General features: G+C 64.7%; 110 protein-coding genes, 1 tRNA gene, 1 other RNA gene and 1 riboswitch (1 of these 113 running past the window's edge). Of the genes, 21 read left to right on the plus strand and 91 right to left on the minus strand.

The window, feature by feature from the left end; genetic code table 11:
• The 7 genes from ACW4LP_RS02380 to arcA all read right to left on the minus strand — a co-directional run.
• A protein-coding gene (locus tag ACW4LP_RS02380; protein WP_161128446.1) for a glutamate-5-semialdehyde dehydrogenase crosses the window boundary here: on the minus strand, positions 1–967 show its 5' portion. The gene continues 323 nt to the left of window position 1, outside the view; only the first 967 of its 1290 coding nucleotides appear in the window; its start codon is at positions 965–967; the stop codon falls past the left edge of the window.
• A 9-nt stretch (positions 968–976) separates the two neighbouring features.
• Entirely contained in the window at positions 977–2110 is a 1134-nt protein-coding gene (gene proB / locus ACW4LP_RS02385; protein WP_114548744.1) for a glutamate 5-kinase, read from the minus strand.
• Entirely contained in the window at positions 2110–3507 is a 1398-nt protein-coding gene (obgE, locus tag ACW4LP_RS02390; protein WP_117284948.1) for a GTPase ObgE, read from the minus strand. The genes proB and obgE overlap by 1 nt, the downstream gene beginning before the upstream one ends.
• Positions 3508–3863: 356 nt before the next feature.
• Entirely contained in the window at positions 3864–4124 is a 261-nt protein-coding gene (gene rpmA, locus ACW4LP_RS02395; RefSeq protein ID WP_022740161.1) for a 50S ribosomal protein L27, read from the minus strand.
• 21 nt (positions 4125–4145) lie between these two features.
• Positions 4146–4466: a 50S ribosomal protein L21 gene (gene rplU, locus ACW4LP_RS02400; protein WP_022740162.1), complete on the minus strand. Its 321-nt coding sequence runs from the start codon at positions 4464–4466 to the stop codon at positions 4146–4148.
• A 474-nt stretch (positions 4467–4940) separates the two neighbouring features.
• Positions 4941–6545, minus strand: coding sequence for a YfcC family protein (locus ACW4LP_RS02405; RefSeq protein ID WP_455803430.1), 1605 nt, complete (start codon positions 6543–6545; stop codon positions 4941–4943).
• Positions 6546–6613: 68 nt separating this feature from the next.
• Positions 6614–7837, minus strand: a complete 1224-nt coding sequence (arcA, locus tag ACW4LP_RS02410; RefSeq protein ID WP_455803431.1) for an arginine deiminase — start codon at positions 7835–7837, stop codon at positions 6614–6616.
• A gap of 482 nt (positions 7838–8319) precedes the next feature.
• Between arcA and ACW4LP_RS02415 the strand changes: the two genes are divergently transcribed.
• On the plus strand, positions 8320–9285 hold the full coding sequence (locus ACW4LP_RS02415) for a helix-turn-helix transcriptional regulator (RefSeq protein ID WP_306506514.1): 966 nt from the start codon (positions 8320–8322) through the stop codon (positions 9283–9285).
• A gap of 74 nt (positions 9286–9359) precedes the next feature.
• Here ACW4LP_RS02415 and polA read toward each other — a convergent pair whose 3' ends face one another.
• The 19 genes from polA to ACW4LP_RS02510 all read right to left on the minus strand — a co-directional run bounded on the left by polA (position 9360) and on the right by ACW4LP_RS02510 (position 31522).
• Complete coding sequence (gene polA, locus ACW4LP_RS02420) at positions 9360–11987, minus strand: DNA polymerase I (protein WP_455803432.1); 2628 nt, start codon at positions 11985–11987, stop codon at positions 9360–9362.
• A 17-nt stretch (positions 11988–12004) separates the two neighbouring features.
• Positions 12005–12679 (minus strand): winged helix family transcriptional regulator, encoded by a 675-nt coding sequence (locus tag ACW4LP_RS02425; protein WP_161127779.1) that lies wholly within the window; start codon positions 12677–12679, stop codon positions 12005–12007.
• 1 nt (position 12680) lies between these two features.
• Positions 12681–14024 (minus strand): glutamine synthetase family protein, encoded by a 1344-nt coding sequence (locus ACW4LP_RS02430; protein ID WP_022740169.1) that lies wholly within the window; start codon positions 14022–14024, stop codon positions 12681–12683.
• Positions 14025–14174: 150 nt separating this feature from the next.
• Entirely contained in the window at positions 14175–14657 is a 483-nt protein-coding gene (rpmE, locus tag ACW4LP_RS02435) for a 50S ribosomal protein L31 (protein WP_022740170.1), read from the minus strand.
• A gap of 165 nt (positions 14658–14822) precedes the next feature.
• Complete coding sequence (locus tag ACW4LP_RS02440) at positions 14823–15203, minus strand: desulfoferrodoxin family protein (RefSeq protein WP_022740171.1); 381 nt, start codon at positions 15201–15203, stop codon at positions 14823–14825.
• Positions 15204–15353: 150 nt separating this feature from the next.
• Positions 15354–16205 carry a prolipoprotein diacylglyceryl transferase gene (gene lgt / locus ACW4LP_RS02445; protein WP_161127780.1) on the minus strand — a complete coding sequence of 284 codons (852 nt, stop codon included), beginning with the start codon at positions 16203–16205 and terminating at the stop codon, positions 15354–15356.
• A complete protein-coding gene (locus ACW4LP_RS02450; protein WP_022740173.1) occupies positions 16205–16435 on the minus strand; it encodes a CpXC domain-containing protein in 231 nt (76 codons plus the stop codon). The genes lgt and ACW4LP_RS02450 overlap by 1 nt, the downstream gene beginning before the upstream one ends.
• A gap of 308 nt (positions 16436–16743) precedes the next feature.
• The gene (locus tag ACW4LP_RS02455; protein ID WP_041714575.1) at positions 16744–17034 is read right to left on the minus strand and encodes a hypothetical protein; all 291 of its coding nucleotides are present in this window, start codon (positions 17032–17034) and stop codon (positions 16744–16746) included.
• Between the two features lie 197 nt (positions 17035–17231).
• Positions 17232–17462, minus strand: coding sequence for a NifU family protein (locus ACW4LP_RS02460; RefSeq protein ID WP_022740175.1), 231 nt, complete (start codon positions 17460–17462; stop codon positions 17232–17234).
• A gap of 59 nt (positions 17463–17521) precedes the next feature.
• Positions 17522–19033, minus strand: coding sequence for an LCP family protein (locus ACW4LP_RS02465; protein WP_161127781.1), 1512 nt, complete (start codon positions 19031–19033; stop codon positions 17522–17524).
• Between the two features lie 8 nt (positions 19034–19041).
• Entirely contained in the window at positions 19042–20322 is a 1281-nt protein-coding gene (murA, locus tag ACW4LP_RS02470; RefSeq protein WP_161127782.1) for a UDP-N-acetylglucosamine 1-carboxyvinyltransferase, read from the minus strand.
• A gap of 132 nt (positions 20323–20454) precedes the next feature.
• Positions 20455–21315, minus strand: a complete 861-nt coding sequence (gene tsf / locus ACW4LP_RS02475; RefSeq protein ID WP_114540488.1) for a translation elongation factor Ts — start codon at positions 21313–21315, stop codon at positions 20455–20457.
• Between the two features lie 43 nt (positions 21316–21358).
• The gene (gene rpsB / locus ACW4LP_RS02480; RefSeq protein WP_161127783.1) at positions 21359–22183 is read right to left on the minus strand and encodes a 30S ribosomal protein S2; all 825 of its coding nucleotides are present in this window, start codon (positions 22181–22183) and stop codon (positions 21359–21361) included.
• Between the two features lie 249 nt (positions 22184–22432).
• Complete coding sequence (locus ACW4LP_RS02485; protein WP_161127784.1) at positions 22433–23581, minus strand: PDDEXK family nuclease; 1149 nt, start codon at positions 23579–23581, stop codon at positions 22433–22435.
• An 805-nt stretch (positions 23582–24386) separates the two neighbouring features.
• The gene (locus ACW4LP_RS02490) at positions 24387–26408 is read right to left on the minus strand and encodes a class I tRNA ligase family protein (RefSeq protein WP_302148466.1); all 2022 of its coding nucleotides are present in this window, start codon (positions 26406–26408) and stop codon (positions 24387–24389) included.
• Positions 26392–27642 carry a signal peptide peptidase SppA gene (sppA, locus tag ACW4LP_RS02495; protein ID WP_455803433.1) on the minus strand — a complete coding sequence of 417 codons (1251 nt, stop codon included), beginning with the start codon at positions 27640–27642 and terminating at the stop codon, positions 26392–26394. Before sppA ends, ACW4LP_RS02490 begins: the two co-directional genes overlap by 17 nt.
• 33 nt (positions 27643–27675) lie before the next feature.
• The gene (gene rho, locus ACW4LP_RS02500) at positions 27676–29670 is read right to left on the minus strand and encodes a transcription termination factor Rho (protein ID WP_455803434.1); all 1995 of its coding nucleotides are present in this window, start codon (positions 29668–29670) and stop codon (positions 27676–27678) included.
• Positions 29667–30353 (minus strand): transaldolase family protein, encoded by a 687-nt coding sequence (locus tag ACW4LP_RS02505; RefSeq protein WP_022740185.1) that lies wholly within the window; start codon positions 30351–30353, stop codon positions 29667–29669. The genes rho and ACW4LP_RS02505 overlap by 4 nt, the downstream gene beginning before the upstream one ends.
• Before the next feature lie 284 nt (positions 30354–30637).
• Positions 30638–31522 carry a LysR family transcriptional regulator gene (locus tag ACW4LP_RS02510; protein WP_455803435.1) on the minus strand — a complete coding sequence of 295 codons (885 nt, stop codon included), beginning with the start codon at positions 31520–31522 and terminating at the stop codon, positions 30638–30640.
• 187 nt (positions 31523–31709) lie between these two features.
• Between ACW4LP_RS02510 and ACW4LP_RS02515 the strand changes: the two genes are divergently transcribed.
• Positions 31710–32669: a DMT family transporter gene (locus ACW4LP_RS02515; protein ID WP_455803436.1), complete on the plus strand. Its 960-nt coding sequence runs from the start codon at positions 31710–31712 to the stop codon at positions 32667–32669.
• Between the two features lie 11 nt (positions 32670–32680).
• Here ACW4LP_RS02515 and hisI read toward each other — a convergent pair whose 3' ends face one another.
• Positions 32681–33004, minus strand: coding sequence for a phosphoribosyl-AMP cyclohydrolase (hisI, locus tag ACW4LP_RS02520; RefSeq protein WP_223900272.1), 324 nt, complete (start codon positions 33002–33004; stop codon positions 32681–32683).
• Between the two features lie 9 nt (positions 33005–33013).
• Positions 33014–33307, minus strand: a complete 294-nt coding sequence (locus tag ACW4LP_RS02525; protein WP_022740189.1) for a helix-turn-helix domain-containing protein — start codon at positions 33305–33307, stop codon at positions 33014–33016.
• Positions 33308–33411: 104 nt separating this feature from the next.
• Here ACW4LP_RS02525 and ACW4LP_RS02530 point away from each other — a divergent pair, with 104 nt between their 5' ends.
• Together ACW4LP_RS02530 and ACW4LP_RS02535 are read left to right on the plus strand one after the other, a co-directional pair.
• On the plus strand, positions 33412–33759 hold the full coding sequence (locus ACW4LP_RS02530) for a type II toxin-antitoxin system RelE/ParE family toxin (RefSeq protein WP_022740190.1): 348 nt from the start codon (positions 33412–33414) through the stop codon (positions 33757–33759).
• Entirely contained in the window at positions 33749–34030 is a 282-nt protein-coding gene (locus tag ACW4LP_RS02535; protein WP_022740191.1) for a helix-turn-helix domain-containing protein, read from the plus strand. The genes ACW4LP_RS02530 and ACW4LP_RS02535 overlap by 11 nt, the downstream gene beginning before the upstream one ends.
• 12 nt (positions 34031–34042) lie before the next feature.
• On the opposite strand, the gene ACW4LP_RS02540 is transcribed toward ACW4LP_RS02535, so the two are convergent.
• Positions 34043–35398, minus strand: a complete 1356-nt coding sequence (locus ACW4LP_RS02540; RefSeq protein ID WP_455803437.1) for a M48 family metallopeptidase — start codon at positions 35396–35398, stop codon at positions 34043–34045.
• Between the two features lie 172 nt (positions 35399–35570).
• On the opposite strand from ACW4LP_RS02540, the gene ACW4LP_RS02545 reads away from it, so the two are divergent.
• Entirely contained in the window at positions 35571–36008 is a 438-nt protein-coding gene (locus ACW4LP_RS02545) for a helix-turn-helix domain-containing protein (RefSeq protein ID WP_288220467.1), read from the plus strand.
• Positions 36009–36051: 43 nt separating this feature from the next.
• Here the strand turns inward: ACW4LP_RS02545 and hisF are convergent, their stop codons facing one another.
• The 21 genes from hisF to pyrE form a co-directional block, all read right to left on the minus strand.
• Positions 36052–36816 (minus strand): imidazole glycerol phosphate synthase subunit HisF, encoded by a 765-nt coding sequence (hisF, locus tag ACW4LP_RS02550; RefSeq protein ID WP_114540498.1) that lies wholly within the window; start codon positions 36814–36816, stop codon positions 36052–36054.
• A gap of 234 nt (positions 36817–37050) precedes the next feature.
• A complete protein-coding gene (gene hisA, locus ACW4LP_RS02555) occupies positions 37051–37842 on the minus strand; it encodes a 1-(5-phosphoribosyl)-5-[(5-phosphoribosylamino)methylideneamino]imidazole-4-carboxamide isomerase (protein WP_455803438.1) in 792 nt (263 codons plus the stop codon).
• Positions 37843–37844: 2 nt separating this feature from the next.
• Positions 37845–38549: an imidazole glycerol phosphate synthase subunit HisH gene (hisH, locus tag ACW4LP_RS02560; protein ID WP_455803439.1), complete on the minus strand. Its 705-nt coding sequence runs from the start codon at positions 38547–38549 to the stop codon at positions 37845–37847.
• Positions 38546–39136, minus strand: a complete 591-nt coding sequence (gene hisB, locus ACW4LP_RS02565) for an imidazoleglycerol-phosphate dehydratase HisB (RefSeq protein ID WP_455803440.1) — start codon at positions 39134–39136, stop codon at positions 38546–38548. Before hisB ends, hisH begins: the two co-directional genes overlap by 4 nt.
• A gap of 12 nt (positions 39137–39148) precedes the next feature.
• Positions 39149–40243, minus strand: a complete 1095-nt coding sequence (gene hisC / locus ACW4LP_RS02570) for a histidinol-phosphate transaminase (protein ID WP_455803441.1) — start codon at positions 40241–40243, stop codon at positions 39149–39151.
• Positions 40236–41597 carry a histidinol dehydrogenase gene (gene hisD, locus ACW4LP_RS02575; RefSeq protein ID WP_237418849.1) on the minus strand — a complete coding sequence of 454 codons (1362 nt, stop codon included), beginning with the start codon at positions 41595–41597 and terminating at the stop codon, positions 40236–40238. The genes hisC and hisD overlap by 8 nt, the downstream gene beginning before the upstream one ends.
• 14 nt (positions 41598–41611) lie before the next feature.
• Positions 41612–43324, minus strand: coding sequence for an ATP phosphoribosyltransferase (gene hisG, locus ACW4LP_RS02580; RefSeq protein WP_241521348.1), 1713 nt, complete (start codon positions 43322–43324; stop codon positions 41612–41614).
• Between the two features lie 319 nt (positions 43325–43643).
• Positions 43644–44495, minus strand: coding sequence for a nickel pincer cofactor biosynthesis protein LarC (gene larC, locus ACW4LP_RS02585; protein WP_455803442.1), 852 nt, complete (start codon positions 44493–44495; stop codon positions 43644–43646).
• Positions 44496–44559: 64 nt separating this feature from the next.
• Complete coding sequence (gene larB, locus ACW4LP_RS02590) at positions 44560–45357, minus strand: nickel pincer cofactor biosynthesis protein LarB (protein WP_455803443.1); 798 nt, start codon at positions 45355–45357, stop codon at positions 44560–44562.
• 133 nt (positions 45358–45490) lie between these two features.
• Positions 45491–45874, minus strand: a complete 384-nt coding sequence (locus ACW4LP_RS02595; protein WP_288220473.1) for a MerR family transcriptional regulator — start codon at positions 45872–45874, stop codon at positions 45491–45493.
• A gap of 135 nt (positions 45875–46009) precedes the next feature.
• Complete coding sequence (rdgB, locus tag ACW4LP_RS02600; RefSeq protein WP_455803444.1) at positions 46010–46636, minus strand: RdgB/HAM1 family non-canonical purine NTP pyrophosphatase; 627 nt, start codon at positions 46634–46636, stop codon at positions 46010–46012.
• Positions 46637–46681: 45 nt separating this feature from the next.
• Positions 46682–47557: a glutamate racemase gene (murI, locus tag ACW4LP_RS02605; RefSeq protein WP_173112579.1), complete on the minus strand. Its 876-nt coding sequence runs from the start codon at positions 47555–47557 to the stop codon at positions 46682–46684.
• A gap of 6 nt (positions 47558–47563) precedes the next feature.
• The gene (locus tag ACW4LP_RS02610; RefSeq protein ID WP_455803445.1) at positions 47564–49258 is read right to left on the minus strand and encodes a L,D-transpeptidase family protein; all 1695 of its coding nucleotides are present in this window, start codon (positions 49256–49258) and stop codon (positions 47564–47566) included.
• A 292-nt stretch (positions 49259–49550) separates the two neighbouring features.
• Positions 49551–49929, minus strand: a transfer-messenger RNA (tmRNA) gene (gene ssrA / locus ACW4LP_RS02615).
• Positions 49930–50025: 96 nt separating this feature from the next.
• Positions 50026–50979: a choloylglycine hydrolase gene (bsh, locus tag ACW4LP_RS02620; protein WP_455803446.1), complete on the minus strand. Its 954-nt coding sequence runs from the start codon at positions 50977–50979 to the stop codon at positions 50026–50028.
• 125 nt (positions 50980–51104) lie between these two features.
• On the minus strand, positions 51105–51737 hold the full coding sequence (locus ACW4LP_RS02625; protein ID WP_114540611.1) for a hypothetical protein: 633 nt from the start codon (positions 51735–51737) through the stop codon (positions 51105–51107).
• 216 nt (positions 51738–51953) lie between these two features.
• Positions 51954–52421 carry an SsrA-binding protein SmpB gene (gene smpB, locus ACW4LP_RS02630; protein WP_022740208.1) on the minus strand — a complete coding sequence of 156 codons (468 nt, stop codon included), beginning with the start codon at positions 52419–52421 and terminating at the stop codon, positions 51954–51956.
• 5 nt (positions 52422–52426) lie between these two features.
• A complete protein-coding gene (locus tag ACW4LP_RS02635; protein WP_161127795.1) occupies positions 52427–53596 on the minus strand; it encodes a M42 family metallopeptidase in 1170 nt (389 codons plus the stop codon).
• A gap of 1 nt (position 53597) precedes the next feature.
• Positions 53598–53894, minus strand: coding sequence for a hypothetical protein (locus tag ACW4LP_RS02640; protein WP_022740210.1), 297 nt, complete (start codon positions 53892–53894; stop codon positions 53598–53600).
• Positions 53895–54265: 371 nt separating this feature from the next.
• Positions 54266–54340: transfer RNA gene (locus ACW4LP_RS02645), tRNA-Thr, on the minus strand.
• A 100-nt stretch (positions 54341–54440) separates the two neighbouring features.
• Positions 54441–55124: an orotate phosphoribosyltransferase gene (gene pyrE / locus ACW4LP_RS02650; RefSeq protein ID WP_161127796.1), complete on the minus strand. Its 684-nt coding sequence runs from the start codon at positions 55122–55124 to the stop codon at positions 54441–54443.
• 206 nt (positions 55125–55330) lie between these two features.
• Between pyrE and ACW4LP_RS02655 the strand changes: the two genes are divergently transcribed.
• From ACW4LP_RS02655 to ACW4LP_RS02665, 3 genes are all read left to right on the plus strand, one after another.
• On the plus strand, positions 55331–56179 hold the full coding sequence (locus tag ACW4LP_RS02655) for an Rpn family recombination-promoting nuclease/putative transposase (protein ID WP_114548716.1): 849 nt from the start codon (positions 55331–55333) through the stop codon (positions 56177–56179).
• A 236-nt stretch (positions 56180–56415) separates the two neighbouring features.
• Entirely contained in the window at positions 56416–57933 is a 1518-nt protein-coding gene (locus ACW4LP_RS02660; protein WP_455803447.1) for a putative DNA modification/repair radical SAM protein, read from the plus strand.
• A gap of 9 nt (positions 57934–57942) precedes the next feature.
• Entirely contained in the window at positions 57943–58890 is a 948-nt protein-coding gene (locus tag ACW4LP_RS02665; protein ID WP_418379806.1) for a TIGR03915 family putative DNA repair protein, read from the plus strand.
• Positions 58891–58941: 51 nt separating this feature from the next.
• Here the strand turns inward: ACW4LP_RS02665 and ACW4LP_RS02670 are convergent, their stop codons facing one another.
• The 9 genes from ACW4LP_RS02670 to ACW4LP_RS02710 form a co-directional block, all read right to left on the minus strand.
• Positions 58942–59844: a DegV family protein gene (locus tag ACW4LP_RS02670; protein ID WP_418379807.1), complete on the minus strand. Its 903-nt coding sequence runs from the start codon at positions 59842–59844 to the stop codon at positions 58942–58944.
• 195 nt (positions 59845–60039) lie between these two features.
• A complete protein-coding gene (locus ACW4LP_RS02675; RefSeq protein WP_455803457.1) occupies positions 60040–60978 on the minus strand; it encodes a radical SAM protein in 939 nt (312 codons plus the stop codon).
• A 136-nt stretch (positions 60979–61114) separates the two neighbouring features.
• Complete coding sequence (locus ACW4LP_RS02680) at positions 61115–62119, minus strand: NAD(P)-binding domain-containing protein (protein WP_455803448.1); 1005 nt, start codon at positions 62117–62119, stop codon at positions 61115–61117.
• Positions 62119–63045: a DegV family protein gene (locus tag ACW4LP_RS02685; protein WP_161127801.1), complete on the minus strand. Its 927-nt coding sequence runs from the start codon at positions 63043–63045 to the stop codon at positions 62119–62121. Before ACW4LP_RS02685 ends, ACW4LP_RS02680 begins: the two co-directional genes overlap by 1 nt.
• 12 nt (positions 63046–63057) lie before the next feature.
• Complete coding sequence (locus tag ACW4LP_RS02690; RefSeq protein WP_022740218.1) at positions 63058–64512, minus strand: nicotinate phosphoribosyltransferase; 1455 nt, start codon at positions 64510–64512, stop codon at positions 63058–63060.
• Positions 64513–64527: 15 nt separating this feature from the next.
• Positions 64528–66108, minus strand: coding sequence for a regulatory iron-sulfur-containing complex subunit RicT (gene ricT, locus ACW4LP_RS02695; protein WP_161127803.1), 1581 nt, complete (start codon positions 66106–66108; stop codon positions 64528–64530).
• The gene (locus ACW4LP_RS02700; RefSeq protein ID WP_455803449.1) at positions 66086–67243 is read right to left on the minus strand and encodes a DNA polymerase III subunit; all 1158 of its coding nucleotides are present in this window, start codon (positions 67241–67243) and stop codon (positions 66086–66088) included. The genes ricT and ACW4LP_RS02700 overlap by 23 nt, the downstream gene beginning before the upstream one ends.
• Positions 67236–67982: a dTMP kinase gene (gene tmk, locus ACW4LP_RS02705; RefSeq protein ID WP_161127805.1), complete on the minus strand. Its 747-nt coding sequence runs from the start codon at positions 67980–67982 to the stop codon at positions 67236–67238. Before tmk ends, ACW4LP_RS02700 begins: the two co-directional genes overlap by 8 nt.
• A 5-nt stretch (positions 67983–67987) precedes the next feature.
• A complete protein-coding gene (locus ACW4LP_RS02710) occupies positions 67988–69157 on the minus strand; it encodes an NAD(P)-dependent malic enzyme (protein ID WP_237974356.1) in 1170 nt (389 codons plus the stop codon).
• A 532-nt stretch (positions 69158–69689) separates the two neighbouring features.
• Here ACW4LP_RS02710 and ACW4LP_RS02715 point away from each other — a divergent pair.
• Complete coding sequence (locus ACW4LP_RS02715; RefSeq protein WP_237418851.1) at positions 69690–70544, plus strand: fumarate hydratase; 855 nt, start codon at positions 69690–69692, stop codon at positions 70542–70544.
• A gap of 24 nt (positions 70545–70568) precedes the next feature.
• The gene (locus ACW4LP_RS02720) at positions 70569–71120 is read left to right on the plus strand and encodes a FumA C-terminus/TtdB family hydratase beta subunit (RefSeq protein ID WP_455803450.1); all 552 of its coding nucleotides are present in this window, start codon (positions 70569–70571) and stop codon (positions 71118–71120) included.
• A 64-nt stretch (positions 71121–71184) separates the two neighbouring features.
• Here ACW4LP_RS02720 and ACW4LP_RS02725 read toward each other — a convergent pair whose 3' ends face one another.
• Complete coding sequence (locus ACW4LP_RS02725; protein WP_412668416.1) at positions 71185–73704, minus strand: DNA topoisomerase I; 2520 nt, start codon at positions 73702–73704, stop codon at positions 71185–71187.
• 457 nt (positions 73705–74161) lie between these two features.
• On the opposite strand from ACW4LP_RS02725, the gene ACW4LP_RS02730 reads away from it, so the two are divergent.
• Positions 74162–74656, plus strand: coding sequence for a hypothetical protein (locus ACW4LP_RS02730; protein ID WP_412668417.1), 495 nt, complete (start codon positions 74162–74164; stop codon positions 74654–74656).
• Between the two features lie 457 nt (positions 74657–75113).
• Here the strand turns inward: ACW4LP_RS02730 and ACW4LP_RS02735 are convergent, their stop codons facing one another.
• From ACW4LP_RS02735 to ACW4LP_RS02760, 6 genes are all read right to left on the minus strand, one after another.
• On the minus strand, positions 75114–75695 hold the full coding sequence (locus tag ACW4LP_RS02735) for a DUF4230 domain-containing protein (protein ID WP_114540366.1): 582 nt from the start codon (positions 75693–75695) through the stop codon (positions 75114–75116).
• On the minus strand, positions 75682–76452 hold the full coding sequence (locus ACW4LP_RS02740; protein ID WP_412668418.1) for a DUF4230 domain-containing protein: 771 nt from the start codon (positions 76450–76452) through the stop codon (positions 75682–75684). The genes ACW4LP_RS02735 and ACW4LP_RS02740 overlap by 14 nt, the downstream gene beginning before the upstream one ends.
• A 266-nt stretch (positions 76453–76718) precedes the next feature.
• A complete protein-coding gene (locus ACW4LP_RS02745) occupies positions 76719–77558 on the minus strand; it encodes a DUF6591 domain-containing protein (RefSeq protein WP_412668419.1) in 840 nt (279 codons plus the stop codon).
• A 22-nt stretch (positions 77559–77580) separates the two neighbouring features.
• Positions 77581–78144, minus strand: a complete 564-nt coding sequence (locus ACW4LP_RS02750) for a zinc ribbon domain-containing protein (protein ID WP_114540369.1) — start codon at positions 78142–78144, stop codon at positions 77581–77583.
• A 29-nt stretch (positions 78145–78173) separates the two neighbouring features.
• Positions 78174–78581 carry a hypothetical protein gene (locus ACW4LP_RS02755; RefSeq protein WP_114540370.1) on the minus strand — a complete coding sequence of 136 codons (408 nt, stop codon included), beginning with the start codon at positions 78579–78581 and terminating at the stop codon, positions 78174–78176.
• Complete coding sequence (locus ACW4LP_RS02760; protein WP_415979600.1) at positions 78571–79704, minus strand: SPFH domain-containing protein; 1134 nt, start codon at positions 79702–79704, stop codon at positions 78571–78573. Before ACW4LP_RS02760 ends, ACW4LP_RS02755 begins: the two co-directional genes overlap by 11 nt.
• 91 nt (positions 79705–79795) lie before the next feature.
• Here ACW4LP_RS02760 and ACW4LP_RS02765 point away from each other — a divergent pair, with 91 nt between their 5' ends.
• On the plus strand, positions 79796–80011 hold the full coding sequence (locus tag ACW4LP_RS02765; protein ID WP_022740231.1) for a helix-turn-helix domain-containing protein: 216 nt from the start codon (positions 79796–79798) through the stop codon (positions 80009–80011).
• A gap of 5 nt (positions 80012–80016) precedes the next feature.
• Here the strand turns inward: ACW4LP_RS02765 and ACW4LP_RS02770 are convergent, their stop codons facing one another.
• From ACW4LP_RS02770 to thyX, 7 genes are all read right to left on the minus strand, one after another.
• Entirely contained in the window at positions 80017–81117 is a 1101-nt protein-coding gene (locus ACW4LP_RS02770; protein WP_415979601.1) for a MerR family transcriptional regulator, read from the minus strand.
• Between the two features lie 87 nt (positions 81118–81204).
• Complete coding sequence (locus tag ACW4LP_RS02775; protein ID WP_412668422.1) at positions 81205–81861, minus strand: amino acid ABC transporter permease; 657 nt, start codon at positions 81859–81861, stop codon at positions 81205–81207.
• Positions 81858–82868 carry an amino acid ABC transporter permease gene (locus ACW4LP_RS02780; RefSeq protein WP_415979602.1) on the minus strand — a complete coding sequence of 337 codons (1011 nt, stop codon included), beginning with the start codon at positions 82866–82868 and terminating at the stop codon, positions 81858–81860. The genes ACW4LP_RS02775 and ACW4LP_RS02780 overlap by 4 nt, the downstream gene beginning before the upstream one ends.
• On the minus strand, positions 82865–83806 hold the full coding sequence (locus tag ACW4LP_RS02785) for a transporter substrate-binding domain-containing protein (RefSeq protein WP_455803451.1): 942 nt from the start codon (positions 83804–83806) through the stop codon (positions 82865–82867). Before ACW4LP_RS02785 ends, ACW4LP_RS02780 begins: the two co-directional genes overlap by 4 nt.
• Positions 83807–83817: 11 nt before the next feature.
• Positions 83818–84549, minus strand: coding sequence for an amino acid ABC transporter ATP-binding protein (locus tag ACW4LP_RS02790; protein ID WP_157012960.1), 732 nt, complete (start codon positions 84547–84549; stop codon positions 83818–83820).
• Positions 84550–84723: 174 nt separating this feature from the next.
• Positions 84724–85818 (minus strand): DUF1385 domain-containing protein, encoded by a 1095-nt coding sequence (locus ACW4LP_RS02795; protein WP_415979604.1) that lies wholly within the window; start codon positions 85816–85818, stop codon positions 84724–84726.
• 15 nt (positions 85819–85833) lie between these two features.
• Positions 85834–86520 carry an FAD-dependent thymidylate synthase gene (gene thyX, locus ACW4LP_RS02800; RefSeq protein WP_412323064.1) on the minus strand — a complete coding sequence of 229 codons (687 nt, stop codon included), beginning with the start codon at positions 86518–86520 and terminating at the stop codon, positions 85834–85836.
• A 76-nt stretch (positions 86521–86596) separates the two neighbouring features.
• Here thyX and ACW4LP_RS02805 point away from each other — a divergent pair, with 76 nt between their 5' ends.
• Positions 86597–87493, plus strand: a complete 897-nt coding sequence (locus tag ACW4LP_RS02805) for a class I SAM-dependent methyltransferase (protein WP_455803452.1) — start codon at positions 86597–86599, stop codon at positions 87491–87493.
• 58 nt (positions 87494–87551) lie between these two features.
• Here the strand turns inward: ACW4LP_RS02805 and ACW4LP_RS02810 are convergent, their stop codons facing one another.
• The 7 genes from ACW4LP_RS02810 to ACW4LP_RS02840 all read right to left on the minus strand — a co-directional run bounded on the left by ACW4LP_RS02810 (position 87552) and on the right by ACW4LP_RS02840 (position 93140).
• Complete coding sequence (locus ACW4LP_RS02810) at positions 87552–87755, minus strand: cold-shock protein (RefSeq protein ID WP_022740240.1); 204 nt, start codon at positions 87753–87755, stop codon at positions 87552–87554.
• Between the two features lie 124 nt (positions 87756–87879).
• Positions 87880–88293, minus strand: a complete 414-nt coding sequence (locus tag ACW4LP_RS02815) for a hypothetical protein (RefSeq protein WP_022740241.1) — start codon at positions 88291–88293, stop codon at positions 87880–87882.
• 130 nt (positions 88294–88423) lie between these two features.
• The gene (ruvB, locus tag ACW4LP_RS02820; protein ID WP_278981777.1) at positions 88424–89512 is read right to left on the minus strand and encodes a Holliday junction branch migration DNA helicase RuvB; all 1089 of its coding nucleotides are present in this window, start codon (positions 89510–89512) and stop codon (positions 88424–88426) included.
• A 6-nt stretch (positions 89513–89518) separates the two neighbouring features.
• Positions 89519–90112: a Holliday junction branch migration protein RuvA gene (ruvA, locus tag ACW4LP_RS02825; RefSeq protein WP_278981775.1), complete on the minus strand. Its 594-nt coding sequence runs from the start codon at positions 90110–90112 to the stop codon at positions 89519–89521.
• Positions 90109–90582, minus strand: coding sequence for a crossover junction endodeoxyribonuclease RuvC (ruvC, locus tag ACW4LP_RS02830; protein ID WP_278981787.1), 474 nt, complete (start codon positions 90580–90582; stop codon positions 90109–90111). The genes ruvA and ruvC overlap by 4 nt, the downstream gene beginning before the upstream one ends.
• A 411-nt stretch (positions 90583–90993) precedes the next feature.
• A complete protein-coding gene (locus tag ACW4LP_RS02835; RefSeq protein WP_278981773.1) occupies positions 90994–91995 on the minus strand; it encodes a DUF6273 domain-containing protein in 1002 nt (333 codons plus the stop codon).
• 29 nt (positions 91996–92024) lie between these two features.
• A complete protein-coding gene (locus ACW4LP_RS02840) occupies positions 92025–93140 on the minus strand; it encodes a hypothetical protein (protein ID WP_278981771.1) in 1116 nt (371 codons plus the stop codon).
• Between the two features lie 342 nt (positions 93141–93482).
• Between ACW4LP_RS02840 and ACW4LP_RS02845 the strand changes: the two genes are divergently transcribed.
• Together ACW4LP_RS02845 and ACW4LP_RS02850 are read left to right on the plus strand one after the other, a co-directional pair.
• Positions 93483–93782, plus strand: coding sequence for a BrnT family toxin (locus ACW4LP_RS02845; RefSeq protein WP_331883799.1), 300 nt, complete (start codon positions 93483–93485; stop codon positions 93780–93782).
• Positions 93772–93975, plus strand: a complete 204-nt coding sequence (locus ACW4LP_RS02850) for an antitoxin (RefSeq protein ID WP_278981767.1) — start codon at positions 93772–93774, stop codon at positions 93973–93975. The genes ACW4LP_RS02845 and ACW4LP_RS02850 overlap by 11 nt, the downstream gene beginning before the upstream one ends.
• Before the next feature lie 112 nt (positions 93976–94087).
• Here ACW4LP_RS02850 and ACW4LP_RS02855 read toward each other — a convergent pair whose 3' ends face one another.
• Positions 94088–94888 (minus strand): SDR family NAD(P)-dependent oxidoreductase, encoded by an 801-nt coding sequence (locus tag ACW4LP_RS02855; RefSeq protein WP_022740245.1) that lies wholly within the window; start codon positions 94886–94888, stop codon positions 94088–94090.
• Positions 94889–95097: 209 nt separating this feature from the next.
• Entirely contained in the window at positions 95098–95898 is an 801-nt protein-coding gene (locus ACW4LP_RS02860) for a YebC/PmpR family DNA-binding transcriptional regulator (protein WP_022740246.1), read from the minus strand.
• Positions 95899–96171: 273 nt separating this feature from the next.
• Positions 96172–96299, plus strand: a riboswitch (FMN riboswitch).
• 134 nt (positions 96300–96433) lie between these two features.
• On the opposite strand from ACW4LP_RS02860, the gene ribD reads away from it, so the two are divergent.
• The 5 genes from ribD to ACW4LP_RS02885 are packed head-to-tail and all read left to right on the plus strand — an operon-like array spanning position 96434 to position 100694.
• Positions 96434–97603, plus strand: coding sequence for a bifunctional diaminohydroxyphosphoribosylaminopyrimidine deaminase/5-amino-6-(5-phosphoribosylamino)uracil reductase RibD (gene ribD, locus ACW4LP_RS02865; RefSeq protein WP_227081078.1), 1170 nt, complete (start codon positions 96434–96436; stop codon positions 97601–97603).
• Positions 97585–98244: a riboflavin synthase gene (gene ribE / locus ACW4LP_RS02870; protein WP_114540386.1), complete on the plus strand. Its 660-nt coding sequence runs from the start codon at positions 97585–97587 to the stop codon at positions 98242–98244. The genes ribD and ribE overlap by 19 nt, the downstream gene beginning before the upstream one ends.
• 14 nt (positions 98245–98258) lie before the next feature.
• Positions 98259–99494: a bifunctional 3,4-dihydroxy-2-butanone-4-phosphate synthase/GTP cyclohydrolase II gene (locus ACW4LP_RS02875; protein WP_114540387.1), complete on the plus strand. Its 1236-nt coding sequence runs from the start codon at positions 98259–98261 to the stop codon at positions 99492–99494.
• Between the two features lie 48 nt (positions 99495–99542).
• Complete coding sequence (gene ribH / locus ACW4LP_RS02880) at positions 99543–100010, plus strand: 6,7-dimethyl-8-ribityllumazine synthase (RefSeq protein ID WP_114540388.1); 468 nt, start codon at positions 99543–99545, stop codon at positions 100008–100010.
• 6 nt (positions 100011–100016) lie between these two features.
• Positions 100017–100694 (plus strand): HAD family hydrolase, encoded by a 678-nt coding sequence (locus tag ACW4LP_RS02885; RefSeq protein ID WP_412323056.1) that lies wholly within the window; start codon positions 100017–100019, stop codon positions 100692–100694.
• Between the two features lie 8 nt (positions 100695–100702).
• Here the strand turns inward: ACW4LP_RS02885 and ACW4LP_RS02890 are convergent, their stop codons facing one another.
• On the minus strand, positions 100703–102199 hold the full coding sequence (locus tag ACW4LP_RS02890; protein ID WP_302808787.1) for a response regulator transcription factor: 1497 nt from the start codon (positions 102197–102199) through the stop codon (positions 100703–100705).
• Positions 102200–102536: 337 nt separating this feature from the next.
• Here ACW4LP_RS02890 and ACW4LP_RS02895 point away from each other — a divergent pair, with 337 nt between their 5' ends.
• Positions 102537–104330 carry an FAD-binding protein gene (locus tag ACW4LP_RS02895; protein ID WP_227070689.1) on the plus strand — a complete coding sequence of 598 codons (1794 nt, stop codon included), beginning with the start codon at positions 102537–102539 and terminating at the stop codon, positions 104328–104330.
• A 165-nt stretch (positions 104331–104495) separates the two neighbouring features.
• Here the strand turns inward: ACW4LP_RS02895 and moaC are convergent, their stop codons facing one another.
• From moaC to ACW4LP_RS02935, 8 genes are all read right to left on the minus strand, one after another.
• Positions 104496–104996 carry a cyclic pyranopterin monophosphate synthase MoaC gene (gene moaC, locus ACW4LP_RS02900; protein WP_114540391.1) on the minus strand — a complete coding sequence of 167 codons (501 nt, stop codon included), beginning with the start codon at positions 104994–104996 and terminating at the stop codon, positions 104496–104498.
• A gap of 182 nt (positions 104997–105178) precedes the next feature.
• Positions 105179–106180, minus strand: coding sequence for a GTP 3',8-cyclase MoaA (moaA, locus tag ACW4LP_RS02905; protein WP_114540392.1), 1002 nt, complete (start codon positions 106178–106180; stop codon positions 105179–105181).
• Positions 106181–106267: 87 nt separating this feature from the next.
• Positions 106268–107833, minus strand: coding sequence for a helix-turn-helix domain-containing protein (locus tag ACW4LP_RS02910; RefSeq protein ID WP_241520748.1), 1566 nt, complete (start codon positions 107831–107833; stop codon positions 106268–106270).
• A gap of 67 nt (positions 107834–107900) precedes the next feature.
• Positions 107901–108638 (minus strand): ferric reductase-like transmembrane domain-containing protein, encoded by a 738-nt coding sequence (locus tag ACW4LP_RS02915; protein ID WP_173112493.1) that lies wholly within the window; start codon positions 108636–108638, stop codon positions 107901–107903.
• A gap of 1 nt (position 108639) precedes the next feature.
• Positions 108640–109377, minus strand: a complete 738-nt coding sequence (locus ACW4LP_RS02920) for a TorD/DmsD family molecular chaperone (RefSeq protein WP_114540394.1) — start codon at positions 109375–109377, stop codon at positions 108640–108642.
• Positions 109378–109636: 259 nt separating this feature from the next.
• The gene (locus tag ACW4LP_RS02925) at positions 109637–110248 is read right to left on the minus strand and encodes a 4Fe-4S dicluster domain-containing protein (RefSeq protein ID WP_455803453.1); all 612 of its coding nucleotides are present in this window, start codon (positions 110246–110248) and stop codon (positions 109637–109639) included.
• Positions 110248–113136, minus strand: coding sequence for a molybdopterin-containing oxidoreductase family protein (locus ACW4LP_RS02930; protein ID WP_455803454.1), 2889 nt, complete (start codon positions 113134–113136; stop codon positions 110248–110250). Before ACW4LP_RS02930 ends, ACW4LP_RS02925 begins: the two co-directional genes overlap by 1 nt.
• A gap of 31 nt (positions 113137–113167) precedes the next feature.
• Positions 113168–113395: a hypothetical protein gene (locus tag ACW4LP_RS02935; protein ID WP_455803455.1), complete on the minus strand. Its 228-nt coding sequence runs from the start codon at positions 113393–113395 to the stop codon at positions 113168–113170.
• Positions 113396–113502: the final 107 nt, after the last annotated feature.

Raw genomic sequence — 113502 nt, forward strand, 5'->3', positions numbered from 1 at the left:
TCTCCCAGTCGGCCTCGTCGGCGAGCACGACATCGGGCGCGTCGCCGGCCGCGGAAAGCCCGGCCGCCTCGGCGATGGCGAGCACGCGCGCATCGCCGTGGACGAGCACGCCGGCCTCCTTCATGTCCGCGAGAATGGGCGGCAGCACCGCATCGGCCACCGCCGCATCCACCAGAAGGGTCTCGGCGGCGTTGCACACCCCGTAGCGGCGGCACTTCGCGTTCTTGATGATGTCGCGGGCCATCGCGGGGTCGGCGGAAGCATGCACGTACACGTGGCAGTTGCCCGTGCCCGTCTCGATGACCGGTACTTTGGCGTGCTCCACGCAATGGCGGATAAGGCCCGCGCCTCCTCGGGGAATGAGCACGTCCACCAGGCCGTGCAGCCCCATGAGCACATCGGTGGCCGCCCGATCGGTGGTGGTCACCGCGCAGATGGAGCCCTCCGGCAGCCCCGCTTCCACGGCAGCCGCGGCCAGCACGTCGGCGATGACCTCGTTGGAGCGGGCCGCAAGGCTGCCGCCCCGCAGGATGCACGCGTTGCCGGACTTCACGCAGACCCCGGCAGCGTCGGCGGTCACGTTGGGCCGGGCCTCGTAGACCATGGCCACCACGCCGAGGGGCACCGACACGCGCCGAAGCTCGATGCCGTTGTAGAGGGTCGATTCCAGCGACACGACGCCGAGCGGATCGGGCAGCGCCGCCACCTCCTCCAAAGCGTCGGCCATAGCAAAGACGCGAGGCTCGTCCAGCATGAGCCGGTCCAGCAGCGCCTCGGTGGTGCCGGCCGCCCGGGCCGCCTCCATGTCCTCGCCGTTGGCCTCCACGATGGCCGGCGCCTGCGCCCGCAGGGCCGCCGCCATGGCGAGCAGCGCCCCGTTGCGCTCCTCGGTCGTCGCCTGAGCCAACTTCACGCTCGCCGCTTTTGCGAATTTCGCCAGCTCGCGCACTTCCTCTTCCAAAGTCATGGGCCTCTCCTATTCGAATAGAACCAGTTCGTCGCGATGGATGACGGGGCGGTCGGCCAGCACGGCCAGGATGGCGTTGCTCGCCACCTCCTCGCGGCTGCGCCCGCAGGCCAGCTTCAGAAGGTCGCTCGCCGCCGCGGCACGGCCCCGCGCGAACACGTGCCCCGTCTCGTCGGCCACGTCCACGATGTCATCCAACCCGAAGTCGCCCTCCACGGCGCGAATGCCCACGGAAAGGAGCGACTTGCCGCGCATCACCAGAGCATCGCGGGCCCCCTCGTCCACGACGACGGTGCCGTGCACGGAGTCCCCGAGCGCGATCCACAGCTTCTTGGCCGTGATCTCGTGGGGGCGATCCGGCGCCGTGAACAGCGTGCCGACTGCCTCTCCGGCAGCGGCCTGAGCGATGCAATCCGCGCGCCTCCCCTGGCAGATGACCATGGGGATGCCTGCGGCCATGAGCACCCGGGCCGCCTTGATCTTCGTGATCATGCCGCCGCTTCCCACGCCGGACACCGCGCCGCCGGCCGCAGCCAAGATGTCGCGGCCGACGCGATCCACGACGGGAATGAGCGTGGCCGCCGGATCGATCTGCGGGTTCGCCGTGTACAGCCCGTCGATATCCGAGAGGATCACCATGAGGTCGGCGTCGATGAGGCAGGCCACGAGCGCCGCCAAGGTATCGTTGTCGCCGAAGCGGATCTGCTCGACGGACACCGTGTCGTTCTCGTTCACGATGGGCACCACGGACAGCTCCAGAAGCCGGTCAAGCGTATCCCGCGCGTGCAGGTAGGCCGAGCGGTCCGCCGTGTCGCGCCGGGTGAGCAGCACCACGCTCGTCAGCATGTCCTGCGCCCCGAAGGCCTCGGCATAGGCCGTGGAAAGGGCGCTCTGCCCCACGGAGGCCGCCGCCTGCAGGCTCGGCATGTCCGTCGGGCGCTTGGCGATGCCCAGTGCCTCCAGGCCGCAGGCAATGGCCGCCGACGTGACGATGACCACGTCCCATCCGGCCGCGCGAACCCGCGCCACCTGATCGGCCAGATCGTTCAGAAACCCGTAGTCGATAGAACTCTCGGAGGTGGTGAGGGTGGCCGAGCCGATCTTCACCACCAGGCGCTTGCGCCTGTGCGTCGCGTCGCTCATCAGATATCCAGCTCCTGGTAGACGTCCACGGCACCGGCCGTGGGAGATTCGAAAGCGAACGAGAAGCCGAGGATGCGCACCTCGTCCCCGTCGCGGGCGCCGGCCTTCTCGAGGGCCGTATCGACCCCCATGCGCTTGAAGCGGTGCTGGAAGAAGGCCACGGCCTCCTCGTTCTCCCAGTCGGTCTGCACCACCATGCGCTCCACCTGCACGCCGGAAACGCGCCAGGCGCCGGGGCCCTCGGAGATGATGTCGAAGCGCTTCTCGCGGGCCTCGCGGCGCAGCTCCCACACGTGGTCGTACTGCATGTCGGATGCCGCCTGCTCGCGGGCCGCCTCGCGCAGGGCGTGCACCTTGGTGGCGATGGCGGCCTTCAGCGAGTCCACGCCGGCGCCCGTCAGCGCGCTTATGCGGTAGAGCTTCGGATCGATGGGGCTTTCCACGAACTCGTTGCCCCCGGCCGCGGCAATGGAGTCCTCGCGCACCCGGGCGGCCAGCGCCTCGCAGGCCTCCTCGGTGCCGGGCACGTCGATCTTGTTGGCCACGACGATGCGGGGCCGCGCCGCCAGCTCGTCGGCGTACAGGGCCAACTCGTTCTTGATGATCTCGTAGTCCTCCAAAGGATCGCGGCCTTCCCAGTCGCCGGTCAAATCGACGACCTGCACGATGAGGGCCGTGCGCTCGATGTGGCGCAGGAACTCGTGTCCCAACCCGCGGCCCTCGGAGGCCCCTTCGATGAGCCCCGGGATATCGGCCACGACGAAGGAGAGGTCGCCCGAGGTGGCCACGCCGAGGTTGGGAACGAGCGTGGTGAACGGGTAGTCGGCGATCTTCGGCCGCGCGGCGCTCATCTTCGCGATGAGCGAGCTTTTGCCCGCCGACGGCATGCCCACCAAGGCCGCATCGGCCATGAGCTTCATTTCTAGCTCGATCCAGCGCTCCTCGGCCGGCTCGCCCAGCTCGGCGAAGGCCGGGGCGCGACGCGTGGAGGTGACGAAGTGGATGTTGCCGCGGCCGCCCATGCCGCCGCGCGCCACGGTGACCGACTCGCCGTCGTGGGTCAGATCGGCGATCATCTCGCCCACTTCCCCCTCTTCCTCGAAATACTCGCGCACGACGGTGCCCACGGGCACCTTCAGCACGAGATCCTCGCCGGTAGCGCCGTGCATGCGGCTGCCGCGGCCATGGGTACCGCGCTCGGCCTTGAAGTGGTGTTTGAAGCGGTACTCGATGAGCGAGGAGACCGAGGCGTCGGCCACAACGATGACGTTGCCGCCGTGACCGCCATCGCCGCCGTCGGGGCCGCCCTTGGGCACGTGGGCCTCGCGCCGGAACGACATGCACCCGGCGCCCCCATTGCCGCCCTTCACATTGATGCGAACCTTATCGATGAACATAGGAGCCTTTCCTTACTAGTCAGTGTGCAGATTATCGCACACTCTGCCCAGAATTCCTCTCGGGCGGTGGCGGGAGGAGGCGCTCGCCGCCCGCTGATCGCTTTATCCCCTTCCGAACGCGGCAAAAGAAATAGCGGGGGGAACGCACACAAGTCGGTACCATCCCCGCATCGTTGCTGCTGACATGGAAGCTATTTCTTAACGGCCGCGTTCTCCAGGGGGCGATCAGAGGTCGTCGAGCGCCTCCTCCCGCCACCGCTGCGCGCGTTTTCTTACTGAATACAACAATGCCCCCTGAAACTTCAGAGGGCATTGGGTTACCGTTGATGTTACGCAGTCGTTGAGACTTAAAGCGTTTAGGCGGTCTGCTCGGCCGGGATGACGTGAATCTTACGCTTCTGGCCGCGCGTGAACTTCAGCGTGCCATCGCACAGGGCGAACAGGGTGTCGTCCTTGCCGCGGCCCACGTTCTCACCGGGATGGAAGTGGGTGCCGCGCTGGCGGACGATGATGTTGCCGGTCTTCACAGCCTCGCCGGCGAACTTCTTCACGCCCAGTCGCTGCGCGTGAGAGTCGCGACCGTTACGGGTAGAGCCCAAGCCTTTCTTGTGTGCCATGAGAGATTCCTCCTTAACCCGTTACTCGGCCTTGGCCGTACCGACGGATTCGATCTTCACGCGGGTCAGGTTCTGACGATGACCGCGCAGCTTCTTGTAGTTCTTGCGCTTCTTGAACTTGAAGACCAGCGCCTTGTCGCCCTTGAACTGTTCGAGCACGGTGGCCACGACCTTGGTCTTGGCGGCCTTCTCGGGGTCGGCCTCCACCTTGTCGCCGTCTACCACGCAGATGGCCTCAAGTTCCACCTTGTCGCCAGGCTCGACGTTGAGCTTCTCGATGTTGATCTTGTCTCCGGGGGCGACCTTGTACTGCTTGCCGCCCGTTTTCACGATTGCGTACATGTAAGTTTCTCCTTGAATGTGACTAAACGCAAGGCGATATCTTACCCGACACCCCCGCGCGAGTCAATGATTTTCTCCCGCAAAAACCCGCCGTTCACCGAGCATCTACATATGCAGGAAACGACGGAGTTGCCTTGCGACCCCCGCCGAGCTTCTTTCCTCACCCAGCAGCCCATCGGCCCATCGCGCGCAACTACCGAGCCGCGAGCTTTTCATCTGGAAAATGTGCTTTTTTGTTCAGGCCTCTGACCTGGGAAATCTGGAGTTATACCAGGTCAAACTAGGTGTTTCCCGAAAACAGAAAAGCACATTTTCCAAATTTCGCGAGCCAAAATAGCACGTTTTCCAGATTTGGGCCAAAATGGCACATTTTCCAAAACGAGGAAGAGCCAGGCGGAACACACGAGGAGGGCGCCCCGCGCAGGGGACGCCCTCCCGGAAGGATGACAGCCGGCAGGCTGTTATCGGTACATCCTAGGCTGCTCCAGGCAGAATGAGCATCGCAGCGGTAAGGATCACCATGCAGACGATGCCGAGGACCACGAACAGCTTCGCGCCGAACTTGAGCCAGGTCGAGTACTCGATCTTGGCGAGGGCCAAACCGCCCATGATGGCGCCGGAGGTCGGCGTGAACAGGTTCACAAGGCCGTTGCCGGCGGAGTAGATCATGACCATGGTCTCGACCGAGAAGTTCAGCTGGTGGGCCAGGCCGCCCAGAATCGGGATGGAGACCGTCGCCATGCCGGAGGAGGACGGGATCAGGAAGGACAGGACGATGTAGAGCAGGAACGACAGCGGCGCGAAGATGATCGCCGACATGCCCGCGAGCGCGTTGGCCGCGTTGTTCAGGATCCACATGTCCAGACCGGTGGAGGCCATAAGCACGGTGATGGAGCGGGCCAGCGCGATGATGAGCACGACCGACATCATGTCGGCGGCGCCGTTGATGAACGCCTTCACGAAGCGGCTCTCGGACACGCCGCCGATGACGCCGATGATGAGCGCCATGAGCAGGAACCACGTGGAGGCCTCGTCGAAGTACCACTGGCCCAGAGGAATGCCGGTAAGGAAGCTCGACCAAGCCGGAGTGACCTCCTCCTCGGAGACGGAGACGGCCTCGACGGGCTCGGCGATGGTGGTCGTGGTGGCGCCGTCGTTGGCGTCGTCGATGAAGGTGGCGACCTCCTCGCCGGTCATCGTCGTCGACACTTCCTCATAGGACTGGCCGGCCACAAAGCCATCGAAGCCCAGATCCTCCCAGGGGATGAACGACACGATCATGATGACGAAGGTGAGCGCGAACACGACGAGGGTGGCCTTCTGGCGACCGGTCATCTTCGGAGCCATCTCCTGACCGTCAGCAGCCTCGGCCTCGGAGTCGGTCATGCCCCACTCGTTCATCATATCCTGCTGCTCCTGCAACGACAGGAAGGTGGAGCCCTTGTCGGCCTTCACCTTCTTGGCGTAGCGCATCACGAAGATGATGGAGATGATCGTCGTCGTGAGCCAGAGAATAGCGCCGAGCGCGATGATGATGCCCTGGTTGACGGCAATGCCGATACCGGAGAGCGCATCGACGGCCACGCCCACGGCGAACGGGTTCACAGTCGAGCCCAAAACGCCGCAGCCGGCGCCCAAAAGGACGACCGCCGCGCCGGTCAGGCTGTCGAAGCCGGCGGCCACCATGGTGGCGGCGAGCAGCAGGTAGAAGGGCACCGTTTCCTCGCACATGCCGTAGGTGGTGCCGCCGATGGAGAAGATGAACATCAAAATGGGGATGAGCACGAGCTCGTTGCCCTTGAGCTTGTGCACCAGCGCGGCGATGCCGGCATCGAGCGCGCCGGTCTCGGTGACGATACCGAGGAAACCGCCGAGGATCATAACGAACAGGCACACGCCGATGGCGTCCTGGAAGCCGAAGACCGGCGCGGTGAGCACGCCGGAGAGCGTGGCGCCCTCGATGCCCTCGACGCCGCAGGCGGCCATGATAACGGTAATGACCGCAAGCGCCACCAGGATGATCAGCAAAATAGTGAACGAAGAGAGGCTCGCGCGCTTCTTCTTTTTAGTATCAGCCATGGGAGTTTCTCCTTAAGGGAGAGGCGGCCGATAAGGGAGATCGGCCGCCGTTTGGACAGGAAGAAAGCCTAGATAGCCTCGCGCCAGGCCGGCATGGACATGCAGCGCGGGCCGCCACGGCCGCGGGAGAGCTCGGCCGACGGCATGACCAGGCAGTTGATGCCGTTCTTGTACAGCACGTCGTTGGTGACGTTGTTGCGCTGGTACACCACCACGGTGCCGGGACGGACGCAGAGCGTGTTGGAGCCGTCGTTCCACTGCTCGCGCTCGGCCGCGATGCGGTCGCCGCCGCCGCAGGGGATGAGCTTCACGGGCTGGCCGACGTACTCGGTCAGGATGGACTCCAGATCCTCGTCGCGCTCGCGGATCTTGGTGCCGCCGTTGCCGTCCGGGGTGATCTCGAAGACGGTCAGCGGGCCCATGATGCCGGGATGGATGGTGAACTTGTCGCGGTCGATCTGGGTGAACACCGTGTCCAGGTGCATGAAGGCGCGGGACACCGGGATGTTGAACGCCAGGATGGTGTCGATGGTGGACGTCTCGTCGCTGAACACGTTGTGGGCCAGCTGATCGATGGCGTCGGGCTCGGTGCGCTGGGAGATGCCGATGGCCAGCACGTGGTCGTTGATGTTCAGCACGTCGCCGCCCTCGATGTGGAAGGTGTTCTCGCGGCTGTAGTACTGCGGCACGTCCTTGAAATCCGGATGATAGTTGAAGATGTAGTCGCCGTAGATGGTCTCGCGGTTGCGCGTCTGGCTGTACATGCGGTTGATGGACACGCCGTTGCCGATCATCGCGAACGGGTCGCGGGTGAAGTACAGGTTCGGCATCGGGGCGCACACGAGCTTCGTGCGGTCGGACACCATGTCCACGAGCAGGTTGGTGTGCTGCTGCGGCAGCTCCTGCAGGTTGATGCCCGCCATGGTCTTCATGACCATGTCCTTGGTGCCGGTGTACTCGCTATTGATGTAGTCCTTGATGATCTGGGTGTACAGGTCGGTGCGGATGCCCGCCTCGTAGATCCACTGGTCGAGGAACTTCTCGCGCAGGGCCGGGTCGGTGTCCAGGGCCTCGGCCATAAGGTCCTCCAGATAGACGACCTCCACGCCCTCCTCGCGCAGAATGCCCGCGAAGGCGTCGTGCTCGGCCTGAGCGACCTCCAAGAACGGGATGTCGTCGAACAGCAGCTCCTCCAGCGTGTTCGGGGTGAGGTTCAAAAGCTCGTTCCCCGGGCGATGAAGGATAACCTTCTTGAGGTTGCCGATCTCGCTCTTGACGTTTACTCCTTGCATGTGACTCTCCGATCTGGCGCGTCCGCGCCACTCGATTGCCGGCTGCCGCGGTTTCCCTCCACGGCCACGCGAGTCCCGAAGGAACTGGCTCGCGATTTCATGAATCCAATGTGCAGGAACTATGAAGTTTGCGAAAGGTCTAAACCAGTTGTAGCTCGGCCCCATCAGCCAAACGCTTTCCTACGGGTTTCTTCTACAACCAACCTAAACCGCAGGTCACTTACGCTTTTTAAAAACTCTGATTATTGACTTTTCGTCAGGTAATTAAGCGCTGTTACCGTTTCGTAAGCTTTCTGCTCAAGAGTTTTCGCCCGGGCGCGTCTCCACAACTCTCCTTCGAGCGACGCATTCGGGGAACGCAGAGCGCCATCCAGGCCCCCATCGCTCTCGACGGCTTCCCCCGGCCCTCGAAATTCCCCGCGAAGCGATATAATGAGCTTAAAAAGAGGGCCTGATGCAGGCTGGCTGGAACGAAGGGGTCTATGGGACTGGCGATTTTTTACGAGACACTCTTGGTTATTCTCGTCTCGGCACTGACGGCGGCGGTTTGCCTTTCCTCGTATCTGGTAACGAAGCGGAAGACGATGCTGTTCGCCTGCATCGCGTTCATGTTCTACTTCTTCGACGTGGCCTCCATCCTGCAGGACGACTATGCGGCGCGCGAGCTGGCCTCGGGGCTGACCCAGGAGTACTATTTCATCCGCTCGCTTTACACGATGGTCACTGGAGCCGGCTTTCTCGGCGCCTTCTGGTTCATGGTCTGCGAGTACATCGGCGAATGCCGTCGCAGCATCCGCATCACGCCCATCGTCGTTTATGCCGCCCTCTCGCTGATCCTGCTCGCCATCTCCGGCGAGAGCAAGGTGCTGAGGTTCTGCTATTACAGCTGCCGCGCCGCCTTCATGTTCTGGATCCTGGCCTATGGCGCCGTTCACTACCTGCGTACGAAAGACCCGGTCGAGCGGCAACGACTTGGTCGCTACAAGAACCATTGCATCGCTCTCGCCCTACTCGGAATGGTCATGGTAGCCGAGGACGCGCTGTTCTTCCTCGTGCTTTCCACCGACACGATCACGATAGGACCGTTCACGTTCTCGGCGGAGCGAAACTACGCCGAGAACGTGCTCATGATGGTCTGTGCAGCCATGACCTGCTGGTTCGCCCTGCGTCAGCTGGATATTCACTCCAACAAGGCGCCCGTGGTGGACGACACCCTCCGCTATCGTCAGACAGCCGAGGATCTGCTCGTCTACGCCAAGCGCCACCAGCTGACGGCCCGCGAGCAGGAGGTGCTCGACTACATCCTGCGCGATCAGGACAACCAGAACATCGCCTCGGCGATGTCGCTCTCCCCGTCCACCGTGAAGGTGCACGTGCACAACATCTTGCAAAAGACGGGGCATACCAACCGCCAGGAGCTCATCCAGGATTTCTGGAAGACGGTGTAAGGGACTCCTCTGACTGGGAGGTCGGGACGAGGTATCCCCAGCCCGCTGCGCGCTTTATCCCCCTGCGAACGCGGCTAGTGCGCTTCGGCCCAGGTGGGGCCCCAGCTGACATCGGCGATGAGGGGTACCTTCAGCTCGACGACGCCCTCCATGACCTCTTTCACCATGGCGGCCAACCGCTCCACTTCCCCAGCCGGCACCGAGAAGTCCAGCTCGTCGTGCACCTGGATCATGAGCTGGGCCTCAAAGTCCTCGGCCAGAAGACGGCGCTGCACCTCGTTCATGGCCATCTTGATGATGTCGGCGGCGCTCCCCTGCATGGGATGGTTCATGGCCGTGCGCTCGCCGAAGGCCCGCTGCTGGCCGTTGGAGCTCTTCAGCTCGGGAATGTGGCGCTTGCGGCCGAGCATGGTCTCGGCGAAGCCGCGCTCGCGGGCCTCGGCGACGGTCTCGTCCAAGTAAGTGCGCACGCCGGGGTACGCCTCGAAGTAGCGGTCGATCATCTCGCGGGCCTCGGCCACGGGGATGTCCAGCGTCTGGGAGAGTCCGAAGGCCTGCTGGCCGTAGACGATGCCGAAGTTCACCGCCTTGGCGCGGCTGCGCAGCTCCGGTGTCACCGCCTCCACCGGCAGACCGAAGACGCGAGAGGCCGTGGAGGCGTGGAAATCCGCCCCGGAGTTGAACGCCGCTACCAAGTGCTCGTCGCCGGACAGATGCGCGAGCAGGCGCAGCTCGATCTGCGAGTAGTCCGCCGACAGGAACAGCTCGCCCGCCCGCAGCGGCACGAAGCAACTGCGGATCTGGCGGCCGAACTCGGTGCGCACGGGAATGTTCTGCAGGTTCGGGTCGGATGACGACAGGCGCCCGGTCGTGGTGACCGTCTCGTTGAACTGGGTGTGCACGCGACCGTCGGCGGCCCGCATACGGGGCAGGGCGTCAATGTAGGTGTTCTTGATCTTCGAGAACTCGCGGTAGCGCAGGATGAGGTCGGGCAACGGATGGATGGCCGACAGCTCCGTGAGCACCTTGGCGTCGGTGGAGTACCCGCGCTGGTTCTTCTTCACCGGGGGCAGTTCCAGCACCTCGAAGAGGATGTGGGCCAGCTGCTTGGGGGAACTCAAGTTGAAGGGCTCGCCGGCCAGTTTGTAAATCTGGGCCGTGAGACCGTCCACCTCGGCCTGGGCCTCGCGCCCCAGCGCCTCCAGGCGCTCCGCGTCGATGGCGGCGCCCACGCGCTCCATGACGGCGAGCACCCCCACGAGCGGCAAGTCGATGTCGGCGTAAGCGTCCCAGCTGCCGTCCTTCTTCAGCGCCTCCTCCAAGAGCCCCTTCAGCAGACGAGCCGCCGTGGCGCGGATGGCCGCGCGCTCGGCGTCGGTTTCGGCCTCGGGCAGCGTGGAGGCGGCCAGGGCCTCCATGAGCGAGTCGTAGGTGTAGGCGGAAAGCGACGAGTTCAGCACGTAGCCCGCCACGGACAGGTCGAAGCCGTCGGCAGAGAGCACCTCCCCATCGCTCACGAGAGCCGGCTCGGCGGTGTCGGCCGGGTACACCCGATGCAGCTCCGCCTTCACATCCAGGGCCACGAACGAGCCTTCCCGAACCACCTGGGCGAGCAGCGCCAGCGCGTCGTCTCCCACCGCGACGACCGTTGCCTCGTCGGTGGCGAACGCGCCGGTCGCCCCCTCGTCGAACAACGACACCTGCTCCGGATCGACGAAGGCGACGCCGATGGTCTCCCCCGCCTTCACGGCCCGAACGACCTCGGCCGCGCCGGCGTCCCCCTCGAGCACCGGCGCCACTTCCAATTTCGCCTCGCGCGAGGGCGGCTCGGCATCGATCATGGCCAGCACCCGGGCCAAGGGGCTCGCCAGCTGGTACTTGCCGAACGCCTCCTCCACGTCCGCCGCGTCGAAGGCGGGAAAGCTCACCGCCTCCAAGTCGAGGGGGAAGTCCAGATCGGTCACGATGGTCGCGATCTCCCGGGACAGAAACGCCGTCTCGCGGTTGTTCTCGATGTTCTCCTTCTGCTTGCCCTTGAGCTCCCCCACGTGCTCGTAGATGCCCTCCATCGACCCGTAGGTCTGCAGAAGCTTCGTGGCGGTCTTGGGCCCGATGCCGGGCACGCCGGGGATGTTGTCGGAGCTGTCGCCCATAAGCCCCAGGTAGTCGATGAACTGGGCGGGCGTCACGCCGTAGCGCTCCTCCACCTCGGCCGGCCCGTTGATGGTCACGTCCGTGATGCCCTTCTTCGTGGTCACGATGCGCGTCAACTCGCTCGCCAGCTGGTAGGCGTCCTTGTCGCCGGTGACGAGCAGGGTCTCGTATCCCAGCGCCTCGTCGCGGGCGGCAATGGTGCCCAGAATGTCGTCGCCCTCCCAGCCGGGCACCTTCACCACGGGGATGGCCATGGACTCGAGCAGCTCCTGAATGACGGGGAACTGCACGTGCAGCTCCTCGTCCATGGGCGGCCGCTGCGCCTTGTACTGGGCCATGGCCTCGATGCGGTGCACCGGCTTGCCGGCGTCGAAGGCGCACACCACCGCGTCCGGCGAGGCCATCTCGATGAACTTGCAGAGCATGGTGAGGAAGCCGAAGACGGCGTTGGTGGGGGTGCCGTCCTTGGCGGTCATGGGCGTCTGCACCGCATGGTAGGCACGATGCATGAGCGAGTTTCCGTCGATAACGGCAATCTTTTTTGACATTTCGAGCCTTTCGGGTCTTAGGCGTTCCACAAATAGCCGACGCCGCGCACCGTCTCCAGGCGCTGAGCGAGCTCCGGGCCGAGCTTGGCGCGAACGCGGCGCACGTGGACGTCCACGGTGCGGCTGCCGCCGTAGTAGTCGAAGCCCCACACGCGGCGCAGCAGCGCGTCTCGGGAGTAGGTGCGGCCCGGATGGGTGACGAGGAAGGCGAGCAGGGCGTATTCCAAATAGGTGAGGTCCACCGGCTCGCCGCCGACCTTCACCTGGTAGGTGGCAAGGTTCACGGTCATGTTGTCCACGGTGATGTAGTCGGCCGAACTGCCCTCGTTGCCGGGCCACAGCAGCTGTCGAATGCGGGTGGCGCACTCGGCGGCGCTCGCCCCGTGCACGACGAAGTCGGCCTTGCAGGACACCGGCAGACGGAACTGGGCCAGCTGGTCCTCGTTCACGATGACGAGCATGGCAGTGGCACCTTCCTCGGCAAGCGCCGCCTCCACCGAGGCCACCGTGCCCAGAGCGTCGCCCCGGGCCTCGTAGATGACCAGATCGTGGCTCGGGTGCGCCGCGAGCAGCTTCTTGAACTGCACCGATGAGCCCGCAGCCACGTCTACGTCCAGCTTCGAGAGCACCTGCTGGAACTTGTGGGCGTTGTCGAGGCTGTCGGCGATGAAGATAATCGTTTTGCGCTGCATGCTACAACACCGCCAAATTGCGCTCGAGCTCCCACGCGGTCACGATACCCTGGTAGGCCTCCCATTCCTCGCGCTTGGTGCGCACGAGGTAATCGTGGATGTGCTCGCCCAAGGTCTCGCGCATCAGCTTGCTCTCCGCGAAGCGCTCCACGGCCTCGCCGAGGGATTCCGGCAGCGTCTCGATGCCCCGGGCGCGATGCTCGTAGCGGGTGCAGCCGATGGGCGCGGCCTCGTCGGCCGGGGGCATCAGCTCAAGCCCCTCCTCGATGCCCGCCAGCCCCGCGGCCAGCATGACGGCGAAGGCGAGATAGGGGTTCGCCGCCGGGTCGGGGCTGCGCAGCTCCACCCGGCAGGCCGACTCGCTGTTCGGGCGATAGCCCGGGATGCGCACCAAGGTCGAGCGGTTTCGCGCGCCCCAGCTGATGCAGGTGGGCGCCTCCCCTCCCGGCTGCAGGCGCTTGTAGGAGTTCACGTACTGGTTCGTGACCAGCGTGTACTCCGGCGCGTACTTCAGAAGGCCGGCGATGTAGCTCTTCGCCGTGGCCGACAGGTTGTACCCGGACGGATCGTCCGGGTCGAAGAACACGTTGTTGCCGGAGCGATCCATGAGACTCTGGTGCACGTGCATGCCGTTGCCGGGAGCATCCGCCATGGGCTTGGGCATGAACGAGGCGTACACCCCGTGCTTCATGGCGATTTCCTTCACCACCTGCTTGTAGGTCATAACGGCGTCGGCCATGGAGAGCGCATCGGCGTAGCGCAAGTCGATCTCGTGCTGGGAAGGGCCCTTCTCGTGGTGGGAGTACTCCACGGGAATGCCCATCTTCTCCAAAGTGAGCACCGTGTCGCGGCGCAGATCGGAGGCGGAATCGAGCGACGTCAGGTCGAAGTAGCTGCCATGATCGAGCACGTCGGTGCCCTCGGCGTCCTTGAAGTAGAAGTACTCCAGCTCGGGCCCTACGATAAACGAGTAGCCGTCCTCGGCGGCGCGGCGCACCACCCGCTCCAGCACATGGCGCGAATCTCCCGCGTAGGGCTCCCCCTCCGGCGTGCGGATGTCGCAGATCATGCGGGCCACGGCGTTGGCCTGGGGACGCCAGGGCAAGATCTCGAAGGTGGAAGGGTCGGGAAAGGCCAGCATGTCCGACTCCTGCGCCGCCGAGAAGCCCTCGATGCAGCTGGCGTCGAAGCCCATGCCCTCCTCGAAGGCGCTCTCCAGCTCGCCGGGCACCACCGCGAAGGACTTCATGTTGCCCAAGACGTCGGTGAACCAGAAGCGAACGAAGTGAACATCCCTGCTCTCAACCGTTTTCAGGACGAAGTCCTGCTCCGGATTCGCAACCATATCTACTCCCATCGGTCGCGTTGCGTTCAACTCCCTAGCATTATAAAACCGCGCCCGCTCCCCTTTGCGGGAATTCACAGGACGGCAAAAGAAAAGGCCCGCCGCACCGGAGTGCGAGCGGGCCTTGCGTTCACCGAATGCGACGACGAGCTACTCGGCGGCCTCCACGGCCTCGGTCACCTCGGCGTCGGTCAGCTCCACGCCGGGAGCCTCCTCGGCGGTGCCGGCGGCAGCGGCGTCTTCCATGGCGTCAACGTCGGCCTGAGCCTCGGCGCGGGCGGCCTCCTCGGCGGCCTTGGCGGCATAGGCGGCGGCGCGCTCGGCCTTAGCGGCGGCCTTGGCCTCGCGCTCGGCCTTCTTGGCGGCCTCGCGCTCGGCGATCTGAGCGGCGCGCTCGGCCTTCTTGGCGGCCTCGCGCTCGGCCACGACGTCCTTAGCGGCGCCGAAGCGGTCGGCGAAGCGCTGGACGCGTCCACCGGTGTCGATGAGCTTCTGGGTGCCGGTGTAGAACGGATGACAGGCGTTGCAGATGTCGATCTTCAGCTCGGGCTTGGTGGAGCGGGTGGTGAAGGTGTTGCCGCAGCTGCACTTCACGACGCAGTCCACGTACTCCGGATGAATACCTTGCTTCATTGGGTTCTCCTAACTTCCTTGGTTTCCGACCAAGGGGCCGAATGCGGCTTGGTTTCCGACCAAGCCCTGAGACAAGCTTGTCTATATTAGCATCGTTTTCCCCGAATGCAAGAAAAAAGACCCGCGCAACACGGGTCTTTCTCATTTCGCTCCGCGAGCGGGCGTTTAGATCTCGGTCACCCACAGGCCGTGGAGGTTGCAGTGCTCGTAGACCTTGAGCGGCGTCTCGCCCTCGGCGATGACGAACTCGGCGTGGGGCGCCTCGCCCGGGGCGAGCGGGTGAATCTGGTAGCCCTTGTCGGTCACCAGGCAGATGAACTGGATCCAGTGTTCCTCCAGCATGGGATGATCCACCGAGCCGACGTTCACGACGACCTTGTTGCCCTCGACCTCGACGGCGGGCACGTGCTTCTCCAGGGCGGCGTCCTGGGAGCCGGCGACCAGCTCAACCATCTTCTCGCCGCAGCACACCAGCGGCACACCCGCGTCGAAGACCTTAACGGCAATGTTGCCGCAATGCATGCACTTGTAGAATTTCACGTCCATGTTCTACCTCATATCTCTTGTAGCTGCTCGTTACAAAGAGCCGCAGACGCGCTGTCCGCAGCCTTGAAATATTGTACTGGAAGGAGTGCCACCCCGATTTCCGCAACGCCGGGTGACACCACGTCGTTACAAGAAAACCCGATGGAGCGCCTAAGCCGCATCGCCAGGGACAGACGGCGGCTGAATCTCCTGCGGTCCGGCCTGGGGATGCCGCGTCCTCGCCGCATAGATGAGCAACGCGATACCGGCCACGATGAGCGGTGCCGAGAGCACTTGGCCCATGGTGAGCCAACCGCCCCACAGGTATCCCAGTTGCACGTCGGGCTCGCGCACGAACTCGATGAGGAAGCGGAAGATGCCGTAGAGCACCAGAAATGCGCCGAGGAAGGTGCCCTGGGGCCTCGGTGGCCGCTTGCGCGAGAGCGCGAACAGGACGCAGAAGATGACGATCCCCTCCAGCACCGCCTCGTAGAGCTGGCTGGGATGCCGCGGCATCATGCCGGCCGCGCCGCCGAACACCACGCCGAGCGGCCCGTCGGTGGGCGCGCCCCACAGCTCGCCGTTCACGAAGTTGGCGCAGCGGCCGAAGAACAGGCCAATCGGCGCCGCAATGGATCCCAAGTCGGCCAACGTGAGAAACGGGATGCGCGTCATACGGGCAGCTACGGCGCCGCCGATAAGCAGCCCCACGAGACCGCCATGGAAGCTCATGCCCCCCTGGTTGAACGCGAGTATCTCCAGCGGATGGGACAGGTAGTAGCCGTCGCCGTAGAACAGCACGTATCCGATGCGCGCACCCAGCACCACGCCGACGATGGCGCAGACCATGAGCGTAAGCAGGTTGTCCTCGCTCATGCCGAGCTTCCAGCGCTTCGCCACGAAGTAGATGATGGCGGCGGCGCAGACGAACCCGAGCACGTAGGCCAGGCCGTACCAGCGCACCACCAGAGGCCCCAGCGAGAAGGCGATGGGGTCGAGCCCCTGATAAATGTCGTTCAGCATTACGATGTTCCCTCATGGGCGCCCATACCAGCACCCAGCTCGATAGCGGCAAATACAACTTCCTCCCGCAACTCGGGCGGAATGGTCAGAAGCGCCGAGATGCGGGCGGCGCAATGGGGGCAGGTCAGCGTGAACAGCGCCAGGTCGGAGCGCAGGGCCATGAGCGACTCGTAGGATCGCACATCGACGTCATCGGCCCCGCAGGCCGGACAGGTCACCTTCGCTTTCACCGCTCTCACCGCCTTCGCTCGCGCTTGAACCTTTACCGAACCGCATTGTAGCAGAGCCCCTCGACAATCACGCAAAAGCAAGCCCTCTCACCCAACCGCCTTCTCGTTCTTTGCAAAAAGTCGAGAGAAAATGGTCACAAAATCGAGTTCTGGGTTCGGCTGAACCCTAAAGAAGGCCTTACATCGACGAGATTCGCCCTTGATTTGCGAGAAATTAATTCAATACATTAATTTCTCCTCTTCCAAATTCCCGTTTAGAACCCAAAAGTCGATTTTGTGACCATTTTTCTCGAAACCTATGTCGAAACCTAAAGAAGGAAGCGGTTGCGGCCGCTGAACTTGTCGCGCGTGCGGGTCTCCGGATCGATATCCGGCCCGTTCACAAGGAAATGCTCGCAGAAGCGGCACACCTGCTTGACCGCCGCGTCGTAATCGCGATTCGGGTTTAGAAGCACCCCGAAGTCCTCGCACACCACATGGGTCGGTCGATGGCACGCCGCGTAATGGCAGTCTGCCGGGCACGGCTCCCCCGGCACGTTGTGCGGACAGCGCCCCTGCATCTCGTCATCGCACCCGCGACGGCTCCAGCACCCTTCCATACACCAGCCTCTCATCTCTACGAACAAACGCTTAATTGGCAAAGTCAGCGAGAGGCTCTGACGCGTTTCAGATTCGCCCGCCTTTGCACCAAGTTGGCTTCGGCCAACGCCGCGTGCAAAACAAGGGTGAATATGAAATGCGTCAGAGCCTCGCAGCGTCGAGTGGTCCGTGTGGCCGTCAGGCCGCACGGAACAGATTACATCGCCGGCACCACGGAGGTAACGCCGGGCACGCGCTCCTTCAGGATGCGCTCGACGCCATTGGCGAGCGTCATCTGGGACATGGGGCAGCCCTTGCAGGCACCCTGCAGCTCCACCGTGACGACGCCGTCGTCGGACACGTCCACCAGCTGCACGTCGCCGCCGTCGGCCTGCAGGCTCGGGCGGATCAGCTCCAGCACCGCGGCCACATCGGACTTCTCAACCATGAGTCACTCCTATCGTGAGAGGTTTCCTATATCGGCCAGCATCATAACACAGAGGGCGCCTAGCCGATCCAGTCGGTGCCGATGATCACCAAAACGTTGGTGTCGAAGGTATAGAAGTCACCGCCGTTCACCACCCGTCCCGCGGACAGGTCGCTCACGATGGCCTTGGCGGCGATTTCGAAGGCCTCGTCCTTGTAGATGACGAGCGTCTCGGGGTACACCGTGCCGTCGTCCACGTTGCCGACGGATTTCACGTCGTAGCCCGCCGAGGTCAGAAGCTCGCCGCAACGGGCCGCCGCGCCCTGGATGCCGCTGCCGTTGCGCACCTCCACGGTGACGAGGCTGCGGTCGACATTGGCGAGGTTGCCCTCGAAACTCTCCGGCGAATTCCCCGCGTTCACCGCTTCCATCATCGCGGCGAGATCCTCGCCGGACACCTCGTAGGTCTCCTCGCCCTCGTCGGAGGTCGTGAGGCGCCCGGGAACCACGGCAGCGTACACCGTCGCCTCGGTGAGGGGGCTGAGAGCATCGCCCAAAGAGATGAGCTGGCCGCTTGTCCAGTCCGTGGAGACGAAGGGCGCGCCGTCGGCTATCACGCTCGGGAAGGAAAGACCCTCGCCCGAGGTGGCGCGCTCGGCCAGATTCACCGTGAACAGGGCTCGCATCTTCGCCTGCATTCCCATTGCATCGCTGTAGTTGGCCGCTCGCAAAAGCGTGAGCGCCTGGGCGCCGTCAAGCGTCTGGGAGCCGGCGGCCAGCACGTGGATGCCGGCCCGGGGGTCGTCCACTTCCTCGGACAGCTCCACCGGCACGCCTCCCACCAGATCAACCAGGGAGGCGAGGCCTTCGGCATCGGTGGAGGCAAAGTGGGCGAACTGAACCCCGAGCAGCGAACCGGCGGCCCGGAGAAGCTCCGCGTCGCCGCCAACCGACGTGGCGTCGCGGAGGGCGTGGCGCTCGCCGTCGGAAAGCTCCACGGACACCGAGGGCGGCAGCGAGATGAAAGTAAGCGTGCGGGCGCCCTCGTCGATGCGCACGGCGAGGTAGGCCGCGTCAGATGCGGAGGGAGCTGCCGTGTTCTTGGCGAGATCGGCGGAGAGCAGCGCGTAATAGGGCGCTCCCTCCTCGGGAGCCGTCAGCGCCTCTTTGGCGTTCGAGTCGCCCAAGGACAGCTGGGAGTCGGACCAGGCGAAGAACGCCGCCGTGCCCGCCACAGCGGCCACCACGACTACGAGCAGGGCAACCGCCCCGAAGAAGATCATCTTGCGGCGGCGCCCCTTGGCCTGAATCTCCTCGGCGTAGCTGCGCCGGGCGCGGCGCCGGGCGTAATCGGAGTCGCTCTCGCCGCTCGTAGCGCCCACGTCCACCTGGTCCACCATGCCGCGGTCAGCTCGGCGGCTGCGGCGTCCATCGGAGAAGTCGACGCGGGCCGGACGGTCGGCGCCGGCAGCGTGGCGCCCCCGAGCGGAGGAGCCGCGTTCCACATGGGAGCCGATCATGGAATCGTTCACGCGTCGGGAGACGCGACGGGTCTGGGAGGCCGAAGGGGCCTTTTTGCCGTGCAGTGCCATGGACGCCCCTAGCGGAGAGAATCCGCGGACACGCGACGGATATCGGCGCCGAGGGAGGCCAGCTTGCCCACGTAGTCCTCATAGCCGCGGTCGATGTGCTCCAAGTGGTGCACGCTCGTCTCGCCGTCAGCCACGATGCCCGCGAGCACGAGAGCCGCGCCCGCCCGCAGATCGGTGGAGGACACGGGCGCCCCTTCCAAATGATCGACGCCGCGCACGATGGCATGGTGGTCGTCCAGCGTCACGTCGGCCCCCATGCGCATGAGCTCGGCGGCGAACATGAAGCGGTTCTCGAAGACGTTCTCCGTGACGACCGACACGTCATCGGCCAGGGCCGCCAGCAGCATGAACTGAGCCTGCAGGTCGGTGGGGAACCCGGGGTGCGGCAGCGTCTGGATGTCCACGGAGGACAGGGGCTCCTCGCGACGCACGGTGATCCAGTCGTCGCCCGTTTCCACATCACAGCCCATGGCCCGAAGCTTCATGATGGCCATGCGCAAAAAAGCGGGGTCGATGCCGTGCACGGTGAGGGGGCCTCCGGTAAGCGCGCCGCCGACGAGAAAGGTGCCCGCCTCGATGCGGTCGCCCACCGTCGTGTGCTCGCAGGGATGGAGCGTCGAGAGCGGCACGCCCTCGATCTCGATGAGCGAGGTGCCGGCGCCGGACACGCGCGCGCCCATGGCGTTGAGCATGTTCGCCAGATCCTCGATCTCGGGCTCGCAGGCGGCGTTCTCGATGGCCGTGTGGCCCTCGGCGGTCACGGCGGCCATGAGCATGTTCTCCGTGGCGCCCACCGAGGGGAACTCGAGGTACACGTGGGTGCCGCGCAGGCCGTTCGGCGTCGTGGCGGCCAGAACGCCGTGATCCACGTCGAACGCAACGCCCAGGGCCTCCAGGCCCACCAGGTGCATGTCGATCTTGCGGGCGCCAATCTGGCAGCCGCCGGGCATGGCCACCCGCGCCTCGCCGAAACGCCCGATGAGCGGCCCCAGCACCGAGATGGAGGCGCGCATCTTCGATACGAGCTCGTAGGGCGTCTCGCAGCTGTCGACGTCGGCAGTGTTTATGCGCAGGGTATGCCCCTCGCGCACCACGGTGGCGCCCAGACGCGCGAGCACCTCGCTCATAAGTTCGATATCGGAAATGAGCGGCACGTTGTGCAGGATCGTCTCCCCCTGTCCCAGAATGGACGCGGCCATGAGCTTCAAGGCCGAGTTCTTGGCGCCGGAGACGCGCACGTCGCCTTTGAGGGTATGGTTTCCCCGAACGATGATGACTTCCTGGTTCATTTCTAGTCCTTTTGCCGGAACGCCCGAGCGCCCCGCGTCATGCAAATATTCACAAGTGCCCCTATTATAGAAAAAAGCCCGCGCACCCGCGCGGGCTTTCCTCCTTTTGGAAATAAATCCATCCAGTTGCGGCTACTCGCCCAGAGCGAAGCGCACGAAACCGGTGATGGCGATCTTCCCGCCCATCTCCTTGGCGCACTCATCGGCGTACTGGGCCACCGTGAGGTCGGGGTTCTTCACGAAATCCTGCTCGGCGAGGCAGTTCTCCTTGTAGAACTTGTCCATGCGGCCGAGCGCGATCTTCTCCTGGATGGCCTCGGGCTTGCCGGACTCGGCGGCCTGGGCCTTGTAGATCTCCATCTCGTGGGCGGCCACGTCGGCGGGCACGTCCTCGCGGGTGGCGGACACCGGGTTCAGAGCGGCCACCTGCATGGCGATGTCGCGGCCGCACTTCTGGAAGGCGTCGGAGGCCGGATCGATGCCCTCGACGTTGAAGGTCACCAGAACGCCGATCTTGCCGCCGCCGTGGATGTAGGCGGACACGGCCTGGGCGTCCACCACGGCCACGCGGGCCAGCTGCGTGTTCTCGCCCATTACATGGATGCAGTCGGTGACGATCTCCTCGACGGTCTCGCCGTCGATGACGGCGGCCTTCAGCGCGTCCACATCGGCCGGCTTCGCGGCAAGCGCCGCCTTGGCGATCTTCTCGGCGTAGGCCTTGAACTTCTCGTTCATGCCCACGAAGTCAGTCTCGCAGTTCAGCTCGACCACGGCGCCGGTGGTGCACGCATCGTTCACGATGGCCATGACGGTGCCCTCGTTGGTGGCGCGCCCGGCCTTCTTGGCGACGGCGGCGAGCCCGCGGGTGCGCAGCACGTCGACGGCCTTCTCCATCTCGCCCTCGGCCTCGGCCAGGGCCTTCTTGCACTCCATCATGCCCGCGCCGGTCATCTCGCGGAGCTCTTTCACCATGGAAGCGGTGATGTTAGCCATGAATTCCTCCTTTGGGGAAAACGGTGGTTCTTACTCGGTCGGGTTACTCGGAAACCGTGTCGGCGACCACGTCGGCAGCGACCTCGGCGCCCGCGCCCTCGGCCACGTCGGCAGCGGCCTCGACGGCCACTTCGGCCACGGCGTCGGCGGCAGCGGCCTCGCCGGCCATCTCGGCGGCGGTCACGTCAGCGCCGGTGCCGGCGATGACGGCGTCGGCCATGAAGTCGGCCAGAAGGCGCACGGAGCGGATGGCGTCGTCGTTGGCCGGAATGCCGTAATCCACGTCGTCCGGATCGCAGTTGGTGTCCAGCGTGCCCACGACGGGGATCTCCAGACGATGGGCCTCGTGCAGGGCGATGCCCTCGCGGTTGGTGTCGATCACGAAGATGGCGTCGGGCACCTTCTTCATGTTGCGGATGCCATTGAGGTTGGTCTGCAGCTTCGCGAGCTCCTTGTGCAGCAGGATCTGCTCCTTCTTCGGAAGCAGCGCCATGCGGCCGTCGGCGTCCATGGCCTCCAGCTCCTCCATGCGCTTCACGCGGGTGCGGATGGTGGCGAAGTTGGTGAGCATGCCGCCGAGCCAGCGGGCGTTCACGTAGGGCATGCCGCAGCGGTTGGCGGCGTCGGCGACGGCTTCCTGGGCCTGCTTCTTGGTGCCCACGAACAGCACGGTACCGCCCTTGCGGGTGAGGTTGCTCACGAAGGTGTAGGCGGCGTCGAGCCCGTAGAGGGTCTGCTTCAGGTCGATGATGTAGATGTCGCCGCGGCTGCCGAAGATGTACGGCTTCATCTTGGGGTTCCAGCGGCGGGTCTGATGCCCGAAGTGCGCGCCGGCGTCGAGCAGCGTGGTAATGCTGACTTTCGTCATGATCACTCCATTCGTTAGTCCTCTGCCCGAGGTCATCCCAGTTCAACCGCAGCCTTTTCCGGTGGCCACTCGCGGTGCCAGTCGCCCGAGCATGTGTGATAATTGCCGCTGCCCATCGCACGCCTGCGAAGACAGCCTGTCTAAAATAGCACAATCCCCCGCAAAAGCAAGGGATTGCGCAAAGAAAGTACGCGCAATTCAACCCAGTCGCTGGGTGTCCCCGCGCGCAGCAAGAAAATCCTCAGCCGATCAGCGAAGTCCCTCTATGCTGCGCTGCTTCAAGGATGCGAGCAGTGCCGCCCGCTCTCCCGCAGCCGCGAGGCGTCCGCGATGCAGGCTGCGCCCCAAGGCGCGGGCGATCTGCCCCGCCAGCTCATCCAACGCCGCAAGCGATGACAAATGCTCCGCCGTCGCCGTGAGCACCGTCACCGACTGGGATTCCAGCTGATTGCGCCTGAGCGCGTCGCGGCGCAACTTCTCCTTTTCCGCATGAAAGGCATCGCTGTCGTATTCCACCGCTATCTTAGCTTCGGGCCAAAATAGATCGGCCACGCGCACCCGCCCCGTCTCCGCATCGAGAGGCAGCACGCGATTCATCTGCGGCTTGGGAAGCCCGTAACCACCGGCTGTCTTCGGAAGGCACAGCATGAGCGCCAACGCGGTCTCCATGGGAGAGGCGGAGCCGTCGACAGCGTAGCGCACCGCACGGGCCATGGCTCGGCCCGCTTTCGAGCTAGCCGATTGCGCGCTAAACCACTCCATGGCGCGAAGACACGAGACCGGAACGGGTCGGTTGCTGCGCGCGCATTCCTGCACTTCTACCCGACTGAGCAATCCGTCCTCGTTGCGACTCAGCTGAGGCACTTCGGCGAGATCGTAGTAATAGGTGGAGCACAGCTCGCAAATCAGCTCGGCGAGCTTCGGCATCGGAAGCTTGAGGGCCAGTTGGAGCACCGCCAGTTCGGGGCCGGCTATCAGCAGCCCTTCCCCAGGGCCGCGAACGAAGGAGCCCTCCGCAGGTGCGGTGCTGCTCAGGCAGCACGTCAAATCAGCCGCCGACAGACGCGACGCCTTGTTGGGCACCATCACACGGATCGGCGCGTCCACCATTCCGGCACCCTGTTCGAGCACCCTCTCGATCACAGGTTTCGACGGCTTGAACGCCATACCGGATTCCGCAGCTTCTGCGTACGCCAGAGCTTCCTCGTATACAACCCCCAGCCGATCGCTCGCCAGCCACCATGCACGCTCTTCAGTGTCGGGATTCCCCAGCGGAGGACGCAGTTTGGGAATCCGATTTCCCATCTCCAAGCTAACAGTTTCCCCGAAGAACAAACCATAAAAGCGATCACATGTCCAGCATTGCGCCGCCGTAAGACCCTCGACAATCGTAGCCATTCCTCTCCCCTTTCGCAACGAAGCCCAGCCGCGCTTCTTAGCCCGCAACAACCGGCATGTAGCACCGGGGCACGATCTCCCGTCGGCAGCACCGGGCCACGACTTCCCGTCGGCAGCGCCCGACACGCAACAATGGGCCATAATCTCCTGTCAGCAACATCCCTGCCAGCAACATCCCTGCCAGCAACATCCCTGCCAGCAACATCCCTGCCAGCAACATCCGACACGCAACAACGGCCACGACCCCCGATTCGACACATTGGACCCGCAGTACCGGGAGCTCATCGCGGAGCCGAATTTGGAAAATGTGCCAATTTGGTCACTTTCAGCGCGGTCATCAATTTCGCCTTTCAGAAAAACACATTTTCCAACTTCTGCTGACCAAAATATCACATTTTCCAAATCTGCCAAATGCGGATCATATATTGCCTTATTCAATCACCTTGTTGAACTGGTATTATTCCATACCTCTATCTTGACTAGCTCAATCGCGCAACAAAAATACTTGGAAAATGTGCTTTTTTGATCGCCGGGAATCGTGGCACGGCATCCTCGACCGTCCCAACCGCACAACAATCCCGAAACCAAAGCAAACGGGAGCTTGCCGCAAACCGAAGCTCTGGCTTGAACGGAGCCCTGGTTTGCTCACCCGATCTGCTCGCGCTCCCGCATCCTCACCCGATCCGCCCATGCCCGGCCTTCGCGTTCTCGCTTGCGCGCTCCCGTTTGCGCGGCCAGTGCGCCAGATGAAAAAGAGCCCGCGCAAAAGCGGGCTCTCGAGGATCATTGCTCTGGCAAGATAGCCTTACTTGTACTGGCTCTCGTGCTTGCGGAAGAAATCGAAGCGCGGAGGGAGTTCGTGGATGCGATGGGCGCCGGCATCAATCTCAATGGCCGGGCACAGCTCGTCGTTGGAATCGAAGTCGTAGTTCCAGCTGAAGAAGTCGCCGAAATCGAAGCTCAGGTAGTCGCAGATCTTCTCGCAGCCGACCGGCACAATGGGATGCATGAGCAGCGTCGCCATGCGCAGCAGGTAGAACGAGTCCACCAGTACCTGGCGCCGCGCATCCGCATCCTCGGACGCCTCGGCGGCCTTGATGCCATCGGCCCACCACTTGTTCGACCAGCGGATGAACTCGTCGCACACCGACATCACGCGGTGCAGCTCCACCTTGTGCATGCGCTCTTCGTAGTCGAGCAGCGCCTCGAAGGCGCGACGGCGCACCTCGGGCGTCACGGCGCCCAGGGGCATGCAGCCGTCGAAATTCTTCTGCGCCTCGTAGAAGCAGCTGCGGGCGAGGCGGTTGAACACGTTGGTGAGCAGCGCCCCCTCCTTGAGCACCGGATCGGCGTAGCGCGGGTCCTCGCGCTTGGCCGGGTCCGGGTCGAAGGGCTTGGGAGAAAAGCCGACGGATTTCTGGTCGAGCCCGAGCGCCAGGAAGTGGGCGCGCAGCTGCTCGGGCGTGTAGTGCTCCAGCAGCTCCTCGCCCGTGGGCGGCTTCACCGCGCCCGACGAGGAGGCCTTCTTCTTGCCAAACAGCATGTGGTGGTTCGCCACGAGCGTGGTCTGGCGCATCTGGGAGTCGGGACCCTCGGCGAACAGGCCGCCGGGGCGCAAAGCCTCCCACAGCGCCGGCTGGGCCACACCGTAGAAGTACAGGTTGTCCTGGCCGATGAACTGGTAGACCCGCGCGTCGTCGGAGCACCAGAAGTCGCGCCAGCTCGTGCGCGGCATCCCCTGCTCGTCGTTGATCGTGATGGTGAACGAGATGGGCGCCCACAGCGATTCGGGCCAGCACCACACCGTGAGCCCCTCCACGCCGTCGATGACGGGAGCGCGCACGCCCCACTCGATGTTGCCGGTGATGCGGAAGGGCACGAGCGTCTTCGAGGTGCGGAAGCGCAGGCCGGCCGCAGCCAGCGCGTCGCGGGCGGCGTCGCGCTCGCCGATGGAGGCGAACTCTATCTCGAAGGATTGCTTGTTGCCCTCGGCGGGACGGAACTCGTGGGGCGGCAGCTCGGCGGCCATGGCCTCGTACTCTTCCAAGTGCTCGTTCTTCACGAAGATCACGGGCGGGGCCAGAAACTCGGCGATGGCCTTGGTCACCACCAGGCGCACCTCGTCGTCGGCCTCAAGCTCGCGCACGTAGCCCTTCAGGAAGTCCTCGAACCCGGGCAGGTCGAAATACCAGTTCTCCACGGGTCGCATCTCGGGGACGGTACCCGTGAGCGTGGACACCGGGGCGATGAGGTCCACCGGCGCGTACTGATGCCCCAGATCGCACTCGTCGGCATAGGCGTGCTCCGACTTGCAGCCCTGCACGGGGCAGTGGCCCTGCACCTGGCGACCGTTCAGGAAGGTGCCGGCCTCGGCGTCGTAGAACTGCAGGGTGGAGTCCAGCTTCAAGTGGCCGCTCTCGTGCAAGCGCTCGATGAACTGATCGGAGATCATCTGGTGCACGTCGCCCGCGTGCCCGATGCCGCTGCCCTCGTAGATGTCCAGACTCACCTGGAAGGCCTCAAGGGTCGCCTTCTGGCGCTCGTGGTTGGCGAGCACGTAGTCGGCGATGGAGCCCTCGAACTCGCCGGCCTCCTTAAGCTTGCGGTAGCCCTCGTTGATGGGGCTGCCGAAGCAGTCGGTACCGGAGACGAAACGGACGTTCTCGGCGCCGATGCGGTCGCGCAGAAAGCGCGCGAAGGCGTCGGCGGGCACGAACACGCCGCCGATGTGGCCGAAGTGCAAGGGCTTGTTCCCGTAGGGCATGCCCGCCGTCACCACGGCGCGGGCGGGCCACTCGACCCGCTCTCTGCTATTCAAGTCCGACACGGTTCTCCAACTCCTTCAGTGTCCCGGAAACGTCCAGAGAATCTTCGGTGCCCATGATATCCAGAAGGCGCGACAAATCGCTCGTGGACGACTGCAGATACACGGTATCAGCATCGGCGATACCGGCCAGCTCGCAGGCCTTGGCCACGGCGGTCTCAAGCGTTCCCAGCTCGTCGGCCAGCCCGTTTTCCACGGCGTCCATGCCGGTGAACGTAAGGCCCGTGGCCAGCGCGCGCACCTCTTCCACCGGCATGTCGCGGCCCTCGGCGACGAAGTTGATGAACACCTCGTTGATCTGATCGACCTGATCCTGGTACCAGGCGCGCTCCTCCTCGGTGAGCGGGCGGTTGCCGGCGCCGGAGTCCTTGGCATCGGCCGAGGTGATGTTCTCGACGGAGATACCCAGCTTCTCGTAGAGCCCCGACAGGTCGGTCACCGACATGATGACGCCGATGGAGCCGATGGAGGTCGTCTTGTCCGTGAAAATGTAGTCGGCCTGGGACGAGATCATGTAGGCGGCACTCGCGTTGATGGAGGCGCTCGAGACCACCACGGGCTTGGAGAAGTCGCGGATGTAGGTGCTCATCTCCTCGCCGGCCGTGGCCACGCCTCCGCCGGAGTTCACGCGCAGCACGACCGCCTTGATATGCGGGTTCTGCTCGGCGGCGTCCAACTGGCTTTTAAGCCCCTCGGGGCTTGAGGTGGTGCCGTCGTACTGGATGGTGCCGCTGATGTTGATGATGCCCACGGTGTCTCCGGTAACCGTGTCGGCCCAGGAGGGCGACTCGTAGGAGAAGGCCCCCATGGAACTGGTGAACACCGAGGTGCACGACCCGATGGTGGCCACCCCCAAGATGAGCACCGTCAGCACGGCGGCCAGACCGACGATCCAACCGCGCCGTTTGGGCTGCTGGGCCGGGACGGCCCCAGCCGCGGTGCCGTAGGGAGCCTGGGCCGGCGCCGCGTAGGCGGCAGCCGGCTGCGACTGGGGCTGCGCGGCGTAAGCGGCTTGAGACTGGGCGGCATAGGCGGCAGTCGGGCGCGGCTGGGCAGCGGCGTAGCCGTAGGGATTTGCCTGCGCCTGCGGCTGCGGAGCCACCTGATAGGGAGGCTGGGGAGCGGCCTGCTGCGATGGGGCGCCCTGCCCCTGCCCCGCCGACGTGCCGCCCGAGGACGGGGCGCCCTCCTGCGGTGCGCCCCAGGCGGCGTTCTGCCATTGGTTTTGATCGCTCATGATGCCTCTTTCGTCGGGCCGGATTCGTCGGGCTTACAGTTCCATACCATCGTCCGCACGACCCTGCTGTGCCTGCATCTTCTTCGCCATGCGCAGCAGGAACTCCTGGTTGGAATTGGTCTGCTTCAGCGACTTGATGAGCATGTCCATGGCGCGCTCGGTGGAGTTCGTGTTGGCCAGAATGCGGCGCACGCCCCAGATGAGCGGGGCCTCCTGCGGATCCATGAGCAGCTCCTCCTTGCGCGTGCCCGAGGAGATGGGGTCGATGGCCGGGAAGATGCGGCGATCGGCCAGGTAGCGGTCGAGCTTCAGCTCCATGTTGCCGGTGCCCTTGAACTCCTCGAAGATCACCTCGTCCATCTTCGACCCGGTCTCGATGAGGGCCGAGGCGAGGATGGTGAGCGAGCCGCCGTTCTCGATGTTGCGGGCGGCGCCGAGGAAGCGCTTGGGCGGATAAAGGGCCGTGGAATCCACGCCGCCGGAGAGAATGCGGCCGCTCGCGGGCTGCGCCAAGTTGTAGGCGCGGGCCAGGCGCGTGATGGAATCCAGCAGGATGACGACGTCCTTCCCCTGCTCGACCAGGCGCTTGGCGCGCTCGATGACGAGCTCGGCCACCTGGATGTGGTTCTCGGAGGGCATGTCGAAGGTGGAGGAGACCACCTCCCCGCGGATGGAGCGCTCCATGTCGGTCGCCTCTTCGGGACGCTCGTCGATGCCCAGGTACATAAGGTGCACGTCCGGGTTGTTCGCCGTGATGGCGGCGGCGATGTCCTTGAGCACGGTGGTCTTGCCGGCCTTGGGCGGCGAGACGATGAGGCCGCGCTGGCCCTTGCCGATGGGGGCCGTCAGATCGATGACGCGGGCCGTGGTGGTGTTCTTCCCGTGCTCCATGAGCAGGCGCTCGTCGGGGAACACCGGGGTCAGGTCGGCGAACTTCGGGCGCAGGGCCATGATCTCGGGGGCCATGCCGTTGACGGCCGACACCTTCTGCAGGGCCGCGAACTTGTCGTTGGGGCGCGCCGGGCGCGTCGTGCCCGTGACCATATCGCCCTTGCGCAGGCCGTTCTTGCGGATGGTGGCGAGCCCCACGTAGATGTCGTTCTCGCCGGGCAGGTAGCCGGAAGTGCGCAAGAAGCCGTAGCCGTCGCCCATAATGTCCAGCACGCCGGTGACCTCGGCGAAGCCCTCGGCCTTGCAGACGGCCTCGTAGATGGCGTCCACCAGCTCGGCCTTCTTCAGGCCCGCGGCATCCACCCCCGCCTCGGCGGCGCGGACGCGCAGGTCGGCCACCTTGAGCTCTGTCAGCTCCTCCTTGGAGACGGAGGGCTGAGGCTCCCGGCTGCGATTCTCGTGGCGGTTCTTCTTGTTCTTCTTGCCGCCCTGGCTGTTCTGGGCGTTCTGCTTGTTCTGGCTGTTCTTGCCTTGGCCCTGGCCGTTCTGGTTCTGGCCGCTCTGGTTCTGGCGGCGCCCCTCGCGGTCGCGGCGGCGGATCACCGTCGTGGTGGTGCGCTCGCGGCGAGGAGCCTCCTTGGACTCGGGGGCATCGGCGGGCGCGGGCGCCTCGGACGTGCCGGTGCCCGCTGCGGACGCCTCGGCGCCCTCGGGCTCCTTGGCCTGCGGGGCCTTCTCCTCCGCGCCGGCCGCCGGCTCGGATGCCGCCTTACGGGCGCGGGCGCGGCGCGGCTTGGGATCCTCTTCGGCCGCCTCGGGGGCCGCACCCGTCCCCTCCTCCGCCGCCGGCTCGGGCGTCTTGCGGGCGCGGGTGCGGCGCGGCTTCGGCGCCTCCTCGGCCGTCGGCGCCTCGGTGGCTGCGGGAGCCGCGGCCTCCTCGGCGGGCTTGGCCGCAGCACGGCGGCGCGTCGTCTTCTTGGCCGGAGCGGCTGACGCCTCGGCGCCTTCGGCAGCCGGTGCCGGTGCCGGCGCCGGGGCCTCTTCCGCCTTCTTGCGGGGACGGCCGCGCTTCGGCTTCTCGAGGGTCGCCTCCGGGGCGGCCGCCTCCGTCGTCATCGTCTCTTGGGTATCGCTCATGCGTTCTGCACTTTCTCCCAGTCCTTGAGGAACGACTCAAGGCCGCGGTCGGTCAGCGGATGCTGCACGCATTTCTTCAGAATGCCGAAGGGAACCGTGGCGATGTCGGCCCCCATGAGAGCGGCCTGGGTCACATGGTTGGCGCTGCGGATGGAGGCGGCGATGATCTCGATCTGCTCGCCGTTCACGGTGTCCTCGGAGAAGTCGTAGTTGCCGATGGCGCGCACGACGTCGTCCAGCTGCGCCAGGCCGTCCTCGGAGATGTCGTCGAAGCGGCCCACGAACGGCGAGATGTAGCGGGCGCCGGCGCGAGCGGCCAAAATGGCCTGGGGCACGGTGAAGCACAAGGTCATGTTCACCGGGATGCCCTCGTCGGCCAACGCGCGCGTGGCGGCCAGGCCCTCCACCATGGTGGGGATCTTCACGACGACGTTCGGCGCGATGGCGGCGAGCTCCCGGCCGTCGCGGACGATCTCGTCGCGGGTCATGGCCACCGACTCGGCGGACACCGGGCAATCCGGCCCCACGATGTCGCAGATGCGCTTGATGTGCGCGTGGAAGTCGTCCAGCTTGCCCCCGATGCGCGAGTACAGCGTCGGGTTGGTGGTCACGCCGGCCAAAGCGCCCCAGCTGGCCGCCTCCTCGATCTCGGCGAGGTCGGCCGTGTCCAGAAAGAACTTCACGTTCATCCTCCTTCTTGAGGTTTACAGGCAAAGGAATGGGAATGGCGCTCGAATCGACCGCGGTAAAGCGCACTGCGAACCCGAACCGAGAGAACGTTGAAAATGGGCGATACGGGACTATGGGAAGGAAGTGGGGCGCCATCGCGCCCAAGATTCAGAGCTGGAACCATAGTAGCGCAACCGACCGCGCCGCACAAGAAAAAGCACAGACTGCCCGCGACTCAACTCGGAGGGGAGCCAGTCGGCGTTCCGACGGCATTCCAATTCGCTCAGGCCGTCCGCGCTCACTCCTCTTCTTTGCGAAATTCCAAGTAATCGAGGAAGCGGCGGGTGGCCAAAGGAAGGTGACCGGCGCTGCGATAGGCCACGCCGATGGTGCGGAAGACCGGATCGGACAAGGGCAGCGTGACCACGTTTTGGGACAGGCCCCGCAGCATAAGGCGCGACAGCACGCTCACGCCCATGCCGTACTCCACCATGGAGAGGATGGCCCGATCGTCCCATGAGGTGAGACGCGTGGTAGGGCGCACGCCCCATCGGATGAGGAACTCCAGAAGCTCGTCGTCGGACTCCGATGCCGGCGAGAGCAGCGGAAATTCCGCAAGACGCTCCACGGGAAACACCCCCGCGCCCGCCAGCTCGTGGTCGCGCGGAAGCACGGCCAGAAACTCGTCCTCCTCCAAGGCGCGCGCGATGAGCCGCGCGTCCGTGCGCAGCGGGAGCAGCACGAAGCCGCAGTCCACGGTGCCGTCGGCGATCCACTCCTCGATTTCGGTGTAGTCTCCTACGCGCAGCTTGTAGTCGATACCCGGGTAATCGGCGCTGAAGCGCTTGATGATGCGCGGAATCCAATGGGCGGCCACGCTCGGGAACACACCGATGCGGATGAGGCCGGTCTCAAGTCCCCGCACCTCGTCCACAGTGGCTTCCAAGGCGCGGAAGCTCTCGCAGAGGGCGCGGGCCTCGGACAGAAGCCGTGCGCCATCGCCGGTCAGCACCACCCCCCGGCGGCTCCGCTCGAACAGCGCCACGCCCCAGTCGCGCTCCAAATCGGAGACCATGTGGCTTATGCCCGACTGGGAATAGGCCAGCGTCTCGGCCGCCTTGGTGAAGCTGCCGGCATCGGCCACCTCCACGAAGGCCTGGTACTTCTGGATGTTGGCGTCCACGGCTCCCCTCTCCTCGTTGCTTCGTGCCTCATTACCTCATGTTATGAGAATTTCTCATGTGAACTATGAAATAGTTTCGCTTTTCAGGGGATTTGTCAAGCGCCATAATGCAGCTGCATCAAAAGGAAGAAGGCGGCGCGCTGAGTCTGCGGGTCGCGCGTCCTGCACCGAGAAGGAGAGGCCTGCCATGCGCACGAAGATCGCATCGATGAAGTACCTTCTGTGCTTCATCGCAGCCGTCATGATGTTCGGATCGTCGGGCATCGTCGCCAGCACGCTGCCGCTGTCGGCCTTCGAAGTCTGTCTTATGCGCCTCATAATAGGCGCGCTGTTCATGGGCCTCATCTTCGTCGTCACCCGCCAGCAACTGCCCCGCCACATCGGCCGTCGCCAGTACCTGTTCGTGGCCCTCTCCGGCGCCTGCCTGGGCCTTGCCATGATGACCATTTTCACTGCCTACCGCCTGCTTGGCGTGGGCCTCGGCGCCGTTCTGGCCGCCACGGCCCCGGTCATCACCATGGCGCTGTCCCCTCTTCTGTTCAAAGAGCACCTGCGGCTTCCCGTGGTGGTCGGGTTCGCCATTGTGGTCGGCGGTCTGCTTTTGCTGAATGCGTCCGCCCTGGAGGGCACGCTGTCGGTTCCCGGCATCCTCATGGGACTCGCCGCGGCCGCCAGCACCGCTGGCATGGTCATCTTCAACAAGCTCGCCCGCGACATCACCGGCATCCCCTGCACCACCATCCAACTTGCCACGGCGGTGGCGGTGGCCCTTGCCGTGGCCGCGGCTGGCGAGGGCTTCGCCTTCATCGGCCGTATTCCCTTGAGCTCTTGGCCCACCGTCATTGCCCTGGGCGCCGTGTTCACTGCCCTGGCCTACTTCCTCTACTACCGGGCCATCGACCAGCTGCCCATGCAGACCGTGTCGGTGTGCGCCTACGCCGAGCCGCTCACGGCCGTGGCGCTGGGGGCGCTCGTGCTCGGCGAGGTAATGACGCCGGTGCAGCTCGCCGGCGCCTGCTGCATCATCGGCGGCGCACTGCTCGGCGAGGCGCGCGTGAAACTGCCGGCCGCCCAGCGACGCCGGATGCGCCGCGCCTACGTGCGCTTCCTGCGCGCCAGCCGCCGCGCCCTGCGCCACGCGGCCTAGGACCTGTCCGGCTATTCCCCCAGCATTGAGCGATAAAAGCAGGTGCGCTCTCCCGTGTGGCAGGCAGGGCCGGCCGGATGCACCAGCGCGAGCAGGGTATCGGCGTCGCAGTCGTAGCGCAGATCGACCAGCTTTTGGGTGTTGCCGCTGGTGGCGCCCTTGTGCCACAGCTCGCGCCGGCTACGGCTCCAGAACACGGTTTCGCCGCGCTCCAGCGTGAGCGCCAGCGACTCAGCGCTCATCCACGCCATCATGAGCACCTCGCCCGTATCGGCGTCCTGCACGATGCAGGGGACGAGCCCCGCCTCGTTGTACTTCAGCTCGGGAAGATCCACCTCTCCTCCTTAGGGCAGCGTGACGAGCATGACCTTGATATCGGCCTTGCGGAAGGCCGGACGCATGTACTCCGGATCGCACAGCTCGGGCAGCACCTGCTGCAGCGCGAGGAAGATATCGGCGGAAGGCGCACGCGAGGCGTCCTCCAGCGCGTAAATCGTGCGCTCCGAGATCTTCATACCGGTCTTCTCCTCCACCGCATCGGTGAGCTTCTTGCCCCGCGAGTACCCGTTGGCCAGCCGCGCCGCCTTCAGCAACGTCCCGTAGGCCTCCCAATCGATAACGCTGTTCTCCTTAGCCATTCAAATCTCCTATTGCACTATAGTTCATAACCTGCTAAAGTGATAGTTGCATTATAGTACATGACATTGCAAAGACATACCATATATGATATAAAGGAGCAGAAATGTTCGAGATCGAGTTCTATCGCACCAGAGAGGGCTCTTGCCCTATGGAAGCCTTTCTCGATTCACTCGACCAGAGAATGGCGATCAAGGCCCTCCAGGAACTGACGCTTCTGTCGGAGAAAGGCACCGATTTGAGAGAGCCCCATTCCAAGTCGCTCGGCGAGGGCTTGTTCGAGTTGCGCATCAAAATCGGTTCGAACATTTCACGATGCTTCTACTTCTTTCGAAGAGGCCGGAAGATCATCGTCACCAACGGTTTCGTGAAGAAGTCGCAGCGAACCCCGCTGAGAGAACTCAAGCGAGCGCGACTTTTCAAAAAAGATTGGGAGGAACGCTATGGCGACTAATGATGTTCAGCGCTACATCGAGCAGCGGAGCCAGCGCGACGAAGCATTCGCCCAAGCCTGGGAGGACGCCAAGCCTGAGTACGAAATCATGAAGCTCATTGTCGAAGGACGCCAAAGCTGTGGCCTCAGCCAACAAGAAGTAGCTGACCGCTGCGGCATGAAACAATCCAACATAAGTCGGCTCGAGAACGGAAACGGCAACCCCACTATTTCGACGTTGCAAAAACTCGCTCACTGCTTCGGGAAGAAGCTCGAGATTCGGTTTGTATAAGCCGAGCCGCCGCTACTTCAACGTTCTGTACGTGATGCGAACGGGAGCGCTCGTCGATCTCCATTCTCCTTCTTCGAATTGAGAATCGGCATCAATGGTCACTCGTGCCACGCTCCCCTCTTTCACAAACAAGCCGCGCTTTAGATCCTTTTGCTCAAAAACTGTAATATCGGTAAAACCCGCATCGCGAAAAGCCTGTTCTACCTCTGAAACTTGTTTGCCGACACAGCGCCTTGACGAGAGAGGGAGCCTTTTCTCACCAGGATGCTGATCTTGCAGTTCTTCATCCGAGAAAGGCTGATAGTATGCAATCTCGATGAGCGCGTCAGGAGCGTACCAGTCGGCAAAGCCGCATTTTGTGAGTCCATTGATCGCAAACTCGACGACCTGGCCTTCTTCCGCCTTCTTGAAAGCGGTTCGGTCAGTCTTCCTGACAAGCTCCACGTTGCTGAAACCTATGTCCGACAATTCGGCAATCACGGCCCTATGAGGATGGCCCACATAGCTCCCAGCGATATCGCATAGCGGAAGCTGTTGACAGTTGTAGCCATCTTCACCGTGGTGAATGTAGTTCATAAGATTGTCGAACTGCGCTGATTTCTGCCATTCGTCGCACTCGTAGGCGCGCACGGCGTTGAGGGGATGGTCGTTGTCGAAGTACTGGATGAACTCCATGATTGAGTTTGCAGGACCGTCTTCGATGTGTCTCACATAAGCAGCTGCTTGCTCCATAAAGGCATCCATATTCAACTCGCCAGGAATATCCTTATCGAAGCCAGCGAAGCGGGCGCAAACTTCCTTCATCTTTTCGGCACCGCCGTCGCACAACACTGCCGCGCGGTCGGCGGAGAACTCAGAGCAGCGCATCCAGTACGAGAATGCGGCTATGACGGGCATGGAAGCTACTTGGGCCACGTCGAACGGCAGGGCATTCAGCAGACCGCCACACAGCAAATTGCCCATTGTCGTATAAAGCGTATGACGGCAAGCAATATGCCCGCACTCGTGAGCAATAACCGTGGGGATCAGCTCCCCTGGAAGCGTCTCGATAAGCCCCGAGGTTAGAACGATGAACGGTTTTGTGTCCCCATAGGTGTACGCATTGGGATTGACGTCAAGCTTCAAATACATTTCGGGAACGGCAATACCCAGCTTCGCACAAGCTTCTTCCAGCATCGCATGATAAGCAGGGAGTTGTTTTTCGCTGATGCGCAAGTTCGTCGACATATTTTCGATGTAAAACAGCTGCTCGTTCCATGCCCCCATGAAAGCCTTCATCACCTGAGAAAAAGCCGGGATAGCCTTGAGAGAACGCATGGCTTTGCGATCAAGATCGTGGATGTACATATTGGAGTCAACGGTTCTCATGAGACATCCTTTCGGAAACGAGGAATGCTTTTGCAGCTATGACGTTATTGACATAATTATAGAGCAAGTAATTGAATCGCTGCGGATCCAACCGAAACCACGAAAATCATGGTATGCTTTAACTATTAATTGAATTCACATTATGCAAATCCTTTTCGAGGGGAGTGGGGCTATGCAATATACCTATGAATTCGAAATGTGGCGCGGGGAGTTCGCGTGGATTGCTGCGCCCTTCGATCTTGCGGGCATCACCCAGGGCGTCGACGTGGAAGATGTCTGCGAGTCGGCGGCCGACCTTTTGAGGGAGCTCGCTCGGGAATACCTGATGCGCGGCGAGACACCGCCCAAGGCAACATTCGGCCACGAGCCCTCCCACGGAGGCGTGAGACTCGTCGTGTCCGTCGACGCCACGCTGGACGACATCGAGAAAGTGAGCGCTGCTCAGGCGGCGGAACTACTCGGAGTCAGCCGCAGCCGCGTGACGGCTATGCTGCATTCGGGCCTTCTAGAAGGTTGGAAAGACGGCCGCAACACCTGGGTGACCAAAGCCAGCATCGACGCGCGCCTCGCCTCCCCCACCCCAGCGGGAAGGCCAAAGGTCGCACGATAAGCAACATCCGAGGCGGTCATTTCCTCCGAAGCCTTGATCAGCCCTAAAGCCGTACCGGGATGCCGGCGGCGCGCATGGATTCTTTTACCTGGCGCACGGTAAGCTCGCCGAAATGGAAGACGCTGGCGGCGAGCACGGCGTCGGCCTCGCCCTCGATGATGCCCTCGGCGAAGTGTTCCAGCTTGCCCACGCCGCCGCTGGCGATGACGGGAATGTCCACGGCCCGGGCCACGGAGCGCGTCAGGTGGCAGTCGAAGCCGTCGCGGCTGCCGTCGCGGTCCATGGAGGTGAGCAGGATCTCCCCCGCTCCGCGCCGAGCCGCCTCGCGGGCCCATTCGATGGCGTCGATATGGGTGTTCTTGCGACCACCGGCCACGTAGACCTCCCACTTGTTGGGATTGCCGGGCACCGCTTTCGCGTCGATGGCGCAGAGGATCGCCTGCGTGCCGAAGGCCCGAGCTGCATCGGTGATGAGCTGGGGGTTCGCCACGGCTGCCGAGTTCACCGACACCTTGTCGGCGCCGGCGGCGATCATCTTGCGGATGTCGGCCACGCTGCGGAAGCCGCCGCCCACGCAATAGGGCAGATGCAGCTCGGCCGAGGCGTGGCTCGCGAGCTCCACCGTGGTGGCGCGATCGTCGCTCGTGGCGGTGATGTCCAGGAAGATGACCTCGTCGGCCTTTTGCTCGTCGTAGGCGCGGGCCAGCTCGATGGGGTCGCCCGCATCGCGCAGGCCCACGAAGTTCACACCCTTCACGACGCGGCCGTCCTTTACGTCCAGGCAGGGGATTACTCTCTTTGTTAACATACTCTCTTCAACCCGTCCGCCCGGGCGCCGCCGGGTACCTTGATTCGCTCAGACAGTCCTCGCTGGTATCGAAGGCGTCAAGGCCAACTGCTCCCTTTCCCTTTTGGCCTTCGATACCATCTGCGGAACTCGCTCGGTCAAGGCACCCGGCGTCGCCCGGGCTGCTCTTCCTTGCTTGCTTAAACTCGCTCGGTCGCAACACCGTCTGGTTCGCCGACTACTCTTCCTTGTTTGCTAGCTTTCCAGCTCTTCGATGGTCAGGGGACGCTCCTCCTCTTCCAGCTGGTCGGACAGCTGGAAGGTGCCGTCGCACGCCGCAACGCCGTCGGCCACGGTAAGAGTGCCCTCGTAGATGGCCCGACCGGTAATGACGCCTTCCACGGCGTCGGCGATGGGGGCCAGCGCCCGGATGTCAGCTGCGGTGGCGATGCCGCCGGAAACGATGACCGGATTGCCGAAGGCGGCGGCCATCTTCGCGTAGGCGTCGTTCTCCACACCGGTCTGCATGCCGTCGCGGGCGATGTCGGTGTAGACGAGGTGCTCGTATCCCAGCGCCGCCATACGGCGGGCCAGGTCGGCGGCGGCCACGCCCGAGCCTTCAGTCCAGCCGGCCACGGCGGCCTCGCCGGCCTTCGCGTCGATGCCGGCAACCAGGGCATCGGGGCCGAACTTCTCCATGGCCGCCTGGGCAAACTCGGGGTCGCGCACGAGCGCGGTACCTAGAATAACCCGGGTCGCACCGGCATCGAGCAGGCGATCGGCAGCCTCGAGCGAGCGCACGCCGCCGCCTACCTCCACCTTCAGGCTCGTGCGCGCCAAAATCGCGCGCACCACTTCCAGGTTGTCGGGGTTGCCGGACTTCGCGCCATCCAGATCGACCACATGAAGCCACGTCGCACCGGCCTCCTCGAACAGCTGGGCCTGATACGCCGGGTCGTCGTTGTACACGGTGACGGCGTGGTAGTCTCCTTTGGCCAAGCGCACCGCGCGCCCGTCCAAAAGATCGATGGCAGGAAGAAGGTACATGGCTACTCCTTTGACGCGACGGGGTTTTCCGCCACCTTATCAGCGTGCGCGCTGCCGGCGCGCGCGGCTCGTGCAATGGTTGCGAAGTTGGCAAGCAGGCGCGCGCCCGCATCCGAGCTCTTCTCCGGATGGAACTGCACGCCGAAGACGGGGCGGCCCGGCACCTGCACGGCGCAGGGGAAGGTCACCGAGTGCACTGTCTCGGCAATGGTGGCCGCGCTCGGCGGCGCCACGAAGCTGTGGGTGAAGTAGAAGAATTCGCCGGGCGCGATTCCGTCGAACAGTGAATTCGGCTCGGAGAACTCCACGGAGTTCCATCCCACATGGGGCACTTTGTAGGCGCGGCCGGCAGCGTCGGTGCGGGGCATGGCGTCCACCACGCCCTCGATGAAGCCGAGGCCGCGTGGCAGCGGGCCGTCAGCGGGCGCGTGCTCGGTGCCCGCCTCGAACATGAGGTGCATCCCCAGGCAGATGCCCAAAAACGGCGCGCCGCCGGCTACCGCCGCGCGCACCGCCTCCATCTGGCCCATCTCCTCCATGGACGCGGCGGCATCGGCGAAGGCCCCCACGCCGGGCAGCACCACGGCGTCGGCCGCGCGGATGACGTCGGCCTCGTCGGTCACGACGACGTCCGCCCCCGCGCCTACAAGTCCCCGCTCCACCGAGAGCAGGTTTCCCTTATGGTAGTCGACAATGACGATGCTCATAGCACGCCTTTAGTTGAGGGAACCGCGCCACCCAGGGCCGGGTCGACGGCCACGGCCTGGCGCAGGGCGCGCCCGCACGCCTTGAAGGCGGCCTCGAAGATGTGGTGCACGTTGTCGCCAGCGAGCTGGCGGATGTGCAGGGTGATGCCCGCGTTAGCGGCAAGCGCGATGAAGAACTCCCGGGCGAGCTGAGTGTCGAAATCGCCCACCATGCCGAACGGCGCCTCGACGTCCCAGTGCAGCTGCCCGCGTCCGGAGATATCCAGAGCCGCCAGCACCAGCGCCTCGTCCATCGGCACGAACGCGCTGCCAAACCGCTCGATGCCGGCCTTCTCTCCCAAGGCCTCGGCCAGAGCGCGGCCCAGCACGATGCCCGTGTCCTCCACCGTGTGGTGGCCGTCCACATGCAAGTCGCCGCGCACCGACACCTTCAGATCGAAACGGCCGTGACGCGCAAAAGCGCATAGCATGTGGTCAAAGAACCCGATGCCGCACGCCACGTCCGCGCGTCCCGCGCCGTCCAGGTTCACCGTGACCTCGATGCGCGTCTCCGCCGTCTCGCGGAGGATGGTGGCCTCTCTCGTCATTGCTCTCCTTCCCTATCGCATAGCCCGCGCGCGCCGCTCGCGGCTCTCGGCGAGAAAGTCGCGCAGCCCGCGGATGAACGCGTCGTTCTGCTCCGGCGTGCCGATAGTCGCCCGCAGACAGCCCTCGAGCATGGGGGCGCTGCTGAAATCGCGCACGAGCACGCCGCGGTCGTACAGGTACTGCCAGGCCGCCCCGGCATCTTCCATCGAGAACAGAATCCAGTTGGAATCCGACGGGTAGGCGGTCACGCCGGGCAGGGTGCGCAGCGCCTCCATGACGCGGCCCCGCTCCTCGATGATCTCGCGGATGCCCGGCTCGAAGCGGGCGCGGTTCTCGAAGACCACCTCTCCTATGGCCTGAGAGACGGCGTCCACGGAATAGGGCTGGCGCACCTTGCACAGCTCCTCGATGACCGGCGCGTTCGCCAAAACGTAGCCCAGACGCACGCCCGCCAGCGAGAACGCCTTCGAGAACGTGCGCAGGATGGCGAGATTCTCGTGGGTCGCCAGCAAAGGGCGCACCGTGGCGCGCGAGAACTCGAAGTAGGCCTCGTCCACCAGCACGAGCGCATCGGTGGCGTCGAGCAGCTCTTCGATGAACGCCGTGGACGCCCTCTGGCCCGTGGGGTTGTTCGGGCTCGTCACGATGACGAAATCGATGTCGCCCTTCCCCACGCGCTCAAGCACCGCCGCTTCGTCGATGGAGAAGTCGGCCCGACGCGGCACATCCACGCAGCGGGTGTTCGTGAGCCGTGCGTTGGCCGCGTACACCGAGAAGGTCGGGGGCAGGTTCAGGAAGCTGCGCCCCGGTCCGCCCCAAGCGAGGGCCACATCGAACAAAAGCTCGTCGCCGCCGTTACCCAGAAGGACATTGGCGCGGTCGAGCCCGTTGGCCTCGGCGATGAGGTCGCGCAGGCGGTTGGCCAGAGGATCGGGATAGCGGTTCAGGGGCACCTGGGCAATGCGGCGCTCGATGGCGGCGCGCACCTCGGCGTCCACGTCGCGCGGATTCTCGTTGGCCGACAGGTACGCCTCGGCCGGCAGGTACTTCGGATCGTAGGGAACGAGCCCCTCAAGCTGGGGCGCCGACGCGCGAACCTTATTCACCGCGCGCCTCGCCATCTTCCACGCCCGCCGCGGCCGAGCCGGCCACGCTCGCCTGCTCGGCGTCCAGCAGCGCCTTAAGACGCAGGGCCACCGAGCGGGCATGGGCCCACAGCCCCTCGTGGGTGGCGATCTGCACCACGGCGCGCGCGTCGTTCTTCAGGGCCGCGGGGCTGTACTGGATGATGGAGGACTTCTTCACGAAGTCGTCCACGGAAAGCGGCGAGGAGTAGCGGGCCGTGCCGCCGGTGGGCAGCGTGTGGTTGGGGCCGGCCACGTAATCGCCCACGGCCTCCGGCGTCCACGCGCCCAAGAAGATGGCGCCGGCGTTGCGGATGGCGCCCAGATACTCCATGGCGCCCTCCACGTGCATCTCCAAATGCTCGGGCGCAATGACGTTCACCGCCTCCAGGGCCTGATCCATGGAAGTGCACACGACGATGAGCCCGTGATCGTCAAGGGAGGTGCGGGTGATGTCGGCGCGGGTGGAATCGGCCAGGTGCACCTGGATGGCCGCCTCCACCGCGTCGGCATAGGCGTCCGAGAAGGTGACGAGGTAGCAGGCCGCCAAAGGATCGTGCTCGGCCTGGGCCATGAGATCGATGGCCACCAGCCGCGGGTCGGCCGTCTCGTCGGCCACGACGCAGACCTCCGACGGCCCGGCGATCATATCGATGCCCACATCGCCCGAGACGAGCTTCTTGGCCGCGGCCACGAAGGCGTTGCCCGGGCCGGTGATCTTGGCCACCGGGCGGATGGTCTCGGTGCCGTAGGCCAGCGCCGCCACGGCCTGGGCGCCGCCGACGGTGTAGATCTCGGTGACGCCGGCGATCTTGCAGGCAGCGAGGATGGCCGCATCCAGCGTGCCGTCCTTGGTGGGCGGCGTCACGCAGACGATGCGCTCCACGCCGGCCACCTGGGCGGGCAGGGCGTTCATGAGCACCGTTGAGGGGTACAGCGCCCGTCCTCCGGGCACGTAGATGCCCACGGATTCCAAAGGCGTCACCTTCGAGCCCACGATGGCCCCGTCCTCGCGGGCGAAAAACCAGCTCTGCTGCTTCTGGCGCTCGTGGAAGTCGCGGATCTGGGCCGCAGCGTGCTTCAGGGCCTCGAGGGTGTCCGGGTCCACTTCCGCCATCGCGGCATCGATGGCCTCGCCCGGCACGCGGAAGTTCTCGATGGCCACGCCGTCGAACTTCTCGGTAAGCGCGCGCAGGGCCGCGTCGCCGTCCCGGCGCACCTGCTCGATGATGGCGGTGGCCGCCTCAAGGGCGCCGGGGTTGAAGGCGCCGGTACGGTCGATGAAGTCGCTCGTGAAGGGCTCGAGGGGTTGCAGGTCGATTCGTCTCATGGTCATGGCGGGAGAGCTCCTTACTCTTGGGAGGGACGGGTCGGGTTGGAAGCGCCGGCGATGGGCGCGTAAGTGTGCTTGGGGGCATTTTCGGCGAGCACGCGGGCCAGCGCCACGATGCGCTCGTCGGTGCGCAGGGCGCAGCCGTTGGCGAAGAAGCGGGCCGTGGAGGCGAGCACCTCTTCCACGATCTCCAGGTTGTTCTCGCGCAGGGTGGTTCCCGTGGCGGTGATGTCGACGATGCGCTCGGCCATACCGGTGATGGGCGCCAGCTCGATGTTGCCGTGCAGGTAGACGATCTCCACCTGGGTGCCGGTGCGCGCGAAGTGGGCACGGGTGATGGAAGGGTACTTCGTGGCGATGCGTATGCTGCCGAGCTTGCGATAGCGCTCCTCGATGGCCGCGCTCGTGCCGGCCGACTCCGCCACGACGAAGCGGCAGCCGCCGAAGCGCAGATCGACCAGCTCCTCCACGGCAGCGCCCACTTCCAAAAGCGAGTCCTTGCCGCAGATGCCGCAGTCGGCGGCGCCCAGGGCCACGAAGACGGGCGCGTCGGAGGGCCGCACGATGATGTAGTCGACCCCGGGGTTGGAAATGACGAGTGCGCGGCCCGGATTGGCAAGTCCCGTCACATCGAGGCCGGCCTCTTCCAAACAGGCGATGGCCTCGGCGTTCAGGGAGCCCTTGGGCACGGCGATGCGCAGCGGGCGCGCGTCTGTGGGCGCCGCGTCCACTTCGGCAGAGGCGGCGGCCATGGCCTGCTCCAGCGAGAAGGCGAAGCCCGCAGCGGGACGATCGGCCCCGAAGGCGCCTATCATGCGGTCGTAGCGGCCGCCGGAGCCCAGAGGCGAGCCCAGATAGGGCGAGCAGGCCTCGAAGACGAGGCCCGTGTAGTAGTTGAAGGAGCTGGCCACCGAGAAGTCGACGAGCACGGAGTCGGCCAGGCCGGCCTCGCCCAGAAGATCGTAGGTGGCCTGGAAGTCGTCCAGGTCGGCCACGCACCCGAGCGGGGTCACGAGCGCGCGCACCGCGTCGATGGCGTCCTGGGCGCCCCGGATGCGCGCGAGCTGACGGATGGCCTCGGTGTAGGCGGGCGCGGCAGCCCCCGCATCGACGGCCTCCCCTTCCACGGCGCGTCCCATGGCGGCGTCGCACAAACGGTCGAGGGCCACGAAGTCGGAGCCGTGATAGGCATCCAGCACCGCGGCCTTCCACGGCTCGGCGGCCCCCGAGCGCTCGAGAAGGGCCCGGAGCACCCCTACTGTGGCCATGGCGAGCACGAACTGCGTCGCTCCGGCCAGCCGCAGTGCCTCGGCGAACAGCACGACGATCTCGGCATCGGCCGCCGGCCCCACTTCCCCGATGCACTCCACGCCGCACTGGGTGAGCTCGCGGGCCTGCACCTGGTTCTCCGTCTCGGCCTCGCGGAAGACCCGCTGGGTGTAGCGGAAGCGCAAGGGGCCGGGGACGTTGGCCAGGCGCGTGGCGCACATGCGCGCGATCTGCAGGGTGACGTCCGGGCGCATGGCCAGAAGGTCGCCCCGGGAGTCGAAGAACTTGAAGGGAGTGGCCGGCACCCGCCCGCCGGCCCGCAGGACGTCCATCACCTCCAGGGTGGGCGTCTCGATGGGCACGTAGCCGCGAGAGGCGAACAGGTCGGCCACGGCCCGGGTGATGGCCTCGCGGACGCGCGCCTCCTCGGAGAGCACGTCGCGGAAGCCCGATGGTGTCACAGCGTTCAACGCACATTCCTCACTGGCGCAAACGACGCGCGAACGGCTCAAGACCTGTGACCCGGCATGCATGCAGCCGGAGCTTTCGCCCTGGCTCGCAGTCAGCCGAGGCCATCGCCTGGCTCGTCTCGTCGCAAGCGCCTTCGATTACCGAGATTGTCATGTTACACGCCCTCTCCCCTCCCGGCGCACCGGGACGGCAAACGGCGAATTATCGACAGAGTTCCCGCGCAAAGAACGCACGAGGATCTCGCATCGATGCTAGTACTTTATCACAGTAGAGTGCTAAAGCAATGGGAATTTTCACCTACGGTTGGAATTACTCCACGGGCTCGATGATCATGGCGCGAAGGATGCCGGGGGTGGCGTAGGCGCGTTTGCCGGCGCCCATGCCGATGGCCTTGATGGAGAAGCGCTCGGGAAGGACGGACTCGGTGCGCAGAGCGGCGGCTGCGGCGGCGCCCGTGGGGGTGACGAGCTCGCCTTCCACGTCCACCGGGGAAAGCGTCAATCCGGCAGCTTCGGCGATGAACGCCGTGGCCGGGGCGGGCACAGGGATGAGGCCGTGCTGGCAGCGCACCGTGCCGTACCCGCAGGGCAGATCGGACACCACGACCCCGTCGGGCGCCAAGTCGTCGGCCGCCACGGCGATGGCGATGATGTCGGCGATGGAATCCACGGCGCCCACCTCGTGGAAGTGGACTTCCCCCACGGGCACGCCGTGGGCCCGCGCCTCAGCATCGGCCACGAAGCCGAACATACGGTGCGCAATGGCCTTGGCGCCATCGGTCATGGCAGCACCGTCGATGATCTCTGCTATTTCCGCAGGGCCGCGGTGATGATGGCCGCCGGGGGCACCGTGACCATGGTCGTGATCGCGGGCGTGACCATGGTCATGGCCGTGGCCGTGCTCGCTTGCGCCCCCCTGCCCGTGCAGGTAGGCCATATCGTGGTCGTGGTTCTCGTGGGCGGCATCCAGCACGACGCTGAAGTCGCAGACGTCCAAACCCGACTTCTTCACCCGGGATATCTCCACAGCGAAACCTTCCACAGGTAGGCTCTCCAGCGCCCGGCGCACCGCCTCCTCGCTCGCGCCTGCATCCAGCAGGGCCGCCGCGCACATGTCGCCGCTGATACCGGAGGTGCATTCCAAGTAGAGAAGTTTCGTCATTGCATCGCCTTTCATGATGGTGCTGCCCTCGAGGCGCCCGCGCTCGGCGGGAACCGCCGCAGGCCTATCCCTGTCGGGAATTCAAGTGATTGATAGCGCTTGCCTGGAAGGCGGCGCCGAAGCCGTTGTCGATGTTGACCACCGACACCCCGCTCGCGCAGGAGTTCAGCATGGCGAGCAGCGCGGTCACGCCGCCGAAGGAGGCGCCGTAGCCCACCGAGGTGGGCACCGCGATCACCGGCGCGGCGACAAGACCCCCCACCACGGAGGCGAGCGCGCCCTCCATGCCGGCCACCGCCACCACGGCCCGCGCCGCGCGCAGCTCGTCGGCCACGTCCAGAAGCCGATGGATGCCGGCCACGCCCACATCGTAGAAGCGCCGCACCTCGTTGCCGAGGAACTCCGCGGTGAGCGCCGCCTCCTCGGCCACGGGCAAATCGCTCGTGCCGGCGCAGGCCACGGCCACCACGCCGTCCCCGTCGGGCGCGGGCATGTCGCCGAACACGACGAGCCGCGCCGTCTCGTAGTAGGCGCACGGGACAACGCCGCCCGCGTCGCCCTTGCCCGCGTCGCCGGCCACGTTGCCCTCGTTCCCCTCGTCGCCCGCGCCGCCGCCAGGCGCGACCTTGCCCCACAGGGCGGCCACGGCATCGGCCTTCTTCGCATCCACCCGGGTGGCCAGCACGCGCGGCTGCCCGGCTTCCATGAGCGATGACGCGATAGCGGCGATCTGCTCGGCGGTCTTTCCCTCGCCGTAAATCACCTCACCGGCGCCCTGTCGCATCGCACGGTCGTAGTCGGGCCGCGCGAAAGCGGCTCCGCCACAAAGACTCTCAGAATTCTCGCTCTGGTGAAAGGCCACGGTCACCCCCGCTTTCCGACGAACGCCCTCACTCGTTCTCAGTTGGTTTCTCGGAAAGCCATGATAAATGCTGGAGTCAGCTCCAACAAAAGACTCGAGGGCAACGCCCACGGAACAAACGCATTCGCGGCGGTTACTCCCCCGCGCGCAGAGTCCGCTCGGTGGCCTTCATGACCTCGTCGTAGTGCTCGATCTTGTACTCGAGACGCGCCAAGGCCCGCTCCAGACCGACGATGCGCTCCCGGATCTCTCCGCTCTGCCGCATGAGCAGCTCCTTGCGGGCCGCCGTCGTCTCGTCACCCTGTTCCAGAAGTTCCATGTACTCCACCAAAGACTCGATGGACATGCCGGCATCGCGCATGCATTTGACGAACTCGACGGCGTTGCAGCTGGCCTCATCGTAATCGCGAATGCCGCTCTTGTTGCGAGGCACATGGCGCAACAGGCCAATGCGCTCGTAATAGCGCAGCGTGTCGGTGGAAACACCGTAGCGCTTGCTGACTTCCGCAATCTTCATGCCGTCCCCTTCGAAACGCGCCGCTGCGCATCTCACGTTCGCGCAGCCTGCGTGCCCATTAGACCATATGGAGTATGCTACAAGTCAATAGATCAAAATAATATCCCATGGAAAAGCCCCGCACACAGCCTATTTTTACCGTTCGTCAACGCTTTGGGAAAGGGCCTTTTTGAGCACGCGCAAGGCATTTCCCCGATGAGATATGCCGTTCTTCTCGTCCTGGGAGACCTCGGCCAGCGCTCGCGTGCCGCCGTACTCGTCGGGCAAAAACAGCGGATCGTAGCCGAAACCCTCGCTGCCGCGGGGCTCGCGCCCGATGGCGCCCTCGATGGTGCCGCGGGCCACCGATTCCGTGCCATCCTCGTCGATGAACACGAGCGTGCACACGAACCGCGCCGTGCGCTCGGCGTCCGGCACGGCGGCAAGCTCGGCCAGAAGCTTCGCGTTGTTGGCTGCGTCGTCCCCGTCGGGTCCCGCGTAGCGCGCCGAGAAGACCCCCGGCGCGCCGCCCAGGGCGTCCACCTCCAAACCGGAGTCGTCGGCGAGCACCGCCACAAAGCGTCCCAGCGACTCCCGTGCCGCCGCACGCGCCGCCCGGGCCTTGATGCGGGCGTTACCCTCGAAGCTGTCGGCGTCCTCGGCCGGATCCGACGTCACCCCCGCCTCGGCCAGCGTCGTGAACGTCCAGCCCTCGAAGTTCAGGGCCGTGCGAATCTCCTCCACCTTGTGGGCGTTGTTCGTGGCGATGAGCACTTCCTTCACGGGTTCCTCCTTGCAGACGGGCACCTCGCCGGTGCGGGCGGTTGCTTACAGTGCGGGCAGATCCACATGCGCGACGACGTCCATGGGGCGGGCGAGCACGCGGCCGCCGAAGCGCCGGAACTCCTCCACGTCGTCGGCCGTGGTGAAAAACGAGTGGACGGGCACGTTGCCCGAACGGGCATGGGCGCGGCGCCGGCGCAGGATGTGATCGACGTCGCGGGCCGTCTCATCGGCCGAGTTCACCAGCGTGACCTTGCGCCCCACCACGCCCCCGATGAGCGCCTTCAGAAGCGGATAGTGGGTGCAGCCCAAAACGAGCGTGTCGATGTCGCAGCGGCGCAGCGGCTCCAGGTACTGCCGGGCGATGTCCTCGAACTCCGGGCGGATGTAGACCTTGGTGGTGTCGGCCATGTAGTCCTCGATGGGCCCGTCGGAGAGCTTCAGCCCCATCTCGGCGATCTCCACGAACCGGGGCGTCGCCGTGGAGAACACGGTGATGCCGGCGTCGATGTGGCGAATGGCGTCGCTGTAGGCGTTGGAATCCACGGTGCCCTTGGTGGCGATGACCCCCACGCGCCGGTTGAGCGTCGTGTGGGCCGCCGCCCGGGCGCCCGGCTCCACCACGCCGACGACGGGCACGGAGAAGTTCTCCTGGGCATGGGCGAGACCGGCGGCCGTGGCCGTGTTGCAGGCGATGACGATCATCTTCACGTCCCGGCCGACGAGCCACGTGCAGATCTGCTGCACGAAGCCGTCCACCTCGGCCTGATCGCGGGGCCCGTAGGGGCAGCGCGCCGAGTCGCCGAAGTACAGGATGGACTCCTCCGGCAGGCGCTTCTGCAGCGCGCGGGCCACCGTGAGGCCCCCGTAGCCGGAATCGAACACCCCGATGGGGCGGTTGTCGAATCGCTCCGTATCCACGGCGCCCTACTCGTGCACGACGACAACGTCGCCCACCGACAGAAGCCCGTGGAGCTCTTCGGCCTTATCGGGAGGCAGGTTGACGCAGCCGTGGCTGCCGTGCTCGACGTACCAGTCGCCGCCGAACTTCTCCTGCCAGCCCGCGTCGTGGAAGCCCACGGAGTTGTCCTTGAAGGGCATCCAGAACTCCACCTCGGTCTCGTAGTCTTTGGTGCCGTCGGGCTTGTAGCCGCGCAGCACCGACTTGCCATCGTTGGTCTTGATGTAGTAGGTGCCCTGGGGCGTGTCGCGTCCGTCGGCGGGCTTGCCGCTGACAATGTCGCTCTCCCAGATAATGGCGCCGTCATCGCCGTAGAAGCGCGCGTGCTGCTCGGTGAGATCCACGTCAATGTAGCGGGTGCCGAAGTCGCGGCCGCCCTCGTCGGGGGCCTGGGCCGCGTTCTGCTTCATGATGATCTCCAGCGTGCCGCCCGCCCCGGAGGCGAGCGCCTCGCGCACGGCGTCGGCGGTGGCCTGGCTGTCGGTGATCCAGCCGTAGTCGCCGCCCTTCACCGTGACGGCCTTGCCGTCGGGACGCGTGAACGTGCGGGTAGCGCCCGTGGTGTCCATGGCGTTCACCTTCTCCTTCACCGCCGCCACCAAAGGCTCAGGGTCGAAGGTCACGGAGAGGTCGTCGCCCAAGGTGATGTGCTCGGCGATCTCGTCGGCGGTGATGGCCATCTTCTCGGCGCCCGCCATGGTGAGGGAAAGCGCCCCGCCGAGGTACTTGTTGGCCGCATCGCGCGCCTCGGCCAGCGCGGGGTCGTCGCGCGTCACCGTGGGCTTGGCCAGCACGGCGTCGGAGAGCGTCACCTTCGGCGCGAAGTTCACCGTGCCCCGCGTCACCTCGTCGATGACGACGTCGGACAGGAGGGTGTTGCCCTCCTCCTCGGGCACGACGACATAGCCGCCCTCGTCGGCGTCATAGGCCACGGTGGCGTTCTTGGGAGCGGTGCCGCGGGCGTTGGCCTCCTCTACGGCGGCGGTCAGCGTGTCGGCCAGCTTCGAGTTCTCCAGGGTGGAGACCAAATCATCGGTGTCGTCGTGGCGCTGGAACACCTCGTAGGGCCACGCCCAGGGATTCATCTCGGCCAGAAGGCCATCGGCGATGGACTGGCTGTCGAGCGCCATGCCCATGTCCGTGGCGTCCAACGTGAGGGAAAGACCCGGGCCCTCCACCTTGAAGGTGTAGTCGCCCAGCACATTGTCGAGCATCTGGTGGACCTCTTCGGGCGTCTTGCCGGAGATGTCCATGCCGATGATAGTGGACTGAGGGAAGAAGCGCCCGGAGAACACGATGACGCCGGCGAAGTAGACAAGGGCGATGGCGCCTAGAATGGAGGCCATCACGATGCCGAAGATCTTGAGCCCCCGATGCTTCTTGGGCGGCCGGGCATTCACCTGGTAGCCGGGCACGTAGCCGCCGGACGTCGGGCCCATGGGGGGCACGACGGGCATGGCGCCGGCGCCGCTGATTGCGGGGCGCGAAGGCTGAGGGGGCATCGCGGCGGTTCCCTGGTCGTGCTGGGGCGGCATCGCGCCCGTGGCCTGGGGCCCCACGGGCCTCGGCGCGCCGAAGCGGCCCTCGGGCATGACGAAACCGCGGGTCGCGCTTGCGCCCGCTTCGGAAATTCGATTGTCAGATGTGCTGTGTCGTGGCATAGTGCGCTTCCGTGGTGCGATTCAACTTACTTTGGGGCCGCCGCGCAAGTCGGCGGATGCGCCTTAGGCCCATTATAAGCCAAGGAGCCCGCGGCCGCCGGCGGATACGTCGTTCGGCGCTACTTTCCCACAGACCGCGCCCCGCGCGCCACCCTGCACGCCATTCCCCACGACTCCCCCACAGAACTTAAAGGATTTTCAGCCTGTTTCCCCAGAACATGACCGTTTTCGTAAGGAATAAGCCACGCAAGGAGAGAAAAGCGGCCGCCCCGAAGAGCGACCGCGAAAAGCTTGGTGGAGGCGCGGAGAATCGAACTCCGGTCCATACTAAATTGTCCACAAGGCGCTACAGGCTTAGTCAGCGATCGGGCTTCGGAGCGGATCGGTTCGCAGACCAACGTGGCCGCTCCTAGTCGGTTCCGTCTTTCCAGCGGCCATACCGACTACGTGCCGCGGGGCATTCCCCTCAAATGACACCTTGCCCGGTTCGGGGAAACACCGGGGTCGGTGATCACCAGAACTGCTGTTAGGCAGCCATGGCGGCCGGCATGTAGTAGCCGGTCTTAGAAGTGTTTTTGCCAATTAACTTGACGGTACCCCTGTTTAGCGTGGCGAGGAGACCACGGCCTGCTCCTCGTTTCGAACTTACCATGTCGAAACCAGTCGCCCCCTTTAAGGGTTGTCGATTTATTCTAGCGGGCGCGCCGCTCCTGTCAAGAGCCGCACCATCGGCCCCGTCAGCCCGACACGCCCGAGCCGCCGCGGCGCTAGGCCGCCACGCGGATGAGCTCGGCGCCGCTCAGGTCGTAATCGTCCAAGCACACGCTCTGGCGCGCCGGCTCGTCGTAGGTGCACCAGTAATAGGTCTTGGTGGCCGCCGAGTAGCCGTCGGAGAACATCGTGTACTCGAAGCGATCGTCGGCCATCTGCGCGCCGCCCTTGCACATGGACGCGCCCTCAAGCGTGCGGAACAGGCGCGTCACATTGGCGGCCTCCCCCTCTTCTGCGGGATAATGCGCATTCAGGAAGGCGGCCCGCACGAAGCGGCTGGCCGGATCGTAGCCGCCCGGGAACCCGATCATGCCCGCGCCGCTGCCGAACGCGCGCAGGGTGTCGCGCGTCCACGCAACCGGCTCGGGATGCGCGGTCTCGATGTGCATATAGTTACGCACATTCTCGGTATGCCAGGGGAAGGGCGGCTGGTTGGTAAGCACGTCCAGCCCGTCGTCGTACACGTGCATGCCGTCGGCTTGGCATTCGATGACGATGGACTCCTTCCCATCGCCTACCAGCCAGTGCAGCTGGGCCACGCCATAGCCCTCGCTGGGCGCCTTGGCCACGATGACAACGTCCTTAAGCGCCTTGCGCACCTCGGCCACCGTGGAGAAGCTCGCCGCCACCCACAGAGGGAACTCGTAGGCCGCCACGTTCACCGCTCCCTTTTCGGGAGCTTCGGCGAACTGGGCGTAGCCGGGGAAGTTAAGGCCGGCGATGGCGAGTCCCGCCTCGTTGGCGCAATCGAAGTAGCACGGCACGCCGCCCACGACGATGCCCATGCCCACGCAGGCATGCTCGGGACTCAGCGAACCAAGGAACTGCGTGGGGATAGACGCCCCTCGCGGGGTGATGACCACGCCCTCGCCGTAGCTCTCGCACCAATCGAGGTTGCGGCCGAAATACAAGTTGCCGGCTGCATCGGCAAAACGAACGCCCGTGCACATAATGATCTCCTAACGACGAAATGGGAGCGACCCAACCGATCGCTCCCATTCATGGTAGGCCCCGATGACCGACGTTCGCCGATGCGGGCCGTCTCCGTTGTCGTTTCGACAGCGCCTTGTCGCCGTTACTTTTTCTTCTTAAGGAAACTCAGCGAATCGGAGATCTCGTCGAAGGTGCTCTTCAGCTCGGCGGCCACCTGAACGCCGTCCTTGTAGATGGCGTTCACGTCCCTGGTGGCGGCGGCCACGCCCTCGCGGCTGATGCCGAGGTCGAACTCATCGCCGTCCGAGGTGCGCTCCACGCGCACGCCGTCGCCGTCGTTGTCCTCGGCGACGTAGTAGTACTCCTGCTCGTTGCCGTCCTCGTCGAGCAAGATGAAGCCGATCTCGTTGTCGTGCTCGTCGACGATCACCGCATAGACATCGCCGTCCTCGATCTCCATCTCGATGACTTCGCTCTCCTCTTCGGGCTCCTCCTCGATGTGATAGCCCTCCGAGTGCAGGATGTCGGCGTCCTCCTCGGCCTGGATGGCCTCGGGCACCTCGTCGGGATCCCAGCCGTCGTAGTCGGCCTCGTTGTCGGTCATGAAGCTGTCGTAGGCGTGCTCCAAGTCGCTTTCGGCGGCATCCTCCTCATCGGCGTCGAAGAGGGCGTCCTCGTCGTCCTCGGCGTCTTCCAGCTCTGTTTCCTGGTCGGTCCACTCGGCATCGGTCTCGCCGACCTCTTCCATGCTCTCAAGCTCTTCGTCAAGACCCATTGCCAGACTCCTAACCTCGTGATGTACGTGCGCGGGCGACCTCGCCCGCCGAACCTATGATGCCACGACTTCCCGCGCCGTGGCCCTCCCGCGCCGTTTCGTTGACCGAGCGTGAACGTGCCAAGGCGCGACGCCGGTCGTGCAGCCCGCAGACACCGAGCGAAGGCGGTGGCGCAACCGAACGCCGGCGCGCGGCGCAGCCCCGCAGACCCCGGCCTAGCGAACGCGCTCCTTCAGCGCGCGGTCGATCTCGCGCTTGGTGTCGCGCTCCTTCATGGAGGCGCGCTTGTCGTAGAGCTTCTTGCCCCGGGCCAGCGCCAGCTCCACCTTCACCCGGCCGTCCTCGTTGAAGTACATCTTCAAGGGCACGATGGCCAGGCCCTTCTCGGCCACCTTCGCGTCCAGGTAGCGAATCTGCTTCTTGTGCAGCAGGAGCTTCCGGCGCCGGTCGGGGTCGGGGTTGAAGATGCTGCCATTGGAGTACGGCGAGATGTGCACGTTGTTGAGCCACACCTCGCCGTTCCGAATGAGGGCGAAGCAATCGGTGAGCTGGCAGTTGTTCTCCCGCAGCGAGCGCACCTCGGTGCCCGTCAGCTCGATGCCGGCCTCGTAGGTCTCCAAGATCTCGTAGTCGTGGAAGGCCCGGCGGTTCTTCGCGATGGTCTTCTCCTCGCGCTTCGGCACGGCCCTCACGCCTCCTCGGGTGCGGCGGAAGCGTCGGACGCATCGGCATCGGCATCGGCATCGGCGCCGGCGGCCTTCCCTTCCGCATTCTCGGTCACCGCGCCGCCCAGCCCCGGCACGAAGCTCGTGTCGGGGGCGAGGTCTTGTGCGAAGCGGGTGATGAGGCGCACCGTGGCCTCCAAATCGCGCAGGCAGATGACCTCGGTGGGAGTATGCATGTAGCGCAGCGGCACGGAGATGAGGCCTGTGGGAATGCCCCCGCGCGTCACCTGAATGGCCCGAGCGTCGGTACCGGTGACCGACGGCTCGGCCTCCAGCTGGTACGGAATGCCCTCCGCCTCGGCAGCGGCCACGAGGCGCTCGAACACCACGGGGTTGATGTTCGGCCCCCGCGCGATAACCGGGCCCGCCCCGCAGACGATCTTTCCGTACTTCGTTTTGTCGATGCCCGGGTAGTCCGTGGCATGGGTGACGTCGAAGGCGAGCGCCACGTCCGGATTCACGGCATGGGCGCTTGTCATGGCGCCGCGGGTGCCGATCTCCTCCTGAGTGGTGGCTACGGCGATGAAGTCGCCCGGGGCGCGGCCGGCGCGGGCCAGCTTCTCCATGACGCGACAGGCGATCCACACGCCGCACTTGTCATCGAAGCACTTCGAGACGGCCATGTCGTCGCCGAACCGCTCGAATCCGACGCCGAACGTGATGGGGTCGCCCACCCGCACAAGCTTCTTCACGCGCTTGGGCTTCATGCCCAAATCGATAACGAGGGAGGAGAGCGGCGTCACCGTCTTGCGCTCGTCCGGCTCGATGAGGTGGATGGGCTTGCGGCCCACGATGCCGCGGAGGGTGCCAGAAGCGGTGTGCACGTCGACCCGCATGCCGGGCAGGATGGCCGCGTCCACGCCGCCCAAAGAGGCCACGGAGAGGAAGCCCTCGTCGGAGATGTAGGTGACCATGAGGCCGATCTCGTCCATATGGGCCGCCAGCATGAGCGAGGGCGCACCGGCGTCGCGGCCCTCGAGTACCGCGCGCACCGAGCCCATGGTGTCGGTGGCCACTTCGTCGGCCACATCGGCGAGCCTCTCGCGCACGAGAGACGCCGCCGGTTCCTCGAAGCCCGTCGGCGAGGGAGTCTCCACCAGCTGCTTCAGAAATTTCAGGTGCTTCTTCTTCATATCACCAATATCCTTTCGAATGCTTGCGCTTGCGCTCGGGCTTGGGAGGGCGGAAGTCCAGCGCCAGCTGGCCGTCGGTGGTCTTCTCCCGCTTCTCGGCGGGAGCGGCGCCGGCGCGCTCCACCTTCTCGATGGTCCACGACACCGCGCTCGCGCCGAACAGCTCTAGCATCTTCATGCGCGCGTCGTGGGCGTTGGCCTTGGTGCCGGCCCGCGCGTCGCTCTCGAACTCGAACAGCCCGCGCTCCCTCTCGTAGGAACCCTTCGGCGACTGATAATGGGCGATGTACGTTGCCATAAACTCGCGCGCTTCCTTTCTCAAACGTTCCCGAGCCATGATAGCAGAGCGCACGAACTTCGTGGATGGCCCGGACGCCAGATTCTGCCAGGTAAATGCCACTTCGACCCCGAAATGTGCGCCCCATTTTCCACGTCTTGTACATTTCTATCTTCAACTGGCACTTTTCTGCCATTTCAGCCCCGAAATGTACAAACCGTCTCTTGTCCATCAACCATTTCTAGGCCAAAGTGGCATTTCGAAGGCAGAATCGGAAAAACATCTGGAGACGACCGGCCACCAGCCTGGGCACCGTTGGATACCAAACAGTATCTTCAGTGTCCAAAAAAGAGAAAAGGCCAGAGGCTATAAACCTCTGACCTGGTAAAACATGGAGCCGGTGACAGGAATCGAACCCGCAACCCACTGATTACAAATCAGTTGCTCTACCGTTGAGCCACACCGGCGACGAGCGCGTGAACGGCCGACCCTCCCCATCGATGCCGTTCCGCGTCGGCCCATTGTACGACAACGCTCCGATTTAGGGAAGTTGCAACCGCAGATTCCCTACTCCTTGGCGCCCCACTGCTCGTAGTAGGCGTCGATGGCGGCCGCGATATCGTCGTCGATCACGATGCGCCCGGCCACCTCGTGGTTGTGCAGGCACTCCTTCACCTCGGCCATGGACACGATGGAAGCCACCGGGAAGCCGTACTTCGCCTCGATCTCCTTCTGGGCCGTGGTGACGCCGCCCTTCCCCACCTCCATGCGGTTGAGCGACACGATGAGCCCGCGCACATCCACATCGGCAGCGGCCTTCAAGATGGGGTAGGTCTCGTCGATGGACTTGCCCGAAGTGGTGACGTCCTCCACCATGATGACCTTGTCGCCGTCGTGAAGCTCCGCGCCGAGCAGGTTGCCCGCGTCGGCGCCGTGGTCCTTCACTTCCTTGCGGTTGCAGCAGTACTTTACCTCCTTGCCGTACAGCTCCTGAAGCGCCATGGCCGTCACCACCGCCAAGGGGATGCCCTTGTAGGCTGGCCCGAACACCACATCGAAGTCCAGCCCGAAATTGTCGTTGATGGCCTGGGCGTAGTACAGACCCAGCCGATGCAGCTGCTCGCCGGTCACATAGGCGCCCGCATTCATGAAGAACGGCGACTTGCGCCCGCTCTTCAGCGTGAAATCGCCGAACTTCAGCACGTCGCTCTGAACCATGAACTCGATGAACTCGCGCTTGTAAGCCTCCATAGCCGCCCTTTCATCCGTGAGGAGTTCCCTCATGTTTCCTATGGGCACCATGATACCCGATTTCCTCGTCGGTTTCCCCGAATCGATCAAAGTGCGGCTCCAGCACGGTTGGCGCGGGGAACGAACCGGGACATTCCCGCGTCATTTCTGCGGTTCGGATCGCGTAGCATGGCACGATCCAAACCCCCGGTGAAAGGACGGCCTAGATGTCGAGAAACCTTCTGTTCAGCGAGTACCCCATGTTTGACAGGATCATGGAGGAGCGCCCCGATCTGTGCCGCCGAGTGCTGGAGACGGCCCTCGGTGTGCCCGTGGACGAGGTACGCAACGTCGTCGCCGAGCGCACCCTGCAGCCCCGCGTCGGCTCCCACGGAGTGCGCCTCGACGCCTGGGTTCGCACCTCGGACGCGCTCTACGACGTGGAGATGCAGACCTACTCCCGCGAGGGCCTGGGTCGACGCATGCGCTACTACCAGAGCGCCATGGACACTGCGATGCTGCGCCCGGGAGCCACCTACGACAGTTTGCCCGAGAGCTTTATCGTTTTCATCTGCCTACACGACGAGTTCAAGGAGGGGCTCCCCGTCTACACCTTCGACATGATATGCGATGAGAGCGGATCCGTGGTACTCGGGCACGGCTTCAGATGGGTCGTGCTCAACGCCTCCGCTTGGGAGATGTTGCCAGACGGGCCGCTTCGTGGTTTACTTCGGTACGTCGCCACCGAGGAGGTCGGAGGCGACGGCCTTACCGCCGACCTCGCGGCCGCCGTGGAGGCCGCCAACGAAGACGCTCCATGGAGAGAGGAGTCTCTTGTCATGCTGACGCTGGAAGAGGATATGCGCGCCCAAGGCCGCCTCCTGCAGAAGAAGGGTCGTGAGGAGGGGCTTGCCGAGGGCAGAGCCGAGGGTAGGGCCGCGGGACGGGCGGAAGGAGCCGACCAACTTGGAAAGCTGATAGCTCAGCTTATGGATGCCGGCCGCTTCGAGGACGCCCGCCGTGCGGCGACCGATGCGGAATACCGTGAGGGGTTGCTCGAGGAGCTTGACTCGTAGAAGCAGGAGCAATCGCGAACCGACGACAACGAAGTCTCCCCCTTCGCAAGCCCCCTCGCCGCCACACTCCTCTCCCGACCCCAGAAGACATACGCCGCAAGCAAACCGGCGATGTTCCGCCCATTGACACGCGAACATCTATTCGGGTAGTATAGCGTACATTCATTCGGGCGAACAAGTGTGCTCGTTTGGTGTTAGCGGCGGGAAGATGTCTGGCGGTTGGAAGGGGTTGCGCGGTGAACGTCATCGAGAAGCTGGAGATTCTGGCCGATGCGGCGAAGTACGACGTGGCTTGCACCTCCTCCGGGGTTCAGCGCGCGGGCAAGGCCGGACAGCTGGGCGCGGCCACCCAGGCGGGATGCTGCCATTCGTTCACGCCGGACGGGCGCTGCGTCACGCTGCTCAAGGTGCTCATGACCAACGTCTGCGTCTACGATTGCTGCTACTGCGTGAACCGCGCGAGCAACGCCGAGGCACCCCGAGCCGCATTTACGCCTCGCGAGTTGGCCGACCTCACCATCGGCTTCTACCGCCGCAACTACATCGAGGGGCTGTTCCTCTCCTCCGGTGTCGCCGGATGCCCCGACCGCACCACCGAGCTCATGATCGAGGCCCTGCGCATCCTGCGGGAGGAGTACGGCTTTCGCGGCTACATCCACACCAAGGCCATCCCCGGCACCTCGGTGGAGCTCATCGACGAGCTGGGGCACCTGTCCGACCGTCTCTCGGTGAATCTGGAGCTGCCGAGCCGGCAGAGCCTGGGGCTTTTGGCCCCCAACAAGTCGCGTGCGTCCATCCTGGCCCCCATGCGGCATATCTGCGACTCCATCGCCGACGATGCGGAATCGCGCTCGCTGGCGAAGAAGCGCACTACGGTATACCTGACGAAGAAGAACGCCCGGAAGGCACGGGCCTTCGCGCCGGCGGGCCAGTCCACCCAGATGATCGTCGGAGCCACCCCGGAAAGCGACTACCAGATCCTGAACCTGTCGGCGGCCCTGTACACCCACCTGTCGCTGAAGCGCGTGTTCTTCAGCGCCTACCTCCCCGTCGTGTCCGACCCGCTCCTGCCCGCCACCGACGCCGTGCAGCTGAACCGCGAGCACCGCCTCTACCAGGCCGACTGGCTCTTGCGCTTCTACGGCTTCAACGTGAGCGAGATCATCGACGAGGAGAACCCCTTCCTCGCCCCCGATGTCGATCCGAAGGCGAACTGGGCTCTGAACCACCTGGACTTCTTTCCCGTGGAGGTGAACAGCGCGCCTTTGGAGGCCCTTCTGCGCGTGCCCGGCATCGGCGTGCGCGGGGCGAAGCTCATCTGTCGGGCACGACGGCAGTCCACCCTCGGCGAGGCGGAGCTGAGAAAGCTCGGCATCGCCTACAAGCGGGCCCGCTACTTCATCACCGTGAACGGCGCCTGGGGCGGATCGGGAGTCGATTTCTCACGCGAGGCCCTGCACGCGCGGCTTTCGGCCCCTATCGACGGCGGTCGCCATGGGCGCCGCGCCGACCGCGCCCCAGCTGGCCAGATGATCCTCTTCGAAACCGTGGAGGCACCGCCCGTACTGCCCGAGGCGAGCCCCGATGCGGCAACCGCCCGCGAGGTCGCCTTCGCCGCCCAGCGCCGGGCCCTTGAGGCGGCCGGGACGGCGACCGGGCGGCAAGCGGCCGCAACCGAGCCGGCATCGGTCGCAGAGCGCTCGATCGCCGACGGCCGCAAAACGCTCGACAGCCCGCTGCTCTCGGTGGCCTAGGTGGGCGCCATGAAGCATATCCCGAACGCATACGCGGAGGGCGCCCCTGCGACGCCCTCCCCTCCTCCCGACATCTACGACGAGGTGGCCTACGCCTACGACGGCTCCCTGGAAGGGCTGCTCTCGGCCGTCTTCGCCGCCTACGAGCGCCACGAGCGTCCCACCGATGTCGCGCCGGAAGAGCGCCTGCAGCCCCGTCTCGGCCAGCGCGTGGCGCTCATCCCCACCGACCAGGACCGGGCCCTGCGCGTCATGAGCACCCTGCGCCGCCAGTGCGGCCGCGCGGCAGCCCTGGCGGTGACCCGCGCCGCTTGCTCGGACGAGCCGGATGCGGGCACGGCGGTCTACCGCTTCGTGCGCTATGCCATCGACGAGCAGAAGCATCGCGCATGCGAGCACTGCCGCAAGCGCGCCTCCTGCGCAGGCCGCGGCGGCATGGGGCCGTGCCCCAAGCAGCGGGGTCGCGCCTTCTCGGACATCACCCACCCGGCAGTAGAGCGGCTCTTCCGCATTTCGCGCTCGGTCGGTCAGGAATGCGAGCATATGCGCCAGTTCGTGCGCTTCCAGCACCTCGCCGGCGAAGGAGCCGATGTGTGGTTCGCCCGCGTGAACTCGAAGGCGTCGGTGGTGCCGCTCATCATGGATCATTTCGTGGAACGGCTCGGCGTGCAGCCCTTCATCATCTACGACGAGGTGCACCATCTCGCCGGCGTCTACGACGGCGGCGACTGGCAGCTGGTGAACACCGAGGGCGCCGGCGACTTGGAACGGGCGCTGCCCGACCGCACCGCCGACGAGGCCCTCATGAGCGAGGCCTGGCGCACCTTCTACAAAAGCGTCTCCATCGACGCCCGCTACCACCCGGAGCTGCGCCGTCAATTCATGCCCAAGCGCTTCTGGAAGAACCTCACCGAGCTGCAGGAAAGCCCTGCCGCCCTGCGCACCGCGCTACGCTGAGCGCGGGTGAGCCGCGGCCGCGCAAACATCCCCGCCGGTGCGACGACAGCCCTACAAGCTGAATACCAGCTCGCTGGTCGGGGCGGTCAGCTTGCCGGGCACGGGACGCTCGCACTCGTAGGCAATCCCCACGGCCGGCCCCACGTGCACGCCGATGACCGGACTGACGGGCAGCACCTCCACCGCGTGTCCCACCACCGGCTCAATAGCCTCGCGCGCCCATTTGATGGCGGGGGCCGCCGATCCGATGTAGTGCACCACCACGCGCTTGAGTCCGCACGCATCGATATCCTCCTTGAAGATATCGACCATACGCGCCAGCGTCTTCTTCCACGTGCGCACTTTCGCCAACGTAGCCGTCTCCCAATCGGCCACCGTGAGCACGGGGGAGATTTGCAGCAGACCGCCGAGCAACGCCGACGCACCTCCAATGCGACCGCCCGCCTTCAAAAAAGCAAGGCTCTCCGGCGCGAAGATGAACCGCGACGAGACGACCGAATCAATCGCCGCCTGCGCGCACCGCGTCAGATCGCCGCCCGCATCGCGCGCATCGCATGCATCGAGCACCGCGAACATCTCGTCGCCGCAGTTCGACGTCGAGTCGATCAGTGTGCAGCGGAACTGCTTGTAGCGCTCCTTGCAGGCCCGAGCGCTGCGCACCGCCCCCTCGAACGCTCCGGACATCTTCGACGAGATGAAAACCCCGAGCACCTCATCGGCCGCCTGCGCCGCCTTTTCGAAAATCGTCTCCATCGCATGCTGCGAGGGCTGGCTCGACGTAGGCGGATTGTCGATCATGTCGGCGATATCCTCGTAGAACGCATCGACGTCCATGTCGGCCTCGCGGTACTCACGACCATCCCGATTCACGAACAGCGAGACGACTTCGATATCGCGCGCCCGCACCACCTCGGCGGGGATAGAGGCGACCGAATCGGTGACGATCTTGACCACGACTTCTCCTTTCAGCGAGGCACCCGAAGGCATCCGCGCCGCACGCGACGGCGTATCGCGACGCTGCGGCCGCGATGGGGCATTTTTGCTATCGTACACCATGTGCACGGTCGAAAACGCGCGCAGAGGAGAAGTTCATGCGACCGTTGAGCCAAAAGTCGGCTAATACTTCCGCATGCCGCTGGCAGCTAGGCGCTACACGCCCGTGAAATCGAAAGCCGGGATGAAGCTCTCCTCGGCGGCTCCCCCTTCTTGCCAGAAGTAGTCCTCCACTCCCAACGCGTCAGCGAAATCCAGCAGCTCCTCGTACTCGGAATCGGGCACGGCGCGCCCCAGCTCGGGGCTCGCGACCAGAGCCGCGGCGGCCCGCGCATCACCCGCATCAGCGGCCCGGGCGATCACCGGCGTGTACTGGTTCATGAGCGACAGGCGAATATCGCCTCCAAAGCGTTCGTGGAGAAGCCTCACCACGGCCTTGGAGTTCTCCAGGGCCCCGGGCAGCATGAGATGGCGGACGACCACGCCGGAGACGAGGCGCTCCTGGCCACGGAACCCATCGTAGCGCGGGGCACCCGTCGCCTCGACCATCGCCTTCAGGGCCGCAAGAGCCACCTCGGGATAGTCGGCGGCACGGGAGTAGCGCGCCGCCAGCTCGCCGTCGACGTACTTGAAATCGGTGAGGTAGGCGTCCACGAAGCCGATATTGTCGCGCACTGCCTCCACGGTCTCGTAGCCGCCTGTGTTCCACAGCACCGGGAGCACCACGCCCTGCTCGCGGGCCAGGGCAACCGCCTCGCGGATCTGCGGCGCGAAGTGCGTCGGCGTCACGCAGTTGATGTTCAGCGCCCCGGCGCGCTCAAGCTCGCCCATAATGACAGCAAGGCGCTCGACGGTGATCGCCCGGGCCGCCTCGCCCAGGGCGATAGAGGCGTTCTGGCAGTAGACGCAGCGCAGAGGGCAGCCGGAGAAGAAGATGGTGCCGCTGCCGTCCTCGCCGGAGATCGGCGGCTCCTCCCAGAAGTGCAGCGCCGCCCGGGCCACGAGCACCTCGCCCGCAGCTCCGCAAACCCCGCGCTCCCCCGCCGCCCGATCGGCCCCGCACCTCCGGGGGCATAACTCGCACGACGATGGCAACGTGCAGAGGGGATGCGGGATGCCTTGACCGAGCGAGTTCCGCAGCGAACGGAAATGCCCGGTGGGCATTTCCGCCGAGCGAGGACTGTCTGAGCGAATCAAGGTATCCCGCAGCCCCGACCCTGGCGAGTCACAGCTAATTGGAGCTGTAATCGAAGTCGTCGTTGTACGGGGCGAAGTCGTCATAGTCGTCGTAGTCGTGATCCTCGCGGAAGTGGTCGTGGCCGCAGCCGTCCTCGTCGTCGTAGGCGCTCCAGTCCTCGTCCTCCTCGGAGGCAGGGTGCCCATAGGCCACTTCGGCGCGCGTCCAATCGAGCCCGGCCCGGGCCCCGGCCGCCTCGTCCTGGTACACCAGCGACAGCGCCGCCGGCGCCATATCGGCGCCCCCGATGACCACCAGAAGCTCCAGCAGGTGCATGGTCGCCTCCACGCCGGGCAAAATCACCTCGGCGTCGTCGGCGGCCATGAGCGCCGCGGACAGCTCGGCCAGAAGCATCTCGGCCGTGTAGTCGCCGGTGTAGCGCTGCTGGCGCACGGCCTGCACCACGGGATCGGCGGAGACGGGGCTGAACAGCGGAATCTGGTCGGCGTCCAGCGCCCCCACCGAGCGAGCCGAGGCATCGTCCAAGGCCACGGCCTCGATGGCGCTCACCAGATCGGCGGCCAAGGGCAGCGTGTGGGTGTTGCGCAGAAGCTGCGCGCGGCCCGGTGCCCCCACTTCCACCACTTCCCCGAAGATGGCGTCCAGAAGCCGGCGAACCTCATCGGTCAGCTCGGCTTCGGTGGCCACCGGCCCCAGAAGGTTCTCGCGGGCGAAGGCATCGGCGGCCACCAGCGAGCGCACCGTCGCCGGCGCCTCTACCATGACCAGGTCGTTCACCGTCGCCACGGCGTTGATCTCACGGGCGAAGTTCGGCGTGGCGGCCGACAAGTCCACCAGCGTGGATCCCTGGGCCGCCGTCGTGACGAGCCCCTCGTCGCCGAAGTACAAGTCCTCCAGCGCCGATCCGGAGGTGGCGAACGTCACCACGATGTCCGCCGAGGCGACATCGGACACTCGGGAGAAGCCGGCGTCGGCCAGGCGCCCCTCCACGGCCCCGATGAACGACGGGGCTCCCACGTAGGCGTACGACTTCGCCATTACTTGTCTCCCTTCACCTTGCGGGCGATGCGATCGGCCACGGACAGGTTCTCGCGCTTGTCATGGCCCCAGAACACCACGGCCAGCATATCGGTGCCCACATGAGACCCGATGACCGGCCCGATGTTGCACACCAGACACAAAAGCCCGGGCGCCTCCTTTTCCAGGGCCTCCTTCAAACGCGCGGCATCTTTGGGGCAGTCGGCGTGGCCCACAATGGCGACATGGGCCTGACCGGCGTCGTCGACGTTCTTCTTGTAGTACTCCGCCAGCTGCCTGATGCCCTTCTTGCGCCCCCGGGCCACGCCGACCAACGACAGCGTCCCGTCCTCGGCAATGACGAGCAGCGGCTTCACATCCAGGGCGGCACCGGCCACGGCAACCGAGGCGGGAATGCGGCCGCCGCGGCGCAAGGCCTCCAGGTCGTCCACCATGAACTCCTCGTTCACGAAGCAGCGGGCCTCCTCGGCCCAAGCGGCCAGCTCGGCGGCCGACATGCCCTTCTCGTGCTGCACCAGCGCCTCGTAGACGAGCAGCCCCTCGGCCACGCTGGCCAAATGGGTGTCCACGATGTGCAGCTCGAAGTCCGGGTGCTCGGCGAGAACCTGGTCGCGCACGACGCAGGCGGCGTCGAAAGAGGCGGACAGCCCGCTGGAGAACGCCAGGTACACCGCCGGCGTCCCCTCCTCGGCCGCCGCCGTGAACGTGTCGGTGAGCGTCTGCAGCGTCACCTGGGCCGTCGAGGGCTCGGCGCCCTTGCGCATGGCCCCGTAGAAGGCCTCGGCCGACACGGACTCGAACAGGTCATCCTCGAAGGTGCCCCCGTCGACGGTGTAGGGGAACTTCATGAGCGTGACGCCTGGGCGCCGCACCACCGAGGCGGGCAGATCGCAGCAGGAATCGATGATCAGGTGGCATTTCGCCATAGAGCGTCCTCTCTATAAAATATGTCGCAGCTCGGCCACCAGCGCCCGGCGGCGCTCGTTGAGGCCCAGCTCCAGACCAACAGGATAGGTGTGGGGGTTCAGCATACGCAACTGAGTTTCGTCAAGGGTTTCCAAACCAACACAAGCGCGGGCGCGGGCGGCCATGGCGCTGCGGTCCTCCGGCGCGAGCACCACCTTGCCGGCACGGGCCAAAGGACGCAGCAGTGTCTCGAAGCGCAGGCCCGAGAGGTTCTTCTGGCGCAAATCGTCCATGGGGTCCACGATGACCTCCCGCGCATCCGGCGTCTCGTTCACATCGAAGACCATGTCGCCAGCGATGCGGCCGTCGGACTGGTAGTACCGGCGCACGTCGAGCACGCCCGGGGTGGTGAGCTTGGCGGCCGACTCGGAGATCTTCAGCCGCGCCGTCCAAGGGGCATCCTCGCCCGCGCGAACCGCGGCCAGCTTGTAGACGCCGCCCAGAGTCGGCTGGTCATAGGCGCTCGCCAGCTTCGTGCCCACGCCGAAGGACATGACGTCGGCCCCCTCCTCCAGCATCGACTGGATGGTGTACTCGTCCAGATCGTTCGAGAGCACGATGCCGCAATCGGTAAGCCCCGCCTCATCCAGCATGCGCCGGGCCATCTTCGAGAGCCACGACAGGTCGCCCGAGTCGATGCGGATGCCGGCCAGGCGCTCGCCGCGCTCGCGCATTTCCAGGCCCACGGTGATGGCGTTCCTGATGCCCTGCTCCACATCGTAGGTATCCACCAGAAGGATGCAGTTGTTCGGGAAGATGCGGGCGTACTCGCGGAAGGCGGTAAGCTCGTCATCGAAGGACATGACCCAAGAATGGGCGTGAGTGCCCGAGACCGGGATGTTGAAGAGCTTGCCGGCCAGCACGTTCGAGGTTGAGGCGCAGCCGCCCACCACCGCCGCGCGCGATGCCCACACGCCGCCTAGGCCCTGGGCCCGACGCAGGCCGAACTCCGCCACGGGGCGCCCCTTGGCGGCGCGGCACACACGGGCGGCCTTGGTGGCGATGAGCGTTTGGAAGTTCACCATGTTCAACAGCGCCGTCTCGATGAGCTGGCACTGCATGATGGGGCCGGTGACCCGCACGAGCGGCTCGTGGGGGAACACGATCGTGCCCTCGGGCACCGCGTCGATATCCACCGACAGGCGCAGATCGCGCAGATACTCCAGGAAGGCCGGATCGAACAAGGGGCCGCCGGCCGGGGCGTCCAGCGAGGCCAGATAGGCGATGTCCTCCTCGCTGAAGCGGAACGTCTCCACCAGGTCGGCCAGCTGGGCCATGCCGCAGGCCACCGCGTAGCCCCCCTTGAAGGGGTAGTCGCGGAAGTACATGGTGAAGCAGGCCTCCTCGCCCGCTTTCTCGGCGTCCCAGTAGCCCTGGGCCATGGTGATCTGGTACAGATCGGTGAGCAGGGCGTAGTCCACGTTCATGAGTGAGGTGCCTCCCTAGTTTCCGGTGCCGTTGCCGCCGTTGCCGCCGGGCTGCTGGCCCGAGCCCGAGCCCGCGCCCGCGCCCGCGCCGCCGTCGGCCTTGGGCTTGCGGGAGCGGCGCCGGCGCCGGGGCTTGGAAGCGCCCCCGTCCGCCTTGGCGCCCTCGCCCCGGGACGCACTACCCTGCTCGGCCCGCAGCCCCGAGGATTTCTGGCCCGGCCGCGGCGAGGCGCCCTTGGACTTGCCGTCGCCCTGGCCGGAGCGAGAGCGGCCCTGGGAGCCCTTGGCCCTTTGCGCTTTCCCCTGGCCGCCCTGGCCGCTCTGGCTGCGCCCGCCGTCCTTGGGTCGCGCCCCGTCCTTGGGCCGCGAGGCCGTCCCGGAGCGCTGACGGCGCGGCTTCGGCGATGCGGCTCCCTCGCCGCGCGCGCCCTCCTCGCGGGAGGTGGACACGCGCTCCAAACCGCGCCCGTCGTCGGCCGCCGACAGCTTCGTGGAACGGCGGCGCTTGCGGGGCGGGGCGGCCGGGGCCGGAGACGCCGTCGGCGCCCCCGCCGAGCGCGAGCTGCCGCGCCCGCGGCCCTCGGAGCCGCTGCGGCGCGAGCGCCCCGCCTCGCCCGATCCTTTGCGCGATCCGCCGGTATGGCGCACCTTGGCGCCCTCGGCCAGCTTGTCGGCCCCGGTGAACTGGCTCGTCGAGAAGATGAGCGCCTCGCCGCCGATGAGCCCGCGATCGCTCGTCGCCTCTTCCCAAGCCTCCTCCCCCACGGCATTGGGCCGCGTAGCACCCTCGGGCGCCGGATCGAAGTCGGACAGGGGCACCTTCACGGGCTTTTCCCCCTCCACCTTCAGCGACACGATCTCCCGCGGCACGTCGTGATCGACCACCTTGGCAGGCCCGGCCGGCGTCTGCACCGTGGCGTTCAGCTTGGGAGCGCGGCCCTTGAAGTCCTTGTAGGCGTCGAACTCGTAGCGCAGACAGCACATGAGGCGCCCGCACAGCCCCGAGATCTTCTGGGGGTTCAGCGAGAGCCCCTGCTCCTTGGCCATGCGAATGGACACGGGGCAGAACTCGCCGCCGAGCCGCTTGCAGCACAGCTCCTGGCCGCAGTGCCCGATGCCGCCCACCATGCGGGCCTCGTCGCGCACGCCGATCTGACGCATGTCGATGCGCACGTGGAAGCGGGCCGCCAGCTTGCGTACCAGCTCGCGGAAGTCGATGCGCTCCTCGGCCTCGAAGTAGAAGACGGCCTTGTCGCCGTCGAGCAGAAATTCCACGGACACCGGGTGCATGTCCTCGTGGTACTCCCGGGCCATCTCCTTGAACACCGGCAGGGCCTCGGCGGAAGCGCGCTCCATCTCGGCCGCCTGCTCGATGTCCTCCTCGGTCGCGATGCGCTCCACGGGGCGCAGGGCGCTCTTCAGCGCGCGCACCTGCTCCTCGGACACCTCGATGACCTCGCTCGCGGCGATGCCGAACTCGGTGCCCCGGGCGGTGCGCACCACCACGGGCATGTCCTTCTCTATATCCAAATCGCCCGGATCGAACCATAGCGTCCGGGGGTTGAAGGTCAAGTTAATCGGTGCGACCCGAACCATGAACAACCTCTCTTACGTCGAACAGCAACGTGTCCAAGCACGTTTCTGGGGATACATTATAGGCCAGCGCCCGCTCGCACTCGTCCACCTTGGAGCAAGCTGCGGCGATGACCGCCGCATCGGCGCCGGAGAACAGCGCGACCAGCGAATCGCGCACATCGGTGTTGATGACCAGCTCCGGCGTCCCGCAGGCCACCATGAGCCCGTCGCGCAGCCACGAGCGAACCATGGCCGTCGTCTGGTGCAGATACTCGGAGGTCTTCGCCGACAGCTGGCGCTTGTTGCGCGCCTCTATCTGGCGGATGGCAGATTTCGCGAGAAAGTCGGCGTTCTCGGCAAGCTCCTCCTCTTGAGAGGCGCGCACCTCGTCGAGCGGCGCCTTCGACGCCTCCACGAGCGCGCGGGCCATCTCCACCACATCCCAGTCGTCGGCGCGCTGAAGCATGGCCAAATCGGAGAAGAGCCGCGTCCGGAAGGCGAGGCGCTCGCTTCCCGGCGCCCGCAGAAACGCCACGGCCGAGGTGATGGAGCCGCCGCAGGCCTCGATGGCCTGGCGCGCCTGGGCGGGATCGGCGCCGGTGTTCTGGGCCACGATGCCCGCGGCCTCCGAGGCGGGAATGTGGCGGAAGGGCACCACCTGGCAGCGGGAGACGATAGTGGGCAGCACCGACTCGCGGGTGCGACCCAGAAGGATCATCACCACGTCGTCGGCCGGCTCCTCCAGCGTCTTTAAGAACGCGTTGGCGGCGCTCGCGCCCAGCTGGTCCACGCGATCCAGAATGTAGATCTTCTTGTCGGCCTGAATGGGAGAGAGCGCCGTGTCGGCCACGATCTCGCGCACCTGTTCCACCAGATACCCGTTCGCGCCGGCCGGGGCGAAATAGCGCACGTCGGGATGCTTGCGCCGCAGAATGCGCCCGCAGCGGTCGCAGGCGCCGCAGGAACCGCCCCGCGGCCCGCGGGGCCCCTTCGGGCACATGAGTGCCTGGGCGAGCGCATAGGCGGCCTGGGTCTTGTTGGAGCCGGCCGGCCCCACGAACAGATAGGCCTGGGTCACCCGCTCCGAGACCACCGAGGCGCGCAGAAACTCGCGCACCTTGGGCTGTCCCAGAATGTTCTCGAAGGCGTCAGCCACGGGCGCCCTCCTTCGCCTTCGCTTCCTTCTCGGCGCGCTTGGCCGCCATCTCCCGTGAGACGAGGGCATCCAGATCCGCCCCGCCGGCCAGCGCCGCGGCGGCCTCCGGTAGCACGGGCGATACCGCCTCCAGCACGGCGCGGAACGTGTCGGCGCGGTGCACCCGCGAGAGCACCGTCCTCACCCGGGCCGGGTCGGCCTCGGCGATCTGCTCGAAGCCCACGGCCACCCGGCTGTGGAAGGCGTCGCCGGCCAGCTCCAGGCGGTCGGCCCCCTCGCGGCGCCCCATGCGCGAGCGCACGGCCGAGGCGGGGGCCACCAAAAGCACCGTGGCATCCGGCACCACCCCGTCGCAGGCGAACCGGTTCGCCGCGTCGATGAAGGCGCCGTCGAGCCCCCGCCCGCAGCCCTGGTAGGCCACGGTGGAGTCGTAGAACCTGTCGCACAGAACCACCGCCCCGCGCCCGAGCGCCGGACGGATGACCTCGTCGACGATCTGGGCCCGGGCCGCCTCGTAGATGAGCAGCTCGGCGCGGTCGCTCATGGCCTCATGGGCCGGATCGAGCACGACGGCGCGCAGAGCCTCCCCCACGGCGGTGCCGCCGGGCTCGCGCAGACGCACCACCTCGCGACCGGCATCTTCCAGAAGTCGGGCGAGGAAGCGTATCTGCGTCGACTTGCCGGCGCCGTCGCCCCCCTCGAAGGTGACGAAGACGCCCGTGTTCGCGGGTGCTGCCACAGCTGCTAGGCCCCTTCCCGCTCGGCGGCGGCGCACGCGCGCACGGCGTCGGCCACGGCGTCGGCCACGCGCGGGTCGAAGGGGTCGGGCATGATGAACTCCTCAGAGAGCTCCTCGTCGGAGACGAGCGCGGCCAAAGCCTCGGCAGCAGCCAGCTTCATGGGCTCGGTGATGCGCTCGGCCCGGGCCTGCAGCGCCCCCTTGAAGATGCCGGGGAAGGCGATGACGTTGTTCACCTGGTTCGGGAAGTCCGACCGTCCGGTGCCCACCACGCGCGCCCCGGCGGCGCGGGCCTTATCGGGGAAGATCTCGGGAGTGGGGTTGGCCATGGCGAACACGATGGCGTCGTCGGCCATGGAGGCGACCATGTCGGGCGTGATGACGCCGGGAGCCGAAACCCCGATGACGATGTCGGCGCCTTCCATGGCGTCGGCGAGCGTGCCGGATTTGTCCTCCAGGTTCGTGACGGCCAGCATGGCCTCTTGGGCCGGATTCATCCCCTCGTAGGAGGAGCTCAAGATGCCGCGGATGTCGCACATGGTCACGCGCGCGAAGCCGTAGGACAGAAGCAGCTTGGCGATGGCGATGCCCGCCGAGCCCGCGCCGTTGACGACCACGCGCACCGACGCTTTGTCCTTGCCCACAAGGCGCAGCGCGTTGATGATGCCCGAGAGCACCACGATGGCCGTGCCGTGCTGGTCGTCGTGGAAGACCGGGATGTCCAGCGCGTCGTTCAGCCGCGCCTCGATCTCGAAGCAGCGGGGGGCGGCGATGTCCTCCAGGTTGATGCCGCCGAAGGCCGGGGCGATGCGGATGACCGTCTCGATGATCTCGTCGGTGTCCTGGGTATCCAGGCAGATGGGGAACGCGTCCACGCCGCCAAAGGCCTTGAACAGGGCTGCCTTGCCCTCCATGACCGGCATGGCGGCGGCAGGGCCGATGTTGCCCAGCCCCAGAACAGCGCTGCCGTCGGAGACGACGGCCACCGTGTTCGCCTTCAGCGTATAGTCGTAGGCCGCCTCGGGGTTCTCGGCGATGACCTTGCAGGGCTCGGCGACCCCGGGGGTGTAGGCCACGGCCAGATCGTGGCGCGTGGCGATGTCCATCTTCGGATCGAAGGCGAGCTTGCCGCGCCACTCGGCGTGCTTGGCGAGCGATTCCGCTGCGATATCCATAGGTTCCAAGTCCTTAGAACGATTTCTCCCGTGTAAACCTGTCTATTGTACCCCCTCCCCGCCCGCGTACCCCCGCTCGCCCCTCCCCTGCGCACAAGTTCCACCCGCCGCACAAGTTTCGACCCCTAAGCCAGACTTGTGTATCGCGCCCTTCCCTGTCGCATCCCACCAGTCGCGCGCGCTTCGCCCCCCCCACCCTTGTGCCCCCCCCAACACCAACCTCTCACCTCTCGCATCCGCAAAACCTTTCCAACCAATCCCAAGGCCGCATTTGGGCAAAAAATTCGACTTGTTAGACTTTCGCCCCCTTGGCGACCTCCGCTTTGAGCTATATTGGGAAGAAAACGACCTAATTACCCGGAAAATCTGAGAATATCCTCCAAGGAAACTCTAACAACTCGAAATTCTTACTCCAAACAGGCCCGACTATTGGATGGAGGCGTCCGTGAACGAAGAGACCCCCGAAACGATGGCCATAGGCGAAATGCCTACTGGCGAAAACGTGTCCCACGAAAGGTGCCCCCGACAGCCATTGGTTACCGAACGCCTTAACGCCGAGACGGTGGGCGAGGCGGTTTACGACGCCATTCGCCAGTGCGCCGTCACGTTGCGGCCCGACTTCCAAAGAGCCGTGGAAGCGGCGCGCGAGGAGGCGGTGCCGGAGAGCCGGGAAGCGGGCGTGCTCGACCGCATCCTGGAAAACGCCCGCATCGGCGTGACCGACGGCGTGCCCATCTGCCAGGACACCGGCAGCGTGTGGGTGTGTTTGGAAGTCGGCGAAAAGCTCAGCGTGCCCGGCAACATCTTCAGCCGCGTGAACGACGCGGTGGCCCGCGCCTACACCGACGGCCACCTGCGCATGTCCCTTGTGCGCGACGCCCTGTTCGACCGCGCCAACACCGGCGACAACACGCCCGCCTTCTGCGAGCTGAAACTCGTGCCCGGCACCAGCGCCACCCTGCACGTGCTGCTGAAGGGCGGCGGCTCCGACAACGCCTCCCGCGTGGTCATGCTGCCCCCGGGCGCCGGCGCTAACGGCGTGCGCCGGGTGGTCCTCGATTGCGTGCGCGAGAAGGCGGCCAACGCCTGCCCGCCGCTCGTCATCGGGCTGGGGGTGGGCGCCACCTTCGACAAGGTGGCGGGACTCGCCAAGCACGCCCTTCTGCGCGAGGTGGGCGGCCCGGCCGCAAGCGCCGAGGCGGCGGCCTTTGAAGAAGAGCTGCTGGCGGAGGTGAACGCGCTCGGCATCGGTCCTGCGGCCCTGGGGGGCGCCCCCACGGCCCTGGCCGTGCACCTGGAGACGGCCCCCTGCCACATCGCCGCCCTGCCCGTTGCCGTGAACATGGGCTGCTGCGCCATGCGCAGTGCGTCCGTCAAGCTCGTTTAGCGTACCACCCCGAAAGGACTCCCCATGGCGAAAACCGTCTCCCTCACCTTGCCGCTGGCCCGCGCGGACCTCGCCGACCTCCAGGTCGGCGACGAGGTACTGCTCTCGGGCCCCGTCTACACCATGCGCGACGCCGGCCACGAGCGCGCCCTGCGATGCTTGGAAGACACTGGCCACCTCCCCTTCGATCTGGAAGGTGCCACCCTCTTCTACGCCGGCCCCACCCCCGCGGCGGCCGGGCGCCCCTTGGGCTCGGTCGGCCCCACCACCGCCAGCCGCATGGATTTCGCCACGCCGGCGCTCTTCGAGGCCGGCATCGTCGCCGCCATCGGCAAGGGCAAGCGCAGCCCCGAAGTCGTGCGCTCCTGCCAGGAAACCGGCAGCGTCTACCTCTGCACCGTGGGCGGCATCGCCGCGCTTCTAGCGAAATCCGTCACCGAAAGCGAACTTGTCGGCTGGGAAGACCTCGGCACCGAGGCTCTGCGCAAGCTCACCCTGAAGGACTTCCCCGTCTACGTCGCCGTCGACACCAAAGGCGGCGACCTCTACCGCAAGATAGAAGCCGCCGCCCAATAAGCTCGACAATTCAGCACTGCTCGACTTAAATCAAACCAACCCTCCGAGCGCTTCCCCCGGCAGGTTACTTCTTGGAAGCCGCTTTCCGGCCACCCTTAGAGCGACCGCTCTTCTTCTCGGCCTTCGCCTTCTCTTCCTCCTCCTTGCCCGGACAATCGAAGTTCGGGCACAGCTTCCACGGCCCGCGAGCCGTCTTGATGACCACCATGGGCGCGCCGCAGTGCTCGCACACCTCCTCGGTGGGAACGATGTCGCCGTACTGGGGCAACGGGTAGCGCGTCTGGCACTCGTCGAAGTTCTCGCAGGTGATGGAGCGCTTCAGCGTGCGCGGGTTGCGGCGGGCGATGAGGTTCTTGTCGAGCTCGCGCTCCGCGCACACGGGGCACTTGCCCACCACGACCTCGGGCTCCTGGTTGGAGGGGCAGGCGGGGTCGATGCACTGCACCCGCGGCTTGCTGCGGAAGGCGGTCACCTTCACCTGGGGCATGCCGCAGGTGGGGCACTTCTCGGGCACGGCCTCAATCTTGCCCTTGGGAAGCGGATAGGTCACGTCGCAGTCGGGCCAGCCGGCGCACCCGATGAACATCGACTTGGTCTTGTGGCTCGCCTTCAGTTGCAGATCCTTGCCGCACTTGGGGCACGGGCCCACGTAGGCGTCGGCGGCCACGGCATCGGAGAGCGCGTCGGCCACCTCCTCGGAATGGGGCATGAGGTTCGCCAGCTCCTGGGCGAGCAGGTTGCGGGAGGTCTCCACCACCTCGGCCTTCGTCTGCTCCCCCTCGGCGATGCGGTCCATGGAACGCTCCAGTTCGGCGGTCATCTCCGCGTGGGTGATGTGCGGCGCGAACTTGTCCAGGGCGTCGATGACGGCGATGCCCAGCTGCGAGGGCTCGATGGGGTCGTTCTGCACGTACTTCACCTGGTAGAGGCGCTCGATGATGGAGGCGCGGGTCGATTTCGTGCCGAGGCCCAGCTTCTCCATCTCCTGGACAAGCTTGCCCTGGGAATAGCGCGCCGGTGGCTCGGTCTGCTTCTTCGTGCAGGTGGCGCCGTTGAAGGCGATGGTGGAACCTTCGGAAAGCGCAGGGAGCTGCTCGTCCTTCTTTAGCCCGTAGGGGTAGATGGCGCGGAAGCCCGGCTCGGCCAGCACGTCGCCCTTGGCCACGAAGGGCTCGCCGGCCACATCCAGCGTCACCTTCGTGCCCTCCACGGTGGCCGGCCCCGAAAGGGTCGCCAAGAAGCGGCGGGCAATGAGGTTGTACAGTTTGTAGTCGGCCGCGGACAAATCGTCGGGCGTGGCGGCCGCCGTGGGGTAGATGGGCGGGTGGTCGGTGGTCTCGGTCTTGCCGCGCGTGGCCTTCAGGGGGGCGGCGGACAGCAGCTGCTTGCAGTAGGGGCCATAGGCGGGGTTCGCCGCGATGGCGTTCACCACCTCGGCCAGATCCAACGAATCCGGGTACACCGTGTTGTCCACGCGGGGGTAGGAGATGTAGCCGTCCATGTACAGGCTCTCGGCGATGCGCATGCAGCGGGCGGGACTGATGCCCTCGGCCGAGGCGGCGGCCATGAGTGACGTGGTGTTGAAGGGCACCGGGGCCGGAACCTTACGACACTTCTTCTCCACCGAGGCCACCCGCGCACTCACGGCGCCTTCCACGCGGGCCATGGCGGCCGCAGCCTCGGCCTCGGCCTTGAAGCGAGCCGTGGCATGGGGCGCCTCGAAGGCCTCGGGGCCGTCGCCGGCGGTGGGGCCGGCCGCAGCGACACCGTCGAAGGCACCGCGGATGACCCAGTAGTCCTCGGGCACAAACGCCATGCGCTCGCGCTCGCGCTCGACGATGATGGCGAGCGTCGGCGTCTGCACGCGGCCCGAGGAGCGCACGTTGCCGTAGCCGGCGAACTTCACCAGCGTGAGGTAGCGCGTGAGCACCGCGCCCCAGATGAGGTCGATGTCGCGGCGCGACCCGCCGGCGGCGGCCAAGTCGTCGTCCATGGGCACGAGGTTGGCGAAGGCATGGGTGATCTCCGGCTTCGTGAAGGCGGAGTAGCGCGCCCGCGACACCGGCGCCGTGGCGTTCACCTCGCGGCAGCACGACAGCGCGTCCGAGCCGATGAGCTCGCCCTCGCGGTCGAAGTCGGTGGCAATGACGATGGAGTCGGCCTTCTTCGCCAGGTTCTTCAGGGAGCGGATGATGTCCTTCTCCTTGGGCAGCTTCTCGATGGGCGCGTAGATGAGATACGGCAGCGCCTCCATCTTCCACCCCTTGAGTTCCACGCCGTCGGCGGTGAAGGGCTTCTTCTTTTTGAAGGGGGGCTTGGCGAGGCTGTCCGGCACCACGGCGGGCAGCATCTCGCCCTCGGCGGTGACACCCTCCCAACCGCCACGCTTCTTATAGGTAAGGCTCGGGGTGAAATCCGGCTCCAGGATGTGGCCGCGCAGGCCGATGGTCACCCACTCCTCCCCCTCGACTTCGAACCGGTAGACCGGCGTGTTGAACACCTTGTCGGCTTTGGGCTTGGAAGCGCCCAGAAGATCGGCGATCTTCACCGCCGCGTCGTTCTTCTCCGTAACGACCAGTTTCACGGAACCATCCTCCTTCTCGGCCGCATGATGCGGCCCTCACGTTCGCACGATTTACCCCACCTTGAGATTTTTACGTGCGCGGGGTTTCTCTGGGCAGCCGCGCCGCCTTGAGGCCGCGCGAATGCGTGGGGCCTAGGATACACGATTTACCGCGCCGCGGTGCGAGAAAGTCGTTAAATCTGCGCGACCCCGCATGCGGCTCCATTTCGCGTTCGCGCACCCCGCGCCCGGGCGCCTTCGCCTGCACCGCATTCGCGCGCGAAGCCGCCCCCGCAAGGTTCCCGTAAGGTCGATGACCGTTTCATGGGCGTCCCGTAGTCGATTTATGAAGACGGAGCCTGCGGGTTACCATAGATGCCGGACGCCGTCGAATCGCAGCATTCGACCCGCGAATACCGAGCATCAACGTACCCCCGGCGGCGCCTTCGCGCAACGTGACCCACCCCGAGGAGATTCCGTGGACAGCAAGATCATCAAAGCCTTCATCGGCCTCATTGCCGCCTTCATCCTCGTCATCGCCGTTTTCGGCATCCTGCCCCAGCTGGGCATGAAGGGCCCCTTCGAGAACTTCCAGAACCCCCTGGCCGGCCTGTTCGAGGGCGGCAAAAACGCCGCGGCCAATGCGGCCCTTGACGTGTCGGGCCTGAAGTCGAAGGCCGAGAGCGCCCTGCGCGGCAATACCGATCGCATCGCCGAGGCCACGGGCATGTCCTCCTCCCAGGTGGACGCCGCCATCGACGCGCTGGACATCCAAAGCTGGGAGGTGACGAGCCTGCCCGAGGGCGCCGAGAAGACCGGCTCGGCCAACATCAGCTACAGCGGCACCGACGCCACCATCACCACCTACGACGACCCCTCCGTCGTCACCGTCACCGCCATGGGCCAGGACATCACCCTCGCCGTCCCCGACTCTGCCCAAGGTTATCTGCCGTTCTTGAGCTACTTGGGGTAGGCGGAACCCCCCGGACGCGGGCGCCGAGATCGCAGAACTCGGTTAGTGCCGCCCGATATCGTCCGCAGCAGCAATCCAGCTGCGTTCGCCAACTCCACGAAATCTGGCAAGTTTTCCTTGGTTTTCGACATCTTCTTCGCCAGGAGCATCTCGATCAAGCCCAAATCATCCCCAGCTCTCAATCCCGACCTGGGGAAACGCCACGTCAATCCTGACGGGTCTTCCCCCTCCCGGCTCCTCACGTCGAAAACCTCTAAAAACTCGCCGCCTCAAGCCATTCAAAACAGCACGCACCAAAAGGGCCGCTCACCCACAAGCGGCCCTTACAACCATTCTCCGGCTAATCTCCTCTCCACAAGCCACCTTTTCATCGACGAGGGCTTTTCGACAACCATTGCACAACATCGCACCGCAAGCATAATCGATTCGAATGACCCTCTCTCTCGTCGACAGTAACCTACTCGCTTCCGGAGAACCTGACCTCGTACTCTTGCCCAATAGCTGACCCCACCGTCGTCACATATTGTGCGAGCAGTGTCTCCGCTCTCTTCCTGGCGCGCTCCAAGAGCTCGGGGCTGTTCTCCACAGCCGACACCATTTCCGACTGAGCCGTTTGAAGCGCGAGACTTTGATCCATTGTTTCGATTTTCGTCAGCAACCCTGTATCAGCATAAACATCCGAAAACGATGTCTCATCGATTTGCGGAATTCCGAGAACCTGCGCTTCGGGAACGAAAACGGTTACCACGTTGCTTGCGTCAGGCCCCTCAATTCGCACCTGCGAAACGTCAACGCCAAGCTCAACGCTGCCGTCGTATTCAAACCATGCCTTCTTGTAGCCCACATTGATGCCAAAAATGATATCAGTACCATCGTTGTAGATTTCTGCCACGTTATGAAAGGTACAATCTATAGTTGCGAGGTCAGCGATCTTCTTATACCCAGAAAAGTCGGGTTGTTCTTGCTTGTCGCACCCGGAAAGACCCAGCACGATAAACAGCGCCACGACAGCCACAAACAGCTGCTTACTCTGCCTCATTCTGCATCCCCTCTCGCCCAGACTCCTCTTTCGCGGAAACTTCCTCGAATTCGATCTGCCAAGCACTATCAAGTAAAGGTCTGATTAGCGCTTCGACGGTTTCACGCACGCTTTCCATCGCTTCAGTGCGAAGCCCCGCATCGCTGAACTCACTCGCGACGTCCTCCTTGCAGAGAGCAATCACATCTCGAACATCGGCCGTAGCGTTTTCTGGCAAGTAGCCGAACTTCGTTTCATCCAAAACTGGATCGGATATCTCCACATCTGGAAGCAAAACGGTAACCGACTTATCCTCATTGTTCACGCGAAAATCAATCGCAGACATGTCGTAGCTTGCTCGCACATGAGCTTCGTACTTAACTCGATAGTCTACGTTCTCCGCCCAAAGAAATTGACTCGTCTTCTCCGCGATACCTTTATAGGTATAATCGACTACTTCCAAATCTCCGATGTCTACGGCACTTTTCAGCGTCGCGTCAGAGAGGTACTGCGTTTCATCGTTGTCGAGCGCTAGCGGTAAAGCGACCCCGAAAATCAAAATTATAAGAATCGCCACAACAACGAGACTGAGGATCTTGATCTTCAGCGGAACTTTTCTGAGAAAAGCCCTCCAGGCGCTTCCTCGACCTCCCACGAGTTCGTCAGGATCCTCTCTATGTCCACTTTTGCGCAAACGGTTTTCCCGTCCGTCGAGAGAAAGCTCCTCCTCGCTCTCCCAGCTGGCGAGTTCTTTGGGGCGTTGCGATTCGTTCTCCAAAGACGTTTCCTTCCAATCACCTACATTGCTTACACCACTTGCTCAAGACGATCATCTCGTATATCGTCTCTTGTGTAGGAACACATCCGATTACCCCACTCTGGAGGCGACATGAAAGTATTGCCGTACATCGTTGGAATCATTGTAGCAATTGTTGCAATCATTCTGCTTGCCAGTTCTTTTGGGATCATCGATATTCGTCTATGAGTCTCCCATCGCGCCTTCCGCACCCGCAACGGCACAATCGTATACGCCGCATCTAGGCACTAAGCTCCATTCTCCAAGTCGTACAGTTTTTCATAGACCCTAGCATTCACCTCGTTGTAATAAGCCAAATCTGCTGGAGAGAGCGCACCCGTGTCAACTTCGTTCATCTTTGCGGTCATGTCCGTGTACCGCTCCATGTAGGTATTGAAATCATCCAGCATTTCGGGAGTGTAGTCGGTTGACTCTTCGTATTTGTCCATGAAAGCGATGTACTCATCGAAGAACGCCTCATAGCTGTCCATATATTCTTTGAACGAAGGGGTGACCTCACCCGAAGCAGAAGCACCGCCCGTAGGCTCTTCGTCTTGATTAGTCTTTTGGTCGGGGGCATCCGTCGCCGCGCCATCATCGGCACCGACGTCCTCTTCGCTTCCGCCATTGGATACCCCCGAGCCACCCGACTCTTCTTCTTTTGGTGCTTCCAAGCTAAACGACATATAGCTTTTGTCCTCGTCGTATCCCAGATGGAGATAGTACCCTTCTTCGTTCCAGGCCCAAAAAGCATCGTTGTTCTTCGTGTATTCCACCGTAAAGCCTGCATCTTCGCAAGATGCCACATAGGCCCCGTACTGCTCACGCGTATAGTTACCAACATCCCCGTTGAACCACTGCGCTTTGTCGTTGTATATCACTCCATAGCTCGATTCGGGAGCCGGCAGCATCGCCCCCAGCCCCCGATCCGGCCATTGCATTTCTGCAAAACGATCCGTTGGATCGTGCCGATAATTTTCTAAAGCGGCCCTATCGCAGGCAGGGGCAATGGCCACGCCTGCAACAAAACATGCAACCGTCAGAGCCAGCAGCGCTTTCCTCAAATTTCCAAGCAATGAGAGATTCATAGCTCGATCCTTTCCAGACTATTCATCGTGCGTCAATTTGCGCACCACAATGACCGCACTGGGCAATGGCGCCGCGAGGAATGCTGTTCTTTGCACCACAGCTCGGGCACTCGACAACAACCATCTCCGGCGTAGCGTGTTGTTGGTAAGCCACTGCCTGAGGCCCCGGAACCTGACGATTACCGGCCGGGGCAGCCACAGACCCTGCCATCGCCGAAACGACACGGTTATTCTGTTCGTCAATGGCGGTATTCGTCGCCATCCCTCTTTTGATCATCAGCTTCAAGTTCCTTTTGACCACTTCTGTCGTCGTTCCCTCTGCAGAGGCAATCTCGGAAATCGATCCGGACGGGCTGTGAGCCAGAAGTGTTGAATAGCTTCGGTACGCCTTCACGAGTTGGCCCCATTCAATTCCGCGAACCAAAAGATAGGCGCCAAGAAACAACATTCCTACCGTACTGAAAACAGCTTGAGAGCTGTACAAATGGCCTTGGCCCAAAGAACTAAGTGCTCCCAGCACGAACAACACGCCGAGAACAATCTCCACCTTGGTTGCCGTCTCTCCTTTAACTCTCTCCTGTCCCATGCATCTTTCCTTTCTTCCGTCGTTCTGAATCAGAACGACCCCTTTCTGCTGAAAGCCTCTTCCGCTCGACGTTGTTGAGTAAGGCACGCAATCTGATTGAGCTCCCTTTCGGCTGCCGAAACGTCATGTATGCGTATCGCTTGATGCGCCCTCTCTATGGCATCATCGATTTCGCCATCAAGCGGTAAGACGATCGAGCTATCGCCAAAACGAAGACCATCTGCGACCCTCATGGCAAAGTCTGAAAGCTCACCATTCTTGCAAGAAGCGCTCATCGCTCTCAAGCGCGCAACCCGCTGATCCATTGATCGTACGGTAGCTTTGAGCGAAGTATTTGAGACCCTAAAGAATTTCAGGGCGTAACGCACCGCCACTACGAGCACGGAGAAGACAATGATTCCAATCATGAGCGCTGCCATCACGCTGTTAGCGACCATCGGAGCCAGCCTCCTCGGAGTTCTCTGTCCCCGGCACACCATCAGAAGCGACAGCATGTCCGCATTGTCCGCAGAACTTCATTGATGCTGCAAGAGGCGCGCCGCATTCCGTGCAGAAGCCTGCGCCTTCGGCGGCAGCCCCCGGAGCGGGCTTCGCCATATCCCAACCACAGCTTCCGCAGAACTTCTGCCCAGAGGGAACCGCACTTCCGCACGAGGGGCACGTCCGCGAAGAACCAGAGACATTCAAATTGCGGGCAGCATCTGCGAAAGCGCCGCCGACCCCGCCGCCCATGCCGATTCCCATCCCAAGGCCCAATCCTGCGCCCATGAGGTCTGATGCGGTAGAGCCTGGATTGGTAGCCGCTCCTTCCAGCGTATCGAACGAGCGTTCCTGCACGTAGGTGTATCCGAGCAGCTCCATCTCGGCTCTTTTAGCCAATGCCTGCTTCAACGTTACAACGGCCGGATCGTCTTCCGGCACGCTGATGTCGTTGACGAAGAAATTGGTGAGACTGATGCCGTATTCAGCCATGACGGGCTCAATGCGTTCCTGAAGGTAGTCCGACAACTCGTCAAGGTAGCGATTGATCTCGAGGATGCCTATTTTGCGCTCGATGATGTAAGTAGAAATCGCATCCTTGACGCGAGCTACGTACACGCCGCGAAAGTACCGCATAATATCGTTCTTGGTGAACGAGGGTAACGTGCCCACAAGCTTCACCAAGAAGCGCTTCGCGTCATCTATCTGAATACCGAAAACGCCGTGAGACCTTACGGGGACGAACACTCCGAACACAGGGTCCTGAATCTGGATAGGCGAAGGCGTGCCCCATTTGACATCGAGGTTGAACTGCTTGCTGACGAACCAAACCTCTGCGCTGAATGGCGACTGACCGCCAAAGGGCAGATTGATGATCGTTTCCAAGAAAGGGATGTTGTTCGTGCTGAGGGTGTGGCGCCCGGCCTCAAAGACATCGAGAGCTTGGCCGCCCTTGAACAGAATGGCTTGCTGCGATTCGTTCACGATGAGCTGGGTCCAAGTTCCCAGCTCGCTGTCGGGGTACTTCCAGGCGAAAACGTCAGGATTGCCGTCGTACTTGACGACCGAGACGATGGCCATGCGGCCTCCTTATTTCCTCGTCAGTCTCTCCATAAGCTTGTGGCTTCATATTTGAAGTCGGTTCGTTAATGGTAGCACATATGCTTTCCCCATGAACATCGAGCAGAAAAGACAGGCCCTGGGAAAGCGCATCCGTGCCGTGCGCGAGGAGCAGGGGCTTTCCCAGAGCCAGCTGGCCCTCATGATCGGCAGCAGCAAGTCCCACATCTGGCGCATCGAGACCGGACGGGTCGGCGTGGGCATCGATGATTTGGGCCGCATCGCCGACGCTTTGGGCTCACCCGTGCGCGACCTGCTGACCTTCTAGCCACGCTACGAGAAGAGCTCGACCTCTCGCGCAGCTTGAGCCATCCTCTCGAAAAGCGCTCCATCAACAACACTTTCGCCATCGGGGTCGATGAGCGTTGCAATCCCCTTGTCCTCGAAGGCGTTTTGCAGATACCCCGCCACCGTCTCGAAAAACTCCACCATGGTAGCCCACCCCTCGCCATCGAACTCCGCGGCTTCCGGCACGGGGTAGCCGCACGAGCGGCAGACGAAATCGACGAGGAACACCACCTGGTTTTCGGAAATGGAAGGCTGCGCATCGCCTCCGACGCCACCTTCGATCATCGCCGAAAGCTCCAAGGCCATCGACTTCAGCCACACGAGAAACACCGCGGACTGCAGAAAGCCCGGTGTCGCCTCTCCGCCCACCTCTCCGGCAAACTCGGCCTCTTCGCTGCCGTCCTCGAAGAGCGTCCAGATACCCAGCAAATCGAGATCGTCAACTTCGAAGAAATAGGTGCAGAACCACGCCCTCAGCCGCTGCACCGTAGATTCTATATGGGCGAAGGGATCCTCATCGTCGCCTCCCAAAAAGTCGACGATGATCGCCCCCAACTCATCCCACAGCTGTTCCAGACCCGCATCGTCCATGGACTCCCATCGGACAGCTTTGCCGGCATAGGCGGGCGAGCTCCGCACAAGCTCAGCGAACGCGTCTACCTCGGAGGTGCCAAAGGCCAACGTTTCGAAAAGATCGTCACCAACGATCTCGGCATAGCGCGCGAACAAAATGAGGTGCTGCAGGTAGCGCTCCTGAGCGCGCAATTCCTCGATGCGGTCCGCCAGAGCATCCGTCAGACTCCTCTCCCCGTCGAGAATCGGGGGCATGTCCTTGAGCTCGAACCCGTAGGAGCCCAGCACTACGATCTGCTTGAGCCGATCGATGTCCTCGGGGCTGTAGAGCTTGCGGTTGTTGGCCACACCCTCCCCCGAGCGCTCCGGGCACAGAAGGCCCTTTTCGTCGTAATGCTGGAGCGCCCTTGTCGTCACGCCCGTCAGCTTCGCCACTTGGCCCGCCGTCATGGGCCACTCATAGTTCTCGCGTATCAGATCGTTGCTCGTCTGCATCTTCGATTTGCGCGGCATACCCTTCGCCCTTCGTCTCTTCCGCCAGACTTCCGCCGCACAGCATAAACCTCAACCCGACGTTGAGGTCAAGAGATTTCTTTCCCCCTACCGCGCGCCCTTGAGGCGGCGCTGGTAGGCGCGGACGATCTGCGAGAGGGTGAAGCAGACGACGAAGTAGATGAGGGCCATCAGCCCGAAGATGGCGAAGATCTGCACCGTGGAGTTGTAGCTGTTCATGAGAATCATGCCGCGGCCCATCAGCTCCTGCAGGGCCATGGCGCCCCACAGATACGACGTGTCCTTGATAGTGGTCACGAACTGCGAGAGCAGCGCCGGCACCATGTTGCGCAGGGCCTGGGGCAGGATGATGTACAGGTACATCTGTGGTGCCGAGAACCCCTGGGAGCGGGCGGCCTCGTACTGGCCCGCCGGCACGCTGGCCAAACCGCCGCGGACGATCTCGGCCACCGAGGCCGCGGTGAACAGCGTGAAGGCGAGCACCGCCGCGGGCAGGGGCGGCAGCTGGGCCACGAAGAACGTGAACATGATCCACAAAAGCAGCGGCGTGTTCTTGAACAGCTCCACATAGGCGATGGAAATGCCGCGCAGCACGCGGGAGGACGACCCGCGCATGATGGAAATGACGGCGCCGAGCACGATAGAGCAGGCGATGGCCAGCGCCGAGATAATGAGGGTGAGCCCGAGCCCTTCCAAAAGGAAGCGGATGTTCGTCCAGGTGAGCAAAGCGGCGATGTCGCTCATTTCCGGCCTCCTCTCCGGCCCTTGCCCCTGCGACGGCCACCGGTGCGACCCATGGCGCCGCGCACGCGGGCGAGCCCTCGGCGGTTCCGCGGCGTGCGGGGCGCCACCGTGCGGCGGTCGGGCCACGCCGGGGCGTCGATGCCGTAAAGTTCCGCGTACGTGAGGTAGCGGCCCTTGTCCACCACCGGGGGCACCAAGGTGCTCGTGCCTTCCACCATGGTCGTCACGCCTGCGGCCATGGCCTGGGCGGCCGCATGCCCGGTGATGTCGTGGGTGCCCGGCGTCACTTCCACGGCATCGGCCGCAAGCTCCTCGGTGGCGTCGCCGGTGGCCACATGGCGATGGGTGCCCATGCGCCTCTCCAGGTACACGGCGGCCCGGGAAAGCGGGAAGCAGATGGCGAAGTACAGCACGGCGGCGGCCACGTAGGCCGGCCCGTAGTAGCTCGTGTCGCCGGCGAAGGAGTTCGCGAAGTACATGAGCTCGCCGCCGGCGATGAGCGCGAGCACGGAGGTGTTCTTCACAAGGTTGGCGGCCTGCACGGCCAAAGGCGGCAGGATGATGCGCATGGCCTGGGGCAGGATGATGAGCGTCATGGTCTGCACGGGAGAGAACCCCTGGCTTTTAGCCGCCTCGAACTGACCGCGGTGCACCGAGCCGATTCCGCTGCGCACCACCTCTGACATGTAGCCACCGTGATAGGCGCCGATAGCGATGACGCCGATCCAGAACGAGGCGATGGTAAGCCCCAGCAGCGGGAACACGGCGTAGAGCACGAACACCTGCAGAAGCAGCGGGATGTTCTGCACCGTCTCCACGTAGACACGCGTGAGGGCGCGCAGGATGCGGAAGCGCGACACCGCGAACACACCGAAGACGAAGCCTAAAACGAGCGCGATAACGAGGGCCAGAGCCGAGATGGCCGCGGTCATGCCGAAGGCGGCCAGGATGTCGGGCCAGCGCGCAAAGAGCGCCTCCCACTTGTAGGGCGCGAAGATCTCCGTCATCGGGACGCGCCCCCTTCCGCGGCCGCCCCATCGTCGGCCGGATCCCCCTCCCCCAGGCCCGTGCCGCCGGCTTCCTGCTCGGCTTCCACGTCCGCCTCCGTGACCAGCGACAGGCCCCAGCGCTCCTTCAGCGCCCTAAGCGTTCCGTCGGCCTCCATGGCCGCGATGGCCTCATCGACGGGCCCCGAATACTCGCCGTCCTTCTTCGTGGCCACGCCGTACTCCTGGGGCGCGAACTGCGTCGGCAGCAAGTAGGTGCTGTCGTCCTGGTAGCCCAAAAGAATGGAGCTGTCCACGGAAAAGGCGTCCACGCGCCCGGCCACAAGCGCGATCTTGATCTCGGGATAGGTGGCGTACTCGGCGAACTTCAGCGTGATGCCCGCCTCGGCGGCGGCCGCCCCCAGCTTGTCCTTGGTGGTGGCCGACAGCGCCACGCCCACGGTCTTGCCGTCAAGGCCCGCCAAATCGGTGATGCCCGACTTCTTCAGCACGAGCACACCGATATGGTCGATATAGTAGGGCCGCGAGAAATCGTAGGTCTTCTTGCGCGCATCGGTAATGGTGAAGGTGGCGAGCGTCGCATCCAGCGTGCCGTTGTCCAGCATCGCCCCGCGGGTGGTCACGTTCACGCCCACAATCTCCAGCGCGTTGGGATCGCCCTTGATCCGCGCGGCGAGCTCGCGGGCCACGTCCACCTCGAGCCCCTCCACGCTTCCCGTCTCGGGGTTCTGGAACCCGAAGCCGGGCACGTCGATCTTCGTGCCGATGCGCAGCACGTCGCCCGCAGGCGCGCAGCCGGAAAGCGGCAGCACCGCGCCACCCAAAGCCGCGCCCGCCACGGTAGCGCCGGCCAACCGCACAAAGCCGCGCCGCGTGAGATACGTCCCGCGCATCCCAGTCATCCCGTTCACCCCAACCGTTTTGCCCGTCACGTTCATCGCGCACCCCCTCACAGTATCTTGGAGAGAAACGCCTGCACGCGCTCGTTGGAATCGGGACCGAAGAGGTAGGCCGGCGTGCCCTCGTCGACCACGAGCCCGTTCTCCATGAACACCACTTTGTCGGCGGCGTCGCGTGCGAGCCCCATCTCATGGGTGACCATGACGATGGTCATGTTCGTCTCGGCCAGCGACTTGATGACGTCGAGCACTTCGTTGACCATCTCCGGGTCAAGGGCGCTCGTGGGCTCGTCCAAAAGCATGATCTTCGGGTGCATGTTCAGCGCGCGGGCGATGGCCACGCGCTGCTGCTGGCCGCCGGAGAGCTGGTCGGGGTACTTGTCCAGCTTGCTCGTGAGTCCCACGCGCTCCAAGTAGGCGCGCCCCGCCTCTTCGGCCTCGGCCTTCGGTACCTTCAGCACCTTGGTGGGCGCGAAGGTGACGTTTTCCAACACGGTCTTATGGGGATAGAGGTTGTAGCCCTGAAACACCATGGCCACCTCGCTGGCCAGCTTGCGCGTGTTCACCTTCTTGGCCATCATGTCGATGCCGTTGACGGTAAGCTCGCCGGAATCGGGGCGCTCAAGGCCGTTGATGGAACGGATGAGCACGCTTTTGCCCGAGCCGGACGGCCCGATGACGACGACCTTCTCGCCTTCTGCCACGTCCAGCGAGACGCCCTTGAGCGCCTCCACTTTCCCGAAGTTCTTCTTAAGATCCTTGGCGGATATCAGTGGCTCCATGCTCCCACGCTCCCATCCGGACCGTCATCTCGAACAGTTACGGGGAATTCTAACGTTCTGTCAATTAGTCGTGGTTTCGCTGGCACTACGGGTTTTTCACAGCTTATTGACGGCGCGGGTGGAAGGAGGCGCAGCAACGTCGACCGGGAAGCGGTGGCGGCGCAGCGACGCCGATCAGGAAGCGGTGGGCGCTGTCTTTGCTGCCGCCTTCGCCTCCTCGGCATCCTCGCGAGCGAGCACGGCCTGCATGGCGGCGATGGCGCACTCCATCTGGGCGTCGTCGGGCTCGTGGGTGGTGAGGTACTGCATCTGCATGCCGGGCCACAGAATTACCTTCACGAGCGGGTTGTCCGGATGACTGCCGGCCCACTTCACCGTGATCTCGTAGGAGATGCCGGCGATAACGGGCATGAGCACGATGCGGGCCACGATGACCAGCACGAGCTTCGGCATCCCGTCGGGCACCCCGAAGCCGGATATGATGGCGTTTAAAGGGAAGATGGTGTACACGAGGATAGCGATGACCATGACCATGATGAGGAAGGCGGTGCCGCAGCGCACGTGCAGGCGCGGGAACTGGCGGGCGTTGTCGGGGGTCATGGGAAGGCCGTGCTCGAAGCAGTGGATGGCCTTGTGCTCGGCGCCGTGGTACATGAACATGCGCTTGATGTCCTCCATGCGGCCGATGAGCCAGATGTAGAAGACGAACACGGCCACGCGCAGAAGGCCGTCCACGATGTTCCAGGCCAGCGTGTGGTCGTCATACTCCCCCACGATGAGGTTCGTGATGGCCGCCGGCGCCACAATGAACAGCACCACGCCCAGCACGAGTCCCACGATCATGGAGATCATCATCTCGCGGTGGCCGAACTCCTCTTCTTCCTCGCGCGTCTCGGCATCTTCGGTCAGAGTCGTTTCGTAGTCCACGGCCTCGGCCGAAGCCTCTGCAGCGGCCTTCTGCTCGCCCTCCTCGTCGCCGAAGGCGTGCAAGGCGGCGATCTCCAGGGCCTTGAACCCCAGCATGAGCGACTCCACGAGCGCCCGGCAGCCGCGCACGAGCGGCCAGTACATCCAGCCGTTCTTGTCCTTGCCGCTCGTGAGGTCGTGCTCCTCCACGTAGATGGCGCCGTCCGGCTCGCGCACGGCCACGGCCCAGTTGTACTTGCCGCGCATCATGACGCCCTCGATGAGGGCCTGGCCGCCCACGTGGGTTTTTATGGCCCCGTCCTCAGAGAACGCGCGGGACAGATCGCTCTTCTGCTTGGTCATACCGTCGTCCTAAGCCTAAAGCTGCGAGCGATCGACGCGCGGATAGGGGTTTCCGCAGGTCATCTTGCCCTCGGGGCAGGTGCCGTGGATGCAGGGCGCCCCGGCGTCGGCGAAGATGTACGGAGCCGTCGGACGGGCAAGCTCCAGCATCTTCCACGCCATCTCGCGGATCTCCCACTGGGCGCGGTTGCAGCAGCGCAGTTCGAAGAAGTGCAGAAGCTCGCGCACGTTCATGGTGATGACGATCTTCGTCTCGCAGGCGTTGGGCAGAAGATAGCGCGCGTCCTCGGCGGGAATGCCGGCCGCGACGAGCGCCCGGTAGGCCTCGGCCACGGCAGCAGCGGCCTCGTCGAACAGGCGATTGCACTCGGGGTCGGCGGCCACGGTGGCGGGCTTCACCATGGGAATCTCGCCCTTGAACTTCACGTAGCGCTGGGACTGCTGGTTGAAGCTGGCGATGCGATGGCGCACCAGCTGGTGGGTGAGCGCACGGGAAACGCCGTCGACGGCGAAGGTGTAGCTGGCGTGCTCGAGGGTGGAGAAGTGCCCCGAGCCCATGATGGTGGAGAGCACGCTCTTCACCCGCTCGGGCGGCATGGTCTCCATCAGCTCGCTCGCGCCCACCGGCGCATAGCACAGCCGCGCCGCCGTGGCGATGGCGCGCTCGGGGTCGGGCGTATGGTACAGAAGCTCTACCTGCATAACGTCTCCTCGCATCTCGATTTCGTTCCAGAGAAGTATAATGGCTGAACGACCGACGACACGGCTTGGAGGCCCCATGCACGACGAATTTACACCCTTGCTCACCGCAACGGATTGGAACGAGGAGTGGAAAGAGCTCCAGAAGGTGCGGCGCCATGCCGATGACGCGGCGTTCTGGGACAAGCGCTCCGCCACCTTCACCACCAAGGACGCCCCGAACCTCTATGTGGAGAAGTTCTTGGAATACGCGGAGATTCGCCCCGGCGAAACGGTGTTCGACATGGGATGCGGCACCGGAGCCCTGGCCGTGCCGCTCGGCGAGGCGGGGCACAAGGTAGTGGCCGCCGACTTCTCCCAGGGCATGCTGGATCAGATGCAGGCGCGGCTCGACGCAGCCGGCGTGCGCACCGTCTTCCCCAAGCGTATGAGCTGGGAGGACGATTGGCCGGCCTTCGGCGTGCGCGAGGGCATGACCGATGTGGCCATCGCCTCGCGCTCCATCGCCACGGCCGATTTGCGCGATGCCCTTTTGCGCCTGACGGAAGTGGCGCGCCGGCGGGTGTGCATCACGCTGGCCACCGGCTCCTCCCCCCGCGTCGACGAGCGCATCCTGGCCGCCGTGGGGCTGCCCTCGGTGCTCGGACGCGACTACCTGTACGCGTTCAATATCTTGGCCAATGAGGGGATCAAAGCAGAGGTGCGCTACATCGACAGCACCCGCGACGATACATTCGCCACCCCCGAGGACGCCTACGAGAAGCTAGCCACCATGATCGACGACTCCGCGGCCGTGCGCGCTTCCGACGAGGAGCGCGAGCAGGCGCGCGCCAACTTGCGGGAATGGCTCGCCGCGAATCTCGTTCCCAACGAGACCGCCGGCGCTCCCGGCCGCAAGGGCGTCATCCAACTCGCCTGGCGCCTTGCCGAGCCTCGCATCGTCACCTGGGCCTTCCTCGCCTGGAATACCCACTAGCAGCAAAAAGGGCCCGGGATTGCTCCCGGGCCCTTGGCGTCATGTCAGTTTCTAAAAGTTAGATACGTTCCACGTTGCTCGCCTGCAGCTTGCCGTTCTGGCCCTCGGTCACCTCGAAGGTAACGGCGTCGCCCTCGTTGAGGGTCTTGAAGCCCGACATCTTGATCTCGGAGAAGTGGACGAAGAGATCCTCGCCGTCATTCTGGGAGATGAAGCCGTAGCCCTTCTCGGGGTTGAACCACTTGACAGTGCCTTCCGCCATGATACTTTCCTCTTTCCTCCCGCTCGTCTGACGAGCGGGTATAGCAATACGGGCGCGAAGCCCAGCTCCCTTTTGGGAGCGCGCTATAACTATACGCTAACTTCGGCCAATTTCCTCGGGGAATTTACGCTTCTCCATCACTTGCGGTCATAAGCGCCTCCAGGGCCTCGTCGCTGACGGGGTCGGATCCCAACTCGTGCCCGAAGGCGGCAGCGACGGCGCGACCCTGGGCACGCCGGAGCTCGGCCATATCCGCACGTCCCGCCTCACCGTGGTAGCGGCCGGAGAGCATGAGGCTGCGGGCGATGTACTCCGTAAGGTGCGGGTCGACCCCCGACACCTGCAGCACCGATGCCAGCGATTCGGGCGCGAGGGAGAGCAGCGCCTCGCCATCCAGATCGGTGGCATCGCCCAGGGCCATATCGAGGGCCCGGGCGGCTCCGTCCGGATCCTCCTCGCCGGCCGCCCGTTCCATCGAGCGCCGAATGGCCCCCAGAAGCTGCGCGATGATGCGCATCAGATAGTCTTGCTCGAACATCGCTGTTCCTCCAATCCCTCCGTAGGGGCAGACCTTGGTCTGCCCTCCCGACAGCGTCAACGCCGCGGAAAGGGGCGGCCAAGGTCGCCCCCTACGGAAACGACGACAGTCGAAATTGCCTCAGCTACGGCTAGCATCCCTCCGGCGGCACGAGGCCCAAATGCTCCCAAGCGCCGGCGGTGGCCTGACGGCCCTTAGGGGTGCGCATCATGAGGCCCTGTTGCATGAGGAAGGGCTCGTACACATCCTCCACCGTGTCGGGATCCTCCGCCAGCGCCGACGCCAGCGTGGTCAGGCCCACCGGACGGCCGCCGAACTGCACGCAAAGCACTTCCAAAAGGCGGTTGTCCACAGCGTCGAGCCCCAGATGATCCACCTCGAAGAACGTGAGCGCCTCGGCGGCCACGTCCTCGGTAATGGCACCGTCGCCGCGCACCTGGGCCCAGTCGCGCACGCGCTTCAGCAGGCGGTTGGCCAGACGCGGAGTGCCCCGGGAACGGCGGGCAATCTCAAGCGCACCCTCCTCGTCGATGGCAACGTTCAGAATGGAAGCCGAGCGGCACACGATGAGCGAGAGCTCCTCGGGCGTGTAGTACTGCAGGCGGAAGGCCACGCCGAAGCGGTCGCGCAGAGGACCGGTGAGCAGGCCCGTGCGCGTCGTGGCGCCGATGAGCGTGAAGCGCGGCAGATCGAGCCGGATGGAGCGGGCCGCCGGGCCCTTGCCCACAACGATATCCAGCACGAAATCCTCTAGCGCCGGGTACAGCACCTCTTCCACCATGCGGTTCAGGCGATGGATCTCGTCGATGAACAGCACATCGCCCTCTTCGAGGTTGGTGAGAATGGCCGCCAAGTCCCCTGTGCGGGCGATAGCCGGCCCCGAGGTGGTACGGATGGAGGCGCCAAGCTCGTTGGCCACCACCGTGGCGAGCGTGGTCTTGCCCAACCCCGGAGGGCCCGAGAACAAAATATGATCCGCCGGCTCGCCGCGCCCCTGGGCCGCCGCGATCATGATGCCGAGGGATTCCTTCACCTTCGTCTGGCCCAGATAGTCGTCGAGCCTTTTGGGGCGCAGGGAGAAATCCAGCTCCAGATCGTCCTCGGTGAGCGTCGGGGCCACCGCGCGCTCGCGCCCCGGCGCCGACGCCGAGCCCTGCGCGCCAGCGCCGTCCCGCGCGGCCTCGAACACCATGCCCTCTATGTCCAGATCGAATGCCATGACTTCCTATCGACTTCCCAAACGTTTCAGGGCATATTGTAGCAGCGCGCCCTCGCCCGCGCCCTCGGGGGCCCCCTTCAGGGCCACTTCGGCCTCGGCGGAGGTGAAGCCCATGGAAAGCAGCGCCTCGGTAGCCCCCTGCGCCGCCGCGCTGCTCGCGGACTCGGCAGCGCCCTGGCTGAACAGCGACTCCATGCCGGCATCCAGCGTGCCCTTGAGTTCCAAGATGATGCGCTCGGCAGTCTTCTTCCCCACGCCGGGGATGTGGGACACCCGCGCGATGTCCTGGGAGGCGATAGCATCGGCAAGCTCGGCCGGCGAGAAGGTGGAAAGGGCCGCCAGGGCCATCTTCGGCCCCACTTTCGACACGCCGATGAGCTTTTCGAACAGCACCTTCTCTTCCTCAGAGAGGAAGCCGAACAGCGCGATACCGTTCTCCGTCACGGACAGGTACGTGAGCACGCGGGCCGTATCGCCCACGGCCAGCTTGCCCAAGTCGCCACCGGGCATGGCCACTGCATAGCCCACGCCGGCGACATCGATATAGGCCGTCTGCGGGGGCAGCACCGCCGCTACCGTTCCGCTCAGAAATGCAATCATGCGAGCCTTCCGTTCTCGTGAGTCGTATAGCAAATGGCCGCCGCCAGCGCATCGGCAGCATGGTCGGGCTCGGGAGGCTGGTCAAGCGAAAGCAAATGGCGAACCATGTACTGCACCTGATCCTTCTCGGCCGATCCCTCTCCCACCACGGCGAGCTTTATCTGGCGCGGGGTGTACTCACCCACGGCAAGGCCGCCCTCGGCGCAGGCCACGAGCGCCGCCCCGCGGGCTTGGCCCGTGGCGAAGGCGGCCGTGACGTTCTGCCCGAACCAGACCGTCTCGATGCCGACGCATTCCGGACGGAAGCGCTCGACCACCGCGCCGATCTGGTGGTGGATCTTCATGAGGCGCTCGGCCAGCGGACGGGACGCCGGCGTGGCCACGCAGCCGTAGGCCACGCACGCAAGATGCGGCCCGCACTGCTCGATGACCCCCCAGCCCGTATGGGCGAGCCCGGGATCGATCCCCATCACGATGCGCGTCCTGCCAGCCAAAAGATAAGCCCCACTTTCCAAATTCGAGTGGGGCTCATTTTAGAACATCTGTTTGTGAAAAGCAAGTGAAATTACGGGCGCTGGCACGGTTGAACACCTTGCAGCCGCTGCCGGACAATTGCACCACCCCTGCGACGCCCAACCAACATACTCATGTTGTACGCGCCAGCCGGGAGCCATAAGAAAGCACTACAGATGCGGTTGTCGGAGACAGACGACCCCGAATGCCGCATTCATGCAAGAGCCTTCGATGACCATGGCAAACTTCAATGCGTCCAAGCGGCCATCTAACCTAAAAAGACGCCGAGCATGGAGTCAGACGACCGCTTCGAAAGTCCCTTCCACCTGTATACCACATGGGCATGAGAGGCTAGATGGTTTGACGGTTTATATGCAGAAGCCGGGAACCACGCCGTAGGAGGTGTCAGCGGGCCAGTCGTCATCGGGGACGGCACCAGAAACCACGAACTGGAAGCCGCTCGGATTGGCCGGACGCGGGGAGCGTGCCCACCAGCAAATCTCAGAACCCTGGAAATTTTTCTCCAAGACCTCATTGGGTCTCGAGGGATCAGCCGTATCGCGAAACAGCTTGTACTCGACTCCCTCGGCGTTAAGCACCTCGTTATAGACACCATTATCACCTCTGTACCACTCGATCGCGCCGTCGAGCTCCGCGACTGAGAACAGCCACAGCGAATCAGAAGTCGCCGTCACCGCCGAGACGTCCTGCGTCTCGCCCACATTATTGGTGAGCTTGTCCACCGGCACGATTGCGGCATCGAGATCCTCGGGCAGCTGGGCACGCCAGTCACCGTTGAGGTAGGCGCGCATTTGCGAAGCTTCCCAGCCACCGGCGTTGGTTTTGCTCGAGTTCATGGAACCCTTACCGATAGCATCGCCGAACACAAAGGTTATTCCGGCCTTGCCACCCTCGGTTTTGTTGTCGTGGGCAAAGCCGACAATCTGGACGGTGGTCTGAGTGCCATCGCTCAGAGTCACCGACTTCACCTGGGTTCCGTCGAGTCGGCCGTCGGGGGTGCAGAGCTCGTACTGCTTGGCAACCTCAATAGCTGCATCTTCGTCTTCTGCGGCGGCGATCTCGGCAGAGATCCGCGACAACTCATCCCAAGAGTAGCTCTCCAGCGCCGATACCGCAGGCTCCGTCTCCGGAGCCTGCGCCTCCTGCTCAGATTCCGCGGGCGTTCCGGCCACGTCCTGCTCCGGCGCCTCCTCGGCGGCTTCAGGAGCAGGCGCTTCGGCACCCGCCGGCGCTTCCTCCGTCGCGCATCCGGCCAATGCCAGGAGGGTCGCCATGGCGATCGCCGCAGTTACACACGCGAGTCTCGGCAAAGCCTCCTCGATCCTCTTCGCAAATTCCATCCTAATCATGCGTATCGCTCCTTCATACAACATTGCCATTACGTCGTTTCGTCAGACGGCTCTGACGCCTCTTCCGTTTCGCACTCTCCTCTGCGATTGCCCACCTCCTCTCTCTCGCTGATGACCAGAAAAACGACCAAGGCAGCCAGCACGAACGCCGGGAATGACAGGCTGCTAGCCCATAGCCGGTCAACGGTAAAGCACTGATCAGAAGTACATGAGAAAAAAGCCCATGCCGCCAAGACGACGAAAGCGGCAACAACGGCGCAGGTTCTGCGCCGTTCGCGTGCTTGGACTTTGCCGCGAGAGAGGGGACGTCCCCTCTCGTAAGGGCACGGCGCGTCGAAGTAGTGGTATATGCTCGCGAAAGGCCACTTCCACACGTTCGCGGCCCAATCCTTCATCCTCCGCCAACGGCCGTCGCGGCTGCCCCGCTCGCTGTCGCGCAGGCGGCACGCGGCGCAGTCGGCGAACCGCTCGTAGCGCGCCGCCAGATCCAGCTCCTTGGCCATGACATCGGATACATATCCCGGGGCATCCGCATCGAACACGTCCGCAGGAAGAACGGTTCCCGTCTGAGGGGCACCGCGACCAAGCAGGGCAGCTCGACACGCATCCACGAGCAGCGCCGCGCGGAGGTAAAGCGACTTCGACCGGCCGCCGGCCAAGTGCTCGCGCAGCTTGGCTGCCTGCTCTTCGTTGGTTCCCGTGGAAACCGAATCTCGCATCGCGTGCGAGGGTGCCCCTGCGCGGTCGTCGCGCACGCCGCAGCACGGCGAGCCATCGTGGGGGCTCAGAAAGTTGATGAACGGAGCCGCCGCGCCAAGGCGCGCGACACATTCCCGGTGCAACTCGATCCAGCGCGCCCGATCGGCAGCCGAAAGACGACCACCAGGCTTTGCGCAGAGCGCCTCGGTCTCGGCAACAAGCCGCAGAAGAGCGCTGGAGAGCTTCTCGATATGGTACGACTCTTTCTCGAAGCGCATCCGTCCCGTAGCAGCTGAGCGTTCGTAGCGATAAGCTCGCCGATCGGCGCGGTGCTGGAACATCGAGAGAATGATCTGGGTCGCAATATAGACGATAAAGGCAAATGCCACGGCACCGGGCAGGTTGTCTCCGATGACATCGGAGAAGAATTCGAGGAGACCGCTCATGAGATCGCCCGTCTCGGAACGGCTTGGGCCTGTGCACGCGCAGGTGCCTCGTCGCGTTTTTCTATTCGGCTGTATCTACTTGATTGCCACGGGAACGCGTCCCGCCGGAATGCTGCGTTAGCACGCGAGGGCTCGGGCCGACTTAGCGGTGATACCCCCCAGGCAAGTGTATGTGCGCTTCGTTAACAGCATTTCGGCAAGTTTAGCACAGGTTGGCGACACCACCAGGTTTTTTTCGCGGAAGGATCCACGCAGCGAAAATGCGACGCCGAACGCCACCAACATTCTTGCAACGCTCTACCGCTAATCTCCGATTGTATGTATAATGGCAATATGACAGCAATGTTCGACATATCATTCGAATGGGATCCGGCAAAGGCCTCCTCGAACGAGACCAAGCACGGGGTCACGTTCGAGGAGGCGTCATCGGTATTCTCCGACAGCTACGCCCGCATCATCGACGACCCCGACCATTCCGATTACGAAGAGCGCTTCATCATTCTGGGAATGAGCAGAAGGGCCCGCATGCTGACCGTCTGCCATTGCTACCGGCAGGACGACAGCGTCATCCGGATCATCTCAGCGCGCAAAGCGACGAAGACAGAGGAAAGAGCTTACTGGAGGTATTGCCATGAGAGCTGAGTACGATTTCGCCGACTCCAAGCCCAACCCTTACGCGAGGAGGCTGCGCCGCCCCGTCACCATGCGCATCGACGTGGAGGCCATCGACTACTTCAAGGAAGAGGCCGCCCGCACGGGCATCCCCTACCAAAACCTGATAAACCTCTACCTGGTGCAGTGCGCCGAGGAGAAGAAGGTTCTTGCGTTCGCCTAAGGGCGTGCCACAGTTTACGTCGCACTAGATTCAGGCAGCCAAACACAAAGTCGTCCCGAAGAACAGTTGACCTTCGGGACGACACTTTGGCGATTCGTTATCCGAGAGGTGTTTACGGGCGCTGGCCCATGCCGCCTTCCAACGTCAGGGTCTCGCCGCTCATGAACTTGAAGTCGGGGCTGGCAAGCTGCACCACGACGCGACCGATCTCGGTCTCCACATTGCCGTAGTGGCCCATGGGGGGCATGTGCACGTTGGCCGTGAAGGCGTCGGGATAAGCTTCCTGGAAGTTCTCCAGAGCGGCCGTCCAGGCCAGCGGGCACACCACGTTCACGTTGATGCCGTCGGGGCCCCATTCGGTGGCGGCCACGCGGCTCATGCCGCGGATGCCCTCCTTGGCGGCGGCGTAGGCGCACTGGCCGAAGTTGCCGAAGAGGCCTGCACCGGAGGCGAAGTTGATGACCGAGCCCTTGGTCTCCTTCAGGTAGGGATAGCACGCCTGCATGTAGTAGAAGGTGGCGTACAGACCCGAGTAGATGGCCAGGTCGAACTGGTCGGTGGTGTGGTCGGCCAGCGTCACGCCGGAAGCGGAGGCCTGGGCGTTGTTCACCAGCACGTCGATGCGGCCGAACTTCTCGATGGCCTGGTCGATGACGTTCTGCACCACGGCCTGGTTGTCGGCCCCGGCATTCACGTCGGCGGCCACGCAAAGCACCTGGATGCCGTATTCGGCCTCCAGCTTCTCCTTGGCCGTCTCCAGCTTCTTCACGTTGCGGCCGGTGATGACCAGGTTCGCGCCCTCCTTGGCGTAGGCGGTGGCGATGCCGTAGCCGATGGAACCGGCGGATCCGTCCTTGAGCGCCGCGAACCCAGCGCCGGTGATGATGGCGGTCTTACCTTCGAGAAAACCCATGGAGCCTCCCTTTTCGTCCTGCGCGGGGCTCCCTCGCTGCTGCACAAAGAGCCTATCGCGCGCTTACCTAAGCTTCACCCTATCAGATTTCCTCGCGACTATGTTTCCAGAATGTTGCGCGGCCCCGTTACGTCCCCGAAAGGCAAAAGGCGCCGAGCCCTGCGGCTCGGCGCCTTCCCTAGCGCGATTGGCTTTAACGCTCGCGAAAACTACTCGTCGAGCGCCTCGGCGATCTCGTCGGTGATGTCCATGGTGTGGTACACCGCCTGCAGATCCTCCAGCTCCTCCAGCTTGTCGATGAGGCGCATGACCTTCTTGGCGTCGGCCACCGACACCGCCGACGGCGTGTTGGCGATCATGGTCATCTCCGCGCCCTTCACCTGGATGCCCTGGGCCTCAAGCTCCTTCACCACGGCCATGAGATCGCCCGGCGCGGTGTAGACGATCCACTCCTCGTCGGCGTCCTCGTAGTCGTCGCCGCCGGCCTCGGCCACGGCGAGCATGAACTCCTCCTCGTCGGCAGCGGCGCCGTTCGGACCGATGGGGTTCTTCTTGTCGCCGGTCTCGACCTCCTTGGACACCATGATCTGGCCCTTGCGGTCGAACTGGAAGGCCACCGAGCCGGAGGTGCCGAGGTTGCCGCCGGAATGGGAGAAGGCAGCGCGCACATCGGCGGCGGTGCGGTTGCGGTTATCGGTCAGCGCCTCGCAGAGCACCGCCACGCCCGCCGGGCCGTAGCCCTCGTAGACGACGGTCTCGTAGTTGGCGGCGTCCTTGCCGGAACCGAAAGCCTTGTCGATGGCGGTCTTGATCTTGTCCTTGGGCATGGAATAGCCCTTGGCCTTCTCGATGGCGGCGGCCAGCGACGCGTTGTTGTCGGGGTTCGGGTCGCCACCCTCCTTGGCGGCCACGGTGATGTTGCGAGCCAGCTTGGAGAACAGAGCCGAGCGCTTAGCGTCCTGCGCGGCCTTGCGATGTTTGGTGGTTGCCCACTTAGAATGCCCTGACATGAATTAAGTCCCTTCGAAACGCGAATACAACAGCGGTTTATGGTACCACAAGGGCGCGAACGGGAAAACCCAGCTGCCGCGCTGCACGGTTTTTCTACGGAAGGGGCCGCGCGCAGAGAACGAGCGCATCGCCAGGTTTGTCGGATACGCGGCTGTGGCGCGCCCCTGGAAAGAAGCGCCACGTCCCGAGCAATCACCAACGGTATCCACAGATTTCCCAATTCGTGGGTTGCGCGGACTTCCATAAAGCACTATGATCGATCAACAATTGAACATGATCTTCAGGGCGGGGTGAAAGTCCCCACCGGTGGTACAGCCCACGATCCGCACGTCTTGCGCTTGCGGCTGATTCGGTGAAATTCCGAAGCCGACAGTTACAGTCTGGATGGAAGAAGATAGGAAGTGCTCCCCAGCGGAGCGCATCGGACAGTTAGAAGCCCTGGAACCTTTTGGTTTCAGGGCTTTTTTCGCAATCGTCCGCTCATCTTTTCGGAAGTGGCGCCCGAAGGTCGCAGCGATGCGTTGGAGGTGAGCGATGTCCCAGAAGTTAGAGCAACTCGCACGCGACGAAGCCTTCATGGCCCGTGCGCTGGTGCTTGCCGAGAGAGGGACTGGCTGGACCAGCCCAAACCCACTCGTAGGTGCCGTTATCGTGAAAGACGGCCGCATCATCGGCGAGGGCTGGCACACCGCATGCGGCCAGCCCCACGCGGAGCGGGAGGCGCTGGCCGCATGCGCCGAAGACCCCGCCGGAAGCACCCTGTACGTCACGCTGGAGCCGTGCTGCCATTGGGGCAAAACGCCACCCTGCACCGACGCTATCCTGGAAGCGGGCATTGCCCGCGTCGTCGTGGGCGCCCTTGACCCGAACCCTTTGGTGGCGGGCCAAGGGTGCGCGCAGCTGCGCGAGGCGGCCACGGTAGTGGAGACGGGGGTCCTGGAAGAGGGGTGCCGGCACCTCAACGAGGTATTCTTCCACTTCATTACCACCGGGCGCCCCTTGGTGGTGCTGAAATACGCCATGACCCTGGACGGGAAAGCGGCCACGCGCACGGGGGCATCCCGGTGGATCACCGGGCCCGAAGCGCGCGAGCGGGTGCATCGCGACCGACACCGGTTCGCAGCCATCATGGTGGGCATCGGCACCGCCCTAGCCGATGACCCCGCGCTTACCTGCCGCTTGGAAGGCGGCCCCTGGCGGCAGCCGCTGCGCATCGTGGTCGACTCCCAAGGGCGCTTGCCCCTGGATGCGTTGCTCGTGCGGACAGCCCAAGAGATACCGACGCTGGTGGCGGTGGGGCCGCAGGCGAGCGCCGAGCGCACAGGCGCCCTGCGCGAGGCCGGATGTTCAGTCTGGGCGTCGCCGCCGGCGGAAGGGGGCAACGGCGCAGTGAACCTGCCGGCCCTTCTCGATCACGCGGGCAGCTTGGGCATCGACTCGATCCTCGTCGAAGGCGGCCCTGCGCTGCACGGCGCCTTCATCGACGGCGGACTGGCGAACCGCGTGCAAGCCTATATCGCCCCGAAGCTTTTCGGGGGAGCAAGCGCGCCAGGGCCGGTGGCAGGTCGGGGCGTGGCGCTGCCCGCCGACGCGCTTCGCCTTTCCTCCCCCACCGTCACCGCCCTTGGGCCCGATCTGCTCTTAGAATGCGCCGTTTCCCCTTCAGTCGAAAGCGAGGCGACACCATGTTCACCGGCATTGTAGAGGAAATCGGCACCGTAAGGACGCTGCGCCGGGGCGCCCATTCGGCCGTTCTGTCCATTGACGCGCGCACCGTGCTCGAGCGAACTCGGCTGGGCGACTCCATCGCCGTGAACGGCGTCTGCCTCACCGTCACTTCGCTGGGAGCGACCCAGTTCAGCGCCGATGTCATGCACGAGACGTTGCGACGCAGCAACCTCGGCGCCCTGCATGCCGGCAGCCCCGTGAACCTGGAGAGGGCCATGGCGGCCGACGGGCGATTCGGCGGACACTTGGTGTCGGGGCACATCGACGCGGTGGGCACGATTCGCCGCATCCAGCGCGACGACAACGCCGTGTGGTACACCATCGGAGCCGATGCGACCACCCTGCGCCACATCATCATGAAGGGATCCATCGCCATCGACGGCGTCAGCCTCACGGTGGCGCGCCTGACCGACGCCGACTTCGCCGTGTCCATCATCCCCCACACCCGGGCCGAGACGACCCTTTCCCTCAAGCGCGTCGGCGATGAGGTGAACCTCGAAACCGATATGGTCGGGAAGTACGTCGAACGGTTCCTCGGCGCCCCCCTCCCCCCTCCATCCGCGACGGCCGAGAGCGGCGGTATCACCCAAGCATTTCTGACAGCGCATGGATTCTAACGAAGGAGCACCCCATGGAAGAGAACAAGTCATTCCAGTTCAGCACGATCGAAGAGGCGCTGGATGATTTGCGCGCGGGCAAGATCATTCTGTGCACCGACGACCCCGACCGCGAGAACGAAGGCGATTTCATCTGCGCAGCGCAGTTCGCCACCACCGAGAACGTGAACTTCATGGCAGTACACGGCAAGGGGCTCATCTGCATGCCCATGTCCGCCGAACTGTGCCAAAAGCTGGCGTTTCCCCAAATGGTCACCGAGAACACCGACAACCACGAAACCGCCTTCACCGTGTCCATCGACCACGTCGACACCACAACGGGCATCTCGGCGCAAGAGCGCGGGCTGACCGCGCGCGCCGTGGTGCAGCCCGGCGCCCGCCCGTCCGACTTCCGCCGGCCGGGCCATATGTTCCCGCTGATGGCAAAGGCCAACGGCGTGCTGGAGCGCAACGGCCACACCGAGGCCACAGTGGACCTGATGCGTCTGGCCGGTCTTGAGGAGTGCGGTCTGTGCTGCGAGATCATGCGCGAAGACGGCACCATGATGCGCACACCCGAGCTGATAGAGCTCGCCCGGCAATTCAATTTGAAGTTCATCTCCATCAAAGCGCTCCAGGACTACCGCAAGAAGCACGAATGCCACGTGGTGGAAGTGGCCGATACGGCAATGCCCACGCGCTACGGGGCATTTCGCGCCCACGCCTTCGTGAACAAGTTGAACGGCGAGCACCACGTGGCCCTGGTGAAAGGCGACATCGGAGACGGCGTCGATGTGCTGGTGCGCGTTCATTCCGAGTGCCTCACCGGCGATGCCTTCGGCAGCCTGCGCTGCGATTGCGGCCAGCAGCTGGCTGCAGCGATGGCCCAGGTGGAAGCCGAGGGGCGCGGGGTGGTGCTGTACATGCGCCAGGAAGGGCGCGGCATCGGGCTTGTGAACAAGCTGCGCGCCTACGAGCTGCAAGATGCCGGCATGGATACCCTGGAGGCCAACCTGGCCCTGGGCTTCGCGGGCGACCTGCGAGAATACTACATCGGCGCCCAAATTCTGCACGAGCTGGGCGTAAAGACCATGCGACTGCTTACGAACAACCCCGACAAAGTGTACCAATTGGGCGATTTCGGGCTGCAGATCACCGAACGCGTGCCCATCCAAATGCCTTTGACCAGCCACGATGAGTTCTATCTGCGCACCAAGCAGGAGAAGATGGGGCATTTGCTGTACTTCGATGAGGAGCGCCAGGCGTCCTAGCGCCTGTACAACTCGACTAAGGAAACCAACGTTTGGGAAAGGATCATCATGACGGTATTCGAAGGGAAGCTGGTATCGGAGAACATCAAGGTCGGCATCGTGGCCTCCCGCTTCAACGAGTTCATCACATCCAAGCTGATCGGGGGCGCCATGGACGGCCTTTTGCGCCACAACGTGCGCGAGCAGGACGTCGACATCGCCTGGGTGCCCGGCGCTTTCGAGGCGCCGCTTGCCGCGCAGAAGATGGCGCAATCGGGCCGCTATGACGCCGTCATCTGCCTGGGCGCCGTCATCCGCGGCGCCACGAGCCACTACGACCTGGTCTGCAACGAGGCCGCCAAGGGCATCGCCCACGTATCGCTGGAAAGCGGGGTGCCCGTTATGTTCGGCATCGTGACCACCGACACGATCGAGCAGGCAATCGAGCGTGCGGGCACCAAGGCGGGCAACAAAGGATTCGACTGCGCCACGTCGGCCATCGAGATGGTCAACCTTCTGCGGGAGATCGAAGGCTAGGGGCCCATGGGCGGCACGGTATTTTTCGACTACGATGGCACGCTCCACAATTCCATGCATCTGTACGGCCCGGCGTTTCGCCGCGCCTATGCTGCCTTGGTAACCGATGGCTGGGCCGCCCCGCGTACGTTCTCCGATGAGGAGATCGCCTCGTGGCTCGGATACTCCCCTGCCGCCATGTGGGCCTCCTTCATGCCCGAGCTGCCCGAAGCGATTTGGCAGCGCGCATCGGCCGCCATCGGAGAGGAGATGCGCCGCTTGCTCGCGGCGGGCGCAGGGCGCCTGTACCCCGGCGCGAAGGCCATGCTGGAATCCCTGCGCGAGGAGGGATGCACGCTCGTGTTCCTCTCAAATTGCAGCGGCTCCTACCGCGACGAGCACCTTGCCGCATTCGGCCTCGGCGGCCTGTTCACCGGCGCCTGGTGCGCCGAAGACTTCGAAGGGCTGGAGAAGTGGCAGATCTACCGGCAGATTTGCGCACGTTACCCGAAGCCCCACCTCATGGTCGGCGACCGGCACCACGATCAGGAGGTGGCCGTGCGCGGAAACATTCCCTTTGTCGGGTGCACCTACGGATTCGGAACGGCAGACGAGCTCAGCCGGGCGGACGTCCTGGTGAGCACGGCCCCCGAGATCGCAGGGGCCGTGCGGGCACTTACCGGGAAGCCGCGCGGGCACCCCTAGCCCTGGCCCTATCCCTCGTCCACCTTCGCGAGCAGCTCCTCGCGGCCGTTCACACCGAGCTTCTTGTAGATGCTCTTCACGTGGGTGCGCACGGTGGACTCGGAGATGACGAGCGTGGCGGCCACAAAGGCGATGCCGTGGCCGCGCCCCAGATACCCTAAAATCTCGCGCTCCCGCGGCGTTAGGCCGGCCTCGTCGGCCAAGGCCTCGCAGCGCGCCTGCACGCTTTGGGCCGGCGCGTCGGCCCCCGCGCCGGCATCCCGCGCGCCCAGCCCGTCGTCGGCCGCGCGCTCCCCCGCGCCCGCGCGCCAAAAGCCCCAGAGCGCCGCCGCGATGACGCCCACGAAGTAGAACGTGCTCACCACCAAGAGCGCCGGGCCGCCGCCCTCTTCCTGGAAGGGGGCGGTGGGCGCGCACCCCAGGCCCAGAAGCGAGAACAGCGCGAAGGCCGCCACCGCCGTGCCGAACACCGAGCCGGCCGAGAACTCCCGGGCATGGGCCACGGCCGCCAGGCTCGCCAGGGCGAGGATGGCCACGGCCCCGTAGAACACGTAGGTGAGCCACGCGGCGAAGAACATCGGCATCGTGGTGGCGGGGAAGCTGTTCAGCACGATGAGCACCAAGGCGAACGCCGGCACGAGCATCCGGTAGATGAGCGTGGTGAGCGGCCGGCTCGTGCGCAGAAGGCAGATGGGCAGCGCCACCACGGCCCCCAGCGCGCAGCCGAGCAGCTCCATGTTCACCACGTCGAACAGGATGAACTTCCGCGCCCCCATCATGAAGGCGAACACCATGAGGCCCGCCAGCGGCATGCCGGACACCGAGGCCAAAGACGCCAGCCGCGCCCGGCGCGTGGGGGCCGGAGATTCCGCCGCCTCCTGCACGGATGATGCCGCACCAGCCGCCTTGGCCCCGCCGCCCAGATCTCCCGGGCGCGCGCCGCCCCGCGGGCGCTTCCACGCCGCCAGGCAGGGCACGGGGAAGCTCGCCAGCACCAGCACCACGAACACGATGAGCCCCACGCCGAAGGTGGTGGAGGACAGCAGAAGCCCCACGAGCGCCGCGCAGCCCACGGAAAGGGCGCACCACAAAAGCGCCTGGCGCAGGTCGTAGGCGGCCATGTAGCTGCCCCACAGCACCGCCAGCTCCACGGTGCCCGCCGCCAACAGAAAACCCGAAAGAGCCCCCACAGCCCCCGTGCCCACGCCCGGCAGCGCCGCCGCGGCTATGAGCAGGCCGTAGCCCGTAAGATAAGCGGCCACGCCGGCCACCACCCAGCCGCGGCCCAAGAGCCTCTCGGGACAGCGCCGCCCCGAGGCCAGCGCGGCGAGCGTGCCCAATACGAGTGTGGAGAAAAGCATCGTGTTCGCGAAGGGCGCCATGAACGTGGGCACGTCGAAGACGCCGGTCTCGAAGAGCAGATGGTTCGGCGAGTAGATGGGAATGGTGGCCAGAAACGCTATGAGCGTGAGCGCCTCGAGCCTGAAGTATTTGGAAAGCGGCAACCTGTACCCTCCCTGGCTTGTCGCGGCTTCGTCGGGCACCAGTATAGCGAAACTTTCCGAAGTTGCCACGGCGTTACCGAGCCGTCATTCTGGCCCTGTGGCGCTGACCTGCGGTTTATTTCCATCTCCCCCATTTCCGCGAGGGCGCTTTCCGGGAAATCCCCCAAGCTGACGATTCCTCGCGGGCCGCTCGCGGTGCCATCATGGGCCCCGGCGCCGCACCAAGGCGAGCGACGAGAAGGCCGGGGAGTCGCCCCGAGCGCCCCGCCGGCCGCACCGCCGAGCTTCGGTGCACGCCGACCGATACGCCCCGATACCAAGGGAGGATATGGGAACTATGGAGAAGACAACCAAGGGCATGTCCCGCCGCTCGTTCATCGGCATGGGCGCCGTGGCCGCCATGGCCGCCGGAGCCGCCGGGCTCGCCGGCTGCGCGCCGGCAGGCGGCGACAGCACCGCCAAGACCGAAGACGGCGGCCACATCGAGAGCGCGGGCAGCTCCGCGCCCAGCGATGTGCACATCCACAACGTCACCGACACCAGCTGGATGACCCCGCCGGCCGAGGTGACCGACTTCGCCAAGGAATGGGACTGCGAGGCAGTGGTCTGCGGCCATGGCTTCGCCGGCATCACCGCCTGCCGCGAGCTGGCCGAGCAGGGCAAGAAGGTCATCCTCATCGAGAAGCAGCCCGAGGACACCTACGCCGCCGTGGGCAACGAGTTCGCCTCGCTGAACGCCAAGATCCTCCAGGAGCGCGGCGTGCCCCACATCGATCCGGTGGAGTTCTACCAGAACTTCATGAAGATCACCTCCAACATGCCCAACCCCACGCTGGTCATGAAGTTCGCCCAGAACTCCGAGGAGAACTCCAACTGGTACCTCGATCGTTTGACCGAGGAGGACTTCGCCACCATGACCACGGCGTTCTTCCCGCCCACCGAGCACCAGATGGGCGAGCTGTCGGGCATCAAGTTCTGGCCGAGCGTGTGCTCGTTCTACGGCGAGTGCAACCAGACGAAGATCCAGATGTACAACCAGGCCGCGGCCGAGGAGGCCGGCGCCGAGTTCCACTTCGCCACCACCGCCGAGTACATCATCATGCAGGACGGTGCCGTGGCGGGTCTTGTGGCCTCTGACGCGGACGGCTACATCAAGATCAACTGCAAAGCCGTGGTCTGCGCCTGCGGCGGCATGGGCGGCAACCCCGAGATGATGACCTACTTCATGCCCGACATGGCCCAGGCCCTCACCGGCGAAGATGCGCTCACCTCCATGTCCGCCAACGACGGCCGCGGCGTGCAAATGGCCTACTGGGCCGGTGCGCACCTGGAAACCACGCCGGTGGCCGGCATGAACATGAAGGGCCTCGCCGTACCCGGCAAGATGAACTGCCTGCCCCAGGCCGTGTGGATCGACGAGAACGGCCGCCGCTTCGCCAACGAGTACTACCCCACGAGCGAGCAGCGCGGCTACCAGACGGTGTTCATGAGCCGCAAGACGAAGTACGCCGTGGTGGACAACAACTTCACCGAGTACCGCCAGTACACCCTGCCCCAGCACGCCGGCTTCACCGCCAATGAGGAGAACATCGCCTCCCTGCGCGACTCGCTCGACAAGGCCTACGCGAAGTTCAAGGGCACCTACGAGGAACCGGAGCAGGAAGAGGGCCAGGGCGGCCCGGGCGGTGGCGGCCCCATGACCCAGGTGGAGTGGATCGCCGACGACACCCTGGAGGGCCTGGCCGGCCAGATGGGGCTTTCCGGCGACGCCGCCACGGAGTTCGTCGCCCAGATCGAGCGATGGAACGGCTACTGCGAGGCCGGCGTCGACGAGGAGTTCGGCCGCGCCGCTGAGGTGCTCTTCCCGGTGAAGGACGGCCCCTTCTACGCCTGCACCTTCGACCCGGTGCTCGGCGAGACCATGGTCACCATGGGCGGCATCATCACCGACGGCGAGCAGAACGCCGTGGATGCGAACTACGAGCCCATCCCCGGCCTGTACATGGCCGGCAACGACTGCGGCCGCCGTTTCGGCACCGAGTACGTGACCCCCATCCCCGGCTGCTCGCTGGCCTTCGCCCTGGTGCTCGGCCGCGAGTGCGGCAAGTCCGTGGCGAAATTCCTCGGCTAGAAACGGCAGAGACGGGTGCCGCCGCTGGCCGCGCCCGTCTCACCCGAAATGCCTTTCCCGCTGCGGGGTCCGCCCTCACGGCTCCCGCAGATCATCGACAAAGCCCCCGGCCGTCCCTCCCCGGCCGGGGGCTTTCCTGTCGCAACCTCTCCAAACTGCGGAAATCTACTCCTCCCGCAGCCAGAGGCCCGTCTTGCCGCCGTCCTTCTTCAGCAGGCGCACATCGGAAATTTCCATGCCGCGGTCCACGGCCTTGCACATATCGTACACGGTCAGGCACGTCACGGAAGCCGCCGTGAGCGCCTCCATCTCGATGCCGGTCTTGCCCGTGACGCCGCACGTCGTAGTCACGTGAATACCCACGCGCCCGTCTTCCCGCTCGCCCTCGCGCACGGGCGCGCACTCCACCTTGGCCTTGGTGATGTTCAGCGGGTGGCACATGGGGATAAGCTCGCTCGTTTTCTTCGCGGCCATCACTCCGGCCACCCGGGCGCAGGCGAGCACATCGCCCTTGGCCGCCTTGCCCTCCACGATAAGGGCCAGCGTCTCCGGCTTCATGGAGATGAAGCCCTCGGCCACGGCCACGCGCTCGGTGTCGGCCTTTTGCGACACGTCCACCATGCGCACGTCGCCGTTCTCGTCGATATGGGTCAGCTGCTCGGTCATTGCAATTCCTTTCTAGCAGGTTCGGAAGGCATTCTTGGAAGAGGAGGGTTCGCGCTCGGGGCGAGGGTCCGCGCGGAGTTCCGCAGCGACTGGAACAGCCCAGTGGGCTGTTCCACCAAGCGAGGACTGTCTGAGCACGGCGCCCTTGCCCCGAGCGCGAACCCGGACAACCCGGAAGAAAGCTAGCCGCCGATCTGGCTCATCTTGCGGTCGGTGCCCACTTTGTCGTGGTGGTCGTCGGGCTTGGCGCCCAAGGCCGTCAGCAGCACATCGCGCACCGCCGCGTCGTCGCCCTCGCGCAGGGCCGTGCGCACGTCGTACTCCGTATCGGAGAACAGGCACGGCCGCACCTTGCCGTCGGCGGTCACGCGCAGGCGGTTGCACTCGCTGCAGAAGTGGCGCGACAACGGGCTGATGAAGCCCACGGTTCCCAGCGCGTCGGTAAACTCGAAATAGCGAGCCGGGCCCCAGCCCAAAGGTTTGGTCACCCCTGCCGGGCGCAGCTCGGGCAGCCCCGCCGCACGGGCGCGTTCGTTGATGATGTCGAACAGCTCCTCGGAGGGGATGACATCCTCCTTGCCCCAGCCGGTGCCGGCGTCCTCGCTCGTATCGCCCACGGGCATGTACTCGATGAAGCGCACGTGCAGCGGCCGATCGATGGAGAGCTTCGCGAACTCCAAAAAGTCCTGGTCAAGGCTGCGCACGGCCACGGCGTTCACCTTCACGGGATTGAGCCCTGCGGCGAGCGCCGCGTCGATGCCGGCGAGGGTGTCCTCCAAACGGCCCGTGCGCGTGATCTCGTGGAACTGCACCGGATCCAGGGTGTCAAGCGAGATGTTGACCCGCGAAAGCCCCGCTGCCTTCAAATCGCCGATCATCCGGGGCAGAAGCACCCCGTTGGTGGTCATGGAGACGTTCTCGATGCCCTCGATGCCGGTGATGGCGTCCACCAGCTCCACCACGCCCTTGCGCACCAACGGCTCGCCGCCCGTGAGGCGAACCGAGCGGATGCCGAGCCCGGCGGCCACGGCCACCAGCCGCTCGATCTCCTCGATGCGCAGGATCTCGTCATGGGACATCGCGCACACGCCCTCCTCGGGCATGCAGTAGACGCAGCGGAAATTGCAGCGATCCGTCAGCGATATGCGCAGATAATCGATAGTACGACCGTGTGAGTCTTTCAAAGTCACCCCTCGCAACGTGTTTTGACTGCTTATTATATCGAACTCGAAATAAACCGCAATCCGCATCGAGGAGCGCCGCGAGATATCCTACCCCTCGGCCGCCGTGACGTCATCCACCATGGCAATCAGCTCCTGCTGGGAATGAACGCCCAGCTTGCCGTAGACGTTGCGCGTATGGGTGCGCACCGTGTTCCAGGAGATGCTGAGCTTGCTCGCCGTGGTGGACGAGTTGTAGCCCATGGCCAGACAGCGCAGCACGTCGGTCTCCCGGGGAGAGAGCTGGTAGTCTGCGGCCAAAGCCTCGATCGCCAGACCGAAGCGTCCCTTGCGCACCGGCTCGTCCTCGCGGGCCGGCCCCTCGCTCTCGGCGGCAAGATCCCTCATCAGCAGCTCGTCAAGCGAAGGGGCGCCCTCCTCCCCCGGCGCGAAGAGCCGGTCGAACTCGCGCTCCGAGAAGATGAGAAAGGCGCAGGCCAGCACGATGAGCGCCATGATCATATAGGCGAAGACCTCGCCGACGGCGCCGAACAGCGTCCCTACAAGCTGCGCCCCGAAGAGCCAGCCGATGCCGTTGCCGAGCTGGTAGGCGCCGTAGCCGTAGCCGAACACGATGACCGCGGAGGTGCGCCGCTGGAAGACGATGAAGGCGAGAATGCACCACAGAAACAACTCGAACACGACGCTGGACAGCGACACCACCTGGGCGATCACGGTATGCAGCACCGTCACCAAAGGCAGGCAGGCGACAAGCGCCACGGAAGCCACCATCACCACCGAGTACAGTTTCCCAAAGTTGAGCCGATCCCCCTCGGTGCCCACGGCCACCACCGCCAGAACCAACGCCAGAAGCATGCGCGCGAGCATGACGAGACGCGAGCCGGACAGCGTCGTCTCGATGGAGGACACCGCCACCGTGGATGCGTACACCGAGGACACGATGCAGGAGAACACGAAGACGACGGCCAAAAGTTTCCAGAACGATTTCGGCAGCGACCGGCGCGAATGGTCACGCGCGAGCGTGGGCGTCGGCTGCTCGATATGACGGGAGAACGATGCCAAGATGCCGGCCGCCAAAGGCAGCAGCACGAACGCGGCCATGCCCGCCAAGCTGGGACCGCCGGGAACCGGCGCCCAGGCGGGCGATCCCAGCACAATGAAGAAGGAGGCTCCCACGACGAACTGGGAGTAGGCCACGTACAGGATGACCTGGCGCGGCGGCAGCGCGCCGTAGAGCTGCCCGCAACGCAGGGCGATCGCCCCGAGCCCCACGCCGAATAGTATGCCGCCGATGAAGAAAAGCGATCGGATAACGGGATAAGGCAGCATCGGCGTCAAATAATAGGGCCCGATAAGTATGACGATGAGGGCGCCGAACGAGGAGACCGCCCCCGCCCAAAGGCACGCCGTCGGGCGCTCGAGCCACGAGCGCACCCGGGGCACCGCGAACGTGGACAGGAGCATGAGGCCGCCGGCCGACAGGCTCGTGGTCACCGTCAGCACCGAAAGGTTTCCGCCGTTGGTCTCGCTATCAGACAGCCACGCCGTTCCCGAGCTCGCTATATAGACCGAAGCTAGCAGGGCCCCCAAGGCCATGTACGGCAATGCCGGCCACGCGCGCACGAGCTTCGCCATGAAATTTTTCGTCTCGGCCATCACTGCCCTCCCTAGCGCAAGGAGCGCCCGGCGACAGCCGAGCGCTCCTCGATGTGATCCGATTGGCCTACGATACCATTTCCGGCTCGTCGGAGATGGCGGGAGTCGGGTCGTTGGACGCGGACACGGCATCCTCGGCGCTCCGGTCGACCAACGCCCGGCCCACGCGGCAGAGGGCATAGCCGACGAACACCACCGAGTACACGGCCACCGAGGCCTGGGCAGCAAGGCCGCCATGCAGGGCCGAGGGCAAAAGCATCAGCAGCAGGTGCACGTACACCAGCCCGAAGAACGGGTAGGCCAGCTTCTGCACCTTCTTCCACGAGGCCGTGGACATCTGCCGCTTCACGAAGGCGAAGGACGTCACGCCGAGCACGACGAGCAGCACGAGCAGCACGACCGCCAAAACGAAGGCGCCCATGACGTTGCCCCCGATCTCGCCGCCGCCGAGAAGGCGCGGCAGGTAGCTCTCCAGGTACACGGCCATGTGCCCGAGCGAGAGGAACCACGCCACGATGGACAGCTCGCTGCGCACGGGCTTCAGCCAGTGATAGGCGCGGCCGCCTCGGTTCAGGCATCCGATGAACATGACGACCACGAACAGGGCCAGCGACAGCTCGCACTTCTGGATGAGGACGAACAGCGGGCTCCAAATGGCGCGCGGCAGCCCGAAGAACACGCCGTACACGTAGACGACGTCGATGGCGATGGCGGCGGCGTAGAACGCGACCGGAAGCGCCTTCAGAGGATTGCGCAGGGCGAAGCAGCCGACGATGGTGACTGCAAGGATGATCGCGAAGTCCATGTTACCTCTCCTCTCGCACCTCGAGGCGCTGCTCGAGCTCGACGGCGATAGCATCCAAAAGCTCGGCGTCCTCGAGGAAGAAACCCTTGGAAATCTTCAAGACGCCCCGATAGAAGCGCGTCTCCAAAAGCAGAAGCGCCAGATCCTGGAACGTGTCGAACCACGAGAGGATATGGTCGGCGAGGAACGCGCGGGATGTGCGAACCTGACGCAGGGCCTCCGCGTCGTCGCCGGCCTCAAGGGCGGCAATGATGCGATCCGAGAGCACCACGAGGAACTCGCACATGAACGACAGGTGATCGTGGGGGAAGTCGTAGCCCTCGGCCTTGGCCACGTGGTTGGCCTTGTACAGCTGGAAAACCTCGTGGTAGGCGTCCTGGAACATGAGCCCCTCTTCGCTCGTGTGCACGCTCTCGTAGGGCACCGCGTAGCGGCCCTTCCACGAGGAGGTTCCGGCGAAGGCGGAAGTGAAGTCCACGGCCAGCGCCTGGCGCGTGCCGGAGTTCCGCTTGCGCAAATAGCGCGTGATATCGTTCACCCCGTCGGCGAATAGCTCGTTCACATCGGCATATTCCGACCAATCCATCTCGGCGATGTTATCGATTTGCTCAGCCGTCAACGGCCGGAAGTAGATGGCCGCCAAAAGGTCGTAGAACGCCGCGCGACCCTTGAGGGCCGCGATCATGTCCTCCGTCACCACAGCCTCATCGGCCGCAGCGACGCTCATCTCATCTACCATCTATCCCCTCTCCTCTCAGACTCGCCCGTCCTCGTTGGGCACAAACCGCGTAGCGCCAGAGCGCTCCGCAGGACAGGAACTGCGACCTCGAAAAAGCAGCGCACCGGCGCACCAAAGCAGCAGCCCCCGTCCTGCGGGTTCAAACTGCGAACCCGCAAGAGCGCCCGACCGCCAAAAGGGAGGGAGCGACGGTCGGGGCAACCGAAAACCGAGGGGCGCACCTACGGGCTGGTGCAAGCGTACCCCTCACGCAAAATGGCTACTTCTTCTCGTAGCGGGTGACCTCGACGGGCTCCTCCTGCCACTTGGCGGTCTTCTCTGAGAGGATGTAGACCGTCGTGGGATGCAGGTCGGCCGGATCGAACAGGTAGTGCGCGTTCTCGCCGGCGGCGGCCACGACCTTCGCGGCCTCGGAGTTCGGATCGTCCAAGTCTCCGAAGGTGCGAGCGCCGCAGCAGCAGTTGTGCACGCAGGCCGGCACCCAGTTCTCGTCGTTTTTGCGCTGGAAGCACAGCGTGCACTTCTCGATGGTGTTGGTCTTCGGGCTCAGCTGGCGCACGCCGTAGGGGCAGCCCGTCAGGCAGCTCTCGCAGCCGATGCAGTCCTCGGCGTTCACGAGCACGATGCCGGTCTCCTCGTCGCGGTAGGAGGCGCCGGTGGGGCACACCTCGATGCAGCCGGGGTTCTCGCACTGCTGGCACTGCATGGGCAGCCAGTACATCTCGATGTCCGGGAAGGTGCCCACAGGGCCCACGGCCGACACGTGGTTGCGCACCACGCCCAGGTTCATCTGGTTCTCCATCTTGCAGGCGGCCACGCAGGAGTCGCAGCCCGAGCAGCGGTCCAGGTCGATGACAAGCGTATTTTTCATTAGAACACATCCTTCGTCTGGGCTTCAGCGAGCATTTCCTGAGTGGGCATGAAGGGCTCGAACTCCTCGGCCTCCACCCAAATGTTGGCAGGACGCTCGGACTTCTCGATCTTCACCGTGAAGCCGCGGTTGGTATAGGAACCGTACACCTCGTTGAAGGGGGCGTCGTTCTTGGTGAGCACGTTGACGTTGCACTCGCGCCAGCCGCCGGTGGGGTTGGCCTGAGAGGCGTCGTAGCACTCGGGGTTCCAGAAGCGCTCCATCCACACGGTCTTGGGGTGGACGCCCTCGGTCAGGTAGGCGCGGGCGTGCACCTCGCCGCGGCGGCTGGTGACCTTGACCCAGTCCATGTGCTCGATGCCGAGCTCCTTGGCGCTGGTCGGGTTGATGCGGATCTCGGCGCAGGGGAACAGCTCGCGGCTGAAGGGAGCATGGCGCATGGTGCCGTGGTGGAAGTAGGGCACACGTCCGCTCGTGAGCACGAACGGGTACTCGGGATCGTAGCCCGGCATGCCCTCGTAGGGGGACTCGACCGGCTCGATGGGCACGCAGATGGGGCTGTAGTCCTCGCAGGCCTCCTGAGGCTCCGGATAGCAGTACGGGTACCCGTTGCGAGCCATGCGGATGAGCATCTGGCAGTAGGTCTCCACCTTGCGGGACTCGGTGGCGAAGCCGGAGGGCAGGCCGTCGTCGGCGATCTGCTCGTGCTGGTTGTAGTTCCAATAGTCGGGGGTCACGAACGGCACGTACTCGTCGGTGTTCGCCTGCAGGGTCTCCCAGTCGGGAGCGCCAAGCGTGTCGGCAACGCCCTGCTTGACCTCGGCCTCGGTGGCGCTGCCCAGATAAGCCGTGCCATCGCCCAATTCCAGGCCGTTCGGGATGTGGCCGCCCCACATCTCGCGGCACTTGGCCACCACCTGGGCCGCCGGGATGGAGTGCGACACGGTCTCGCCGATGTGCACGCACTCGTTCTGCAGCCACTGGGTGTCCAGCTGGGTCATGTTCACCATGGGCTCTTCCAGCCACTCGCGCAGCGGGAAGACCAGATCGCACGCCTCGATGTGGAAGGAGGTGAGCATCGGGTACTGGCCGATGATGTAGTCCACCTCGGGGAACACGTCGTACCAGGACTTCGCGTTGCCGAGCATGGCCAGCTTGTTGCCGGACATGTCGAACCACACGCGCGGCTTGAAGGGCTCGCCGGTGGCGATGGCGTTGCGCACCGTAGGGATGTGGGAGTGGCACCAGGCGTAGAGGCCCTTATGATCCTTCATGCCCAGACGATCCTGCAGAAGCTTGTTCAGGATGCGCTGGGAGTCGGGCATGGCCTCGCCGAGCTGCTTGATGCGCGCCTCGTTCTCGGCATCGGACATGCCGATGACCGCGCCGACGCCGTACATGTCGGAGAACATGCCGCCGAAGCCGTTGTTGTAGGTGACCGGGCGCAGCAGCTTGGTCTCACCGGTGTCGGTCATGGTGGCGAAGTAGCCGCCGCCCTTCTGGGTCATGGTGACGCCGGGCTTGTTGATGCGGCCCATGATGGAGTCGAGGCCCATGCAGCCGAGCGGCACCTGGGAGGCGGACTCGGTCATGTCCGACGCCACGCCGTTGGCGATGCCGCCGTTGTTCTCGACGTAGAGCTTGATGGCCTCCTCGATCTTATCCGCTTGCAGCCAGCACTCCTCGGCCGTCTTCTCGAGCGTCCAGGGATCGGCCTCCTCCTTGTAGATCTGACCGGCGGTCTTGTACTGCTTGCCGTTGAACTCGCCGGCCCAGAAGATCTCGGGATCCACGGCCGAATCGGCGGGAGCGGAGTACTCGAAGGGCGCTACGGCGTTCGTCTTCAGATCGAAGCACACGTAGGCCGGGGTGTTCTCGGGCGTCGTCTGCTGGAAGTCCGGGAACAGCTCTTGGGCGCGCACGGGCAGCTTCGTGTCCGGGTCGATGAGGAACGGCAGGTTCGTCCAGTACTTCGTGAACTCCTCGTCGTAGAGCTTGTTCTCGAAGATGTAGCGGAACCACGAGAGCAGAAGCTTCGTGTCGGTGCCGGGACGTACGGGCAGCCACACGTCGGCCTTCACGGCGTCGGGCGAGAAGTTCGGGTCGACGACCACGGTCTTCACGCCGGCGGCGCGGAGCTCCGCCATGCCGCGGCCGGACTCAGCGGTCTCGGACACGGAGGGCTGGGCGCCCCAGATGACCACGACCTCGGTCTTGTTGTCGTTCACCTTGAAGATCTCCTGGACGGCGTTGTCGGCGATGGACTGGTCGTCGCCGCCGTAGAAGAGCTTCGAGAGGGCCCAACGGGGCAGGTAGCACTGGGCGCAGCCGGGCTCGAAGACGGTCGGGCTACCGAAGGCCATGGGAAGCGTCATGGCCTCCATGAACGAGTAGGAGCCGCCGCCGCCCACGCTGGCGAAGAACGCGTAGTTGCCGTACTGGTCGATAGCGTCCTTGATATGGGTGGCCGCCTCGGTGATGGCCTCGTCCCAGGAGATGACCTCCCACTTGTTCTCGCCGCGCTCGCCGGCCCGGCGCAGGGGGTGCAGGATGCGGCGCGGGCTGTACATGGTGTGCAGCTGGTTGAGGCCCTTGATGCAGAGGCTGCCGCGGGACACCGGGGCCTCCGGATCGCCCTCGAGCCGCACGACCACGCCGTCCTTCAGGTAGGCGATGGCCGGGCACATCTGAATGCAGCCATGGCAGCTCGTGCGCATCTTCGTCAGGCCCTCGGTACTCGAGACGCCCGCCTCGCCGGTGCCGGCGAGCTCCTCTTCCGGCGCAGCTTCCTGCATGCAGCCGGCCATGGAGGCGCCCACCGCAGCGGCCGCGCCCGCGAGAGCGGACACTTTGACGAAGCTGCGACGTGTCAAATTCGTTTTTGACATATTGTCTTCCTCTCCTCTTGCTTACACGTGATTACGCTTGTCCGTTCACCTTCAGATCTTCCAGAAACTCCCTTCCCTCCTCGGTCAACGTCCAACCTTCTTTCCAAACCAGAGCGCCAGCGCGCTCGAGCTTGTCCACAAATACCGACGGCTGCATGGTCTCGACGCGACCGTCGATCACCGTCTGAAGAGCGGGCCTGCCCAAGAGCAGCTCCTCGATCTGCCCGTAGGGGCGCGGGGCCGCCTCGACGAATTCCAAAAGTTCGATGTGAGTAGTAACCCTCTCCGGTACCAACAATCAGCAGAATCTGGTACCGCCAGTCAGCGGGCTTGGTACCCTGGGTAAGATAAATTGGTACCGCCGCC

It is taken from the genome of Adlercreutzia sp. CNCM I-6215 (genome assembly GCF_977072315.1).

Bases quoted from the DNA above. Each gene is read 5' to 3' on its own strand.
- proB (WP_114548744.1), bottom strand. From the start codon at position 2,110: ATGAGCGACGCGACGCACAGGCGCAAGCGCCTGGTGGTGAAGATCGGC.
- obgE (WP_117284948.1), bottom strand. From the start codon at position 3,507: ATGTTCATCGATAAGGTTCGCATCAATGTGAAGGGCGGCAATGGGGGC.
- rpmA (WP_022740161.1), bottom strand. From the start codon at position 4,124: ATGGCACACAAGAAAGGCTTGGGCTCTACCCGTAACGGTCGCGACTCT.
- rplU (WP_022740162.1), bottom strand. From the start codon at position 4,466: ATGTACGCAATCGTGAAAACGGGCGGCAAGCAGTACAAGGTCGCCCCC.
- ACW4LP_RS02405 (WP_455803430.1), bottom strand. From the start codon at position 6,545: ATGGCTGATACTAAAAAGAAGAAGCGCGCGAGCCTCTCTTCGTTCACT.
- arcA (WP_455803431.1), bottom strand. From the start codon at position 7,837: ATGCAAGGAGTAAACGTCAAGAGCGAGATCGGCAACCTCAAGAAGGTT.
- ACW4LP_RS02415 (WP_306506514.1), top strand. From the start codon at position 8,320: ATGGGACTGGCGATTTTTTACGAGACACTCTTGGTTATTCTCGTCTCG.
- polA (WP_455803432.1), bottom strand. From the start codon at position 11,987: ATGTCAAAAAAGATTGCCGTTATCGACGGAAACTCGCTCATGCATCGT.
- ACW4LP_RS02425 (WP_161127779.1), bottom strand. From the start codon at position 12,679: ATGCAGCGCAAAACGATTATCTTCATCGCCGACAGCCTCGACAACGCC.
- ACW4LP_RS02430 (WP_022740169.1), bottom strand. From the start codon at position 14,024: ATGGTTGCGAATCCGGAGCAGGACTTCGTCCTGAAAACGGTTGAGAGC.
- rpmE (WP_022740170.1), bottom strand. From the start codon at position 14,657: ATGAAGCAAGGTATTCATCCGGAGTACGTGGACTGCGTCGTGAAGTGC.
- ACW4LP_RS02440 (WP_022740171.1), bottom strand. From the start codon at position 15,203: ATGGACGTGAAATTCTACAAGTGCATGCATTGCGGCAACATTGCCGTT.
- lgt (WP_161127780.1), bottom strand. From the start codon at position 16,205: ATGCTGAACGACATTTATCAGGGGCTCGACCCCATCGCCTTCTCGCTG.
- ACW4LP_RS02455 (WP_041714575.1), bottom strand. From the start codon at position 17,034: ATGGAAGGGTGCTGGAGCCGTCGCGGGTGCGATGACGAGATGCAGGGG.
- ACW4LP_RS02460 (WP_022740175.1), bottom strand. From the start codon at position 17,462: ATGGTTGAGAAGTCCGATGTGGCCGCGGTGCTGGAGCTGATCCGCCCG.
- ACW4LP_RS02465 (WP_161127781.1), bottom strand. From the start codon at position 19,033: ATGGCACTGCACGGCAAAAAGGCCCCTTCGGCCTCCCAGACCCGTCGC.
- murA (WP_161127782.1), bottom strand. From the start codon at position 20,322: ATGAACCAGGAAGTCATCATCGTTCGGGGAAACCATACCCTCAAAGGC.
- tsf (WP_114540488.1), bottom strand. From the start codon at position 21,315: ATGGCTAACATCACCGCTTCCATGGTGAAAGAGCTCCGCGAGATGACC.
- rpsB (WP_161127783.1), bottom strand. From the start codon at position 22,183: ATGACGAAAGTCAGCATTACCACGCTGCTCGACGCCGGCGCGCACTTC.
- ACW4LP_RS02485 (WP_161127784.1), bottom strand. From the start codon at position 23,581: ATGGCTACGATTGTCGAGGGTCTTACGGCGGCGCAATGCTGGACATGT.
- sppA (WP_455803433.1), bottom strand. From the start codon at position 27,642: ATGAGCGATCAAAACCAATGGCAGAACGCCGCCTGGGGCGCACCGCAG.
- rho (WP_455803434.1), bottom strand. From the start codon at position 29,670: ATGAGCGATACCCAAGAGACGATGACGACGGAGGCGGCCGCCCCGGAG.
- ACW4LP_RS02515 (WP_455803436.1), top strand. From the start codon at position 31,710: ATGCGCACGAAGATCGCATCGATGAAGTACCTTCTGTGCTTCATCGCA.
- ACW4LP_RS02525 (WP_022740189.1), bottom strand. From the start codon at position 33,307: ATGGCTAAGGAGAACAGCGTTATCGATTGGGAGGCCTACGGGACGTTG.
- ACW4LP_RS02530 (WP_022740190.1), top strand. From the start codon at position 33,412: ATGTTCGAGATCGAGTTCTATCGCACCAGAGAGGGCTCTTGCCCTATG.
- ACW4LP_RS02535 (WP_022740191.1), top strand. From the start codon at position 33,749: ATGGCGACTAATGATGTTCAGCGCTACATCGAGCAGCGGAGCCAGCGC.
- ACW4LP_RS02540 (WP_455803437.1), bottom strand. From the start codon at position 35,398: ATGAGAACCGTTGACTCCAATATGTACATCCACGATCTTGATCGCAAA.
- ACW4LP_RS02545 (WP_288220467.1), top strand. From the start codon at position 35,571: ATGCAATATACCTATGAATTCGAAATGTGGCGCGGGGAGTTCGCGTGG.
- hisF (WP_114540498.1), bottom strand. From the start codon at position 36,816: ATGTTAACAAAGAGAGTAATCCCCTGCCTGGACGTAAAGGACGGCCGC.
- hisA (WP_455803438.1), bottom strand. From the start codon at position 37,842: ATGTACCTTCTTCCTGCCATCGATCTTTTGGACGGGCGCGCGGTGCGC.
- hisH (WP_455803439.1), bottom strand. From the start codon at position 38,549: ATGAGCATCGTCATTGTCGACTACCATAAGGGAAACCTGCTCTCGGTG.
- hisB (WP_455803440.1), bottom strand. From the start codon at position 39,136: ATGACGAGAGAGGCCACCATCCTCCGCGAGACGGCGGAGACGCGCATC.
- hisD (WP_237418849.1), bottom strand. From the start codon at position 41,597: ATGACCATGAGACGAATCGACCTGCAACCCCTCGAGCCCTTCACGAGC.
- larC (WP_455803442.1), bottom strand. From the start codon at position 44,495: ATGACGAAACTTCTCTACTTGGAATGCACCTCCGGTATCAGCGGCGAC.
- ACW4LP_RS02595 (WP_288220473.1), bottom strand. From the start codon at position 45,874: ATGAAGATTGCGGAAGTCAGCAAGCGCTACGGTGTTTCCACCGACACG.
- ACW4LP_RS02610 (WP_455803445.1), bottom strand. From the start codon at position 49,258: ATGCCACGACACAGCACATCTGACAATCGAATTTCCGAAGCGGGCGCA.
- bsh (WP_455803446.1), bottom strand. From the start codon at position 50,979: ATGTGCACGGGCGTTCGTTTTGCCGATGCAGCCGGCAACTTGTATTTC.
- ACW4LP_RS02625 (WP_114540611.1), bottom strand. From the start codon at position 51,737: ATGGGTCTTGACGAAGAGCTTGAGAGCATGGAAGAGGTCGGCGAGACC.
- ACW4LP_RS02635 (WP_161127795.1), bottom strand. From the start codon at position 53,596: ATGAAGAAGAAGCACCTGAAATTTCTGAAGCAGCTGGTGGAGACTCCC.
- ACW4LP_RS02640 (WP_022740210.1), bottom strand. From the start codon at position 53,894: ATGGCAACGTACATCGCCCATTATCAGTCGCCGAAGGGTTCCTACGAG.
- pyrE (WP_161127796.1), bottom strand. From the start codon at position 55,124: ATGGAGGCTTACAAGCGCGAGTTCATCGAGTTCATGGTTCAGAGCGAC.
- ACW4LP_RS02655 (WP_114548716.1), top strand. From the start codon at position 55,331: ATGTCGAGAAACCTTCTGTTCAGCGAGTACCCCATGTTTGACAGGATC.
- ACW4LP_RS02665 (WP_418379806.1), top strand. From the start codon at position 57,943: ATGAAGCATATCCCGAACGCATACGCGGAGGGCGCCCCTGCGACGCCC.
- ACW4LP_RS02680 (WP_455803448.1), bottom strand. From the start codon at position 62,119: ATGGCGAAGTCGTACGCCTACGTGGGAGCCCCGTCGTTCATCGGGGCC.
- ACW4LP_RS02685 (WP_161127801.1), bottom strand. From the start codon at position 63,045: ATGGCGAAATGCCACCTGATCATCGATTCCTGCTGCGATCTGCCCGCC.
- ACW4LP_RS02690 (WP_022740218.1), bottom strand. From the start codon at position 64,512: ATGAACGTGGACTACGCCCTGCTCACCGATCTGTACCAGATCACCATG.
- ricT (WP_161127803.1), bottom strand. From the start codon at position 66,108: ATGGTTCGGGTCGCACCGATTAACTTGACCTTCAACCCCCGGACGCTA.
- ACW4LP_RS02710 (WP_237974356.1), bottom strand. From the start codon at position 69,157: ATGGATATCGCAGCGGAATCGCTCGCCAAGCACGCCGAGTGGCGCGGC.
- ACW4LP_RS02720 (WP_455803450.1), top strand. From the start codon at position 70,569: ATGGCGAAAACCGTCTCCCTCACCTTGCCGCTGGCCCGCGCGGACCTC.
- ACW4LP_RS02735 (WP_114540366.1), bottom strand. From the start codon at position 75,695: ATGAGGCAGAGTAAGCAGCTGTTTGTGGCTGTCGTGGCGCTGTTTATC.
- ACW4LP_RS02745 (WP_412668419.1), bottom strand. From the start codon at position 77,558: ATGAATCTCTCATTGCTTGGAAATTTGAGGAAAGCGCTGCTGGCTCTG.
- ACW4LP_RS02750 (WP_114540369.1), bottom strand. From the start codon at position 78,144: ATGGGACAGGAGAGAGTTAAAGGAGAGACGGCAACCAAGGTGGAGATT.
- ACW4LP_RS02755 (WP_114540370.1), bottom strand. From the start codon at position 78,581: ATGGTCGCTAACAGCGTGATGGCAGCGCTCATGATTGGAATCATTGTC.
- ACW4LP_RS02760 (WP_415979600.1), bottom strand. From the start codon at position 79,704: ATGGCCATCGTCTCGGTCGTCAAGTACGACGGCAATCCTGACGTTTTC.
- ACW4LP_RS02765 (WP_022740231.1), top strand. From the start codon at position 79,796: ATGAACATCGAGCAGAAAAGACAGGCCCTGGGAAAGCGCATCCGTGCC.
- ACW4LP_RS02770 (WP_415979601.1), bottom strand. From the start codon at position 81,117: ATGCCGCGCAAATCGAAGATGCAGACGAGCAACGATCTGATACGCGAG.
- ACW4LP_RS02775 (WP_412668422.1), bottom strand. From the start codon at position 81,861: ATGAGCGACATCGCCGCTTTGCTCACCTGGACGAACATCCGCTTCCTT.
- ACW4LP_RS02780 (WP_415979602.1), bottom strand. From the start codon at position 82,868: ATGACGGAGATCTTCGCGCCCTACAAGTGGGAGGCGCTCTTTGCGCGC.
- ACW4LP_RS02785 (WP_455803451.1), bottom strand. From the start codon at position 83,806: ATGAACGTGACGGGCAAAACGGTTGGGGTGAACGGGATGACTGGGATG.
- ACW4LP_RS02790 (WP_157012960.1), bottom strand. From the start codon at position 84,549: ATGGAGCCACTGATATCCGCCAAGGATCTTAAGAAGAACTTCGGGAAA.
- ACW4LP_RS02795 (WP_415979604.1), bottom strand. From the start codon at position 85,818: ATGACCAAGCAGAAGAGCGATCTGTCCCGCGCGTTCTCTGAGGACGGG.
- thyX (WP_412323064.1), bottom strand. From the start codon at position 86,520: ATGCAGGTAGAGCTTCTGTACCATACGCCCGACCCCGAGCGCGCCATC.
- ACW4LP_RS02805 (WP_455803452.1), top strand. From the start codon at position 86,597: ATGCACGACGAATTTACACCCTTGCTCACCGCAACGGATTGGAACGAG.
- ACW4LP_RS02810 (WP_022740240.1), bottom strand. From the start codon at position 87,755: ATGGCGGAAGGCACTGTCAAGTGGTTCAACCCCGAGAAGGGCTACGGC.
- ACW4LP_RS02815 (WP_022740241.1), bottom strand. From the start codon at position 88,293: ATGTTCGAGCAAGACTATCTGATGCGCATCATCGCGCAGCTTCTGGGG.
- ruvB (WP_278981777.1), bottom strand. From the start codon at position 89,512: ATGGCATTCGATCTGGACATAGAGGGCATGGTGTTCGAGGCCGCGCGG.
- ruvA (WP_278981775.1), bottom strand. From the start codon at position 90,112: ATGATTGCATTTCTGAGCGGAACGGTAGCGGCGGTGCTGCCCCCGCAG.
- ruvC (WP_278981787.1), bottom strand. From the start codon at position 90,582: ATGGGGATCGATCCCGGGCTCGCCCATACGGGCTGGGGGGTCATCGAG.
- ACW4LP_RS02835 (WP_278981773.1), bottom strand. From the start codon at position 91,995: ATGATTAGGATGGAATTTGCGAAGAGGATCGAGGAGGCTTTGCCGAGA.
- ACW4LP_RS02840 (WP_278981771.1), bottom strand. From the start codon at position 93,140: ATGAGCGGTCTCCTCGAATTCTTCTCCGATGTCATCGGAGACAACCTG.
- ACW4LP_RS02845 (WP_331883799.1), top strand. From the start codon at position 93,483: ATGTTCGACATATCATTCGAATGGGATCCGGCAAAGGCCTCCTCGAAC.
- ACW4LP_RS02850 (WP_278981767.1), top strand. From the start codon at position 93,772: ATGAGAGCTGAGTACGATTTCGCCGACTCCAAGCCCAACCCTTACGCG.
- ACW4LP_RS02855 (WP_022740245.1), bottom strand. From the start codon at position 94,888: ATGGGTTTTCTCGAAGGTAAGACCGCCATCATCACCGGCGCTGGGTTC.
- ACW4LP_RS02860 (WP_022740246.1), bottom strand. From the start codon at position 95,898: ATGTCAGGGCATTCTAAGTGGGCAACCACCAAACATCGCAAGGCCGCG.
- ribD (WP_227081078.1), top strand. From the start codon at position 96,434: ATGTCCCAGAAGTTAGAGCAACTCGCACGCGACGAAGCCTTCATGGCC.
- ribE (WP_114540386.1), top strand. From the start codon at position 97,585: ATGTTCACCGGCATTGTAGAGGAAATCGGCACCGTAAGGACGCTGCGC.
- ACW4LP_RS02875 (WP_114540387.1), top strand. From the start codon at position 98,259: ATGGAAGAGAACAAGTCATTCCAGTTCAGCACGATCGAAGAGGCGCTG.
- ribH (WP_114540388.1), top strand. From the start codon at position 99,543: ATGACGGTATTCGAAGGGAAGCTGGTATCGGAGAACATCAAGGTCGGC.
- ACW4LP_RS02885 (WP_412323056.1), top strand. From the start codon at position 100,017: ATGGGCGGCACGGTATTTTTCGACTACGATGGCACGCTCCACAATTCC.
- ACW4LP_RS02895 (WP_227070689.1), top strand. From the start codon at position 102,537: ATGGAGAAGACAACCAAGGGCATGTCCCGCCGCTCGTTCATCGGCATG.
- moaC (WP_114540391.1), bottom strand. From the start codon at position 104,996: ATGACCGAGCAGCTGACCCATATCGACGAGAACGGCGACGTGCGCATG.
- ACW4LP_RS02910 (WP_241520748.1), bottom strand. From the start codon at position 107,833: ATGGCCGAGACGAAAAATTTCATGGCGAAGCTCGTGCGCGCGTGGCCG.
- ACW4LP_RS02915 (WP_173112493.1), bottom strand. From the start codon at position 108,638: ATGGACTTCGCGATCATCCTTGCAGTCACCATCGTCGGCTGCTTCGCC.
- ACW4LP_RS02920 (WP_114540394.1), bottom strand. From the start codon at position 109,377: ATGGTAGATGAGATGAGCGTCGCTGCGGCCGATGAGGCTGTGGTGACG.
- ACW4LP_RS02925 (WP_455803453.1), bottom strand. From the start codon at position 110,248: ATGAAAAATACGCTTGTCATCGACCTGGACCGCTGCTCGGGCTGCGAC.
- ACW4LP_RS02930 (WP_455803454.1), bottom strand. From the start codon at position 113,136: ATGTCAAAAACGAATTTGACACGTCGCAGCTTCGTCAAAGTGTCCGCT.